Origin of the sequence: Oceanobacillus sp. M65 (assembly GCF_052246275.1) — a bacterium.
Classification (GTDB): domain Bacteria; phylum Bacillota; class Bacilli; order Bacillales; family Amphibacillaceae; genus Oceanobacillus_B; species Oceanobacillus_B jordanicus.
The window spans coordinates 288,356-403,698 of sequence record NZ_JBQQCJ010000002.1; the positions used below are offsets into that span (position 1 = coordinate 288,356).

Annotated in this window: 124 protein-coding genes, 5 tRNA genes, 1 pseudogene and 2 riboswitches (2 of these 132 running past the window's edge); of the genes and pseudogenes, 104 read left to right on the forward strand and 26 right to left on the reverse strand. The window is 38.2% G+C overall.

Annotated features, from left to right (window positions below; all coding sequences use genetic code 11):
• From ACTWPF_RS08975 to ACTWPF_RS09090, 24 genes are all read left to right on the forward strand, one after another.
• Positions 1 to 27, forward strand: the 3' end of a protein-coding gene (locus tag ACTWPF_RS08975; RefSeq protein WP_443149008.1) for an NfeD family protein. 1,302 nt of this gene lie to the left of the window's left edge; only the last 27 of its 1,329 coding nucleotides appear in the window; its start codon lies off the left edge, out of view; its stop codon occupies positions 25 to 27.
• A gap of 36 nt (positions 28 to 63) precedes the next feature.
• Positions 64 to 1,056 (forward strand): flotillin-like protein FloA, encoded by a 993-nt coding sequence (gene floA / locus ACTWPF_RS08980; protein WP_106896966.1) that lies wholly within the window; start codon positions 64 to 66, stop codon positions 1,054 to 1,056.
• A gap of 31 nt (positions 1,057 to 1,087) precedes the next feature.
• Positions 1,088 to 1,603, forward strand: coding sequence for a hypothetical protein (locus tag ACTWPF_RS08985; protein WP_106896965.1), 516 nt, complete (start codon positions 1,088 to 1,090; stop codon positions 1,601 to 1,603).
• Between the two features lie 145 nt (positions 1,604 to 1,748).
• Complete coding sequence (gene yqfC, locus ACTWPF_RS08990; RefSeq protein WP_106896964.1) at positions 1,749 to 2,030, forward strand: sporulation protein YqfC; 282 nt, start codon at positions 1,749 to 1,751, stop codon at positions 2,028 to 2,030.
• A 22-nt stretch (positions 2,031 to 2,052) separates the two neighbouring features.
• Positions 2,053 to 3,279: a sporulation protein YqfD gene (yqfD, locus tag ACTWPF_RS08995; RefSeq protein WP_238018821.1), complete on the forward strand. Its 1,227-nt coding sequence runs from the start codon at positions 2,053 to 2,055 to the stop codon at positions 3,277 to 3,279.
• Positions 3,280 to 3,281: 2 nt separating this feature from the next.
• Positions 3,282 to 4,247: a PhoH family protein gene (locus ACTWPF_RS09000; RefSeq protein ID WP_106896962.1), complete on the forward strand. Its 966-nt coding sequence runs from the start codon at positions 3,282 to 3,284 to the stop codon at positions 4,245 to 4,247.
• Between the two features lie 113 nt (positions 4,248 to 4,360).
• Positions 4,361 to 6,502 (forward strand): HD family phosphohydrolase, encoded by a 2,142-nt coding sequence (locus tag ACTWPF_RS09005; RefSeq protein WP_443149009.1) that lies wholly within the window; start codon positions 4,361 to 4,363, stop codon positions 6,500 to 6,502.
• Position 6,503: 1 nt separating this feature from the next.
• A complete protein-coding gene (gene ybeY / locus ACTWPF_RS09010; protein WP_106896961.1) occupies positions 6,504 to 6,968 on the forward strand; it encodes an rRNA maturation RNase YbeY in 465 nt (154 codons plus the stop codon).
• Complete coding sequence (locus ACTWPF_RS09015; RefSeq protein WP_238018822.1) at positions 6,958 to 7,317, forward strand: diacylglycerol kinase family protein; 360 nt, start codon at positions 6,958 to 6,960, stop codon at positions 7,315 to 7,317. Before ybeY ends, ACTWPF_RS09015 begins: the two co-directional genes overlap by 11 nt.
• Before the next feature lie 293 nt (positions 7,318 to 7,610).
• On the forward strand, positions 7,611 to 8,513 hold the full coding sequence (gene era / locus ACTWPF_RS09020; RefSeq protein ID WP_443149248.1) for a GTPase Era: 903 nt from the start codon (positions 7,611 to 7,613) through the stop codon (positions 8,511 to 8,513).
• Positions 8,514 to 8,607: 94 nt separating this feature from the next.
• Positions 8,608 to 8,751 (forward strand): YqzL family protein, encoded by a 144-nt coding sequence (locus ACTWPF_RS09025; RefSeq protein ID WP_081779328.1) that lies wholly within the window; start codon positions 8,608 to 8,610, stop codon positions 8,749 to 8,751.
• Between the two features lie 42 nt (positions 8,752 to 8,793).
• Positions 8,794 to 9,537, forward strand: a complete 744-nt coding sequence (recO, locus tag ACTWPF_RS09030; protein ID WP_443149010.1) for a DNA repair protein RecO — start codon at positions 8,794 to 8,796, stop codon at positions 9,535 to 9,537.
• 338 nt (positions 9,538 to 9,875) lie between these two features.
• The gene (gene glyQ, locus ACTWPF_RS09035; RefSeq protein WP_443149011.1) at positions 9,876 to 10,754 is read left to right on the forward strand and encodes a glycine--tRNA ligase subunit alpha; all 879 of its coding nucleotides are present in this window, start codon (positions 9,876 to 9,878) and stop codon (positions 10,752 to 10,754) included.
• On the forward strand, positions 10,755 to 12,839 hold the full coding sequence (gene glyS, locus ACTWPF_RS09040; RefSeq protein WP_443149012.1) for a glycine--tRNA ligase subunit beta: 2,085 nt from the start codon (positions 10,755 to 10,757) through the stop codon (positions 12,837 to 12,839).
• Between the two features lie 88 nt (positions 12,840 to 12,927).
• Complete coding sequence (locus tag ACTWPF_RS09045; RefSeq protein ID WP_106896955.1) at positions 12,928 to 13,557, forward strand: helix-turn-helix transcriptional regulator; 630 nt, start codon at positions 12,928 to 12,930, stop codon at positions 13,555 to 13,557.
• Between the two features lie 23 nt (positions 13,558 to 13,580).
• On the forward strand, positions 13,581 to 14,384 hold the full coding sequence (locus ACTWPF_RS09050; protein WP_106896954.1) for a pyruvate, water dikinase regulatory protein: 804 nt from the start codon (positions 13,581 to 13,583) through the stop codon (positions 14,382 to 14,384).
• 485 nt (positions 14,385 to 14,869) lie between these two features.
• Positions 14,870 to 16,687 carry a DNA primase gene (dnaG, locus tag ACTWPF_RS09055; RefSeq protein ID WP_106896953.1) on the forward strand — a complete coding sequence of 606 codons (1,818 nt, stop codon included), beginning with the start codon at positions 14,870 to 14,872 and terminating at the stop codon, positions 16,685 to 16,687.
• 28 nt (positions 16,688 to 16,715) lie between these two features.
• Complete coding sequence (gene rpoD, locus ACTWPF_RS09060; protein WP_106896952.1) at positions 16,716 to 17,840, forward strand: RNA polymerase sigma factor RpoD; 1,125 nt, start codon at positions 16,716 to 16,718, stop codon at positions 17,838 to 17,840.
• 99 nt (positions 17,841 to 17,939) lie between these two features.
• Positions 17,940 to 18,470, forward strand: coding sequence for a hypothetical protein (locus tag ACTWPF_RS09065; RefSeq protein ID WP_238018832.1), 531 nt, complete (start codon positions 17,940 to 17,942; stop codon positions 18,468 to 18,470).
• Between the two features lie 103 nt (positions 18,471 to 18,573).
• Entirely contained in the window at positions 18,574 to 18,969 is a 396-nt protein-coding gene (gene cccA / locus ACTWPF_RS09070; RefSeq protein ID WP_106896950.1) for a cytochrome c550, read from the forward strand.
• Positions 18,970 to 19,072: 103 nt separating this feature from the next.
• Positions 19,073 to 19,801 carry a tRNA (adenine(22)-N(1))-methyltransferase gene (locus ACTWPF_RS09075; protein ID WP_443149013.1) on the forward strand — a complete coding sequence of 243 codons (729 nt, stop codon included), beginning with the start codon at positions 19,073 to 19,075 and terminating at the stop codon, positions 19,799 to 19,801.
• Entirely contained in the window at positions 19,776 to 20,894 is a 1,119-nt protein-coding gene (locus ACTWPF_RS09080) for a Nif3-like dinuclear metal center hexameric protein (protein ID WP_443149014.1), read from the forward strand. The genes ACTWPF_RS09075 and ACTWPF_RS09080 overlap by 26 nt, the downstream gene beginning before the upstream one ends.
• Before the next feature lie 34 nt (positions 20,895 to 20,928).
• On the forward strand, positions 20,929 to 22,242 hold the full coding sequence (locus ACTWPF_RS09085; RefSeq protein WP_238018843.1) for a DEAD/DEAH box helicase: 1,314 nt from the start codon (positions 20,929 to 20,931) through the stop codon (positions 22,240 to 22,242).
• A gap of 23 nt (positions 22,243 to 22,265) precedes the next feature.
• The gene (locus ACTWPF_RS09090; RefSeq protein WP_106896946.1) at positions 22,266 to 23,159 is read left to right on the forward strand and encodes a deoxyribonuclease IV; all 894 of its coding nucleotides are present in this window, start codon (positions 22,266 to 22,268) and stop codon (positions 23,157 to 23,159) included.
• Between the two features lie 41 nt (positions 23,160 to 23,200).
• Here the strand turns inward: ACTWPF_RS09090 and ACTWPF_RS09095 are convergent, their stop codons facing one another.
• Complete coding sequence (locus tag ACTWPF_RS09095; protein WP_106896945.1) at positions 23,201 to 23,485, reverse strand: DUF2624 domain-containing protein; 285 nt, start codon at positions 23,483 to 23,485, stop codon at positions 23,201 to 23,203.
• 162 nt (positions 23,486 to 23,647) lie between these two features.
• Between ACTWPF_RS09095 and ACTWPF_RS09100 the strand changes: the two genes are divergently transcribed.
• On the forward strand, positions 23,648 to 24,046 hold the full coding sequence (locus tag ACTWPF_RS09100) for a hypothetical protein (protein ID WP_238018845.1): 399 nt from the start codon (positions 23,648 to 23,650) through the stop codon (positions 24,044 to 24,046).
• 99 nt (positions 24,047 to 24,145) lie between these two features.
• On the opposite strand, the gene ACTWPF_RS09105 is transcribed toward ACTWPF_RS09100, so the two are convergent.
• Positions 24,146 to 24,454, reverse strand: coding sequence for a hypothetical protein (locus tag ACTWPF_RS09105; protein WP_238018847.1), 309 nt, complete (start codon positions 24,452 to 24,454; stop codon positions 24,146 to 24,148).
• 74 nt (positions 24,455 to 24,528) lie between these two features.
• Here ACTWPF_RS09105 and ACTWPF_RS09110 point away from each other — a divergent pair, with 74 nt between their 5' ends.
• The 11 genes from ACTWPF_RS09110 (at position 24,529) to phoU (ending at position 33,000) form a co-directional block, all read left to right on the forward strand.
• A complete protein-coding gene (locus tag ACTWPF_RS09110; RefSeq protein WP_443149015.1) occupies positions 24,529 to 25,155 on the forward strand; it encodes an NfeD family protein in 627 nt (208 codons plus the stop codon).
• 229 nt (positions 25,156 to 25,384) lie between these two features.
• A complete protein-coding gene (locus tag ACTWPF_RS09115; protein ID WP_106896941.1) occupies positions 25,385 to 27,013 on the forward strand; it encodes a Na/Pi cotransporter family protein in 1,629 nt (542 codons plus the stop codon).
• A 309-nt stretch (positions 27,014 to 27,322) separates the two neighbouring features.
• Positions 27,323 to 27,399: transfer RNA gene (locus tag ACTWPF_RS09120), tRNA-Met, on the forward strand.
• Between the two features lie 16 nt (positions 27,400 to 27,415).
• Positions 27,416 to 27,491 (forward strand) — tRNA-His (locus ACTWPF_RS09125).
• A gap of 16 nt (positions 27,492 to 27,507) precedes the next feature.
• Positions 27,508 to 27,584 (forward strand) — tRNA-Ile (locus ACTWPF_RS09130).
• Positions 27,585 to 27,593: 9 nt separating this feature from the next.
• A tRNA-Ser gene (locus ACTWPF_RS09135) sits at positions 27,594 to 27,686 on the forward strand.
• 57 nt (positions 27,687 to 27,743) lie between these two features.
• Positions 27,744 to 27,819, forward strand: a tRNA-Phe gene (locus ACTWPF_RS09140).
• Positions 27,820 to 28,044: 225 nt separating this feature from the next.
• Positions 28,045 to 28,656, forward strand: coding sequence for a superoxide dismutase (locus ACTWPF_RS09145; RefSeq protein ID WP_036572569.1), 612 nt, complete (start codon positions 28,045 to 28,047; stop codon positions 28,654 to 28,656).
• Between the two features lie 132 nt (positions 28,657 to 28,788).
• Positions 28,789 to 30,060, forward strand: a complete 1,272-nt coding sequence (locus ACTWPF_RS09150) for an MFS transporter (RefSeq protein ID WP_443149016.1) — start codon at positions 28,789 to 28,791, stop codon at positions 30,058 to 30,060.
• Positions 30,061 to 30,132: 72 nt separating this feature from the next.
• The gene (locus ACTWPF_RS09155; protein ID WP_443149017.1) at positions 30,133 to 32,217 is read left to right on the forward strand and encodes a peptidoglycan D,D-transpeptidase FtsI family protein; all 2,085 of its coding nucleotides are present in this window, start codon (positions 30,133 to 30,135) and stop codon (positions 32,215 to 32,217) included.
• A 126-nt stretch (positions 32,218 to 32,343) separates the two neighbouring features.
• Positions 32,344 to 33,000, forward strand: a complete 657-nt coding sequence (phoU, locus tag ACTWPF_RS09160) for a phosphate signaling complex protein PhoU (protein ID WP_443149018.1) — start codon at positions 32,344 to 32,346, stop codon at positions 32,998 to 33,000.
• A gap of 33 nt (positions 33,001 to 33,033) precedes the next feature.
• On the opposite strand, the gene ACTWPF_RS09165 is transcribed toward phoU, so the two are convergent.
• Positions 33,034 to 33,612: a hypothetical protein gene (locus ACTWPF_RS09165; RefSeq protein WP_443149019.1), complete on the reverse strand. Its 579-nt coding sequence runs from the start codon at positions 33,610 to 33,612 to the stop codon at positions 33,034 to 33,036.
• A gap of 39 nt (positions 33,613 to 33,651) precedes the next feature.
• Positions 33,652 to 33,867 (reverse strand): hypothetical protein, encoded by a 216-nt coding sequence (locus ACTWPF_RS09170; protein ID WP_036572581.1) that lies wholly within the window; start codon positions 33,865 to 33,867, stop codon positions 33,652 to 33,654.
• Between the two features lie 423 nt (positions 33,868 to 34,290).
• Between ACTWPF_RS09170 and rpmG the strand changes: the two genes are divergently transcribed.
• The 5 genes from rpmG to ACTWPF_RS09195 all read left to right on the forward strand — a co-directional run bounded on the left by rpmG (position 34,291) and on the right by ACTWPF_RS09195 (position 37,750).
• Positions 34,291 to 34,440: a 50S ribosomal protein L33 gene (gene rpmG, locus ACTWPF_RS09175; protein ID WP_011066322.1), complete on the forward strand. Its 150-nt coding sequence runs from the start codon at positions 34,291 to 34,293 to the stop codon at positions 34,438 to 34,440.
• Positions 34,441 to 34,504: 64 nt separating this feature from the next.
• Entirely contained in the window at positions 34,505 to 35,059 is a 555-nt protein-coding gene (locus tag ACTWPF_RS09180) for a 5-formyltetrahydrofolate cyclo-ligase (protein WP_443149020.1), read from the forward strand.
• A gap of 84 nt (positions 35,060 to 35,143) precedes the next feature.
• Positions 35,144 to 35,341 carry a hypothetical protein gene (locus ACTWPF_RS09185; protein ID WP_036572586.1) on the forward strand — a complete coding sequence of 66 codons (198 nt, stop codon included), beginning with the start codon at positions 35,144 to 35,146 and terminating at the stop codon, positions 35,339 to 35,341.
• Between the two features lie 278 nt (positions 35,342 to 35,619).
• The gene (locus ACTWPF_RS09190; RefSeq protein WP_443149021.1) at positions 35,620 to 37,158 is read left to right on the forward strand and encodes a rhomboid family intramembrane serine protease; all 1,539 of its coding nucleotides are present in this window, start codon (positions 35,620 to 35,622) and stop codon (positions 37,156 to 37,158) included.
• A 94-nt stretch (positions 37,159 to 37,252) separates the two neighbouring features.
• Entirely contained in the window at positions 37,253 to 37,750 is a 498-nt protein-coding gene (locus ACTWPF_RS09195; RefSeq protein WP_443149022.1) for a GNAT family N-acetyltransferase, read from the forward strand.
• Between the two features lie 131 nt (positions 37,751 to 37,881).
• Here ACTWPF_RS09195 and ACTWPF_RS09200 read toward each other — a convergent pair whose 3' ends face one another.
• Positions 37,882 to 38,748, reverse strand: a complete 867-nt coding sequence (locus tag ACTWPF_RS09200) for a hypothetical protein (protein WP_443149023.1) — start codon at positions 38,746 to 38,748, stop codon at positions 37,882 to 37,884.
• Between the two features lie 132 nt (positions 38,749 to 38,880).
• Here ACTWPF_RS09200 and ACTWPF_RS09205 point away from each other — a divergent pair, with 132 nt between their 5' ends.
• The 4 genes from ACTWPF_RS09205 to ACTWPF_RS09220 all read left to right on the forward strand — a co-directional run bounded on the left by ACTWPF_RS09205 (position 38,881) and on the right by ACTWPF_RS09220 (position 43,854).
• Complete coding sequence (locus tag ACTWPF_RS09205; protein WP_443149249.1) at positions 38,881 to 40,347, forward strand: spore germination protein; 1,467 nt, start codon at positions 38,881 to 38,883, stop codon at positions 40,345 to 40,347.
• Positions 40,348 to 40,501: 154 nt separating this feature from the next.
• Complete coding sequence (locus ACTWPF_RS09210; protein ID WP_106896933.1) at positions 40,502 to 40,714, forward strand: YqgQ family protein; 213 nt, start codon at positions 40,502 to 40,504, stop codon at positions 40,712 to 40,714.
• Between the two features lies 1 nt (position 40,715).
• The gene (locus ACTWPF_RS09215) at positions 40,716 to 41,696 is read left to right on the forward strand and encodes an ROK family glucokinase (RefSeq protein ID WP_443149024.1); all 981 of its coding nucleotides are present in this window, start codon (positions 40,716 to 40,718) and stop codon (positions 41,694 to 41,696) included.
• Between the two features lie 241 nt (positions 41,697 to 41,937).
• A complete protein-coding gene (locus ACTWPF_RS09220) occupies positions 41,938 to 43,854 on the forward strand; it encodes an LTA synthase family protein (protein WP_443149025.1) in 1,917 nt (638 codons plus the stop codon).
• Positions 43,855 to 43,988: 134 nt separating this feature from the next.
• Here ACTWPF_RS09220 and ACTWPF_RS09225 read toward each other — a convergent pair whose 3' ends face one another.
• Positions 43,989 to 44,165: a DUF2759 family protein gene (locus tag ACTWPF_RS09225; protein ID WP_106896930.1), complete on the reverse strand. Its 177-nt coding sequence runs from the start codon at positions 44,163 to 44,165 to the stop codon at positions 43,989 to 43,991.
• Between the two features lie 134 nt (positions 44,166 to 44,299).
• Between ACTWPF_RS09225 and ACTWPF_RS09230 the strand changes: the two genes are divergently transcribed.
• A complete protein-coding gene (locus ACTWPF_RS09230; protein ID WP_443149026.1) occupies positions 44,300 to 44,959 on the forward strand; it encodes an MBL fold metallo-hydrolase in 660 nt (219 codons plus the stop codon).
• Positions 44,960 to 45,003: 44 nt separating this feature from the next.
• Here the strand turns inward: ACTWPF_RS09230 and ACTWPF_RS09235 are convergent, their stop codons facing one another.
• The 6 genes from ACTWPF_RS09235 to comGC form a co-directional block, all read right to left on the reverse strand.
• Complete coding sequence (locus ACTWPF_RS09235; RefSeq protein ID WP_106896928.1) at positions 45,004 to 45,246, reverse strand: DUF2626 domain-containing protein; 243 nt, start codon at positions 45,244 to 45,246, stop codon at positions 45,004 to 45,006.
• Between the two features lie 197 nt (positions 45,247 to 45,443).
• On the reverse strand, positions 45,444 to 45,827 hold the full coding sequence (locus ACTWPF_RS09240) for a hypothetical protein (RefSeq protein ID WP_159033253.1): 384 nt from the start codon (positions 45,825 to 45,827) through the stop codon (positions 45,444 to 45,446).
• A complete protein-coding gene (locus ACTWPF_RS09245; RefSeq protein ID WP_443149027.1) occupies positions 45,793 to 46,188 on the reverse strand; it encodes a competence type IV pilus minor pilin ComGF in 396 nt (131 codons plus the stop codon). Before ACTWPF_RS09245 ends, ACTWPF_RS09240 begins: the two co-directional genes overlap by 35 nt.
• A gap of 10 nt (positions 46,189 to 46,198) precedes the next feature.
• The gene (locus ACTWPF_RS09250) at positions 46,199 to 46,549 is read right to left on the reverse strand and encodes a prepilin-type N-terminal cleavage/methylation domain-containing protein (protein ID WP_443149028.1); all 351 of its coding nucleotides are present in this window, start codon (positions 46,547 to 46,549) and stop codon (positions 46,199 to 46,201) included.
• Complete coding sequence (comGD, locus tag ACTWPF_RS09255) at positions 46,536 to 46,955, reverse strand: competence type IV pilus minor pilin ComGD (RefSeq protein WP_443149029.1); 420 nt, start codon at positions 46,953 to 46,955, stop codon at positions 46,536 to 46,538. Before comGD ends, ACTWPF_RS09250 begins: the two co-directional genes overlap by 14 nt.
• Positions 46,956 to 46,964: 9 nt before the next feature.
• Positions 46,965 to 47,273, reverse strand: coding sequence for a competence type IV pilus major pilin ComGC (gene comGC, locus ACTWPF_RS09260; RefSeq protein ID WP_443149030.1), 309 nt, complete (start codon positions 47,271 to 47,273; stop codon positions 46,965 to 46,967).
• Positions 47,274 to 47,668: 395 nt separating this feature from the next.
• On the opposite strand from comGC, the pseudogene ACTWPF_RS09265 reads away from it, so the two are divergent.
• Positions 47,669 to 47,947, forward strand: a pseudogene (locus ACTWPF_RS09265) (transposase); the annotation flags it as partial.
• 138 nt (positions 47,948 to 48,085) lie between these two features.
• Here the strand turns inward: ACTWPF_RS09265 and ACTWPF_RS09270 are convergent.
• Both ACTWPF_RS09270 and comGA read right to left on the reverse strand, forming a co-directional pair.
• Positions 48,086 to 49,129: a type II secretion system F family protein gene (locus ACTWPF_RS09270; RefSeq protein ID WP_443149031.1), complete on the reverse strand. Its 1,044-nt coding sequence runs from the start codon at positions 49,127 to 49,129 to the stop codon at positions 48,086 to 48,088.
• Positions 49,080 to 50,102 carry a competence type IV pilus ATPase ComGA gene (gene comGA / locus ACTWPF_RS09275; RefSeq protein ID WP_443149032.1) on the reverse strand — a complete coding sequence of 341 codons (1,023 nt, stop codon included), beginning with the start codon at positions 50,100 to 50,102 and terminating at the stop codon, positions 49,080 to 49,082. The genes ACTWPF_RS09270 and comGA overlap by 50 nt, the downstream gene beginning before the upstream one ends.
• 147 nt (positions 50,103 to 50,249) lie before the next feature.
• On the opposite strand from comGA, the gene ACTWPF_RS09280 reads away from it, so the two are divergent.
• The gene (locus ACTWPF_RS09280; RefSeq protein ID WP_081779333.1) at positions 50,250 to 50,423 is read left to right on the forward strand and encodes a YqzE family protein; all 174 of its coding nucleotides are present in this window, start codon (positions 50,250 to 50,252) and stop codon (positions 50,421 to 50,423) included.
• 227 nt (positions 50,424 to 50,650) lie between these two features.
• Here ACTWPF_RS09280 and ACTWPF_RS09285 read toward each other — a convergent pair whose 3' ends face one another.
• Positions 50,651 to 51,430 carry a YqhG family protein gene (locus ACTWPF_RS09285; RefSeq protein WP_443149033.1) on the reverse strand — a complete coding sequence of 260 codons (780 nt, stop codon included), beginning with the start codon at positions 51,428 to 51,430 and terminating at the stop codon, positions 50,651 to 50,653.
• Positions 51,420 to 53,072: a DEAD/DEAH box helicase gene (locus ACTWPF_RS09290; RefSeq protein WP_443149034.1), complete on the reverse strand. Its 1,653-nt coding sequence runs from the start codon at positions 53,070 to 53,072 to the stop codon at positions 51,420 to 51,422. The genes ACTWPF_RS09285 and ACTWPF_RS09290 overlap by 11 nt, the downstream gene beginning before the upstream one ends.
• A 161-nt stretch (positions 53,073 to 53,233) precedes the next feature.
• A riboswitch (glycine riboswitch) is annotated at positions 53,234 to 53,346 on the forward strand.
• A gap of 3 nt (positions 53,347 to 53,349) precedes the next feature.
• Positions 53,350 to 53,446, forward strand: a riboswitch (glycine riboswitch).
• 155 nt (positions 53,447 to 53,601) lie between these two features.
• Between ACTWPF_RS09290 and gcvT the strand changes: the two genes are divergently transcribed.
• From gcvT to gcvPB, 3 genes are read left to right on the forward strand one after another with little or no spacing between them, the layout of a single operon-like run.
• Positions 53,602 to 54,714 (forward strand): glycine cleavage system aminomethyltransferase GcvT, encoded by a 1,113-nt coding sequence (gene gcvT, locus ACTWPF_RS09295; RefSeq protein WP_443149035.1) that lies wholly within the window; start codon positions 53,602 to 53,604, stop codon positions 54,712 to 54,714.
• A gap of 12 nt (positions 54,715 to 54,726) precedes the next feature.
• A complete protein-coding gene (gene gcvPA, locus ACTWPF_RS09300; RefSeq protein ID WP_443149036.1) occupies positions 54,727 to 56,076 on the forward strand; it encodes an aminomethyl-transferring glycine dehydrogenase subunit GcvPA in 1,350 nt (449 codons plus the stop codon).
• Positions 56,069 to 57,526 (forward strand): aminomethyl-transferring glycine dehydrogenase subunit GcvPB, encoded by a 1,458-nt coding sequence (gcvPB, locus tag ACTWPF_RS09305; RefSeq protein ID WP_443149037.1) that lies wholly within the window; start codon positions 56,069 to 56,071, stop codon positions 57,524 to 57,526. The genes gcvPA and gcvPB overlap by 8 nt, the downstream gene beginning before the upstream one ends.
• Positions 57,527 to 57,585: 59 nt before the next feature.
• On the opposite strand, the gene ACTWPF_RS09310 is transcribed toward gcvPB, so the two are convergent.
• Positions 57,586 to 57,957 (reverse strand): rhodanese-like domain-containing protein, encoded by a 372-nt coding sequence (locus tag ACTWPF_RS09310; RefSeq protein ID WP_036572633.1) that lies wholly within the window; start codon positions 57,955 to 57,957, stop codon positions 57,586 to 57,588.
• 206 nt (positions 57,958 to 58,163) lie between these two features.
• Here ACTWPF_RS09310 and mntR point away from each other — a divergent pair, with 206 nt between their 5' ends.
• Entirely contained in the window at positions 58,164 to 58,583 is a 420-nt protein-coding gene (mntR, locus tag ACTWPF_RS09315; protein ID WP_036572634.1) for a transcriptional regulator MntR, read from the forward strand.
• Positions 58,584 to 58,658: 75 nt separating this feature from the next.
• Positions 58,659 to 59,549, forward strand: coding sequence for a patatin-like phospholipase family protein (locus ACTWPF_RS09320; RefSeq protein ID WP_443149038.1), 891 nt, complete (start codon positions 58,659 to 58,661; stop codon positions 59,547 to 59,549).
• A 12-nt stretch (positions 59,550 to 59,561) separates the two neighbouring features.
• Here the strand turns inward: ACTWPF_RS09320 and ACTWPF_RS09325 are convergent, their stop codons facing one another.
• Positions 59,562 to 59,942 carry an SA1362 family protein gene (locus ACTWPF_RS09325; protein ID WP_443149039.1) on the reverse strand — a complete coding sequence of 127 codons (381 nt, stop codon included), beginning with the start codon at positions 59,940 to 59,942 and terminating at the stop codon, positions 59,562 to 59,564.
• A gap of 259 nt (positions 59,943 to 60,201) precedes the next feature.
• Here ACTWPF_RS09325 and ACTWPF_RS09330 point away from each other — a divergent pair, with 259 nt between their 5' ends.
• The 26 genes from ACTWPF_RS09330 to spo0A all read left to right on the forward strand — a co-directional run bounded on the left by ACTWPF_RS09330 (position 60,202) and on the right by spo0A (position 82,386).
• Complete coding sequence (locus ACTWPF_RS09330; RefSeq protein ID WP_238018894.1) at positions 60,202 to 60,729, forward strand: YqhR family membrane protein; 528 nt, start codon at positions 60,202 to 60,204, stop codon at positions 60,727 to 60,729.
• A 118-nt stretch (positions 60,730 to 60,847) separates the two neighbouring features.
• Positions 60,848 to 61,909 carry a M24 family metallopeptidase gene (locus ACTWPF_RS09335; protein ID WP_443149040.1) on the forward strand — a complete coding sequence of 354 codons (1,062 nt, stop codon included), beginning with the start codon at positions 60,848 to 60,850 and terminating at the stop codon, positions 61,907 to 61,909.
• 31 nt (positions 61,910 to 61,940) lie between these two features.
• On the forward strand, positions 61,941 to 62,498 hold the full coding sequence (gene efp, locus ACTWPF_RS09340; RefSeq protein ID WP_106896911.1) for an elongation factor P: 558 nt from the start codon (positions 61,941 to 61,943) through the stop codon (positions 62,496 to 62,498).
• A gap of 226 nt (positions 62,499 to 62,724) precedes the next feature.
• Positions 62,725 to 63,702 (forward strand): stage III sporulation protein AA, encoded by a 978-nt coding sequence (spoIIIAA, locus tag ACTWPF_RS09345; RefSeq protein ID WP_238018898.1) that lies wholly within the window; start codon positions 62,725 to 62,727, stop codon positions 63,700 to 63,702.
• Positions 63,647 to 64,159, forward strand: coding sequence for a stage III sporulation protein SpoIIIAB (gene spoIIIAB / locus ACTWPF_RS09350; protein ID WP_106896909.1), 513 nt, complete (start codon positions 63,647 to 63,649; stop codon positions 64,157 to 64,159). Before spoIIIAA ends, spoIIIAB begins: the two co-directional genes overlap by 56 nt.
• A gap of 121 nt (positions 64,160 to 64,280) precedes the next feature.
• Positions 64,281 to 64,487: a stage III sporulation protein AC gene (gene spoIIIAC / locus ACTWPF_RS09355; RefSeq protein ID WP_036572644.1), complete on the forward strand. Its 207-nt coding sequence runs from the start codon at positions 64,281 to 64,283 to the stop codon at positions 64,485 to 64,487.
• A gap of 6 nt (positions 64,488 to 64,493) precedes the next feature.
• On the forward strand, positions 64,494 to 64,886 hold the full coding sequence (gene spoIIIAD / locus ACTWPF_RS09360; RefSeq protein ID WP_106896908.1) for a stage III sporulation protein AD: 393 nt from the start codon (positions 64,494 to 64,496) through the stop codon (positions 64,884 to 64,886).
• Between the two features lie 40 nt (positions 64,887 to 64,926).
• Complete coding sequence (gene spoIIIAE / locus ACTWPF_RS09365) at positions 64,927 to 66,108, forward strand: stage III sporulation protein AE (RefSeq protein ID WP_106896907.1); 1,182 nt, start codon at positions 64,927 to 64,929, stop codon at positions 66,106 to 66,108.
• A gap of 11 nt (positions 66,109 to 66,119) precedes the next feature.
• The gene (spoIIIAF, locus tag ACTWPF_RS09370) at positions 66,120 to 66,746 is read left to right on the forward strand and encodes a stage III sporulation protein AF (protein WP_106896906.1); all 627 of its coding nucleotides are present in this window, start codon (positions 66,120 to 66,122) and stop codon (positions 66,744 to 66,746) included.
• The gene (spoIIIAG, locus tag ACTWPF_RS09375; protein WP_106896905.1) at positions 66,743 to 67,372 is read left to right on the forward strand and encodes a stage III sporulation protein AG; all 630 of its coding nucleotides are present in this window, start codon (positions 66,743 to 66,745) and stop codon (positions 67,370 to 67,372) included. The genes spoIIIAF and spoIIIAG overlap by 4 nt, the downstream gene beginning before the upstream one ends.
• A 15-nt stretch (positions 67,373 to 67,387) precedes the next feature.
• The gene (locus ACTWPF_RS09380; RefSeq protein ID WP_106896904.1) at positions 67,388 to 67,975 is read left to right on the forward strand and encodes a SpoIIIAH-like family protein; all 588 of its coding nucleotides are present in this window, start codon (positions 67,388 to 67,390) and stop codon (positions 67,973 to 67,975) included.
• Between the two features lie 249 nt (positions 67,976 to 68,224).
• Entirely contained in the window at positions 68,225 to 68,812 is a 588-nt protein-coding gene (locus ACTWPF_RS09385) for a hypothetical protein (protein ID WP_443149041.1), read from the forward strand.
• Between the two features lie 163 nt (positions 68,813 to 68,975).
• Positions 68,976 to 69,473 (forward strand): acetyl-CoA carboxylase biotin carboxyl carrier protein, encoded by a 498-nt coding sequence (gene accB / locus ACTWPF_RS09390; RefSeq protein WP_106896902.1) that lies wholly within the window; start codon positions 68,976 to 68,978, stop codon positions 69,471 to 69,473.
• Positions 69,474 to 69,486: 13 nt separating this feature from the next.
• A complete protein-coding gene (accC, locus tag ACTWPF_RS09395; RefSeq protein WP_106896901.1) occupies positions 69,487 to 70,845 on the forward strand; it encodes an acetyl-CoA carboxylase biotin carboxylase subunit in 1,359 nt (452 codons plus the stop codon).
• A gap of 31 nt (positions 70,846 to 70,876) precedes the next feature.
• Positions 70,877 to 71,275: an Asp23/Gls24 family envelope stress response protein gene (locus ACTWPF_RS09400; protein ID WP_238018905.1), complete on the forward strand. Its 399-nt coding sequence runs from the start codon at positions 70,877 to 70,879 to the stop codon at positions 71,273 to 71,275.
• A 174-nt stretch (positions 71,276 to 71,449) separates the two neighbouring features.
• A complete protein-coding gene (gene nusB / locus ACTWPF_RS09405; protein WP_443149042.1) occupies positions 71,450 to 71,830 on the forward strand; it encodes a transcription antitermination factor NusB in 381 nt (126 codons plus the stop codon).
• A gap of 18 nt (positions 71,831 to 71,848) precedes the next feature.
• Positions 71,849 to 72,697: a bifunctional methylenetetrahydrofolate dehydrogenase/methenyltetrahydrofolate cyclohydrolase FolD gene (folD, locus tag ACTWPF_RS09410; RefSeq protein WP_106896898.1), complete on the forward strand. Its 849-nt coding sequence runs from the start codon at positions 71,849 to 71,851 to the stop codon at positions 72,695 to 72,697.
• A gap of 2 nt (positions 72,698 to 72,699) precedes the next feature.
• Positions 72,700 to 74,052 (forward strand): exodeoxyribonuclease VII large subunit, encoded by a 1,353-nt coding sequence (gene xseA / locus ACTWPF_RS09415; protein ID WP_443149043.1) that lies wholly within the window; start codon positions 72,700 to 72,702, stop codon positions 74,050 to 74,052.
• The gene (locus ACTWPF_RS09420; RefSeq protein ID WP_036572668.1) at positions 74,042 to 74,275 is read left to right on the forward strand and encodes an exodeoxyribonuclease VII small subunit; all 234 of its coding nucleotides are present in this window, start codon (positions 74,042 to 74,044) and stop codon (positions 74,273 to 74,275) included. Before xseA ends, ACTWPF_RS09420 begins: the two co-directional genes overlap by 11 nt.
• The gene (locus tag ACTWPF_RS09425; protein ID WP_443149250.1) at positions 74,275 to 75,159 is read left to right on the forward strand and encodes a polyprenyl synthetase family protein; all 885 of its coding nucleotides are present in this window, start codon (positions 74,275 to 74,277) and stop codon (positions 75,157 to 75,159) included. Before ACTWPF_RS09420 ends, ACTWPF_RS09425 begins: the two co-directional genes overlap by 1 nt.
• Before the next feature lie 744 nt (positions 75,160 to 75,903).
• Positions 75,904 to 76,512, forward strand: a complete 609-nt coding sequence (locus ACTWPF_RS09430) for a hypothetical protein (RefSeq protein ID WP_443149044.1) — start codon at positions 75,904 to 75,906, stop codon at positions 76,510 to 76,512.
• Positions 76,509 to 77,336, forward strand: coding sequence for a TlyA family RNA methyltransferase (locus ACTWPF_RS09435; RefSeq protein ID WP_443149045.1), 828 nt, complete (start codon positions 76,509 to 76,511; stop codon positions 77,334 to 77,336). The genes ACTWPF_RS09430 and ACTWPF_RS09435 overlap by 4 nt, the downstream gene beginning before the upstream one ends.
• 205 nt (positions 77,337 to 77,541) lie before the next feature.
• Entirely contained in the window at positions 77,542 to 77,991 is a 450-nt protein-coding gene (gene ahrC / locus ACTWPF_RS09440; protein ID WP_036572680.1) for a transcriptional regulator AhrC/ArgR, read from the forward strand.
• Between the two features lie 33 nt (positions 77,992 to 78,024).
• The gene (gene recN, locus ACTWPF_RS09445; RefSeq protein WP_443149046.1) at positions 78,025 to 79,743 is read left to right on the forward strand and encodes a DNA repair protein RecN; all 1,719 of its coding nucleotides are present in this window, start codon (positions 78,025 to 78,027) and stop codon (positions 79,741 to 79,743) included.
• Between the two features lie 301 nt (positions 79,744 to 80,044).
• The gene (gene spoIVB, locus ACTWPF_RS09450; protein ID WP_036572685.1) at positions 80,045 to 81,337 is read left to right on the forward strand and encodes a SpoIVB peptidase; all 1,293 of its coding nucleotides are present in this window, start codon (positions 80,045 to 80,047) and stop codon (positions 81,335 to 81,337) included.
• A gap of 272 nt (positions 81,338 to 81,609) precedes the next feature.
• A complete protein-coding gene (gene spo0A, locus ACTWPF_RS09455) occupies positions 81,610 to 82,386 on the forward strand; it encodes a sporulation transcription factor Spo0A (protein ID WP_036572687.1) in 777 nt (258 codons plus the stop codon).
• Positions 82,387 to 82,485: 99 nt separating this feature from the next.
• On the opposite strand, the gene ACTWPF_RS09460 is transcribed toward spo0A, so the two are convergent.
• Entirely contained in the window at positions 82,486 to 83,832 is a 1,347-nt protein-coding gene (locus ACTWPF_RS09460; RefSeq protein WP_443149047.1) for an aspartate kinase, read from the reverse strand.
• A 151-nt stretch (positions 83,833 to 83,983) separates the two neighbouring features.
• Positions 83,984 to 84,226 carry a DUF2627 domain-containing protein gene (locus ACTWPF_RS09465; RefSeq protein WP_238018914.1) on the reverse strand — a complete coding sequence of 81 codons (243 nt, stop codon included), beginning with the start codon at positions 84,224 to 84,226 and terminating at the stop codon, positions 83,984 to 83,986.
• 135 nt (positions 84,227 to 84,361) lie between these two features.
• Here ACTWPF_RS09465 and ACTWPF_RS09470 point away from each other — a divergent pair, with 135 nt between their 5' ends.
• The 10 genes from ACTWPF_RS09470 (at position 84,362) to ACTWPF_RS09515 (ending at position 96,128) form a co-directional block, all read left to right on the forward strand.
• Complete coding sequence (locus ACTWPF_RS09470; protein ID WP_443149048.1) at positions 84,362 to 86,425, forward strand: sigma 54-interacting transcriptional regulator; 2,064 nt, start codon at positions 84,362 to 84,364, stop codon at positions 86,423 to 86,425.
• A gap of 116 nt (positions 86,426 to 86,541) precedes the next feature.
• Entirely contained in the window at positions 86,542 to 87,453 is a 912-nt protein-coding gene (gene yqiS / locus ACTWPF_RS09475; RefSeq protein WP_443149049.1) for a phosphate butyryltransferase, read from the forward strand.
• 12 nt (positions 87,454 to 87,465) lie between these two features.
• Positions 87,466 to 88,560 (forward strand): branched-chain amino acid dehydrogenase, encoded by a 1,095-nt coding sequence (bcd, locus tag ACTWPF_RS09480; protein WP_106896889.1) that lies wholly within the window; start codon positions 87,466 to 87,468, stop codon positions 88,558 to 88,560.
• A gap of 11 nt (positions 88,561 to 88,571) precedes the next feature.
• On the forward strand, positions 88,572 to 89,705 hold the full coding sequence (gene buk, locus ACTWPF_RS09485; RefSeq protein ID WP_106898520.1) for a butyrate kinase: 1,134 nt from the start codon (positions 88,572 to 88,574) through the stop codon (positions 89,703 to 89,705).
• A complete protein-coding gene (lpdA, locus tag ACTWPF_RS09490) occupies positions 89,689 to 91,110 on the forward strand; it encodes a dihydrolipoyl dehydrogenase (protein WP_443149050.1) in 1,422 nt (473 codons plus the stop codon). The genes buk and lpdA overlap by 17 nt, the downstream gene beginning before the upstream one ends.
• A 12-nt stretch (positions 91,111 to 91,122) precedes the next feature.
• Positions 91,123 to 92,136 (forward strand): thiamine pyrophosphate-dependent dehydrogenase E1 component subunit alpha, encoded by a 1,014-nt coding sequence (locus ACTWPF_RS09495; protein ID WP_058949847.1) that lies wholly within the window; start codon positions 91,123 to 91,125, stop codon positions 92,134 to 92,136.
• 15 nt (positions 92,137 to 92,151) lie between these two features.
• Positions 92,152 to 93,135, forward strand: coding sequence for an alpha-ketoacid dehydrogenase subunit beta (locus ACTWPF_RS09500; RefSeq protein WP_443149051.1), 984 nt, complete (start codon positions 92,152 to 92,154; stop codon positions 93,133 to 93,135).
• 20 nt (positions 93,136 to 93,155) lie between these two features.
• A complete protein-coding gene (locus ACTWPF_RS09505; RefSeq protein ID WP_379549878.1) occupies positions 93,156 to 94,430 on the forward strand; it encodes a dihydrolipoamide acetyltransferase family protein in 1,275 nt (424 codons plus the stop codon).
• 113 nt (positions 94,431 to 94,543) lie between these two features.
• Positions 94,544 to 94,975 carry a BrxA/BrxB family bacilliredoxin gene (locus ACTWPF_RS09510; protein WP_036572699.1) on the forward strand — a complete coding sequence of 144 codons (432 nt, stop codon included), beginning with the start codon at positions 94,544 to 94,546 and terminating at the stop codon, positions 94,973 to 94,975.
• A gap of 166 nt (positions 94,976 to 95,141) precedes the next feature.
• Positions 95,142 to 96,128, forward strand: a complete 987-nt coding sequence (locus ACTWPF_RS09515) for an aromatic acid exporter family protein (RefSeq protein WP_238018922.1) — start codon at positions 95,142 to 95,144, stop codon at positions 96,126 to 96,128.
• 90 nt (positions 96,129 to 96,218) lie between these two features.
• On the opposite strand, the gene prli42 is transcribed toward ACTWPF_RS09515, so the two are convergent.
• A complete protein-coding gene (prli42, locus tag ACTWPF_RS09520) occupies positions 96,219 to 96,329 on the reverse strand; it encodes a stressosome-associated protein Prli42 (RefSeq protein ID WP_119574645.1) in 111 nt (36 codons plus the stop codon).
• 190 nt (positions 96,330 to 96,519) lie between these two features.
• Here prli42 and mce point away from each other — a divergent pair, with 190 nt between their 5' ends.
• The 4 genes from mce to ACTWPF_RS09540 all read left to right on the forward strand — a co-directional run bounded on the left by mce (position 96,520) and on the right by ACTWPF_RS09540 (position 101,164).
• Positions 96,520 to 96,987, forward strand: a complete 468-nt coding sequence (gene mce / locus ACTWPF_RS09525) for a methylmalonyl-CoA epimerase (protein WP_443149052.1) — start codon at positions 96,520 to 96,522, stop codon at positions 96,985 to 96,987.
• Entirely contained in the window at positions 96,984 to 98,525 is a 1,542-nt protein-coding gene (locus tag ACTWPF_RS09530) for an acyl-CoA carboxylase subunit beta (protein WP_443149053.1), read from the forward strand. The genes mce and ACTWPF_RS09530 overlap by 4 nt, the downstream gene beginning before the upstream one ends.
• Positions 98,526 to 98,548: 23 nt before the next feature.
• Positions 98,549 to 99,679: a M20/M25/M40 family metallo-hydrolase gene (locus tag ACTWPF_RS09535; protein WP_443149054.1), complete on the forward strand. Its 1,131-nt coding sequence runs from the start codon at positions 98,549 to 98,551 to the stop codon at positions 99,677 to 99,679.
• Positions 99,680 to 99,913: 234 nt separating this feature from the next.
• Positions 99,914 to 101,164 carry a DNA polymerase IV gene (locus ACTWPF_RS09540; protein WP_443149055.1) on the forward strand — a complete coding sequence of 417 codons (1,251 nt, stop codon included), beginning with the start codon at positions 99,914 to 99,916 and terminating at the stop codon, positions 101,162 to 101,164.
• Between the two features lie 40 nt (positions 101,165 to 101,204).
• Here ACTWPF_RS09540 and ACTWPF_RS09545 read toward each other — a convergent pair whose 3' ends face one another.
• From ACTWPF_RS09545 to ACTWPF_RS09560, 4 genes are read right to left on the reverse strand one after another with little or no spacing between them, the layout of a single operon-like run.
• Positions 101,205 to 102,575 (reverse strand): aldehyde dehydrogenase, encoded by a 1,371-nt coding sequence (locus ACTWPF_RS09545; RefSeq protein ID WP_106896877.1) that lies wholly within the window; start codon positions 102,573 to 102,575, stop codon positions 101,205 to 101,207.
• Positions 102,576 to 102,588: 13 nt separating this feature from the next.
• A complete protein-coding gene (gene rnz / locus ACTWPF_RS09550; protein ID WP_106896876.1) occupies positions 102,589 to 103,515 on the reverse strand; it encodes a ribonuclease Z in 927 nt (308 codons plus the stop codon).
• A gap of 18 nt (positions 103,516 to 103,533) precedes the next feature.
• Positions 103,534 to 104,547: an NADPH dehydrogenase NamA gene (namA, locus tag ACTWPF_RS09555; protein ID WP_443149056.1), complete on the reverse strand. Its 1,014-nt coding sequence runs from the start codon at positions 104,545 to 104,547 to the stop codon at positions 103,534 to 103,536.
• A gap of 25 nt (positions 104,548 to 104,572) precedes the next feature.
• Positions 104,573 to 105,304: a glycerophosphodiester phosphodiesterase gene (locus ACTWPF_RS09560; protein WP_238018930.1), complete on the reverse strand. Its 732-nt coding sequence runs from the start codon at positions 105,302 to 105,304 to the stop codon at positions 104,573 to 104,575.
• Positions 105,305 to 105,373: 69 nt separating this feature from the next.
• Here ACTWPF_RS09560 and ACTWPF_RS09565 point away from each other — a divergent pair, with 69 nt between their 5' ends.
• From ACTWPF_RS09565 to ACTWPF_RS09580, 4 genes are all read left to right on the forward strand, one after another.
• Positions 105,374 to 107,011, forward strand: a complete 1,638-nt coding sequence (locus ACTWPF_RS09565; RefSeq protein WP_443149057.1) for a M20/M25/M40 family metallo-hydrolase — start codon at positions 105,374 to 105,376, stop codon at positions 107,009 to 107,011.
• Between the two features lie 99 nt (positions 107,012 to 107,110).
• A complete protein-coding gene (locus ACTWPF_RS09570) occupies positions 107,111 to 108,085 on the forward strand; it encodes an MBL fold metallo-hydrolase (RefSeq protein WP_443149058.1) in 975 nt (324 codons plus the stop codon).
• Complete coding sequence (locus tag ACTWPF_RS09575) at positions 108,060 to 108,857, forward strand: SDR family NAD(P)-dependent oxidoreductase (RefSeq protein ID WP_443149059.1); 798 nt, start codon at positions 108,060 to 108,062, stop codon at positions 108,855 to 108,857. Before ACTWPF_RS09570 ends, ACTWPF_RS09575 begins: the two co-directional genes overlap by 26 nt.
• 25 nt (positions 108,858 to 108,882) lie before the next feature.
• Entirely contained in the window at positions 108,883 to 109,206 is a 324-nt protein-coding gene (locus ACTWPF_RS09580) for an iron-sulfur cluster biosynthesis family protein (RefSeq protein WP_161464009.1), read from the forward strand.
• A 231-nt stretch (positions 109,207 to 109,437) separates the two neighbouring features.
• On the opposite strand, the gene ACTWPF_RS09585 is transcribed toward ACTWPF_RS09580, so the two are convergent.
• Positions 109,438 to 110,352 (reverse strand): aldo/keto reductase, encoded by a 915-nt coding sequence (locus tag ACTWPF_RS09585; RefSeq protein WP_443149060.1) that lies wholly within the window; start codon positions 110,350 to 110,352, stop codon positions 109,438 to 109,440.
• A 189-nt stretch (positions 110,353 to 110,541) separates the two neighbouring features.
• Between ACTWPF_RS09585 and ACTWPF_RS09590 the strand changes: the two genes are divergently transcribed.
• The 7 genes from ACTWPF_RS09590 to deoB all read left to right on the forward strand — a co-directional run.
• Entirely contained in the window at positions 110,542 to 111,084 is a 543-nt protein-coding gene (locus ACTWPF_RS09590) for an NUDIX hydrolase (protein ID WP_036572723.1), read from the forward strand.
• Between the two features lie 2 nt (positions 111,085 to 111,086).
• Positions 111,087 to 112,262, forward strand: coding sequence for an endonuclease Q family protein (locus tag ACTWPF_RS09595; protein WP_443149061.1), 1,176 nt, complete (start codon positions 111,087 to 111,089; stop codon positions 112,260 to 112,262).
• A gap of 93 nt (positions 112,263 to 112,355) precedes the next feature.
• Positions 112,356 to 112,994: a stage II sporulation protein M gene (gene spoIIM, locus ACTWPF_RS09600; RefSeq protein WP_106896867.1), complete on the forward strand. Its 639-nt coding sequence runs from the start codon at positions 112,356 to 112,358 to the stop codon at positions 112,992 to 112,994.
• A gap of 111 nt (positions 112,995 to 113,105) precedes the next feature.
• Positions 113,106 to 113,564, forward strand: a complete 459-nt coding sequence (fur, locus tag ACTWPF_RS09605) for a ferric iron uptake transcriptional regulator (protein ID WP_036572726.1) — start codon at positions 113,106 to 113,108, stop codon at positions 113,562 to 113,564.
• 192 nt (positions 113,565 to 113,756) lie between these two features.
• Complete coding sequence (locus ACTWPF_RS09610) at positions 113,757 to 113,963, forward strand: YqzK family protein (protein ID WP_036572728.1); 207 nt, start codon at positions 113,757 to 113,759, stop codon at positions 113,961 to 113,963.
• 4 nt (positions 113,964 to 113,967) lie between these two features.
• On the forward strand, positions 113,968 to 114,861 hold the full coding sequence (gene xerD, locus ACTWPF_RS09615) for a site-specific tyrosine recombinase XerD (protein WP_106896866.1): 894 nt from the start codon (positions 113,968 to 113,970) through the stop codon (positions 114,859 to 114,861).
• 121 nt (positions 114,862 to 114,982) lie between these two features.
• On the forward strand, positions 114,983 to 115,343 hold the 5' portion of the coding sequence (deoB, locus tag ACTWPF_RS09620) for a phosphopentomutase (protein ID WP_443149062.1). The gene runs 821 nt beyond the window's last position; the window shows 361 of its 1,182 coding nt (coding positions 1-361); its start codon is at positions 114,983 to 114,985; its stop codon lies beyond the right edge, outside the window.

Consider the following 115,343-nt stretch of genomic DNA (forward strand, 5'->3'; position numbering starts at 1 on the left):
GCTCGTATTGTAGTTAGAGAAATCTAACTTTAATAAATAAAACAATTAACAGGAGGAACTTACATGGAAATACAAGATCTAATGCCGTTAATCATTATAGCGGTAATATTGATTGCAGTAGCAATTTTATTTACTTTCATACCCGTGATGCTATGGATTAGCGCACTAGCTGCCGGTGTGAAAGTGGGCATCTTTACATTGATTGGTATGCGTCTTCGTCGTGTTGTGCCAAATCGTGTTATTAACCCATTGATTAAAGCACATAAAGCCGGACTTGATGTGACAACGAACCAGCTTGAGAGTCATTATCTTGCTGGTGGTAATGTGGACAGAGTAGTTAATGCGCTAATTGCCGCTCACAGAGCAAATATCGAGCTTCCTTTTGAACGAGGAGCAGCTATTGACCTTGCTGGGCGTGACGTACTGGAAGCTGTACAAATGAGTGTAAATCCTAAAGTAATTGAAACGCCATTTATTGCCGGTATTGCGATGGATGGTATTGAAGTAAAAGCAAAAGCGAGAATTACAGTTAGAGCAAACATTGACCGTTTGGTCGGTGGTGCGGGCGAAGAAACTGTTATTGCCCGTGTTGGTGAAGGTGTGGTAAGTACAATTGGTAGCTCAGAAGCTCATACCAAAGTACTGGAAAATCCGGATTCCATCTCACATAATGTGTTAAATCGTGGACTTGATGCTGGTACAGCCTTTGAAATCCTTTCGATCGATATTGCAGACGTGGATATCGGGAAAAACATCGGAGCCATTCTGCAAACTGATCAGGCAGAGGCTGATAAAAACATCGCTCAAGCAAAAGCCGAAGAACGTCGTGCGATGGCTGTTGCTCAAGAACAGGAAATGGTTGCTAGAGTACAAGAAATGCGTGCTAAAGTGGTAGAAGCAGAGGCAGATGTTCCATTGGCTCTTGCAGAAGCATTACGTTCAGGGAATCTTGGGGTAATGGATTATATGAATTATAGAAATATTGATGCAGATACTGACATGCGTGACTCGCTTGGTAAATTGTCTGAAAATCACGATGACAACGATCAAAACTAAGCGCTTTGGTATTAAAGGAGGCGTTTCGTAAATGGATGCTATATCCAATTTAATGGAAGCGATTTTTGGCAATATTTTCATCCTAATTGCCATTGTTGCCGGTATTATTGGCTTTTTCAAAAATGGTTCTGATAATAAGGGAGATCAACAGTCTCCCAATCAGCCCCGGCCAACTTCAACACCGTCGGGAAGAACGAATATGCCGAGCCAAAGAACATCTACTTCCACAAACACTCAACATAGTACAGTAGATACTTCTTCTGTTGAGGAGAGGCATCAACGCCAACTTGATCAGTTGGCTGATAGGTATGCTACAACTAAACGCTCTGCAAATAGCATTCCAGACAATCTGCAGAGAAGCTCCTCGTTGAGGGAAGGAAAAGAAAAGAAAGAAGAACAGTTATCTACCAAACAAAAAAAGTTTAAGAAACGGTTCGACCGCAACCTCACAAAGCAAGGTGTTGCAAATGGGGTAATCATGGCTGAGATACTTGGACCACCAAGAGCTAAGAAGCCTTATCGAAGTGTAACGTCAGAAAGAAAATAATAGATAATCCAGAATGAGGAATATATCCTTCCTTGTTCTGGATTTTTTTATTGGAATTGCTTGTTAAGACAGGTTGTTTTCTACGTTTCCAGTTCTTATTAAAGTATTGGAAACATAAATATGTAGAGGAGAGGGGGCTGCATCTGTGAAGAAATTGCAACAAGGCATTCGCCCATGGTTAATAAAATATCTTGCGCTTCCTTCTGATATAGTGCTTGAACTTCCACGCATCACTATTATAGGACAGTTACATGTCTACATTGAGAATCATAAAGGCCTGGCCACATATTCTGAAACAGAGCTCAAGCTAAAAATAAATAAAGGATTTATTCAAATAACGGGATCGGCCTTTGTATTAAAGATGATGCTACCGGAAGAAATCTTATTAGAAGGCACCATTCAGGAAGTGAAGTTTGTACCAGAATAACTAGTGTGTTGAGGGGGAAAAAATGAAACAGGTACAGGATTCTTATCTGACAGGTTATGTTACATTATCCGTCACAGGTGAAAAGCCTGAGCTTTTTTTTCAACATTGTACAAGCGCTGGAATAACGGTTTGGAATGTTAGAAAGATAGCGCCTGATAGGTGTGATGGCAACTTAAAGCTACGAGATATTAAATATATTCGTAAACTTAATAAACAAACCAATTACAAATTAAAATTTACCGATAGAAAGGGCTATCCCTTTTTATTTCGAAGATTTGTTAGACGTAAGGAATTATTGCTTGGCATAATCCTTAGCATGTTTCTAATTTTATTTCTTTCTAATATTATCTGGGAGGTAAAAATAACAGGGGTTCCTAAAGATATTGAAGAAAAAATTAACAAGCAACTACAAAGCGATGGCATACATCCAGGGGCTTGGATTTTCTCATTAAAGTCCCCGAATGAGATTCAACAGAAATTAGTTAAGGATGTACCTGAGCTATTATGGGTCGGTGTGGAGCAAAAAGGGACAACCTTCTCTCTTGAAGGGGTAGAGAAAATCATTGTCGAAGAAGAAGAGCCTATAGGACCGAGGGATCTAGTAGCAACCAAAAAGGGGATCATCAAGAAGATGTATGTCTCAAATGGGCTAGCAAAAGTTCAAGTTAACGATTATGTGAAACCAGGTGATAAGCTTGTTTCAGGTGTTATAAACGAGACAACTAAAGAAGATAATAAGGAAGAAGATAAAAAGAAGGAAGAAAAAAAAGAGCTAGTAGCAGCTGAAGGTGAGATTATTGCAACGACTTGGTATGAAGTGAACGTGACAGCTCCATTGGAAACAAGCTATGAGAGCTTAACAGGGAATAAAGAAAAAAAATTCTTCTTAAAAACTGGAAATTTTCATTTGCCAGTATGGGGTTTTGGTACACCAGATTACAAACATATTCATAGAGAAATAAATCAGAACAAGATAAAATTTTTAAAATGGGAGTTGCCTGTAGAATTTGTTGAAACCACTTTGAATGAAAAAACGTATACTAGTGTAGAACGTTCTCAGGAGGAAGCGGTTAAAGCAGGAATAGAACAGGCAAAACAAGAGTTGACACTCCAACTTGGCCCTGATGCGGTAATCGTTTCCGAAAAAGTTTTGCATGAAACAATCGAGAATGGTAAAGTTAAATTAAACTTATATATTAACGTTGAAGAGAACATAGCTAAAGCCCAACCTTTAACCCAAGGAGATTGATTATGTCAGAGAACCTAACGGAAATTGATTTACAACTCAACAGTCCAAATGAAGCGTTAGCCTTGTTTGGAACAAACGATAAATATCTTCTTCAATTGGAAGAACAGTTGAATGTCTCTATTGTTACAAGGGGAGAAGTTGTTCGCGTATCAGGAGATGAGACCAATATTACGCTTGTTCAGAACATACTCTTAACCATGTTATCTCTTATTAGAAAAGGGTTAACCATTTCTGAACGCGATGTCGTATATGCTGTTGACCTGGCAAAAAAAGGTAAGATTGATCAGTTTGAGACGTTATTTGAGGATGAGATAACTAAAAATGTTAAAGGGAAATCCATCCGTGTCAAAACGCTTGGTCAAAAGAAGTATATTGCTTCTATTAAAGCAAATGATCTTGTGTTTGGAATTGGACCAGCAGGAACCGGTAAAACGTATCTAGCGGTTGTAATGGCTGTACATGCTCTAAAAAATGGCAATATCAAGAAGATCATCTTAACACGACCAGCTGTGGAAGCAGGAGAAAGCCTAGGTTTCTTACCTGGTGACCTAAAGGAGAAAGTTGATCCATACCTTCGTCCCTTGTATGATGCTTTGCACGATGTTTTAGGAGCAGAACATACGCAAAGGTTAATCGAACGGGAAACAATAGAAATTGCTCCTCTTGCTTATATGAGGGGGAGAACTTTGGATGACGCTTTTGTCATTTTAGATGAGGCTCAAAATACGACACCTGAACAAATGAAAATGTTTTTAACAAGATTAGGTTTTGGTTCAAAAATGGTTATTACCGGTGATGTTACCCAGATAGATCTTCCAAAAGGGAAAAAATCCGGATTACAGGCTGCTGCACAGATGCTTGATCAGGTAAAAGGTATTTCTTTTACCTACCTGGAGCAAACCGATGTTGTCCGTCATCCCCTTGTACAACGTATTATAAATGCGTACGAAAAAAGGGAATCAAGCTAAATAAGACCCTGAGAAGGGTCTTATTCTCTATTCATTTTAAAATTCAAACTATACAGAACTACTAAAAAGGGGTATTTCAGTTTTTCTATTTAGATGGATGTGGGGGGGAGAAATTGAAAAAGAACAAAGGGTTTAATAAGAGGGTTTATCGAAGTTTAAGAAAGAACTGGTTTCTTATATTAATATCGACCATGCTGCTAGCAGTTTTCTTCTTTTTCATAACACTGGGAAACGTACATACAGAGATATACAATATAGAACGGTTTGCAAATGCTACGGAAACAATCCGTTCTCCAATCACCATAGAGAATGAACAGGAAACACAGAGGAAAACGAGAGAGACCGTACAGTCTGTTGAAGACAGGTTCAATATCTCAGAAGAAATTACAGAGGAGCGTTTGTCTTATACGAACGAAGTTTTTGAAGCGATTTCAAAGCTTGAAGAAGAGAATCCAAATCCCGAAGAGAATAATGAAGATGCAACAAGGGTACCGCTGACTAGTCAGGAGAAGGTGCAGCGTTTAAAGCAGATTCTTTCGGATGAAATTACAGAGGAGTTAAGTGATGCTGTATTATCAAGTCTCGTTAACATGCCTCAAGCACAGCGTGAGAAAGGCAAAGAAGTACTTCTTGAAGCATTAAAAGCTACTTTTGAAACGGGTGTAAGAACAGAAAGCTTAGCTAGTGCAAGGTCAAATGCCAAGGAAATTATTGCATATTCCTCATTAAATGAAGATGTTACAAAAGTATTATCAGAATTAGCAAACTTTGCAGTAGTGGAAAATTCTATCTATGATGCAGAGAGTACAAGCGAAGCGCGTAAAAACGCTGCTAGTAGTGTAGAGCCGGTGATGATACGAGCTGGTGAAGTGATTGTACGTGAAGGTCAAACCATTACAAATGAAGTTTATGAAGAAATGAAGCTTGTTGGATTGCTTAACAATGAGCGTAATATATACCCAATCATTGGCTTAGGCTTCTTAGTCATTTTACTATCCTGTTTTGTGGCATATGAAATGAATTGGGTTACAAAAAAGTTTCACGCAGATAAGCGCAAAATTGCTTCCATTGTCCTGATAAGTGTCATTGTTGTTTCCTTGATGAAAATTGTTAGCTTATATACGACACAAAGTAATCAGTTATTCTTTGTAGTTCCGGTGGCGACGGGTGTGCTGCTCATTAAACAATTAATCCATGAGCGCTCAGCTATTGTTTTAAGTGTAATATACGCCGCTTTGGGAAGTATTATTTTCAATTATCAAATCCCAGGTTCACTAAATATTGAAGCTGGTATTTATTTTCTGCTATCACAGCTAGCAGCTATCATTTTTCTAATGAATGTGAAGGATCGTTTGGCGATTTTGAAGGCCGGAGCAGGGATGTCCATTGTAAATATTGTAACGCTACTATCATTTGTATTTCTATCCTTCGAAAAATATGCTATTGGAGATATATTTATTCAAACAGCATATGGAATCGGAGCGGCTTTCTTGTCAGCAGTATTAACTATAGGGTTGTTACCATTTTTTGAGACTGTCCTTGGTATCCTTTCTGATATTAAATTGTTGCAGCTTTCTAGTCCTAATCAGCCACTGCTAAAAAAACTATTGACAGAAGCACCCGGGACCTACCATCATTCGATTATGGTTGCTAATCTCAGTGAAACAGCGTGTGAAGCGATTGGAGCAAATGGTTTGTTAGCGAGGGTCGGGGCATATTATCATGACATGGGAAAAACCGTAAGGCCCCATTATTTTATTGAAAATCAGCTAGCCATAAAAAATCCACATGATGTGATTAGTCCGAAGCAAAGTGCAGAAATCATTATTAGCCATCCTTATGATGGAGCTGAAATGCTTCAAAAATATCGCATACCAAAAGAGATCATCGATATTGCATCCCAGCATCATGGAACAACACTACTAAAATATTTTTATTACAAAGAAAAGGATAAAAATAAAGATGTTAAGGAATCAGACTATCGTTACCCCGGGCCCAAACCCCAGACAAAAGAAGCTGCCATTATTTGTATTTGTGATTCTGTTGAAGCAGCTGTACGATCTTTAAAAGAACCGACTGAGGAAAAAATAGAGGAAATCGTAGCCTCCATTATTCGGGATAGAATGACAGATGGGCAGTTGGATGAAAGTCCATTAACGCTTCAAGATTTAAATTTAGTACAACGCACCATATGTGATACACTCAAGGGGATATTCCATTCAAGAATTCAATACCCAATGAAGGAGGCAAAATAGTATGTATATTGATTTTCATGACAGTACGAATACAGTGAATAGCGATTATATTGATATGCTTCAACAACTTATAACATTTGCAGCAAAAGAGGAAAAAATCTCTACTGAGGCTGAAATGTCGATTAATTTTGTAGATAACGATGAAATTCAAGAGCTGAACAGAAATTATCGACAAAAGGATGTTCCTACAGATGTCATCTCTTTTGCGATGCAGGAAACAGTTGAAGGCGAGTTAAACATCGTTGGCGACGAGATGCCACTTATTCTTGGTGACATCGTCATCTCTGTTGATAAGGCGAAAGAACAAGCTGAGGATTATAATCATTCACTTGAGCGTGAATTAGCATTTCTCACACTTCATGGTTTTCTTCATTTACTAGGATATGACCACATAAGAAAAGAAGACGAAGTGGTTATGTTTAAAAGACAAGAAGAAATCTTGGGTGCATTTGGCATTGAAAGATAATCGAAAGTCCATTGGCTTTAAATATGCCTGGAACGGTATTATAAGTGTGGTGAGGTCGGAAAGGAATTTCCGAATTCACCTGCTTGCAACTGTTCTCGTCATCACGGCTGGGTTGGTCATGCAACTGAGCCAGGTAGAATGGTTATTTATCGTAGTAGCGATAGGTAGCGTTCTAGTAACGGAATGTGTGAACAGTGCAATTGAAAAAATGCTTGACTACCTTAATCCAGAGATTCATCCAAAAGCAAAAGTAGTGAAGGATCTGTCTGCGGGGGCAGTGCTGCTTTGTGCTATTATGGCGACAGTAATAGGACTGATTGTTTTCATCCCTAAAATAGTGGGTATATAAAGTCCCGAGGAGGGGCTTTTTTTCACGTAGGTAATTAAAAATATTTTATCTTGAAGAAAACTCTAATACTCAGTAGGGAAGCAAAATTCGGATTATATTCGCTAAAAGTCGAGTGAACCCCTGATTTTTCTAATTTAAATAATAATTAAAAGCTTTTCAATAGGAACTGATGAAATAAAATACGTGTAATATTCTTGCAGAAGATAGAAAGTTTTTAAAGGTTTTGTCGATTATATGAAAGTAGCTAGTATTTGTAGTATGATAATAAAAAGAAATCTCGTCTTGGAGGAAACATCATGGAAAATTTCAAATCAGGATTTGTAGCAATCATCGGTAGACCCAATGTAGGGAAATCAACGTTTATGAACAAAGTAATTGGACAAAAAATTGCGATTATGAGTGACAAAGCACAAACCACAAGAAATAAGATTCAAGGGGTACTCACACAGGATGACGCCCAAATTGTCTTTATCGATACCCCAGGGATTCACAAACCAAAGCATCGCCTTGGGGATTTTATGGTCAAGACAGCGGAAAACACACTTAATGAGGTGGATTCCATTTTATTTATGATTAATGCAAAAGAAGGGTATGGAAGAGGAGATCAATATATCCTCGACATGCTACAAAATGTAAATCGACCAGTCTATCTTGTTATAAATAAAATAGATCTGATCCACCCTGATGACCTTTTCCCTCTAATTGAGCAATACAAAGGGAAACTGGAATTTGAAGAAGTCATTCCTATTTCGGCGCTGGAAGGCAATAATGTGACCCACTTATTAGATGTTTTGAAAGGTAATTTGCCTGAAGGTCCTCAGTATTATCCCGAGGATCAAGTGACGGATCACCCTGAGCGTTTTATTATTACGGAATTGATCCGAGAAAAAGTATTGCAATTAACAAGAGAAGAGATACCACATTCCATAGCTGTTGTCATGGAAAACATGGAAGAACGGGATAATAACTCGCTGTTTATTCAAGCGACTATTGTGACAGAAAGAAAGACACAAAAAGGCATTCTAATTGGTAAACAGGGAAGTATGCTGAAAAATATTGGGAAATATGCTAGACAAGATATTGAAGCTTTACTTGGATCAAAAGTTTATCTCGAACTTTGGGTAAAGGTAAAAAAAGACTGGAGAAACAAACAAAATCAGCTTCATGAATACGGGTTTAGAAGTGACGAATATTAAACATGGTAAATTTTTATACTAATTGTTTTAGCCCGTGTGGTCATTCTAATTAATGAGTTACATTTTCAAACTAAAAAGAAAGGTGGGGTTTCTTGTGATAGACTTAACCTGGAGAGTTTTTAGTCAAACGGGAAACATTGAAACCTATTTATTAATGAAAGAGTTGGAAAATGAACCAAACAATACTATTACTGGACAGACGGAGCAGGAAGAAACTTCAATGGATTCACAGCTTTAGTAAAAAAACTTGGGCACATTCCGTTAGAAAAGGGGAAGGTCTGTGTTAGAGAAAATAAATGGCTTCGTAATTAAAACGACGGATTATGGTGAAACCAATAAGATAGTCACGATCTTTAGTAAAAAGGTAGGCAAGTTCTCTCTCTTGGCAAAGGGTGCTAAAAAACCTAAAAGCCGAATGGCTGCCGTTACGCAGCCATTCATTTATGGAGAATTTTTCGTTTATCTAAATAGTGGGTTAAGCACCCTGCAGCAGGGAGAGGTTCTTCATTCACTGCGCGCGATACGAGAAGATATAGTAAAAACCTCTTATGCCGCTTATATCTCAGAATTGCTGGATAAATTAATGGACCAAAAAAGTCCGGACATCAATATATATGATGAATTCGAGCGGACTATGCATTGGATTGCAGAAAAAGAAGATTCTGTAATTCCCATAATGATGCTGGAAATGAAACTCTTTCAAAAAGGTGGTTTTGCTCCAACCGTTGACCGTTGTGCCAATTGTGGGCAAAAGCAAAGCCCTTATGCTTTTTCCATACAAGAAGGCGGACTTCTCTGTAGACAGTGTCGTTATTTAGATGGCGCTGCAGTAGAGCTACCTGATTCCGTCACACGGCTTTTGTATGTATTTTCAGCAGTTAATTTAGACCAGGTCGGATCTATTTCGGTAAAAGAGGAAAATAAAAACCTCCTTCGACTGTTGTTGAACAGCTACTATGATGCATATGGGGGTTTTTATTTAAAATCAAGAAAATTCCTCTCTCAGATTGACTTGTTCTCTTAAGGGATTCAACTTGACAAGACAGGAGTTAATGACGTATTATTTTTACATATTTCAATGTGAATAATAGCTACAGTGATAGAGATTAGTACTTTTTGTAATCTGTGAACAGCGAATTCGGGATCGTGCAAGCCGGATGACAGTACATAAAGGAATGGCACTCTGGAGTAGCTCCAATAAAGTGGCTCATTCTTGCTTGAGCAAATAGGGTGGAACCGCGGCTAAAACCCGTCCCTATGTCTATTGATTAGACATAGGGACGGGTTTTTTGTACGTTAGGAAAGGAAATTTATAGCCATTAAGCAATGACATGACAATTGATAAAACGGAGGTTTGTGACAATGAATATTCAAGAAATGATTTTGACTTTGCAAAAGCACTGGTCAGACCAAAATTGTATTATCATGCAAGCATATGATGTGGAAAAAGGTGCTGGTACGATGTCACCCATGACATTATTGAGAAGCCTTGGACCTGAACCATGGAATGTCGCATATGTAGAGCCATCAAGACGGCCAGATGATGGCAGATATGGAGAAAACCCGAATCGCCTTTATCAGCACCACCAATTTCAGGTGATCATGAAACCATCACCTGATAATATCCAGGAGCTATATCTAGAATCACTTAAAGAGCTTGGGATTGATCCTTTAAAACATGACATTCGGTTCGTGGAAGATAATTGGGAAAATCCTACATTGGGTGCAGCGGGGCTTGGATGGGAAGTTTGGTTAGATGGAATGGAAATCACACAATTTACTTATTTTCAACAAATTGGTGGTTTAGAAGCGAGTCCGGTTACAGTAGAGCTTACTTATGGCATTGAGCGCCTCGCATCATACATCCAAGATAAAGAAAATGTGTTTGACCTTGAATGGACTAAAGGTGTCACGGTAAAGGATATTTTTTTCCAGCCTGAATACGAGCATTCTGTCTATACGTTTGAGCAGTCGAACACAGACATGCTGTTTCAGTTATTCGAAATGTACGAACAAGAAGCCAAGGTGACGATGGAGAAAGGTTTAGTCTTTCCTTCCTATGATTATGTCCTTAAGTGTTCACACACCTTTAATTTACTTGATGCCAAAGGTGTTATTTCCGTGACAGAAAGAACGGGGTATATTGGAAGGATACGTAATCTTGCTAGAAGCATTGCAAAGGCATATGTAGCGGAACGGGAAAGACTTGGTTTCCCTATGGTTCAAAAGGAGGAGAAGTAAATGGCAAAGGATATCTTACTTGAAATCGGACTAGAAGAACTACCTGCCAGATTTGTCGATGATGCAGAAACCCAACTAAAAGAGAAGGCCGCCAGTTGGTTTAAAGAACAACGGATCGCTTTTAATTCTATTAAGAGCTATTCTACTCCTAGAAGGCTTGCAATCCACATTACAGGTGTAGCTGAAGAGCAGGAAACGATCGAAGAAGAAGCAAAAGGACCTGCTGAGAAAATTGCCAAAGATGAGAGTGGTAATTGGTCTAAGGCAGCTATAGGCTTTACTAAAGGACAGGGGAAAGATGTCTCCGATATTTATATCAAAGAAATAAAAGGAACAAACTATATTTATGTCTCAAAAGTTATTAAAGGAAAGCCAACATATGAGCTACTTCCGGCATTTCAATCCATTATTGAGTCCATCCAATTTGGTAAAAACATGCGTTGGGGAACGCAATCATTACGTTATGCAAGGCCGATTAGATGGATTGCTGCTTTATTTGGCAGTGAGGTCATTCCATTTGAAGTAGCAAGCGTGGTTACGAGTAATGTCACATACGGCCACCGCTTTCTAGGAGATAAAATCACACTAACAAATCCAGAAGAGTATAAGGGAAAACTAGAAGAGAGTTATGTGATTGTTGATTCACGTGCAAGGGAGAAGATGATTCTAGATGAAATAGAGTCAGCTGAAGAGGAGAATGGTTATCAAATACCAGTCGATAAAGAATTACTGGCAGAGGTTCGAAACCTTGTTGAGTACCCAACACTATTTATTGGTTCTTTTGAAGAACAGTATTTAAAGCTTCCTTCTGAAGTACTCATCACATCTATGAAGGAACACCAACGATACTTTCCGGTTAAATCAATGGAAGGGGAACTACTGCCTCATTTCGTAGGAGTACGGAATGGTGATTCAAACGGCTTAGAGACTGTAATAAAAGGAAATGAGAAAGTGCTGCGTGCTCGTTTATCCGATGCAGCTTTCTTCTACAATGAAGACAAAAAGCATTCCATAGACTTTTTCCAAGAAAAATTAGGTAAGGTTGTTTTCCAGGAGAAACTTGGCACAATAGGTGATAAAACAAAACGTATTATCGGAATCACAGGTGAATTAGCCAAACAGCTAGACAGCAACGAAGAAATTACAAAGCAAGCATTAAGAGCTGCAGAAATCTGCAAATTTGACCTTATGACGAACATGGTAAATGAATTTACTAAGCTTCAAGGGATTATCGGCGAAAAATATGCCCTCCACTTTGGAGAAAAAGATCAGGTTGCCAGTGCAATAAAAGAACATTACTTGCCTGTCCAAGCAAATGGTACACTACCTGATAGTGAGATTGGCGCAATGGTTAGTGTAGCAGATAAATTAGATACCATAGTTGGTTGTATTGCAATAGGGCTTACGCCAACAGGCTCACAGGACCCATATGGACTAAGGCGTCAAGCTCTTGGTGTAATGCGTATTCTTGAAGCAAGAGGATGGAATATTACGCTTGAGGAAATGCTGACTATCACTGTACAGCTACTAAAGGAATCCGGTATACAGATAAAAGAAGAAACCAATGTGCAGAAAGAACTACATTCTTTCTTTACTGCTCGCGCCAGCTTTATCTTAAAAGCAGTAGGAGTCGAACAAGATATAACACAGGCTGTATTGCATGAGGAAATTGGCAATGTGTCTTACACTATTTCAAAAGCACAAGCATTGTCTGCAGTTAGAAATGATGAAGCGTTCAAGCCAGTACAAGAGGCGCTTGTCCGACTCTTGAATCTCGCCAAGGAAGAAAAGCATGGTAATGTGGATACAAGTTTATTTGAAACAGATTCTGAAAAAGAATTGTATCAGAACTTCCAATTAGTACAAGAGAAATATCAAGATAAAAAAGATGGGAAAGAGGCAAAAGATGCATTAGACGTTCTTTCTACCCTTTCTGAATCTATCCATGAATTCTTTGAACATAACATGGTTATGGCCGATGATGAAGATATCCGTGCTAACCGCTTAGCACTTGTTCAGCAAATCGCAATGCTGATTAGAGATTACGCTGATCTTGCAAATATCGAATGGAAGCAGCATTTCTAGTAACATTTGTTGCTATATTTTCCTTTTCCTTGTGTATAAGCTATAATATGATGCAAGTATGCAATATTGATCGCCAGGTGGTGGCTTGATGGAATTATCGAAAAGACAAGAACGAATTATAGAGATTGTAAAAGAAGCTGGGCCGATAACTGGTGAAAACATCGCGGAAAAATTAAGTCTCACGCGTGCAACTTTAAGACCAGATCTGGCCATCCTGACGATGGCCGGTTTTCTTGATGCTAGACCGCGAGTGGGTTATTTTTTCACAGGGAAGACAGGATCGGAGTTACTTACAGAACAAATCAAAAAATTTAAGGTTCAGCAGTACCAGCATGTTCCGATTGTGGTAAAAGAAAGTGTGTCTGTGTATGACGCTATATCAACCATGTTTCTTGAAGATGTGGGGACATTGTTTGTCGTTGACGATCATTCCTGTTTAACTGGTGTCTTATCTCGTAAGGATTTATTACGGGCAAGCATTGGCCAGCAGGACTTAAACAGCGTGCCAGTACATATTATAATGACCAGGATGCCGAATATAACGATCTGCAGAAGAGAAGATTTATTAATTGATGTTGCGATGAAGCTGATAAATAAGCAAATAGATGGAATTCCTGTAGTACGAGACACAGAGGCAGGCCTTGAAGTCATTGGCCGAATTACTAAGACTACTATTACCAAGGTGTTTGTCGAGCTGATTACAAATGACCAAGTTTAATTTATAATGAAGGGGGCACATGAATGACATTGACACCGGTTGTATACGTTATTTCTGACTCTGTCGGAGAAACCGCTGAACTTGTAATCAAAGCGGGGCTTAGTCAGTTTAATAATGGAGAGTATAAAATACATCGGATCCCTTATGTAGAGGATACTGGTACGATTGATGAAGTAATGCAACTAACGATAGAGAATAAAGGAATGATTGGATTTACTCTAGTTGATCCGGTTTTAAGAAAGTACCTAAACGATCGGGCTATAGAAATGAATATTGAAGCAATAGATATCATGGGTCCTATGCTTGCTTCTATGGAACGTGTTTTTGATAACTTGCCGAGGATGGAAGCAGGGCTGGTTCATAAACTCGATGAAGATTACTTTAAGAGAGTTGAAGCTATTGAATTCGCTGTTAAGTATGATGATGGCCGCGACGCAAGAGGAATTGCACGTGCTGATATCGTATTGATCGGTGTTTCAAGAACATCAAAAACACCATTGTCCCAATTCCTTGCACATAAACGGTTAAAGGTAGCCAATGTTCCTATTGTTCCAGAGGTTGATCCACCAGAAGAACTTTTTGAGGTGCATCCTGATAAATGTATCGGGCTGCGGATTAGCCCAGACAAATTGAATGAAATAAGAAAAGAGCGATTAAAGGCGCTCGGACTTGGTGGGCAGGCTACATATGCCAATATAGAAAGGATACATCAGGAGCTTCGTTATTTTGATGATGTTGTCAATCGAATTGGCTGTAAAGTAATTGATGTTTCGAATAAGGCTGTCGAAGAGACAGCGAATAATATATTACAATTAATTCAGGACTAGGGAGATAACAATTTAACATTCTATTCATTAAATAGAATGTTTTTTGTTACGACTTATTTATCAAATTAATGTGCTAAATTCTGGCGTTTTTGGTTAAAGTGTATTATAATCGTAATTTGTGTAAAGATATATATAGAAACAATCGTTCTATTTATATGACTGTTGCATATTCTGAAAAGTAAAACATTCAATTAAAAGAAGGATTCTTTATGGAATATGTAGAAATAGTGTAAAGCAAGTAACTATTTAGTTCGTATTAATTCGTTTAACCTTGTTTTAGGATAGTCATTATTACGGAGCTTCATACCTGTATTTGATGGAGTAAGTAAAATAACAAAATAATTGCATGTGTTATTTGCAACTAATCCTTCTAAGAAATACTTCGCGAATGAAGGAATTTTTTCTCCGTAAAGAAAAAATATTGTCGAATAATGAAGGATTTTCTTTCTTATGTGACGAATAGTAATGATAGTATGGTGATGTCAATGGCAAATCAAATTCCCGAAACAGTAATCGAAGAAATTCGACAAGCTAACGATATTGTGGATGTTATCGGGGACTATGTCCAATTGAAAAAACAAGGTCGGAATTATTTTGGACTTTGTCCGTTTCATGGAGAAAAATCTCCTTCCTTCTCCGTAACACAGGAAAAACAAATATTTCACTGTTTTGGTTGTGGTAAGGGAGGCAATGTTGTAACCTTCCTAATGGAAATGGAAAGTTATTCTTTCTATGAAGCACTACAATTTTTAGCGGATCGGTCTGGCAAGGAATTACCTGACACGGAGATTAAAAAAGAATCCTCCTTATCACAGGAAAGCCAGAGCGTTCTGTCTGCTTATGAATGGGTTACAAAACTTTACCATCACTTATTACGATATGCGAAAGATGGCAAAGAGGGATACCACTATTTACAAGCTAGAGGGTTAGCTGAAGAGGCAATTGATGCATTTCAGTTAGGTTTTGCACCAAATGCAAAGGATTTTACTGCTGAATTCCTAGAGAAAAAGGGGTTTCATAGACAAATCCTAGTCAAAGCAGGTTTAGTTTCGCTTCTGAATGATAATAGTGTAAGTGACCGGTTTCGGGGCAGGGTGATCTTTCCAATCCGAAATCACTTGGGGAAAACAGTTGCATTTGGCGGGCGAGCTCTAGGGGATGATCAAGAGCCGAAGTACTTAAATAGCCCAGAAAGTGATTTGTTCCAAAAAGGTAAGCTACTGTTTAACTTCGATTTAGCTAGGAAGTACATTCGCAAAGAAGGCGAAGCAGTTTTGTTTGAGGGATATATGGACGTTATATCCGCCTACCAGGCCGATGTCAGAAATGTAGTTGCTACAATGGGAACATCGCTGACGGAATATCAAGCGAAATTGTTAAAACGTTATGTGAACACGGTTATTATTTGCTATGACGGAGATAATGCTGGTGTCGAAGCAACGAGCAAAGCCGCCGATTTATTGCGCACTGTTGGTTGTGAAGTGAAAATAGCAAGATTAAAGGATGGACTTGATCCAGACAGCTTTATTCAGAAATACGGCAAAGAGGCCTTCCAGAATGAAGTGATAAAAGCAAGTGAGACCTTTATCGCGTTTTATATGCGATATCACCGTCAAGCGTATAATTTAAACCTTGAAGGTGACCGTATTAAGTATATTGAAAAAATGCTTGAGCAGCTTGCGATGATTGATAGTCCAGTGGAACGGGAATATTACTTAAAAGAGTTAAGTAAGGAATTTGACATATCACTGGATACTTTAGCTGGTGAGTTACAGACATACCAAAGCAGAAACGGCAAAGTGAAGGATAAGAGCGAAAAGAACAGATATACTAATAATGGTACAGCATCTGTTCGAAACAAAAAATTACTACCTGCTTTTCAAAATGCTGAGAAAAAACTCATTTGCTATATGTTACAGGATGCATCCATTGCTGAAAATGTTCGTGAAGAACTTGGCGCGGCATTTAATGTGGATGAGCACAAAATTATTGCTACCCATTTATATGCTTTTTATGAAGACGGTCATTCAGCCGACGTAAGTTTATTCATTGAACGGCTAACTGATCAAAAATTAAAGCAGATGGTGATTGAAATCGCAATGGCCCCTGTTTTTGAAGATATCAGTGATAAAGAGATCAACGATTATATTAGAGTGATTCGTACCCAAGCAAATGATGTAACGGACATTCAATCGTTAAAAAACCAACAAGTAATGGCTGAGAGGCAGAATGATCCATTAAAAGCAGCTCAGATTGCTAAACAAATTATGGAAATACGAAAACAGTTAAAGAATACGAATTAATTTAACGTATCTGGAAGGAGGGGGACTCATGGCCGAAAACAAGCCTTCAGAAACCAAAGAAAATAATGAGCCTGAACTAACCATTGAACAAGCAAAAGATCAATTACTTGAGATGGGGAAAAAGCGCGGTGTGCTGGCATATGAGGAAATAGCTGATCGCCTATCTAATTTTGTAATCGAATCTGATCAAATGGATGAATTTTATGAGTACCTTGGAGAACAGGGTGTCGAGATAATTGGTGAATCAGAAGAAGATCCGAATATGCAGCAAATCGCGAAGGAAGAAGAATTTAACCTTAACGATCTGAGTGTCCCGCTAGGAATCAAAATTAATGATCCTGTTCGTATGTACTTAAAGGAAATTGGACGAGTGGATCTATTGTCTGCTGCGGAAGAGATTGATCTTGCAACAAGAATTGAAAAAGATGATGACGAAGCAAAGAGACGACTTGCTGAAGCAAACCTTCGTCTAGTTGTAAGTATTGCTAAACGTTATGTTGGACGAGGTATGCTTTTTCTCGATTTGATCCAAGAAGGAAACATGGGTCTGATGAAAGCTGTTGAGAAATTTGACTACCGAAAAGGGTTCAAATTTAGTACGTATGCAACTTGGTGGATCCGCCAAGCTATTACGCGTGCAATTGCCGACCAAGCCAGAACCATCCGTATTCCGGTTCATATGGTCGAAACCATTAACAAGCTTATCCGGGTACAACGTCAATTACTACAGGACTTAGGTAGGGAGCCTACACCAGAAGAAATTGGTGAAGAAATGGAACTCTCGCCAGACAAAGTTCGTGATATCTTAAAAATTGCACAAGAGCCTGTATCATTAGAAACACCAATCGGTGAAGAAGATGATTCACATCTTGGCGACTTTATAGAAGATCAGGAAGCAGTGTCACCATCTGATCATGCTGCCTATGAATTATTAAAAGAGCAGCTTGAAGACGTACTTGACACACTAACAGATCGTGAAGAGAACGTATTACGTCTACGTTTTGGACTTGACGACGGACGAACTAGAACGCTTGAGGAAGTTGGAAAAGTCTTTGGAGTGACACGTGAGAGAATCCGTCAGATCGAAGCTAAAGCTCTTAGAAAGTTAAGACATCCTAGCCGAAGCAAACGATTAAAGGATTTCCTTGATTAAATAGTGGTACGGTCATTGTACATGTTGCATGTTCAATGGCCCCTTCTATTACTATAAGGAAAAACGCTCTATTAGCATTCTTTTATAGGAGTGTGAGGGATGTCAGAGGATAGAATTGCTACAATTGTGAGAGAGATTAACTACTGGAAAGAACACCACCTGCTTCCTGATACATACTGTGATTTCCTACTTGCATTATATACCAATGGAGAAGGTGTTACAGAGACGGACAATAACGCTAAAAAACGACCTAAGAATAGCTTGCAAATAATTTTAGTGTCTATTTTGTTACCGTTCTCATTCTATGTAATTTATTTTACTCAAGTAGAACTGTTTTTGCAACTTGGTATGCTACTCCTTTTTCTATGCTATAGTGGCTGGACGTATGCCTCTATGAAAAACAGGTATAATGCGCTCTATCACACAGGTTTAATTACAAGCTTATTTCTTATATTCTTAATAACGTTGACGCTTGGGAAGTTATTTCACTTCCACGATATTTATACTAGTTTGTTTTTTGTAGTGAATTTCTGTTCTTGGATCTTGATAGGAAGACGTCAACGACTTAAATATTTAGTTTTTACTGGTATAGTTGCTCTATTATTTACTTGCCTTTACATTATTTTGTGAATTTTAATAGGTAAACTCTTTAAACAATTTGGTTTTTCGAGTAAAATATAAATAGTCTTTTCTAGCTAAATAGAACATGGGGATTACATAAGGAGGAAACGCAATGAGAAGAAACCCAGTTGTCCCATATGCATTAATAGCTCTATTGGGAATACTTGCAGTAATTGTTATATCTGTTATTGGTTTGGACCAACGTGAACAAATTCACCAGGCTGAAGAAGGAGAACAAACCGAAGAAGGCGGGGAGTCTTCTGAGGGAGAGTCTAGTGAAGGGGAAACATCTGACGACCCAGAAGCAATCTTTAAATCTAATTGTTCAAGCTGCCACGGTGCTGACCTATCCGGTGGGGCAGGACCGGATTTAACTCAGGTAGGAAGCAAATTGTCAGAAGAAGAAATACATGATGTTATTATTAATGGTCGCGGTTCTATGCCAGCAGGAATGGCAACAGAACAAGAAGCGGAAGTCTTGGCTGCTTGGCTTGCCGAGAAAAAGTAGTTTTAACGATATGAAATCCAGATAGTTAAGCTTTCTGCCAATTACGACAGAAAGCTTTTCTTATTACCTAGAAATTACGATATAATAGAAAGTTGAGATAGTTATGTCATCTAATATTAATTTATCTGAAAGATTAAAGAAAGTAGCTTCTCTATTACCAAAAGAAGCGTTTTTTGCAGACATAGGTTCGGACCATGCCTATTTACCATGCTATGTATGCCTTCAGGATCATACTTCTCAAGCGATTGCTGGAGAAGTAAATGTAGGTCCCTATGAGAGTGCAGTAAAAACAGTAAAGCAATTTAATATGAATGATCGTATAGAAGTACGGTTGGGAAATGGATTGGCAGTACTTGAAAAAGAGGAAGTAGACCAATTAGTTATAGCAGGGATGGGCGGTTCGCTTATTCGTAGTATATTGGAAGACGGTAGAGACAAGCTTGGTTCGGTTAAGCAAATCATCGCGCAGCCAAATATAGATGCTAGAAGTGTAAGAAAATGGTTTCTAGACAATGATTACATAATTGAAAATGAAGGTATTCTAGAAGAGAATGGTCATATTTACGAGGTATTATCCGCCAAACGAGACGATACGTCTTCACCTTACCAGGATGAGCTACTTGAAAGACAGCTGCTCTTTGGGCCGTATTTGATGAAGGACCGGAACCTAGTGTTTTATAAAAAATGGCGTCACGAGTATGAGAAGCTACAACGTGTTCTTTTGCAAATGGAGCGAGCAAAAGTGAAAGACGAGGTTAAAATAAAACAATTTACTCAAGAGTTAAAATGGATGGAGGAGATAATCAATGACAAAAACAAAGATCACGAATAAAAATGTTTTTGCTGCGATGGAAAGACTTGCTCCAAAATCACTAGCTTACGATTGGGATAATGTCGGTTTGCAAGTTGGCTCTTTTAGTACGCCTGTTAAAAAGATTATGGTAACATTAGATGTATTGGAAGAGGTAGTGGACGAAGCTATTACAAAAAATGTGAGCTTAATCATTGCTCACCATCCATTGCTGTTTAAACCAGTCAAACAGCTCAGTACAGATACACCACAGGGGCGTGTGCTACACAAGCTATTACAACATAATATAACCGTTTATGCTGCACATACAAACTTGGATATTGCTGAAGGTGGAGTGAATGATGTACTTTGTGAGAAACTAAAAATAAAAAACACAAAGGTTCTTATAAAAGAGAGGACAGAAACACTTTATAAATTAGTAGTTTATGTACCTCAAACACATCAAAAAGTATTACGTGAGGCAATAGGAAAAGCAGGAGCAGGTCATATCGGAAATTACAGCCATTGCACCTTTCAAACTATGGGGGAAGGGACATTTAAACCATTAGAAGGGACAAACCCTTATATTGGATCTCAAGATAAAATGGAATTTGTTCCTGAGGTGAAAATAGAAACTATTGTTCAAGAAAGTCTGTTAAATAAGGTTCTTGCTGCCACAATTGCCGCACACCCATATGAAGAGGTGGCCTATGATATCTTTCGACTGGAGAATGAAGGAAAGAAATATGGCCTTGGCAGAGTCGGTACATTAGAAGAAGAACTAACTTTACAAGAATTCAGTTCACTAGTTAAGAAGCAATTAGACATATCTGGGGTACGCGTTACAGGCGACCTTGACCGCCCGGTAAAAAAAGTTGCTGTTATAGGCGGAAGTGGAGAAAAATATATACGCGCTGCACGCAATGCTGGAGCCGATACTTTTATTACGGGTGACATGACCTTCCACACTGCTCAGGATGCTTGGCAAACAGGCCTTGCTATTATTGACCCAGGTCATTACGCGGAAAAAGTAATGAAAGAAGCTGTTGTTCAATACTTGGAAAATGAATTTAGTGATAATGGTGTTGAGCTATTGGCATCTACTACCAACACTGATCCTTTCACGTTTATTTAAAATAAAAATATGTATAAAAAGGAGTTCTATTTGAATGGAACAAAACAACTTTAGTGAATTTTCTTTTCACCCAATCATGCAGAATGTTATAGAGCGATTGGGTTTCAAGGAACCGACAGAAATACAGAAAAAGGCTATACCATCGATTTTAAAAGGGACCAGTGTAATTGGACAATCTCGTACTGGTTCTGGTAAAACCCATGCTTTTCTACTGCCCATGTTTAATCAGATTGACACGAACAAGAAAGAAGTACAATTTGTCATTACTGCTCCCACTAGAGAGCTGGCAACACAGCTTTATGATGAAGTGAAGCGTATTATCCATTATGCGGATAGGGAAAAGCAATGGGTTGCGAAATTACTAATTGGCGGAACAGATAAACAGAAAATGGCAGAAAAATTAAAACAGCCACCGCATATTATTGTTGGAACGCCTGGTAGAATTCTTGATTTAGTGAAAGATGAAGCAGTTTCCATTTATTCAGCAAAATCCTTTGTCGTGGATGAAGCAGATTTAATGTTGGATATGGGCTTTATTACGGATGTCGATCAACTTTTGGTACGGTCAGCAAAAGATATCCAACTTTTAGTATTTTCAGCGACTATTCCCCAGCGTCTACAGCATTTCTTTAGAAAATATTTAGAGAATCCGTTATATATAAAAATTAAAGATCATTTTTCACCCGAAACAATGGAGCATCAACTAATTGCCCTAAAACACCGTGATGAAGCACAACTTCTTTTTGAAATTTCCAAAACAATTCAACCCTATTTAGCCATTATTTTTACAAATGGAAAAGAAAAAGCGAACCAGTTGGCAGAGTCGTTACAACAAAAAGGGTTAAAAGTTGGTCTTATTCATGGTGGATTAGCACCCAGAGAGCGTAAAAGGGTGCTTAAAGAGATCCAAAGTCTTCGCTATCAATACATCGTTGCAACAGATTTAGCATCACGAGGAATTGATATAAAGGGTGTCAGCCATGTGATAAATGCTCAGCTTCCAAAAGAAGAGGATTTTTATATTCATCGCGTTGGTCGAACTGCTAGAGCAGGTATGGAAGGCACGGCGATTAGTATTTACCAGGATGATGATATAAAGCTAATTCAAAAGCTAGAGCAAAAAGGGCTTACTTTCACTTATACAGATCTCCGTAAAGGGGAGTGGACGGAAGCAAAACCTTGGAATCAACGTAAACTTCGAACGAATACAACAACAGATGTGGAACAAGAAGCCTGGAAACGTGTTAAAAAGGCTAAAAAAGTAAAGCCAGGGTATAAAAAGAAAATGAAATATCAACAGACCAAGATAAAAAGAGAGATGACACGTAAAAATAAATTTAAAAAATAAAATAACGTGGAGAGGTGCTTAAGTTGTTGAAGATAGGATCACATGTTTCAATGAACGGAAAGAAAATGTTATTAGGATCAAGTGAGCAAGCAGTTTCATATGGGGAAAATACGTTTATGATATATACAGGAGCCCCACAGAATACAAGAAGAAAGCCTATCGAAGAATTAAATATTTCAGAAGGGCTCGAACATATGAAGCAACACGGAATACAAGACATTGTAGTTCATGCTCCATATATTATAAATATTGGTAACACAACAAAGCCACAAACCTTTGATTTAGGTGTTAACTTTCTGCGTAGCGAAATTGATAGGACAGCAGCACTCGGTGCAAAACAAATTGTATTGCATCCCGGCGCCCACGTAGGTGCAGGGCCTGAAGAGGCAATCAAGAAAATTGTCGAAGGCTTAAATGAAGTATTAGAAAAAGAAAAAGATGTACAAATTGCGTTGGAAACGATGGCTGGCAAAGGGTCTGAGATTGGACGGACCTTTGATGAAATTGCCAAAATAATTGATGGTGTCACCCATAATGAAAAGCTGTCTGTATGTATGGACACTTGCCATATCCACGATGCTGGATATGACATTGTAAATGATTTTGATAGTGTATTAAATGAATTCGATAAAATTATCGGAGTCGATCGCATTAAAGTTGTCCATGTAAATGATAGTAAAAACGAAAGAGGGGCACATAAAGACAGGCATGAGAACATTGGCTTTGGCCATATTGGGTTTACGGCTTTACATAAAGTCATACACCATCCACAATTAGAAGCATTACCAAAGATTTTAGAAACACCTTTTGTTGGTGAAGATAAAAAAGATAAAAAAGCGCCATATAAACATGAGATTGACATGATCAAGTCCGGCGAATTTAATGATAATCTAAAAGAAGAAATAATGGGAAACTAACGTGAAAGGCAGGAACGCTTATAGCAGCTTCCTGCCTTTTATTATTCGAATAAATGTTCAAGTCCATAGGAAGTAATTAGTTCTGTAAAAAGCTTGTGTGCCTTTTTTGCCGTAGAAACATCCGTTCTCTTAGCTAATTCTTGGACCATTGTATTGCGACCTTTCTCTGTAAAGGGGTCTACATTATGTGACTTTAAGTACTGAGCTATAGAATTGGCTTCTTCTCTTGTGATCGTGAAACCATATTGTTTTGCGTATTTCAATAGTTCCTCGGGTGGGAGTTGCTTTAATTTAGAAGTTATCATTTGCTTTATGAAAAAAGACATGTTGTTCCTCCTTTAGTTTTTGTTTTACTTCGTAGCTTATGCTCCGATTGCAGAAATCGTTAACAAAAAGAAACGCCTCTCCAAAAAATACCATAGGTAATTCAGTTATAAATCCATAGACTAAGACTGCACCTCAAGTAAATAAAGGAGGTTTCCTTTAATATGGATGAGTTCAAATCATATCAAGATAAGAACCAAGTTGAGCAAGCGCCAAATCATGGTGAAAACCGTAAGAATGAAGATTATGTTGGGATAGAACCAGATAGCACCAGAGACGAAGAGTACGCTGCTGAATTAACCGCAGATGACTATAATGCCTCTTTAATGGAAGATGCTAATACAACCTCTGAGACGGAATCTGATGTGAATTACACATATGGATGGATTGCAATTGCGCTCTCAGTTATTTCATTTTTTGTATGGCCTGTTATTATGGGAGCTGCGGGAATTATTTTCGGATTTGTCTCCAGGAGCAAAGGTGCAGACACGCTGGGCAATATAGCAATAGCTGCAGGAACTATTTCAATCGCCATTACGTTATTTGTACTGCCATTTATTTAAATAACTGTATGGTAAAAAGGGCTGAGGGTATCAGCCCTTTTTTTCTTGTCATAAAATCTTTGTAGATATACTGTTTTAATATGTGGATGAGTTTCGTACTCATTCATAAACAGGAAAATAGTAGTAACGGTCTACTTGTAAGTGAAATGGATCAGCTTCCGCATTAAGTACTTGAAAATCTTTTATAAAATTATCGACACTTACTTTGGTTAAAGTAGGGTTAATTTTCTCGATTATAGAAAGAACTGTTTCACCTTGCTGTACTTTTAATTGTTTCGCGGTATAATTTGTATTAGTCTCATTATTTTCTGGAGTCGTAGGCAAACTTCCTTTTGTTAAATCTGTATAGACAGCTGCAATGAGGAATACACATAATAAAAAAAGTGTACATCTTTTTAAAAATGACATACATTTTGCCCCCTTTTTTTGAAACTTAACCGCTCTGTCAAACGTACCATTAGATGTAGGGAGGAGGATTTCTCTTGGATATATTAAATTTAGAATGGATTGCACTTGTTATTACTGGTTTTGGTACTTTGTTTCTAATTGGTGAAGTACTCGTTAATATGCGTGGTTTTTTTGCATTATTGGGAATTGGATTTATTACAGTATATTTTGGTGCTTATGTTGAGACAGGTTCTGTTATTCTTATGCTTATTATCTACTTTATAGGATTATTACTTATCATCATTGATGGTAAACTCCTGAACGATGGCACGCTTGCCACCATCGGACTTGCAGCTATGTTAACAGCAGTGGCTTTACCTGCACCTAATTTGACAGCCGGTCTTTATGCTGTATTAGGTGTGTTGCTAGGGACCGGTGCATCATTTCTATTTTTAAAAGTATTTAAACGTAGGGATATGTGGAATAAGTTAACATTAAAGGATCAGCTTTCAACGGAAGCGGGCTATAATTCGATAAATGAAACTTATGCCACACTTGTTGATCAGGAAGGTGTAACACTGACTGATTTAAGGCCTGTAGGGACAATTAGGGTTAACAATAGGGACTATAGTGCAGTATCAAATGGACAATGGATAACAAAAGGGACTTCAATACGAGTAACGATGGTTGATGGAACAAAAATTTTAGTTGAAAAACAATAATAGTTACTATTAAATCTTTTATGGACCAATCGGTTTGTAAAAGATTTTTTATTTGCCTATTGGTTGCATTTTAACAACAGGAGTAGGGAACTAAATAAAAGGGAAGCGATAAACGGTTTGTAAATTTAATGTTAATTTTGTACGTAAATCCTTTACAAAGTATTTATATTTATTAATAATAGTCTAAGTGTGCGACAAATTTCTACATGAATGAAGGGTGGTAAAGGGATTGGAATTAGATCTGCAAACACTGTTATTTGAATTTATCGGGGGATTAGGGATCTTTCTTCTTGGTATAAAATACATGGGAGAAGGACTTCAAAAATCGGCAGGAGATCGGTTAAGAAACATTCTTGATAAATTTACAAGCAATCCTTTTATGGGAGTTTTAGCTGGAATTATTGTAACTATCCTGATTCAAAGTAGTTCAGGTACAACCGTTTTGACGGTTGGTTTAGTAAATGCAGGTTTTATGACATTCAGACAAGCAATTGGTGTAATAATGGGAGCGAACATCGGGACAACCGTAACCGCGTTTATTATTGGGATTGACATTGGGGAATATGCACTGCCAATTATTGCAGCTGGCTGTTTCTTACTGTTTTTCTTTAAAAACACACTTGTTAACGCAATTGGACAAACTATATTTGGTTTTGGTGCCTTATTCTTTGGCTTGGAGTTAATGAGCAGTGGAATGTCACCATTAAGAGAACTGGAATCCTTTCAACAGTTGACTTTAAATATGAGTGAAAGTCCAATACTTGGAGTGGTGATTGGAACAGTATTTACCTTAATTGTGCAAAGTTCAAGTGCCACTATTGGGATCCTACAAGGTCTGTTTTCTGAAGGTGCGATCGACCTTAAAGCAGCTGTACCTGTGCTTTTTGGGGACAACCTTGGTACAACGATAACAGCAGTTCTTGCGTCTATTGGTGCATCGGTAGCAGCAAAGCGTGCTGCTTACACGCATGTTATTTTTAATCTGGTTGGTGCAACTATATTTATTGTCTTTCTCGGAGTATTCACCCAGGTAATTACTTATCTGCAAGGACAATTTGACTTGAATGCGGAAATGACAATAGCATTTGCTCATGGTACTTTTAACGTAACAAATACGATTATCCAATTTCCATTTATCGGTGCCTTAGCATGGCTTGTAACAAAAATAATTCCTGGAGAGGATACGATAGTTGAATATAAACCAAAGCATCTAGACCCGATTTTTATTCAGCAATCATCCACCCTGGCATTGGATCAAGCAAAAGCCGAAGTTATCCGAATGGGGGAATATGCATATCAAGGACTGGAAGAGACAAATCTCTATTTAAACAATCATTCCCAAAAACATTCAGATATGGCTATGCAGGTAGAGGGTGCTCTAAATAATCTCGACCGCAAGATTACCGAGTATTTAGTGAGTATTTCTGCAGGCTCTCTAACAGAGCTAGAGAGTAACAAGCATACTGCCCTCATGGACTCTGTACGCGATATTGAACGGATTGGAGATCATTTTGAAAACATTATAGAGCTTATCGACTATAAGATTTCCAATAAAGTAAACCTTACTGATAAAGCGAATGAAGATCTTAACGAAATGTTTGAGCTGACTATCGCTACGGTGAAGCAGGCTATACGTTCTCTTGAAAAAACAGATCGTGAAGAAGCTCTAGCAGTTGTACAAAAAGAAGATGAAATTGATAAGATGGAGCGGAAGTTTAGGAAAAAACATATCATTCGAATGAACGAAGGGTTATGTAGTGGTTCCGCAGGGATCGTTTTCGTAGACATTATCAGCAATCTTGAACGAATAGGGGATCATGCCGTTAATATTGCGGAAGAAGTGTTAGGAGAAGAGTAAGAATGAAGGAGAGTCTATTAAGACTCTTCTTTTCTATTTTAAAAGGCTTCAAAAAATGTTCAATGTTCAAAATAAAACAAAAAACAATTTTGTTATTGAATTTGAGTTAGGAAAGTGATATATTATATATTGTCGTTTCCGAGGACAAACTACATAGATTGCAAAAAGAAAAAAACTTTTTAAAAAATGATTGACAGTTTTTGTCGAACGTGGTAAATTATATCTTGTCGCCGAAACAACGCGTAACAAAAAAGACAAGGTAATTAGGTTACATTGTATCCTAGCAGTCACTACTAACAAGATAAACATGGCGGTGTAGCTCAGCTGGCGAGAGCGTACGGTTCATACCCGTGAGGTCGGGGGTTCGATCCCCTCCGCCGCCACCATTTTCATAAATTTATGGCGGTCGTGGCGAAGTGGTTAACGCACCGGATTGTGGCTCCGGCATTCGTGGGTTCAATCCCCACCGGTCGCCCCATAAATATAAAAGCAAAGGACCCTTAGCTCAGTTGGTTAGAGCTATCGGCTCATAACCGATCGGTCGCAGGTTCGAGTCCTGCAGGGTCCACCATAAAAACTCGGAGGTATACCCAAGTCTGGCTGAAGGGATCGGTCTTGAAAACCGACAGGCGGGTCAAACCGCGCGGGGGTTCGAATCCCTCTACCTCCTCCATACATACTTTGGATAAAAACTTCTTAAGAAGGAAGAAAACAATTTAATATCCTAAATGGCTCGGTAGCTCAGTCGGTAGAGCAAGGGACTGAAAATCCCTGTGTCGGCGGTTCGATTCCGTCCCGAGCCACCATTTTAAAATCATTCTCAGGCGAAGGCCTGTTTTTTTGTGTTTTCAAAAGTTACCTACATAGAAGCGACGTAAATTTTGAGTAGAAATAGGGGACTTGTTTCTGGAAGTTTAAATTTGGTACTCATGCATATTAGTTGCAACTGCATGCATGCTTTGATACTCTTTCCATAAAGGGTGGATACATTCCTTTTAATAAACATATTTATTAGAGGAGGAACATTAATTATGGCAAAATTTGAATTACCAGAACTACCATACGCATACGACGCGTTAGAACCAACTATCGACAAAGAGACAATGAACATTCACCACACGAAGCATCATAACACTTATGTTACGAAGCTTAACGGAGCATTAGAAGGGCATGCAGATCTTCAAAATAAATCATTAGAAGACCTTTTAAGCAATTTAGATGCTGTACCAGAAAGCGCACGCACTGCAGTTCGCAATAATGGTGGCGGACATGCAAACCATACTTTATTCTGGAACGTATTATCACCAAATGGTGGCGGCGAGCCATCAGGTGAACTTGCAGATAAACTAAACAGTAAGTTTGGCAGCTTTGACAAATTCAAGGAAGAATTTGAAAATGCTGCAACAACTCGCTTTGGATCCGGCTGGGCATGGCTAGTTCTTAACAATGGAGAGCTTGAAGTAACAAGCACACCAAATCAGGATACACCTCTAATGGATGGAAAAACTCCTCTATTAGGTCTTGATGTTTGGGAGCATGCTTATTACTTGAAATATCAAAACAAACGCCCTGATTATGTATCTGCATTCTGGAATGTAGTTAACTGGGATCAAGTAAACAAAAACTACAATGAAGCAAAATAAAAATAGTCTTTAATTCAAAGAGCGCAAGGCATAGAGCCTTGCGCTCTTTGAATATGGATTAGTAAAAAGCATACTGCATATCTCCATTACTTCTGTTCAAACTAAGAAAGGATTCATGAAGGAGTATGATTCATGCGGAAGGCTATACAATTTTACCAAGAGAAATTAGATATAAATAAAGATCTACTTTTTTTACTTGTTATTGGCGGATTGTATTCTCTTGGAATATTCTTGTCCAATACTTTTGTAAACATATATTTGTGGAAGCAGTCGGGTGATTATATTACGATTGCCATCTACAACCTGGCCATATACCTATTTCAACCCGCTACATTTATTTTAGCGGGGAAATTAGCTAAAAAAGTGGATAGGGTGGTCGTCCTCCGGCTTGGAGTAATCTTTCTGTCCATATTTTTTCTAAGTGTTCTTCTTATTGGAGAACAAGCTTCAAAGTACAATTTTTTATTAGGGAGCCTACTAGGGATTGGTTATGGCTTCTACTGGCTTGCTTTTAATGTACTTACTTTTGAAATTACGGAACCTGAAACACGTGACTTTTTTAATGGCTTCCTAGGGGTGCTTCAGTCCTTTGGTGGTATGATTGGCCCGTTGCTGGCCGGGATAATTATTGCTCGTATGGAAGCAAATATTGGGTACACGACCATCTTTACAATTTCTTTTATCCTGTTTATTTTGGCGGTCGCTTGTAGCTTTTTTCTTAATAGGCGAAGAGCTGAAGGAAGCTTTCACTTTAGAAGAATCTTACAGGAGCGTCATCATAATAAGAATTGGCGAAGGATCTTACATGCGCACACTTTTCAGGGACTTCGTGAGGGTATTTTTGCTTTTATTATTTCTATATGGGTTTTCTTGATAACCCAAAGTGAATTTTCACTTGGTATGTTCAACTTAGTCTTATCAGGGCTCTCTTTTGTGTTTTATTTCATCGCAACAAAGTTTATTAAAAATAAACTGCGCAAAAAAGCGATTTTACTTGGTGGACTAATTCTCTTTTTCTCCACCTTTATTATCCTGTTTAATTTAGGTTACGTCCAATTAATCATATATGCTGTTTTTATTGGAATTGCTTACCCGATCATTAATGTCCCATACGTCTCCATGACGTATGATGTGATTGGTAAGGCTTGGAAAGCCAAGGAGATGCGCGTAGAGTACATTGTTGTAAGAGAACTATTCGTAAATTTAGGGAGAGTTGCTTCTATTGTCCTCTTCTTGGGAGCAGTCATGCTGTTCCCAGCAAAACAAGTGATTCCAGTCTTGCTTATAATTCTTGGGAGCGGACACTTGATCATTTACTTTTTTGTTAAGAATATTTACCTCGGAACAAAGCAAAAGAAAGAGGTCTTAATAAAAGATCAAATAACAGATGAAAAAAACCGATAAATCCATTTAGATTATACTATCAGACGTGTTATAATAAAAATATATGACTATTTTTATTATGGGGGAGAAGCGATGGGTAATAAGAAAAGAAAGAAAAAAGCACAACTTCCCTTTCGGATTAACATATTGTTTTTTGTTGTGTTTCTTATGTTTTCCGTACTGATTATGCAGCTTGGTGTTGTGCAAATACTTAATGGGGAAGCATTTCAAGAGGAAATTGACAGAACGATTCAAGATACAACAAAAATACCAGTACCGCGTGGGAAAATTTATGACGTTAATCACGATGTGGTGGTCGATAATAAACCACTTTATTCCATTACCTATACTCCAGCAAAAGGGACCCAGGCTGAAGATAGGCTAAAGGTCGCCAAAAAACTTGCAACATTCATTTCCATGGATAGTGAAGATTATCTAGACGGGATTACGGAAAGAAACATACAGGAATATATATATTTACAAGACATAGACAAAGCAGAAGATCGCGTAACTGCTGAAGAACAAAAGGAGCTTAGTAATTCTGATTTCTATAAGCTTGTTTTAGAGCGTATTCCAGAGGAAGACATAGATCAAGATAAATTTTCAAAGCAAGAGTTAGAAGTCATTGCAATAAAAAAAGAGTTAGACAAAGCTTATTCTTTAACACCACAAATTGTTAAAAATGAAGATGTTACAGCAAAAGAATATGCCCAAGTAGCTGAACATCTCAGTGAGCTGCCTGGAATTAATGCAACGACTGATTGGGATAGAGAATATCCATACGAGAATACTTTCAAAGGCTTACTTGGTTCCATTACTTCACAAGAACAGGGTATTCCAGCTGAAAGTGTAGACTATTACATGACAAGAGGATATAGTAGGAATGATCGTGTCGGCAAGAGTGGACTTGAGGAGTATTATGAAGAATCTCTTCGTGGCAGAAAAGAGCAGATTCAATATACGACAACCAAGTCAGGAAGAGTTATTGACTCTAAAACAATTGTAGAAGGGGAACGAGGAAAAGATCTCGTACTCACGGTCGATATGGAGTTTCAAGAAGAAGTTGATAAGATTGTTCGTGAAGAATTAAAAGCTGCTAAGAGTAAGCATCCTTATGCGAATAGATTTATGGAAGATGCCATCGCAGTTGTTATGAACCCAAAAACAGGGGAAATTTTGGCCGCTAGTGGGCAAGCATATAATAAGAAGACAAAGGAGTACTCGAATGCAGAGCTTCGGACTTTGTATAATGCAAATTTACCTGGATCCACAGTAAAAGGAGCAACGGTACTAGCGGGACTACAATCAGGTGTCATAACTCCTGGACAGACTTTCAATGACAGACCAATTAATATTGCGGGAAGAGTAAAGGGTTCGTATAGTCGATTGGGACCTGTTGATGACCTTAGAGCTTTGCAGAGGTCTTCCAACGTTTATATGTTCTATATTGCTTTAAAAATGGGTGGAGAGAATAGGTATCCTTTTCCTGACGGCAGTACGGCATCGTTTGATTCAGCTGCATGGCAGCAGATGCGGAACTACTTCCGACAGTTTGGTTTAGGGGTAAAGACGGGAATCGACTATCCATATGAAAGTGTTGGCGTTGTCGGAGATTCAAATAATAATCCTGGTTTACTAATGGACTATGCTATAGGACAATATGATTCTTACACAGCAATGCAATTGGCCCAATATGTCTCAACTATAGCAAACGACGGTTACCGTGTACGTCCACATTTTCTAAAAGAGATCCGGGAGCCTGGAACTTCTGACGAACAATTAGGTTCAGTTTATCGTACTGAGAATACAGAAGTGCTAAATAGAATTGAGATGGACCAATCTTATATTGATAGAGTACAACAAGGCTTCCGTCTTGTGGCTACTGTTGGGACTGCCAGCGAACTAGCAAATAAAGATTACATGCCAGCAGCCAAAACAGGGACTGCAGAAAATTTTGCGATAGATGAGAATGGAAATCTGGTTGATACAGAGAACCTTTCACTAGTGGGCTATGCACCATATGATGACCCGGAAGTAGCGTTTGCTGTTATTGCACCAAACACAGGGAAAATTAAAGATCAACATCCTATCCAGCATAATATGGCTTCACGCATTCTCGATGCATATTTTGATATGAAAGATGGGAATGATGAAGATAGTGAGGAAGAAGAAAACTAAGTAGAAAAACAGCTCTCCTGCGGAGGAGGGCTGTTTTTTGTTTACGAAAATTTTACAAAGAGTAAATAGTAGCTTAATACTTACCTGTTACCCTTATAGTATGTTAGACAGAATAGGGGGGATTCCATGGCAACACGTGGACAGTTTCACCATGAACTGGAAGAGATAAATACTGATATCATCCGGTTAGCAGATGCAGCCGAGGAAGCATTAGAGAATGCAATTAACGCATTATTTAACAAAGACACAGAGCAAGCTAAGGCAATTATTGAACAGGATCATAATATTGACAGGTTGGAAATTGAAATTAATGATAAGACCATTTTACTTATTGCAAAGCAACAACCGGTAGCAACAGACTTGAGAAGGCTCATTATTGCTTTAAGGATTGTAACAGATTTGGAACGTATGGCAGATAACGCAAAAAATATTGCCAATGCTACGATCTATTTAGGTGAATATAATGAGGTTGTATTACCAGAAGGTTTAAAGAAGATGCATGAAATTGCTAAAGACATGCTTCACACGGCTTTAAAGGCCTTTAGCGAAGAAGATATAGCACTTGCAAGCAGTCTATCTGCGATGGACGATAAAGTGGACCGATTGTACAAATTAATTATCAGTGAATTGCTTGGTGAAACAGCTACAAATCCTGACAAAATTCAATATGTTATGCAAGTCTCATTTTGTGCTAGATATTTGGAGCGCTATGCGGACCATATCACGAACATCGGGGAAAGTATTTTGTTCCTTGTTAAAGGTGAAAATTATAATTTAAATTAAAAGCAGTATGGCAGTTAAAACCTGCCATACTGCTTATTTTGTAATTGCCTCAGCTACTTCATAGTGGCTCATGCCAGTGGTAAGTTCATATTCACCTATTTGTACTTTCAGGTGATAATCATTATCTATCAAGTATTCATTAAACTCTCCTGCATCATCAATAATATCGTTATTTTCTAATACAGAGCTGATATCAGAAGAGGCCATTCCTTCTTTTATCTTTAACGTATAGGAAGTTTTTTCCTTTTCTTCTTCCTTTTCTGTTTTTTCGCTATCATTTTCATCAGAGTTTTCTTCTTTGGCTTTCTCAGTTGCTTCGTCTTCCTGATCTTTCGAAGAGTCCTCTTCTTTATTGGAAGATTCCTGTTCGGAATTTTCTTCTTTAGAATCAGTTTCAGCGGAAGCTGTTTTACTTTCATCTCCAACCGAAGCAGCAATATATTCTTCTTTATTTAAGACATAGTAGCCTTTTTGTTCAACAAGGTCGATTAGGTCCTCTGCAGCTAAATCCTCTACTTTCTCTCCACCGGTACCAAAAAAGAATATCCCGCCAAGTAGCAGTATACCTGCAGTAAATAACCCTATAGCAAACGATCGTACACTTTGTTTCATTGGTTTCTCCTTTTCAAATACAGATTGTTACCTTTTGGATCAATTGCTTTTAGTTAAGTCTTCTGGGTAGTTTTCAGTAAGTAATTCTTCTTCCAAAATCTTAATCTTCTTCTTCATTTGATATGTATCTTGCATTGTTGAAATAGAAAATTGCTCGAGCTGGCTTTCCAAATCTTCCAAACGGTCATTCATAAAGAAAGACAGAACGAATAACACAATAGCAACCACAAGAATAGCAATGACTGCGAATAACATTTTTCAACCTCCTTATTATCAGCAAATGCTTAATTTGAGTCATTTCGCTTTTATTCTACATTACTAGTTATATCATATAAACAAGCACTAGACCATAGTAAATATATGGTTTCAAAACGAAAAACGAATAAACAATGCTTGGTGGAATCATAGATTGAGCTAAATAATTACCCCCTTATAATCTATCATAAAGGCTTTCTAAAATAATAAATTTAATCTGAAACGAATAATAATAATGAGAAATATGTTTACCATCTAAATAAAAAGAGATGGGGCAGTAATCCACATAAAAGAATTATAGAGAGTTAAAATAATTTTTTTGTTACTCCTTGATAGTTTGGCGAATTTCTGCTATTATTATTAAGTCTGAAATGAATGCTGAGCTGCCTATAAGCAAGTTTCTTATAGTTTGGAGGGAAAATTATGCGCGTAAACATTACATTAGCTTGTACTGAAACAGGTGATCGTAACTATATTTCAACAAAAAACAAACGTACGAACCCTGAACGTATCGAGCTTAAGAAATATAGTCCACGTCTTAAAAAACACACTTTACATCGCGAGACTAAATAGTTTTAAACGAAACTCCTGTCATTGATGGCAGGGGTTTTATTTCTATTTTAGGGAGCTGATTGTTTTGACCAAAGCAGAATTGCGTGCAAACTCGATAGAATTTTTAAAAGGGATTAGTAAAGAGGACAGATACATAACAGAAAAGAAACTTAAGGATCAATTAATTTCCAGTTCTATTTGGGAGCAAGCAACTACTATTGGGTTAACTGTCTCCCAAGCAATGGAGTGGGATACCAAGCCTATTATTGAAGAAGCTTGGAAGGCTGGAAAAACGGTGTGTGTTCCAAAATGCTCTCCAAAGGAAAGGATGCTTACCTTTTATAAGTTAGAGTCATTTAATCAATTAGAGGTAGTTTACTATAATTTGCTTGAGCCAAATCCAACTGTGACACAACCAGTGGCTAAAATGGAAATTCAGCTATTATTAGTCCCAGGTCTCGTTTTTGACAAACGGGGTTACCGAATTGGTTTTGGTGGAGGATATTATGACCGTTATCTTGCCGATTATCCGAATGTAACAGCTTCACTCATGCATTCCGAGCAACTTGTTGATCAAGTACCAGCAGAGTCATTTGATATTCCAGTTCAACATATCATAACAGCAGAGAAATCTTGGTAGAGAGCAAATAAGCTAGATGTATAAATAATGATAAACCACCTCAAACTAAGTTCACCATCTAAAGAAAGAGAAGGTGAAAAGTGTATGCGAGTTACGACAATTGTATTAGGAATATTAGGTATCATTGGTATCGTGTATAAATGGCGATACCGAATCGTTAATACATTACTGGCAATTAGTTTTTTACGACGTCTTGCTGTTACCTTATCCATGAATATGCCAACTATTCGATCGAAAATATTACCTGGTTTGTTTGGAAAACAACAATCGAATGAAATGTGAAAAAAGAAGCTGCCATGTCAGCTTCTTTTTTGTTATTTACCCACAAGAAATCACTAGCATGAAGAGACCTTTATCAGGGTAAGTATATAAAGTGAAACTTCAACCAGTGGGGTTTTTGTTCTTCCCCCACTGATTGTTAGTTGAACGAATCGGGGTGTTAGTGTCCGTGTACTCCCACTTAAACATCCCGTTGTCACTTCATGTTTTAAAGTGGGAGTCTTACGGACGGTTGCACCGGGGTAAAAGTTTGGTATGATGGAAAGGCAGGAGGGGAGACCATGTACTTAGATGAACAATTTTCAATGTATCAACTGGCACATTACTTTGTAACGAAACACCAGTTCGAGGTACTATATATAAATAATAAAGAGGAAGAAATTTGGCTAGAGCAAAATGTGAAGCGAAACTCCAATGTGATTAGACTTATACATAAAGGTTTCGACTGGAAAAACCATTTACGCAATGATATCGCGACTACATTTCAACGATGTAAAGCATTGAGTAAAGTAATCACTGGAAAATTTGTTACAATACATAATGTTTATTTTTCTTCACACCCACCAGTTGATGATTGGGAATTTCTAAAAAAGCCTATGCAATTAAAAGAGAAAAATGCCACGAAAATGAATGTCTATTATATTACTAACGAAAACAGCCAAGAAGAAAAGTCACGGTTATTCCGTTCCCTTGAAGTGGGGCCGCCGTTAGAAGGGGAGTCCAATGAAGAGAAGGAACCTGCTGTTTTAATCTATAAAAAGGCATTACAGGATGCATTTTTTGCAAAGAAAAAAGAAGTAGATAATTTATTTTTTTATGGTAAACCATTCTTAACGTATTTGTTGTTAGCTATAAATATTATTTTATTTATATGGTTGGAAGTACGAGGTGGCAGTGAAAATATTCACAATCTTATTGAATCTGGTGCTAAATACAATCCGGCAATTATTGAAGGAGAATGGTGGAGAATAATAAGCTCCATGTTTTTACATATCGGGGTTTTGCATTTAATGATGAATATGCTGGCTGTTTATTATCTGGGGTCAACTGTAGAAAGAATATACGGATCAGCAAGATTTTTATTCATCTATTTTCTAGCTGGTATTGGAGGGGGACTTGCAAGCTTTGCCTTTTCCTATAATATTTCTGCCGGTGCTTCAGGTGCATTATTTGGTTTATTTGGCGCCTTATTGTTTTTTGGAGTAATATATAAGAAAATCTTTTTTCAAACAATGGGGCGCGGCGTCTTAATCATTCTAGCTATCAATATTGTTTTTGGATTCCTAGTGCCTCAAGTTGATTATATTGCACATTTAGGTGGACTTGCTGCAGGTTTTATTGCTTCTGCCATTATCCACTTGCCTAACAAGAAAAAGATTGTACTCCAACTTAGCGCATTGGTAATCTATTTTTTACTGTTAAGTGGGCTGGTAGCTTTTGGTATCCAGCATAACGAAACTAATCAAGAATATTATTTAATGCAAATAGATGAACTTTTACAGGATGAAAAGTATCAGGAAGTTGTAGAGGTTGCCACTGAGGGGCTGGCAAAAGAAGGGGAATTGGAGGAAAATCTGCTTTTTCAACGGTCGTATGCTTATATACAGTTAGATCGATCAGAAGAGGCGGAGACAGACCTTGAAAGAACAATAGAAATCAACAATAGCTTGTCAGAGGCTCACTATAACTTGGCCGTGCTTTATGCGAATAAGGGAGATTTGACAGAGGCAAGAGAAGCGATTGAACGTGCTAGTCAACTCAACCCTAAGGACGAAAATATTAAGAGTTTGTATGATCAATTAATGGAAGAAAGTCCTTAAAAGTATCTATTGCTCCTATGTTTTCAAGTAAGCTAACGGACAATGAGAGAATGAGACATTTACTTAGAAAAAATTGGATAAGGAGGTAAAGCTGTTGCAAATAGTAGAAATAAAAGATATAGCTGCCTATCAAGAAGAATTGGCAACTTTGTTTCAAGAAGTGGTAGCTGAAGGTGCTGCACTTAATTATTTATATCCCATGCATTACGAAACAGCCATTCATTACTGGAAAGATGTTGTATCCGAGCAGGTTCAATTATTTATTTGTCTCCTTGATGGTAAGGTAGTAGGTACAATTCAGTTACACCTCGCAAATAAGGAGAATGGACTGCACCGAGCCGAAATTGCCAAGTTAATGACACATCCAGAAGCACGTAGGAAGGGTGTAGCGAGAAAACTCCTTCAGTCTGCCGAACAAGCAGCCAAGCAAGAAAAGAGAACGCTTCTATTATTGGATACAGCCAAGGGATCTTCAGCTAATATGCTTTATCAATCAGAGGGGTATGAACTATACGGAGAAGTACCAGCTTATTCGCAGGATGCCTTCGGTAATTACAAAGATAATAATTTTTATTATAAGATAGTAAAATAAAGTGATACTTCATTTTGTGGGGGTTTCCCTCAGGTTTTGAAGTAGGGGATTACTGGCAGCGAAGGCGATGTAAATATAATGGTCTAAGAAAAACTATGGAAATATACTAAAAAAGTGCCAATGGCACTTTTTTAGTTTTCAGTAAGACTGTACTTCTGTATAAGCTGGTTTTTTCTCCCATTTAACTCAAAAAGGACAAGTAAATGATCTAGGTCCTTACTAAAAAGGATAATGGGGATGTAGCTGGTAGGTTTTTTATTATTTTTCGATGTGGCAGGTACAATATAATTCTTATAGAGCCCCTCCCATAACTGCCCCATGATTTTGTCTGTTTCCTGTTGTGTAAATGATGGTAGTGGTTCTGTTTGATAAGTAGCCAGGCTCGTTAAAGGGACGGATAGATAGTTGCCACTATCTATATCAAAATGAGTAAATAGCTGATTCCAATGGTATAAAAGCTGTTGACGGGTGGTTTTTTCCAAGAGGTTTTTCCACTCCACCTCATAATTATTCTGTGGTTTTTTAAATGATTCTAAGGCAGTTGTTGGAGAGTCAATGACATATAGTTGATCTGCCGTTATTTGTTGCATACTATGAATGGATTTATCTTGTTTATGAATCTCACCGTGGTGAAACGTAATAGCTTGAAATAAGCTGCTGTCTTCATGGAATAATCTTTCTTTCATAATAATGCTATCTGAATTCTGCTTCCACTTACTTCTTACCCCACGAAGTCTTCCATTATCGAATAATAGAGAAGCGTCTTGCCTAAGGTAGGTTGGAGCTTCGCTTACAGAGGTCGCGGACCAAATTATTTCATATGAATCATTCCCATTTTCCGAAAACAGCGATATATCGGTTTGTACTTTTTCAAAACGTTGGTCCTCTGTTATTGGAAAATAGGTTATGGCAGGCAACGTATGAATGTTTACTATATAAATGATGGCGGCAGCACTAATTGAAACAATAATGATTGAAAGAAATCCCCATTTATTCATCAACTATTCACCCTCTAGAGTAGCTTGTCTAATCCATTGTATGAATTTAGGTAAGAAGATATGTTAGATGTATAGAAAACAACCCAGCTTGTCAAACTACCATTATGAAGAGAAAGAGAGTTGGGTGAGGATATGTCAGAAGAAATAAACAAAGAAAAAGTCATGTATACCAGCTATGATAAAAATGTAGAATATTTATCAAAAAGACTCGGTGTGGATAAAAGCTTTGATATTATACAATTGGATTTAGAGTACGCTGGAAGAAGAATGGCACTGTTTTTAATAGATGGATTTGCAAAAGATGACATTCTTCACCTTTTGATGAAGTTACTTGCTAAGTTGGAGCCCGAGGATATTGAACCTGATCCATTAGCAAAATTACTTAAAACGTATATTCCTTACGTAGAGATAGAACAGGTGGACGATCTCAACCTGGCTACAAATCAAATACTTGCTGGTCCTTCCGCATTGATCGTAGAAGGTATCAATAAAGTAATCATGATTGATGCCAGAACATATCCCGCAAGAACCCCTGCCGAACCAGATTTAGAAAGAGTAGTACGAGGATCCAGAGATGGATATGTGGAAACACTGGTATTCAACACGGCTTTAACTAGAAGAAGGGTTCGTGATCGAACGTTAAGAATGGAATATACACAGGTCGGACGCCGTTCTTTGACAGATGTTTGTATTTGTTATATTGAAGATATTGCAGATATGGAAAGAGTTGAACATTTGAAAGGCGTATTAGATAAAATCGATACAGACGGACTCCCGATGGCGGAAAAAACAATAGAAGAATTTCTTAGTGGACGTTATTGGAACCCTTATCCAACAGTTCGATACACAGAAAGACCTGACACTGCTGCATCTCACCTTTATGAGGGACATGTATTGCTTATCATCGATGGCTCACCAAGTGTCATGATTACACCAGCTACGTATTGGCATCACCTGCAACATGCGGAAGAATACCGGCAGAAGCCATTGGTGGGTGCCTACTTACGTCTGATAAGGTTCATTGCTGTATTCGCTTCGATTTTTATTCTTCCACTATACTATTTATTTTCTGTAAATCCTGAACTGCTGCCATCTGGATTAGAATTTATTGGCCCAAACCAAATGGGAGTTGTGCCTATAATTGCCCAGTTTATAATTGCAGAAATAGGAATTGATGTCTTGCGCATGGCTGCCATTCATACGCCATCTTCTTTAGCCACTGCTCTGGGACTAGTGGCAGCCATTCTAATTGGACAAATTTCTGTGGAAGTTGGATGGTTCTCTAATGAAGTTGTCTTATACTTGGCAGTAGCTGCTATAGGAACGTACGCTACACCAAGTTATGAAATGAGTTTAGCTAATCGGCTCGTACGTATCTTTTTATTAATCTGCACTTCTTTGTTTGGTGTAATGGGGTACGTAACTGGAATTACACTTTGGATTCTTTATCTTGCCAGAATGCAGTCGTTTCATATACCCTATTTTTGGCCGTTCCTACCTTTTTCCTATCGTCCATTTCGGGACATTTTTGTACGGACACCAATCCCATTAAAAAACAGAAGACCCCTCTTTTTAAACCCGCAGGACCCTGACCGTTAACAGGTTACCTGCGGTTTTTTTATGCGTAAAGAACTGGGGCATGTCGATATTGAACTAGGACAAGGCATATGTAGTCTCCCACCACGACGCCTCTCGCTTTTATTGTAGTTCCTATTCCAAAAAAAGTTTGCTATAATTAAATTTGGTGATTTTTATGAAAACAATTTATGATGTTCAACAACTTCTTAAACGATATGGATCGTTCGTATATACTGGTGATCGTTTGGGAGACTTGGAATTGATGGATATGGAGCTAACTGAATTGCATAAATGGGATTTTATTAGTGTAGAAGACTATACAATGGCCAAGTTACTTTTGCGAAGCGAAATATCTAAAGTAGAAAAAGAGAGAAGGGGGAACACTTAACATGACTCAGAGCGAATGGATTATTGGTGTTGATGTTGGAGGAACGAGTGTAAAGATTGGCATTATTTCAGCAACAGGGGATATTTATAAGAAATGGGAAATGAAAACAGATAAATCAGATGGTGGGCAGCATATTATGGAGGATGTCTGGGCCTCCATCCAACAGAATCTATCTGAATTGAATATCTCATCAGATAATATATTAGGGATTGGTTTAGGCGCACCTGGGTTTATTGACGGAGATACTGGCTATATTTACGAAGCAGTCAATATTGGCTGGAAGGAATATGATTTACCAGGTCATTTGAAACAACTTTCAGGACTCCCAGTTTTTGTAGAGAACGATGCAAATGTCGCTGTGCTAGGAGAGAATTGGCAGGGTGCAGGTCGTCAAGAGAAAAATGTTATCGCTATTACGCTTGGAACTGGTGTAGGGGGCGGCATTATTGCAAACGGTGAGATTGTAAACGGTACAAATGGGATGGCTGGTGAGATTGGACATATGACGATTGAAACAGCTGGAAGACCTTGTAACTGTGGAAGAACAGGTTGCCTAGAAACAATAGCTTCAGCCACGGGAATTGTAAAACAGGCGATGGAGTTAATTGAAGCGGGGAATAGTGAAAGTAAATTAGTGGCACATTACGCAAATCACGGTCTCTTAACTGCTAAAGATATTTTCAACTATGCGGCATTGGGAGATCAAGATGCTAGTTCTATTGTTCACTATACTGCCGATGTACTTGGTTTAGTTATTGCTAACATGGGGGCTCTTCTTAACCCGTCGAAAGTATTAATTGGTGGTGGCGTATCAAAAGCTGGAGATCAATTACTTGATGCGATTAAGGCGTCATTTGAGAAATATGCCCTTGAAAGGGTAAGTTCCATTTGCGATATGAGGGTTGCAGAGTTGGGAAATGATGCGGGCATTATTGGAGCGGCCTTCCTTGTAAAACAAAAAGTTCTTCATGTTTCTTTCTAGTTATTTTACCTTTTCCTGTAAATTATTGTGATCCAAAATTTTTATATGTTGCTTTGAAACTTTTATTATATTCAATACGTCATATACTTATATGAGTTTTACAGAAATCATACATGAATTTATCCCTGCGTTTATAATATAAATGCAGGGGAATTGATAATTAGCGATAAAAATACGTTAGCTAAGTACATATATGTTATTTTGACAATGTGTTGAAAGGGAAAAGCAGGAGGAAACAAAAATGAATATTAATCAAAAGAAAATGCCTTTTTTTATCATTGCTACTATATTATTTGGGGTAAAAACATATATCGTTTATCGGTTTATATTTAATATCGACCTTGAAAATATAATGCAAGAGTTAATCCTATTTATAAATCCATTTGTTTCAACCTTTTTGTTATTTGCAATTAGCGTCTGGTTCAGCAAAAAATCAAGACAAATGAAGTATATTCGGTATACAGCATTACTTGCTTCCCTAGTAGTATTTGCTAATATTGTGTTTTATCGATCGTTTGCTGATTTTATCACCATTCCCCAGTTATTACAGGGAAGTAATGCTGCTGACCTAGGGAAAAGTATCTTATCCTTGATGCGACCATATGACATTTTATTGTTTATCGACGTAGCATTAATATGGTATTTAAGCAAAAAAAGAGCAGATAGTTTCATTATAGATTTTTCTAGGAGAGGGAAAGTATTTGCTTTAGCAATGTCTCTTGTACTACTTGCAGGAAACTTTTTTTTGGCAGAGATGGAGCGCCCTCAGCTATTCACGCGTGCATTTGACCGCGAGTATCTTGTAAAAAATATAGGGCTGTTTAACTACCATATATACGACATTGCGATTAATACAAAAGCAACAACACAGAAAGTTTTTGCGGACGGCAATGAAATTCCTGAAATTAAGAAGTATGTAGAGAATAACGTTAAGACTGATCAAAAATCAGAGATGTTCGGGGTTGCGGAAGATAAAAACGTTATCTTTATCAATGCCGAGTCTTTACAAAGTTTTGTGATCAATAATGAAGTAAATGGGGAAGAAATTACGCCATTCTTGAATAGCTTAACAGAAGATGAAAACACGTATTACTTTGAAAATTTTTATCATCAGACAGAGCAGGGAAAAACTTCTGATTCTGAATTTTTGGTTGAAAACTCCTTGTATCCTTTGTCGCGTGGAGCTGTTTTCTTTACACATGGACAGAATGAATACAATGCAATGCCTGAAATTCTAGGTCAAGAAGGTTATACCGCAAATGTTTTCCATGCAAATAACAAAAGTTTCTGGAACAGAGACCAGATGTACGAAAGTTTAGGTATTGATGCGTTTTATGGAGAAGAGGCTTATGAGGTAACAGACGATAATTCTGTAGGCTGGGGATTAAAGGATAAACCCTTTTTCGAACAATCTATTGAACACCTTCAGACATTAAAGGAGCCATATTACTCTAAACTTATAACGTTGACAAATCACTTTCCGTTTGAATTACCTGAAGAAGATAAGTCGATAGAGGCTTATGATTCTAACTCAGCTACTCTTAATAATTTCTTTCCCACGGTTCGTTATATGGATGAATCCATTGAGCAGTTTTTTGAACAATTAAAGGCTGCAGGTTTATATGAGAATTCCATTATCGTCATTATGGGAGATCATTATGGGATAAGTGCCAATCATAATAAAGCAATGAGTCAGTATCTAGACAAAGAGGAAATTACTCCTTTTGATCATGTTCAGCTTCAGCGTGTGCCTTTCTTTATTCACATTCCTGGGCACGGGAAAGGAGAAGTACGTTCTGAGGTATCAGGGCAGATTGATGTCAAACCGACTATGCTAAGCTTGCTTGGGATTGAAAATGAAGAGGATATATACTTTGGAAATGATTTATTCTCAAATAAACGAAAAGATTATATTGCCTTAAGAAATGGCGATTTTATAAATAAAGATTTCGTTTATACAAGCGGTATTTGCTATGATCGCCAAACAGGTGAGCCAGTAGAAGGGGAAAGTGAAGTCTCTCTAGATGTTTCAATCGATGAAGAGGTGACTGCTTGTACTCCTATAGCGGATAAAGTGGATCAGGAACTTGCTTATTCAGATGACATGATTTATGGAGATTTATTTCGATTTATCGAACTTGATGATAAAGAAAAATAACAATAAAAACGGAGGACCATGGACTGTTGAGCAGTCACAAGGAAACCTCCGTTTTTAAATAGATTAATCTGATTAAATAAAAAAGCCCGGACGAGTTAAATAACCGTACGGACTTTTGGTCGTTCACCCTTAGTTTAATTCATTCCTGAAATCTCAGTGATAAGCGTTGCGATAGAGAAAAATCCAAATGCAACGGCAGTGATAGCGGAAAAAGCTAGAGCGAAGAAATTTTTGTATTTAAGCTGACGAATAACAGACACAACTGCAAGTAATGCAACCAATAATAATAATATTGCCAAAACGATATGCATCTTAGTTAACCCCCTTGTTCAGTTCATAAAATTGATCGTGACTACCGTTTATATTATTATGTAACTAACCCAATATAATATTTATTTTATAGTATTTCGTATCATTTGTCGAGAAATACATGGACTAAAAATGAATGAATTGGCGACAACCAGTTGGAGGGATTGAGATGGAAGTAAAAGCGTTATCATTAGGGCCTATAAGAACGAATTGCTATATCATACATAAAGAAGGAAATGCATTGATTATTGATCCGGGAGGGAATCCCGAAAAAGTAATGGCACTTATGGAAGACCTTATACTGACTCCGAAAGCTATTTTATTAACACATGCTCATTTTGACCATATAGGAGCAGTCCAAGAATTAAGAGAAAAGTATCAAATTGATGTTTACTTACACTCTGAGGAAAGCAATTGGCTACAGGATGCTTCATTAAATGGTTCGCTAGGTCTTATGGGACAAGAAATAACCACTTATGAGGCAGATCACGAGCTTCGAGAAGGCGATATAGAGATGTATGGATTTAAGTTTGAGATAAGACATACACCCGGACACTCACCAGGGAGTGTAAGCTTTGTTTTCCCTGATCAATCTATAGTAATTAGTGGAGATGTACTATTCAAGCAAGGAATAGGAAGAACGGATCTAACTGGCGGGGACATAAATGTGCTAGAAAAAAGCATCCGAAACAAGTTATATAACTTGAATGATGGCTATACGGTCTTCCCAGGCCACGGTTCTGAAACCACTATTGGGTTTGAAAAGCACCAAAATCCCTTTTTCCCTGATCATTAAAAAACAGGGCATCGGTCAAAATAATTGACTGGATGCCCTGTTTTTTAATGTCCGAAGCCTGGTACTAGTATAAACTCCGAGTACCATGTAAAGCCGATAAAAAATACCGTACAATAAGCCCCGAATAAATACATATACATACGCTCAGATAATTTCAAATAACTTACTGTAAGGAAAAATGCCGTTTGAACCAGGAAAAGAAGAGCTGCTCCTTGCATATCACCGATAAATAACATAACGGTGAATATGCCAGTCCAAAAGGCAAGCACGCGAAACATACGATCCATGCTTCCCCCTCCTTCTAGGTAACCTTTTCATTGTTATTATAAACGACCTTCTGCTACTTGTAAACGAATCTTGCTAAACAAAAGAAAGATTTGCAAAATAAAGGGAAATTTAGACGTAAACGATTGCATCTGCCTATCGTTAATCCTTCTTTTATTTAGTATAACCAACTCATAAAAGATTATGATTGTGGAACTGTCTAATCCAATAGTCCGCTTACCAAAAGTGGGCTTTCAATATTTTTTACTGCATTGCCTTCCGTCGTAATGGTAAAGGCTAATAAACAGGTATCTTCATTTATTCGCTCTACAACAATAAATACCTCTCCATGTGGAAAAAGATAGGAAGCTTGACTTGTTACATTTCCGGTAGCTTTAATCTCTTCAATTAGTAGTTGCCTGGAGGATTGAAAAAGTGTTTCTATTTTAGTTTGCTCCATTTGCATATCAGTCATGTGAAGTTCATTACGATAACCAGCAGTTCCGTGAAAAAGCAAAAGGAAAATGATCGAGAGGACTACCAGTACATAGGGAAGAATAAATCCTCTTTCATTCGTCATCGTACCATATGATCGTCTTTTCAAATGTCTCACCATCCTCCATCGTAACGAATATGGAAAATCCATAAGCAGCTGGTTCAAAGCGAAGATTTGATATATTTCTTAAATAAATCTCATGTCCCGTCCCGTTTACCCTGCGACGAATCAAGTTACCATATTTCTCAAGCGTCGTATTCGCTCCACCGACAAGGTTGAGTTCTAATATCTTACCAGCATCTTTTAGTTTAAAGCTTGTTGCATTTTTTACATCGTCTTGTAAGAAGGTAAAGAATTGTTGGACAGAAAACTCCTGCTCGTGAAGTGGTATGTCGGCAGCTTTCAGAAGGGCGGTGAGAAAAGGGAGGCTTAAGGCGAGGAAGCTGATTGCTAACAATGATTGGATCATAGTGAATCCACTACTTCTTTTTAGGAACACCATATAAACAGATTGTCTCTCTTTTTTCTTTAACATTCGTCCATTCAACACATCCTTTTATCAAATCACGTTCTAGCGTAAAATGGTATACGGCTTTCATTTCGGTTCCTGGAAAGGTTGTATGGTGAGATTGGGGGAGAGGACGGCCAGGTGACCATAGAAAGGACTGTAGCTCATCAAATAATTCTTGGTTCATATATCGACTGTCTTTAAGGGTCTCGCCTTCAAGTCTTAGTAACTGAAATAAGGGAATCACTGTAATAACAACACCTAATAGGATTGATACTGTGACAAGCACTTCAATTAAAGTAAAACCATTATTGTTTCTCAAGATAAAATCTTCCCTTTCCAAACGGAAACACCATCCGATAGCTGTTTAGCGATGAGACAAGATAAAGTGTTCTTGGATTTTTTATATTCCCATTATAATTGAAGGTGATATTTCGATCTGTTCGTGTATCAATAGTCAGCCCTTCAGGGTAGGCTCGATTCATACTTGGTCGTCCATCTACTGTGATTCGATAGCTGTTTTCATTAAAAGTTATCCGATTCATCCCACTTGTTAGGGTGGAACGTTGCTGGATATATGAAACGTCAGACGCTAATGTTTTTAAAAATTGTTTTTCTTCCTGTTCTTTTAATACATTGAACTGTAAGGGGAAAGCGAGTAAAACCAAGGTCGAGATTATACCTAACACCATAAGCATCTCAATTAGTGTAAAGCCATCCTCTCTCATATCAAAGCCCTACAAGCTAGGCGCTGTTACCTTGCCATCTGCATATCCTAAAGAAAGGTCATTGCTACAAGTTGTTTGTTCTGTTGTTATATAATCTCCTTCTACAAGGATAGCAAGTGTAGAAGGGTATTCTCTTTCGTTTAAATAGTAAGCATCAACCTGAGCCTGGACTAATGCTACAAGTGCTTCACAGCCTGTTGAGTTCACTTCTTCGCTCTTCCCGCTAAGACTAGGTATAAAGAGCAATATTAATACCGAAATAATCATTAACACGATTAGCATCTCAATTAGTGTAAAACCGCGCTCGTTTTTTAGCATGATAAGTCTCCTTTTATAGTATATTTAGGCTTTCACTTTTTGCCTATTTTCTCTTTCATTTTTAAAGTTAAAAGACTGTTAAACACCGTTACCTTTCACTACAGACGGACGCTTTCCATGGGGCATGGCTTGAGCCTCCTGGCTCACAAAGAACGTTCGCTGTGGGGTCCCAAGTCTCATGCTATTCCAGGAGTCGCCGTCTTTCGCTCTAGGTAACTTCTTTTACGTTACTGCTCCAAGGAATCTATATCAATCACTTGGACGCTCTGTGATGTTCCTAGATAATGGTCTTAGGATCATTTGGGAAAATTCTGGTTCTCCTAGCGGACAAAGCGCATTAGAAGGACTGTTTCCCAGTGTACGTGTTGGTCTTCATACACGCAGGCCTGTACTGACGTAAACACCAGTCCGGACGCTTTACCGCTAATGAAACATCCATCTCCCGCAATGGAAACCAATACTTGCGATATTATCTTGTAGAAGCCGCCAACTCGATAAGAAGGCATGTTCCCGAATTTAAAGATTATTATGTGAAAAAGTACAGGGAAGTACCGAAACATCAGCACAAAAGAGCACTCGTTCTAACCGCAAGAAAACTTGTGCGTTTGGTTGATGCGCTACTACGCAAAACCAAATCTACACGTCGAAAGGAGCGTAGATATATAAAGGATTAATAGCTTCTAGATCCTTTTAATCAATTCCAGTAATTTACTTTTTTGTTGGTCTAGTTTCGTGATGCCATTTTTGTAAGATCTGTTACTTGATAATCAAATATCTAATCAATCTTATCTTGACATATTACCGCAGGTCTTTTATATCGTTTTAATTAGTTCGTACATTGGCCACATGATTGTTATATAAATAAAAATAATGAAGCCTGCTAGTACTAGGAAAAATACTGGCTGGATATATGTCACAAGTCTAAGGGCTCTCCGCTTCATTTCTTCTGTTAATACTTCTGTAAACATATCAAGGTCTTGCGTTAAGTGCACTGAACTTGCATCTTGATTAAATAATGAAGATAGTTTTTTATCAAAAAGCGGTAAAGAAGCTAGTAAGGAAGACATCGTATAGCCTTTTGATAGTTCTTCTTTTAAGTAAGATGCATAGAAAGAAATGATACGTTGCTTTTTTAATCCTGACATCTGTTGAACTATGTCATAATAAGAAATGCCTGTTTTTAGAAGAGAACTGAAATGTGCTGCAAAGAGTAGGGATGTCTGGGCCTTAATATAGCTGCGACATAGGGGAAGGGATTGATAAATTTTGATAAGCGTATTTGTGGTTACTTTCCTCGTGTAAATTGGCCATAGGAAAACAATAAACAATCCAATGAATGCAATTGTGACAAGGAGATAAACTACATAATCCACTAGTAGCATAAAGAGAACAAGGGTGGAAGAGGCGGAGGTTGATTGGAACAGACTCGAAAAGGAAGGAAGTACGATCTGTTTCATGAGAAATAACAGAATGCAAAAGATGAATAGAAGTAGTAGAGGATATCTAGTTATTTGTCTGATTTTATTGAAATAGAATATACGGTCTCTGAATGTGTCTGCTGCCTTATTTATGCTTTCCTCTAAGTTCCCCGTCGTTCTGCTCAGATAAAGGTGGCTGACTATATGTGGGTGGAATGCTGCCAATTCAAACGCTTCATCAATGGTTTTCCCAGCTGTTAATGCCTGAGTTATTGTGTCAGCTAACTTTACAAACCTATCTTCCCACTTGGTTCGCTGCAATGCAGGCATGAGAGGGTACCCTATTGATAATAGCCGATGCAATCTGGTTAGGAATGCTAATTGTATCTCATGGCTGGGTTTGTAATTCTTTATAAATGCTTTCGGAAATAAATCCATAAGCAAGAGCCTTCTTTCTTAAATGGTTGAAGGAATGAAGTCGTTCTACCATATTACTTCTTCTATTAAGAATCGACTCTTCCAACTGTTTTCCTTCAAGTAATTCCATAATAGCTCCGCGTCGCTTGGTTGTTCCGTCGATCTGTAAAGGGAGTAGCTCGAGTGAAGCTACGGCCAGCAAGGATTGCTCCAAGTCACTTTGTTTTAATCCCATTTCGAGCAATCTATGGATGGTCCCTGTGGTATTTTTGGCATGAAGCGTACTGAAAACTAAATGCCCTGTTAGAGATGCGTCAAATGCAAATTTAGCCGTGAAGGAATCACGTATCTCGCCAACCATAATAATATCTGGATCATGCCTTAAAGCTGCTTTAAGTCCTGCTTGATAAGTAACTCCAGCCTTTTCGTTTACCTGAACCTGAAGCATGTTATCCATTTTTCTTTCGATTGGGTCCTCTAAAGTGATGGTTTGGTAGGATTTTTCTTGAAGAATGGTCTGAAGTAATGCGTAAAGAGTGGTCGTCTTTCCACTACCTGTCGGGCCTGTAAATAGAATAATACCAGAACGGCTAGACACCCATTTTTTTAATTTTTGTAGTTGGTAAGAAAAGAGAAAGAGCTGATCAAGTCTCAATAGATTTTGCTCGGGAAGTAGTCGTATTGCTAAGCTTTCATGTTCTTTTACAGGGAGGGTGGAGAGCCGAAGGGAAATTAATTTATCTATTGCTTGGTGTGTAAGTGTACCGTTTTGTGGTTTTCTAATCTCGCCAATGTCCATACCTGATGCAAATTTGTAATAAGAGAGTAAGGAACGATAAGTGGAAGTGGGAAGTGAAGTGTGATACACGCGTTTACCATGAATTCGAAAATATACATCTGTACCTGTTTCAAAAGGATAGAAGTGAATGTCTGTGGCTAATTGATGGAATGCTTCGTTGAAGAGCTTTTTGGATAGTGCGGTGGCGTGGTTCAAAGGACTCACCTCCTGCATATTATTGCACCATACGGACTAGATTCGACATGTTTAGTGAGATTCCTTCTTTTAATTTAAATTTTTTTAGCATAAATCGAGAAGGGTTTGGACAAGCTAATCAAAACAAGATCTGTAAGGGTGATGAGCATGTCTGGTAACGATTATCTAAAATTTATGACAGAACAGGTTGTAGCCTATTTGGATCTGCCACAAGAGGAACGAAAAAAAAGGAAGAAACAAGAAAAGGTCCCTCGGCCAGTATACAGCTCACGCTGGCTTGGCGTTTTGCCTTTCGCAGTCAAAACCTTTCTGCGCAAATAATTAAAGTAAAAATGTATAAAACCGTTCTAATTTATCGCCACCAGACAAGGAATGACAACTTGTCTGGTGGCTTTTGTTACATTATTTTTAAAGGACGGGAACAAGTCGGCCTGTCCCACTGTTAAGCGCAGTTCACTAAGGGGAGCGGAAGGAGCCGAATTATACCTAACAACCATGAAAAGTTATCTATAATCAACGGTCGTTAGTAAGCCGCTCTCCGCATTTGGTTACACCTTGGAAAGATAAAACATGCCGCCATTTATAACCTCATAAGAGATAACAGGTCGATATCTCTCTTCAATCTCTGCAATTTCTTTTTCCATAGTTTCTGTTTCTATATCGGTTTGTTCAACATAAAAGTGTTTTAGCGTGTCAATATCTTCCTTCATAGCTAAAAGGGAAGCTTTTGCCCACTCATGAGTTTGGTTCTCAATGTAGTTGTCTATTACAGCCTCCATTCGCTTATAACCACTGTTCAGACGAATAATTGGTGATATTGTATAACAATAGTCAGAAATAGTTTGCTGTAAAGGTATGGTTCGAAGTGTATTCATCATCTCTGCTCTCATTTCACCTGTTACCATTTGTAAACCTAGGGAGAATATTTCTTCTTTTTTCTGTTTACCCTTATAACTTATTTTCAAATTGACGACAAGCCAGGGATACATAGGGGTATTAACATGTGTATCAACACGCTGAAAAAGCTTTGTGTATTTCTCATTTTGTTTTAAATGACGAAGGATTTGTTGCAGGCGAGGACTGCCAAAATGAATCCATTCACCTTGTTCTTCTCTTTTGTCAGGGTTTGTTATAAATGTAAGCTGTTTTGGTTCCCCTTCACGGCCCATTTTTTTAATATAATGCCAATAAAATGGTCTGTTCATTAATGCTCGGTCCATCTCTTCGGTTAGTTGAACCTGCAGGATGCCATTCTTATTACTGAGCAACTGACAGTGATGGGATTGGAAATAACCAGCGAGAAATTCATTTAAGTTTTCAATTGCCATATTGCTCCTCCTCAGATCCAGCATGGAACGTGTTCTTTAAGACATGTGAAAGATTATCAAGCTTAATTTTTGCTTCACCCATTGATTCTGATTCGGAATATATAGTTGCAATCTCTTTTTCCATGTTGGTTATTTCGAGTTCAGCTAATATATTATCAAGATGTCCGATAACCTTCTCAAATAGTTCTATTTTTTCATAAAGTAATGTCATTATATGTTCCTCAATTGTTTCTCTAATGGCAAAATTATATATGTGAACGTCCTTCTCCTGTCCATAACGATGGATTCTACCAATTCGTTGCTCTAATCGCATTGGATTCCATGGTAAGTCATAATTAATCATATAGTTACAAAATTGAAGGTTAATTCCTTCTCCTCCTGCTTCCGTTGCGATGAGCACTTGAGCATGGTTTTCAAACAATTGGCGCATCCAATCTTTCTTTCCGCGTTTGAAGCCACCGCGAAATGGGACAGAAGAGATACCATGCTGTTGCAAATACCATTGCAAATACAATTGGCTAGCACGATACTCTGTAAAAACAATGACCTTTTCATCTCCTATATCTTTTATCAACTCAACCAGCTTCTCAGCTTTCTTATGGTGCGGAAGTGCTTCAATTTTACTGGTGATTGTTTGAATTAATTCATTGGGATTATTTATATCATTAAGTTTTGCTAATGAAAGGTAGCATGCCTCTCTTGAGGAACAGAACTCTCTTAAATAGGTTATTTTTGCGAAAGAGCTTTTGTGAATACTATTCTCCAGTAACTGGTATACTTCTTTTTCAGGTTCAGAGAATTCTAGCCAGACTGTTTCAATATTCCGTTTCGTATTTTTAATGGTGGTTTCCGCCCTTGTGTTTCTAACCATTACCTTTTGAACTAATTGCTTAAGAAATAGATCGTCCTTCATCTGTGTTCTATCTTTGCCAAACTTAGAAAGGAAGTCATCATAATTACCAAGATGCCCTGGTTTAAGAATGGAGACGAGGTTAAATATTTCTACAAGCTTATTTTGCACAGGTGTAGCGGTTAGTAATAAGCAATATTTCTTTTTTAAAGAGCGAACGAACTCGTAATTTTTTGTTTTGTGGTTCTTTAGCTTATGTGCTTCATCTATCAGAATTAAATCATAATCAATATCAAGTATTTTCTCTCTATGTGGAGAACGCTTCGCTGTGTCCATCGATGAAATTAAAATATCGTATTCTTCCCATGCATAGTTTCTCCGATGACCTATAGCAGGTATGTAAAATTTTTCATTTAATTCTCTTTCCCATTGGTTAACAAGGGAAGCGGGAACTAAGATTAAAATCTTTTTAACTAATCCTCTAATCATATATTCTTTCATGACTAATCCAGCTTCTATCGTCTTTCCAAGTCCTACCTCATCTGCTAGTATGGCCCGCCCATTCATCTGTTCAATAACCTGTTGAGCTGTTGAGACTTGGTGATCCATAAAATTCACGTGCGGTAAGAAATCGAGCGACCGAAGACCATGGAATTCAGGTGTCATCGAGGTTAATTCAGCTTCGTACGTCATCGAAAATAGTTCCCAAGAAGACAAGGCTTCTCCTTTTTCGAGCTCAGCTTGTAATTGACCGATATAGTTAGAATCCTTTTGGATTGATATTTCATTCATAAGATACTTCCTTTATAAATAGTTTTATTAAGATTATTAAGAGTTTCTTCATAATTTCTACTTTATAAAACATTTCTATGCTATAATGAATTTGAAATTAGAGCATTCCCTGTAATAAGTAGTACATAGTATATCCAACTTCAACTATTTCATAAAAGCGAATGATTACATGGGGAGAGATTATCGTTCCATTTCGTTAGTCAATTTGGAAAGATAACGCCGAAGGAGCAAGCAAACATGCGAATCTCTCAGGCAAAAAGACTCTTGTAGGACGCACCTCTGGAGAGAGTTTACATAAGTAAACCACCCACGAAGCAAGTAGCTGTATGTACATAATAGGGACAGCTATGCAACTTTCTGGTCTAAGGACAGAGATTTCATTGATTAACAGTGGAATCTCTGTCTTTTTTTGTACGCTTGGAATGAATGCATAATAGCGATCCAAGTTTTTAAAAAACATTTATCATCGCTTGAGGTGAATAAGTGTAAAAATTTTTTCTGCTAAAAGTAGTGAAAAGGAGTGAAAATAATGACTAATTTACAGCGCACCCCATTGTATTCTGAGTATAAAAAAAGCGGGGCAAAAACAATTGATTTTGGCGGGTGGGACCTTCCCGTTCAATTTTCAAGCATTAAACAGGAACATGAAGTTACAAGGACGAAAGCAGGGCTGTTTGATGTATCGCACATGGGCGAGATACACGTAACAGGCCCCAAAAGCAAAGAATACCTCCAGGGAATCACGACAAATGATGTTACAAAACTTGTTCCAGATCGAGCTCAGTATACACTGATGTGCTACCCAGACGGTGGAACAGTAGATGATTTTATTATTTATATGCTTGCAGAAAATGATTATCTACTCGTTGTAAATGCTGCAAACATAAAAAAAGATTATGAATGGTTAGTAGAAAATAACACCTACTCAACAGAGGAGGTTTCGATTAGCAATGTGTCCGATGATTATGCACAACTAGCCTTACAGGGACCATTGGCAGAAAGGATTTTACAGCAACTGACTGACACTGATTTAGGTGCAATAAAATTTTTCCGATTCGAACAGGACGTTAAGGTCGGCAGCATTCCAGGGCCAGCCCTTGTTTCTCGAACAGGGTATACAGGGGAAGACGGATTTGAGATTTATATTAATAAAGATTATGCACCCGATTTATGGAATCTTTTATTAGAAAAAGGGGCAAACCAAGGACTTGAACCAATTGGCCTTGGAGCAAGAGATACCTTACGTTTTGAAGCAAATCTAGCACTCTATGGGCAAGAGTTATCCGCAACCATTTCACCAATTGAAGCTGGCTTAACATTTGCTGTCAAAGTGGATAAGGGGGACTTTATTGGTCGTGAAGTTTTAAAGGAACAATTAGAAGAAGGACCTGATCGTAAACTTGTCGGTATTGAAATGATAGATAAGGGGATTCCGAGACATGGTTACAAAGTTCTCTATGGGGGAGAAGAAGTCGGATTTGTGACATCAGGGACACAATCTCCAACTTTGAAAAAAAACATTGGCCTGGCACTAGTCAAACGAGAACTAGCTCAATTAGACCAACAATTGACTGTTAAAGTAAGAAACAGAGAATTAGATAGTGTTGTAATCAAAACACCTTTTTATAAAAGAGAGAAATAGGGAGGGACCGAGATGGAATTTAGATATTTACCGATGACAGAATCAGACAAACAGGAGATGTTGGCAACAATTGGTGTGGACTCTACTGAGGAACTATTTGCTGATATACCAGAACAGATTCGCTTTAGAGGAAGTTTAAACTTAAAAAAGCCAGCAAATGAAGCACAATTAAAGAAGGAACTTGCCGATATGGCAAATAAAAATGTGAATCTTAAAACACATGCTTCTTTTTTAGGAGCAGGTGTGTATGATCATTATATTCCGTCTGTTGTAGATCATGTAATTTCACGGTCCGAATTTTATACAGCTTATACGCCCTACCAACCAGAAATTTCTCAAGGTGAACTACAGGCAATTTTTGAATTTCAAACCATGATATCCGAATTAACTGGATTACCTGTAGCCAATTCGTCGATGTATGATGGTGGAACATCTCTAGCAGAAGCGGTTAATTTAAGTGCGGCTCATACAAAACGGAAAAAAATTCTCGTGTCCAAAGCAGTACATCCAGAATCACGTGCTGTTATCGAATCGTATGCTAGAGGACCAGAACTAGAAATTGTTGAAATTGACTGTGAAGATGGGTACACGAACTTACAGCAATTGGCAGACGCAATCGACGAGGATACTGCAAGTGTCGTTGTGCAATATCCAAACTTCTTTGGTCAAATAGAACCATTGGAAAAAATAAATGAGCTGGTAAAGAGTCAAACCAAAACAATGCTCATTACTTCAAGTAATCCACTTTCACTTGGCTATTTAACACCACCAGGGGAATTTGGCGCTGATATTGTGGTAGGTGATACGCAGGTCTTTGGTATTCCTGCGCAATTTGGAGGGCCACATTGCGGATATTTTGCAACCACGGATAAATTAATGCGCAAAGTACCTGGACGCTTAGTTGGTCAAACTGTCGATGAGGACGGTGTCCGAGGGTTTGTTTTAACATTACAGGCAAGAGAACAGCACATTCGAAGAGATAAAGCTACGTCGAATATCTGTTCCAACCAAGCATTAAATGCACTTGCAAGCTCTGTTGCCATGAGTTCAATTGGAAAACACGGCTTAAGAAAAATGGCTGTTTTAAATATGAAAAAAGCTCGATACATGAAACAGAAGTTGAAAGAGACTGGCCTGCGAGTTGTACACGAAGGAATGTTCTTTAATGAATTGGTAGTGGATCTTGGGTCCAACGTAAGTGAAATTAATAAACAGCTTTTGAATAAAGGGATTATCGGCGGATATGATTTGGGAGAGAACTATCCTGAATTAAAAGACCATATGTTGATTGCTGTTACGGAGAGCCGTACAAAAGAGGAGATAGACATCTTTGTGAAGGAATTGGGGGATTTGCATGAATAAGAAGGATTTTCCGTTAATGTTTGAACGTAGCAAGGAAGGACGTACAAGCTATAGTTTACCTGAATTAGATATCCCGGATTTTGATCTGGATGCTGATATAGAAAGTAATTATATCCGAACTACCCCAGCAGATTTACCTGAAGTAAGTGAATTGGACATCATGCGCCATTATACAGGTTTATCAAATCGAAATTACGGTGTGGATTCAGGTTTTTATCCACTAGGTTCTTGTACAATGAAATACAACCCAAAAATGAATGAAGATGTAGCACGATTTGATGGATTTAGTCATATCCACCCATATCAAGAAACAGAAAGTGTTCAAGGAGCGATGGAAATGATGTATGACCTGCAGTCTTCTCTTAAGGAGATTACAGGGATGCATGAAGTTTCTTTGCAATCAGCTGCTGGAGCTCACGGCGAGTGGACGGCCCTCATGATGATCCGTGCTTTCCATGAAGCAAATGGGGACATGAATCGAACAAATGTTATTGTGCCAGACTCAGCCCATGGTACAAATCCTGCATCCGCAACAGTAGCTGGCTTTAAGGCTATAACGGTAAAAACGAACGAAAATGGTTTAGTTGATTTAGATGACTTAAAACGTGTTGTGGATGAAAAAACAGCTGCACTTATGCTGACAAATCCAAATACACTTGGGTTATTTGAAACGGAAATAATAGAAATGGCTGAGATCATTCATAATGCAGGCGGGAAATTGTATTACGATGGTGCAAACCTCAATGCTATAATGGGGTATGCAAGACCTGGGGACATGGGATTTGATGCAGTCCATTTAAACCTTCATAAAACATTTACAGGCCCTCATGGCGGGGGTGGTCCTGGATCTGGACCAGTAGGTGTATCGGAGGAACTTGCGGCCTATTTACCAAAACCTCTACTAACCAAAAATGAAGGAAAATATGTATTTGAATATAATCGTCCTTCTTCTATTGGTAGAGTAAAGCCTTACTATGGCAATTTTGGAATCAACCTTCGTGCCTACACGTATATTCGAACAATGGGTGCTGAAGGCCTTAAGAAAGCAAGTGAATATGCAGTTCTTAACGCAAATTATATGATGAGAAAGTTGCAAAAGGAATATGATTTACCATATGACCAGCACTGCAAGCATGAATTTGTATTATCCGGGAAGCGGCAAAAGAAGCTAGGTGTTCGAACACTCGACATTGCTAAAAGACTGCTCGATTTTGGCTACCATCCACCTACCATTTATTTTCCACTTAATGTAGAAGAAGCGATGATGGTGGAGCCAACAGAAACGGAGTCTAAAGAAACATTAGATGCATTTATAGATTCTATGTTAGCTATTGCAAAAGAAGTAGAGAACAATCCAGAAATAGTTCAGGAAGCCCCGCATAATACGATTGTGAATCGAATGGATGAAACACTTGCTGCAAGGAAACCAGTTTTAAGATATCAAAAATAGAAGCATTTTCTATTGAAATAAATAAAAATCCTGGGGGTCGATTGTACCCCAGGATTTTTTTACTTGGCTTTAATTTTACCTGTCCATTTTTTGAATCCGCCTTTTAGCTGATAAATATCTGTATAGCCTTTTTTATTTAGAAGTTGAGCTGCACGCGCTGATCGTGACCCGCTTTGGCAGTATAGATATACAGGCTTGTCCGGCCTCATCTCAATTAAACGTTGTTTCATTTGTGTCAGTGGTATATTTCTTGCGCCAAGGATATGCCCCTTGTCAAATTCCTGTGGCTCCCTGACATCGATTAATTGTGCTTTCCGATAGCCTTCTCTAAACTGTTGCTCTGTAAGTACCTTTAGGTAGTTTTTCTGTCTAAAGTAGCGAAATACGCCAACAACCAATAAAGCAACAATAGCGATTACTAAAAATTCCATGCTAGTTTTTCCCCCGTCTGTCCGTATACTTCTTCTCTATTATATGCGCAAACAGCTATTTTTTCAAAGTATTTTCGTTCTTTTGAACCAAGTCAATAGAGTTGGTATATTTGCAACCACTTGTATAACCATATTATTTCATGTATCCTTTTATTAGAAACAGTTTTGCGTTAGATAAAAAAAGATTCTTGAAATGAGGAGAATAGATGCCTACACCAAGTATGGAAGATTATATAGAGCAAATCTATAACTTAATGGAATCGAAGGGATATGCAAGAGTTTCCGATATTGCTGAAGCACTAGAAGTACATCCTTCTTCCGTTACAAAAATGGTGCAAAAACTTGATAAAGATGATTATTTAAATTACGAGAAATATAGAGGCTTCATTCTTACAGCTAAAGGGAAAAAGGTTGGAGAAAGGCTAGTCTTCCGCCACGAATTATTAGAAGACTTTTTAGAAATCATCGGGGTTGAAAAAGAAAATATTTATGAAGATGTTGAAGGAATTGAGCATCATCTAAGCTGGAATTCCATTGACCGTATAGGTGACCTAGTGAACTACTTTAAGCAAGATAGTAAGCGGGTTAATCAATTAAGAGACATCCAAAAGCAAGCTGAGAAATAAAAAATAGTTCTATTATGCCATCCTTATGCTTAAAAATGTATAAACATCATTTGTCAGGCATAAGGGAGTGGTGTCATGAAAATCGATGGCGTTTTTTCAGGTGGCGGTGTAAAAGCCTATGCATTTCTTGGCGTTTTAGAAGTGTTGAAAAGTAAGGAATTGAAGCTTGAACGTGTAGCTGGAACATCGGCTGGCGCTATTATTGCTTCTTTTTTGGCTTCTGGATTTGATGTCGATGATATTCGTTTGAAGCTAGATGAACTTGATCTTAAAATGTTCCTTGATCCACCTCTGATTACAAAGTGGTTACCATTTAGTAAGTGGGTCTTTCTCTATTTTCAACTTGGCATTAACAAAGGCGACAAATTAGAAAACTGGTTATATAGCCAGCTTGCTGAGAAAAACATCTATACATTTAACGATCTCCCCAGAGGGTATTTAAAAGTAGTGATAAGTGATTTGTCTCTAGGTAAGCTTGTCGTTATACCAGATGACTTAGAAAGAGTTTATGGTATCAATCCACTTCATTTTCCTGTAGCAAAAGCTGTCCGCATGAGCGCTGGATTTCCTTATTTTTTTATGCCTAAAAAGCTTCCCGGGAAAAGTAATACTAAAAGTATTATCGTGGATGGTGGGCTGTTAAGCAACTTTCCTCTATGGATATTTGATAACCAAAAAGGAAAACAGGATAGACCGATTCTCGGTGTTAAATTAAGTGAGACTGTGGAAAATACCGAGCCTAGAAGGATACGAAACGCACTGGATATGTTTCAGGCGCTTTTTGCCACAATGAAAATGGCCCACGACACACGTTACATATCTACAGCGCAAAAAAGAAACATCATCTTTGTTCCGGTAGAAGGAATTGGTGCAATTAACTTATCTATTAATGAAGCAACGAAGGAGAACCTTATAAATATAGGAATGGAAAGTGCTGAGGCTTTCTTACAAAAATGGCCAAAATAAAAATGACCCTACTTAAAAAGTAGCGCGGTCATTTTTTTTCTGCTTATTTCCCTCAATTACCCTTAGGTGAGAAGCTCGTTTTGATACTTTTTTTCTAGTCGGCGCTGAAGCTGATTTGGTTCCCTTTGACTGTGTGTGGTAGACTGGCCGGTTATCTTTGTATTTTGCTTTCGATTGTTTTACTGCCTGCTTGTATTTTTTCATGTCATCCGAAGTAGTTCGTTTACGCAAGAATAGAAAATAAATAACACCAAAAAAAACAATCCCCGTACCAATCATGACAAAGACGTTAGTAAAAAACCCACTTGTATTTGTCAAAAGTTGAGATACTAAACCGATAGCAGCTAATCCAATAATGAGATAAATAAATATGGAGATTTTATTCCGTTGCATTGTTTTTCCTCCATTCTGAAATTAATTCCAATTCTTTCTTTACGAGGTTATCGCACTATTTAAACCAAAAGCCTATTTTCTATATGCTCTTATTCTTTATTATTTCCTATAACACTTAAAAGTATTCAGTTTTACTAGAATGGTTTGTTTTTATTTTACTTGATTTTGTCGCTAAAAACCAGTTACTCAGAAAGAAAACATCACATTATTTTGGATTGCAAATTCTTATATTGGTCATAATATTAAGCGAGGTGATCAAATGAGCGATAAGAAACAATTAGACCAAAAATTAGACCAAAATAAAAGAGAAGAGCCTTTAACATTATTTAGTCGGTCCGCAGTAACCGGATTTGTCGGTGGTGTATTCTGGGGGCTTATTGCTACAATTTTAGCTTACTTTAACTTTACAGAGGTTGCACCAAAATCATACGTTTTGCGTTCCTGGACAACAGCTACATGGACTGATGGATGGCTTGGCACCGTAATCACGATTATGATCTTAGGTGGTTTGTCTGTATTGGTAGCATTTATCTATTACCTTTTCATGAGGAAAATAAACTCCATGTGGATGGGAGCTGTATATGGGGTGATCTTATGGGGAATCTTGTTTTTTATATTAGATCCAATTTTCACTAATATTAAACCCATTCAGGAATTTAATCAAGAAACAATTGTGACTACTATTTGTCTCTATGTGTTATATGGAACATTTATTGGATATTCATTATCTTATGATTACCATGATAAAGTAATGAAAGAGAAGAATGAACATAACAAACAGGCATAGCAGGCTAAATTGCAGAGCAAATGAACGTAAATACTTATTAATTACGAAGGTTTATGATAAACTGAAGTCATCCATCGTTTTACGTATAGAAATGTAATAGAGAAAGGGATGATTTTTAGTGGGGAAGCTAACAAAATTACGTGAATTGTTAGAAAAAAATGAGTTGGATGCAATTCTTATCACTAGTTCTATTAACAGACGCTACGTGTCTGGATTTACTGGAACTGCCGGGGTAGCACTTATTAGTAAACAGCATGCACGTTTTATAACAGATTTTCGTTATACTGCTCAGGCTACTGAACAAGCTACGGAATTTCAAGTTGTAGAGCATAAACAATTAATTGAACAAGAAATACGTGACCAGCTAAAGGAAATGGGTATTAAACATCTTGGTTTTGAAAAGGATCATGTAACCTTTGCTCAATATGAAAATTATAAAAAAGTATTTGATGTTGACATGAAGCCTATTAGTGGTCTTGTTGAAGAGATGCGACTTATTAAAACAGCTGACGAATTAGCAGTAATGAAAAAGGCTGCTAAGATTGCGGATGATGCTTTTATACATATACAGTCCTTTATTAAACCTGGAGTTAAGGAAATTGATGTCTCGAACGAACTTGAATTTTTCATGCGTAAGCAGGGGGCTGTTTCTTCCAGCTTTGATATTATTGTGGCATCTGGCCTTCGTTCAGCATTACCGCATGGCGTGGCTTCAAACAAAGAAATTAACTCAGGTGAGTTGGTAACGCTTGACTACGGAGCATGGTATGAAGGGTATTGTTCAGATATTACAAGAACCTTTGCAGTTGGAGAAATCAGTGACGAACTCACTACCATTTATAATACAGTCTTAGAGGCACAGCTTCTTGGTGTAGCGGGTGTTAAGCCAGGTATAACGGGTAAAGAAGCAGACGCACTGACACGGGATTATATTACAGAAAAAGGCTATGGAGACTATTTTGGCCATTCAACAGGTCATGGTCTTGGTCTAGAAGTACATGAAGGTCCTGGATTATCCTTTAGAAGTGATAAGAAGCTAGAAGCCGGCATGGTAGTAACGGTTGAACCAGGAATTTATATTCCAGAAGTTGGCGGATGCAGGATTGAAGATGATATTATTGTAACCGAGACGGGCAATGAACGCCTCACACATGCATCAAAAGAATTAATACATTTATAAGTTGAGCTTTCGATGAGGAGGAAAAATAGGTATGATTTCAGTAAATGATTTTAAAACAGGACTAACAATTGAAGTTGATAATGGTATATGGCAGGTTTTGGAGTTCCAACACGTAAAGCCTGGTAAAGGAGCAGCCTTTGTTAGATCTAAACTACGTAATCTCCGTAATGGGAATATTCAGGAAAAAACATTCCGCGGCGGAGAGAAAGTAAGTAAGGCTCATATTGAAAATAGAAAGATGCAATATCTTTATGCTTCAGGTGATGCTCATGCATTTATGGATTCAACCTCGTATGAACAAATTGAGCTAACAACAGATCAAATTCAATATGAATTGAAGTTCATCAAAGAGAATATGGAAGTTCATATCATTACTTATGATGGCGAAATATTAGGAGTAGACCTTCCAAATAACGTAGAGTTAGAAGTTATTGAAACAGAGCCAGGGATAAAAGGCGATACAGCAAGTGGTGGATCTAAACCAGCAAAACTAGAGACAGGCCATTCTGTACAAGTTCCATTTTTCATTAATCAGGGAGACGTGCTTGTTATTAACACCTCTGATGGAAAATATGTATCAAGAGCATAAATTTCAAAGCATGAAGAAATAAAAAAGAGGCTGTACCAATTCATTTTGGTACAGCCTCTTTTTTTTATGTAATAAAGGATATAATTATGCGCAAATATCCAGCATAGTAAGACTTGGTTTTCGCTTAAATAGACTTACTGGAAGCTGAGCTACTTTCTAAGTCATAAACGCTTAACTTCATCATACATTTAGTAATAAGCTATCAATCAAAGTGAGGAAGTTTTATATGGAAGAAATAATCCGGTTGTTTCCAGAAGGATTGCAAGTGCCCCTTCAAAAGCATATTGCTGGTAGGTGGAATGAACTTCAGGAAATACGATGTCGACTGAATAAGCAGCTAGAAATTATCCTAAACACGAGGAACGAATGGGATACAGCGATCACGCTAACAAAACAGGATTTTACCTATATGGTAAATCAACTTAGTGAGTTCTCTTTATATCGAATGGAAGATGAACTACGTGAAGGCTATATTACAATTGAGGGCGGACACAGAATAGGAATTGCTGGGAAAGTTAATACAATGCAAGGAGCAGTAAAAGCGATTCAGCATATAACGTTCTTAAATATTCGTGTAGCAAAGGAAAGAATTGGCTGTGCAGATAAAATTATGCCTTCTCTTTACCACCAAGACTATCTTAATACATTATTCGTTGGTCCTCCGCAAACAGGAAAAACGACACTTCTCCGTGATACTGCAAGGCAAATAGCTTCAGGTTGGAAGAACATTTCGGCAAGGAAAGTTGGAATTGTCGATGAGCGCTCCGAGATTGCCGGCTCAATAAAAGGAGTACCACAACATAATATAGGTACTAGAGCTGATGTCATGGATGCCTGTCCGAAAGCAGAAGGAATGATGATGATGATACGCTCCATGTCTCCAGAAGTCTTAGTCGTCGACGAAATTGGTAGCAAAAAAGATGTACAAGCATTACTAGAAGCGATAAATGCTGGTGTTATTATTATTAGTTCCATCCATGGAAAAAGCCTTGATGAACTAAAAAAACGACCATCTTTGCACAATCTTTTTGAGCAACACGTTTTTCAACGGTTTATTTTATTGGACAGGAAACAAATTCCTGGGCATATTAGCAAAGTTTATAACGAGTATGGTGAGATCATTTCAGAGGTAACGGAGGACAGGCCACATGCAATGGATTGGGGCACTTCTTTTCGTCATAACGAGCACGTGGGTAGGATTTGAGTGGAGTAGCAGACTCTCTAATAGACCAAAGCAAATAAGGCAACTAAAGAATGCATTGCAAATACTTGAGGCTGAGATCTTGTATAGTCAGCTTCCACTAAATGAGGCTTTTTTGGTAATTGCCAAACAAACACCTCAACCAACTAGCAAGTTTTTTGACACCTTATATTACGAACTACAGCACGATAAGCGCGACCTATTTTCTGTATGGGAACAATCAGTTGATGGGCTGATGAAGTACTCAAGTTTAGGCCGTAATGAACAAGAAATTATTAAGCAATTTGGAAGAACCCTGGGACAGCATGATTTTCACCAACAACAAAAGCATATTCAACTCACGCTTAGTCACCTAGAACGCGAATTAGAAGAAGCAAGGGATCACCATATGAAATACGGCAAGATGGCGAAAAGTCTCGGCGTTTTGTGCGGACTGTTTGTTGTTTTACTTCTTTTATAAGGAAATGCACGAAGCCCTGAATTAATGAGTACCGTGTGTTTGATGTAATATTTTCCAAACAACATAGGAGAAACATAATCCACCTTTATGGACACGCATTATTAGTGAAAGGAGCCAGTCCATGTTTACAGATGCATCCATTCTATTTCAGATAGCTGGCATTGGCATTATTGTGGCGCTTATTCATACCATTTTAAAACAGATGGGGAAAGAGGAAATTGCTCAATTTGCTACACTGATAGGTTTTATTATCGTACTCGTTGTGGTTATTAACGGACTATCAGATCTTTTCCAGCAAATTAAATCAGTCTTTCTCTTTCAAGGGTAATCGTTAATGGATATTGTACAAATTGTAACACTTGGTATCGTTGCTAGCATTTTATATATCATTTTAAAAGAGATAAACAGCTCCATGGCGTTTTTTGTCATCCTGATTACCGGGATAATTATCTTCTTTTCGGTTATCCAGCAGATTAGCAGTATCTTTCAGCTGATTCAATCATTGGGTACAAAAGCGAACGTGGAAGGTATGTATATGGATACCATTCTAAAAATAATAGGAATTGCTTATATTGCTGAACTTGGGGCGGGGATTACAAAGGATGCTGGGTTAGGTTCAGTAGCTGCAAAAATTGAACTGGCAGGGAAAATATTTATCCTTTTACTTGCGGTTCCGATTATTAGCGCTGTAATCGAAGCCATTATACGTTTTCTACCTACAACGTAGTCAAATCCCTCCATTCCTTTGAAGGGGGAAGTTATAGTGAATGAAGCCAAATAAGAAGTCGATCCTATTCCTAACCGTTTTTTTCTGTTTGTTGTTTGGACAAGCCTCGGTAAGTGCATCGCCTACAGTTAGTGGGGAAGAACCTAGCGATAAGGTACTTGAAGAAGTCTCCTTAACAGAGGTACAGAGCTATTGGACAGACTTGGTAAGTGAATATGGTGGTTACCTTCCAGAATTGGAGAAGACGAGTGTATATGAGTTTATTAAAGATAACGGTGAACTTTCTATTAAAAATGCAATAAATGGGTTACTAGAATTTTTATTTCATGAACTGATTATAAACGGTAAATTACTAGGTCTGTTAATTATGCTTATCTTGTTTTCGGTGCTTCTGCAAACAATGCATAATGCCTTTGAAAAGAGCTCTGTAAGTAAAATCGCCTACTTTGTAGTCTATATTGTTTTAATATTCATTGCACTGAACAGCTTTTATCTCGCTGTTTCCTATGCTAAGGAAGCCATTGATACAATGAGCAGCTTTATGATTGCCTTACTTCCATTAATGCTTGGCTTAATGGCTACTTTTGGGAACATAGTATCCGTATCATTCTTCCATCCAATCATTATTTTTCTAGTGAATTTTAGCGGTATTCTCGTCTCTACTATTATTTTACCGCTTTTATTTTTATCAGCGCTTCTACTAATTGTAAGTAGTCTTAGTGAGAATTATAAAGTAACGCATCTCGCAAATCTGTTCAAAACAGTAGGGTTGGGGATTCTTGGTGTCTTTTTCACGATATTTCTTGGGGTTATGTCCGTCCAAGGTGCCACTAGTGCAATTCAGGATGGTGTTGCGATGAAGACTGCAAAATTTATTACAGGTAATTTTATTCCTGTCATTGGCAGAACATTTACGGACGCAGCGGACACCATTCTTAGTGCCTCTTTACTATTGAAAAATGCAGTGGGGTTAGTCGGGTTACTACTCATTATATTTATTGCTTTATTCCCTGCATTAAAAATATTTGCGATTGCGCTCATTTATAAAATTGCAGCAGCAATATTACAGCCGCTAGGCGATGGACCAGTTATTTCAAGTATCAATACGATCAGTAAATATATCGTATACATTCTAGCATGCATGCTGGCTGTGTCGTTTATGTTTCTATTAGCAATTGTGATTATAGTCATAGCTAGTAATTTAACGCTGCTTTTACGATAGGATGATGAAAAATGGATGCTTTAATCCAATGGGTTACCCAAATTATTATATTTGTACTACTAGCTACCATAATAGATTTATTAATGCCCTCCACCTCCATGAAGAAATATATCAAGTTAATTGTAGGATTAATTCTAATTTTGATCCTTTTAAAACCTGTTTTCTATTTATTTCAAATTGATATAGGAAGCCAGTTAAACCGTTCATTTCAGCAGGTGATACAGCAGGGAAATGAGGGAGAAGATGTAGAAAGTTTAATCGAATTTCAAAAAAGTGAAATAGAAACATCTCAGTCTGCATATATTTTAGAACAAATGGCTGTCCAACTTACGGATCTTGCACAGGATCCATTACTGGAGGACTATCAGGTCGAGATTACAGATATAAGCTTCTTGTTTTCTCAGGAGGATGAAATATCATTCGAAGTTCTCGATGAGGTCATTGTTAGTATAAGAGAAATAGAAGAAGATGGGGAGGGAGCAGTGAGTATAGTTGAAGATGTGGTAATTAACACGGAAGAGCCAGCAGTCACAAAAGATAATGAAGAAGAAGAAAAACAAATAGTAAGTCTGTTAAGAGATGTTTGGGATTTACAAGAGAAAGAACTGACCATCATTTGGGAGGGAGGGGCATCTTGAAACAACTACTGGATAAACTTTTTAAAAATGGAGCCAAAGGTACTTCGAAAAAGACAGGCTATATGCTTATTCTTGCACTTGGTGGTCTGATGTTAATCATTGTAGGCAATTTATTTACTTCTTCTGACGAGACACCACCGCAGCAAGAAATAACACACCACCTGGATGAAGAATCAGAAGAAACTGCTAAACAGGTTAAATCAAATGAGGACATGACCACTTCAGACATATCCGAATTGGAAGAAAGCTATAAAAAAGATCTCGAATCCATGCTAAACAATATAAAAGGTGTATCTGAGGCTGAGGTAATGGTCAATCTTGAATCAACTAAAATTAAAGTCTATGAAAAAAATCTTATTTATGGCCAGCAATCAACAGATGAATCAGACAAAAATGGTGGCACAAGAAAGGTACAGGACAGTACAGAAGAAGCACAAACCGTATTAGTCAGGCAAGGTGAAGGGGAAGTCCCATTGCTTATCCAAACAAAGAAACCGGAAGTAAGAGGTGTCTTTGTAGTCGCCAAAGGGGCAGACCACGCTTCGGTAAAGAATTGGATAATAGAGTCAACATCTCGCGTACTTGATGTTCCAACACATAGAGTATCAGTAATGCCAAAGAATTAAAGGGAGGAAGAAATAATGTTAAAAAAGCAAACTGTTTGGTTACTAACTATGTTGAGTCTCATGATTGTGTTGAGTGTGTATTACATGACTTCACCTGATAGTGAAGATCTAGCTTACCTAAATGATGGACAAGATGATTCAGAAGAAGCAGCATCAACTGATCCAACTGAGGATGAGGGAGAAGCAAATGGCAACCAAGATGAGACAGAAGTGGATAGTATCTCAAATCTTGGGGAAAATGAACTATTTACAACAATTAGAATGGAACTCACCGATCAACGAAGTAAAACAAAGGACCGACTTACGGATGTTGTGGCTTCAAGCTCAAGTTCACCTGAAGAAAAAGATGAAGCTCTAAAAGAGATTGACGTGATTGAAGAAGTTGAAACAAAAGAAACAATTCTAGAAGGAAGTATCGCAGAATCTGGTGAATATCCAGATGTTCTCGTCCGCTCTGAGGATGATAAAGTACACGTGCATGTAAGAGCTGAAGAACTATCACCGACTGAGGCAAATAACATTATGCAGATGGTAAGGGATGAATTTGATAGAGATGTGGTTGTAGATGTAAATTATCAGCCAGCAAGCAGTGAAGAAGAGTAATAAGAAAAACCGGACACTTTAGGGTGTTCGGTTTTTTATGTATCGTGAAATGAAATTTAATTTTGTAGCGCTGTTAGTAGTTAGACAAAAAAATCTTTTCTGAAAATATACTACATAGTACTCCAGTTTCTTCCAAAGATCGTTTATACTTATAGTTAGAAGTAATCCACAATAGTTTGTTTCACCTAAGTAATGAAGAATAATAAATGTAATTTATGAAAAAAGGCTATTTAGAAAGGGGGGATTTGTTTGAAAATCACGGTTATCGTATTATTTCTAATACTTATTGCTTACCATATTATGCGGTACATTCAAGTTTTAGTGAAGATGAGAAAGAAAGCCATTTTCCCAGTTGAGGAGAAGGATATTATGGCGATCAGAAGACATCCTGTAAGGCCAGTAGCCCGGCCAACTTATAAGGACCAGAAAAATGGTATCATAATATATGGAGTATTCCTTTTGTTTATGCTGGCATTGTTTATATATACAGTATCGCTTGAGAACTGGCCACTACTTCTGACTCCGACTATTTCGCTTTTATACTTGCATAATTTATTCAATATGTTCTCTATTGTAAAGGACGGTCTCTTGGTTGGAGGGCGGTTTGTACATTGGAAAGACATAAAATCCTTCCAGTTCAAACCAATTGATATCGACCATCGTTTCTATGGCCATACTAAAGAGGTAAACGAAGCAGGATATGAATTAGTCTTCAATCGGCGTCTATTTAGTTCCTATTGCATTGTGATATCTGAAGAAACAAAAGAGAAGATTACGGAGATTCTTATAGAGTATGGGAAGGTGGCAGAAGAGCCGTTGAAGCCTCAAGAAGCATAGTAAAAAAAGTGTTCTTTCAGTCAAACCCTAAATTAACTATAATGGTTCTGAGAGTGCAATAGTGAAATTATCTTGATGTTTACCATACATTTATCGTACTATATTAAGAGGAGTTATTAGTACCTAATATTAAAGTTATAGAAATGAAAGGGTGCCTGTAAATATGTTAAAGGTAGAAGAAATACGTGAAATAATTAAACTAATTGATGAATCATCTATTGATGAATTTTCGTATGAAACGAACGGAACTACCGTGAAAATGAAGAAAAATAATGAGACTGGTGTCCCAGCAGTGACTGCGCCAGTGCCTAATGTATCAGCTCCAGTCGCAACACAAAGTGAAAAACTTGTTAATACAACAGAAACCCAAGCACCAACAGAAGCAGAAACATCAAACAATGAAACTGAAAGCAAGGATTATGACTATGAGATTGTTTCACCAATGGTGGGAACTTTCTACATGGCACCTACGCCTGAAAGTGATCCTTTTGTGAAAAACGGCAGTAAAATTGATCCTTCTACTGTTGTGTGTATTGTAGAAGCAATGAAATTATTTAATGAAATTGAAGCCGAAGTAAAGGGAGAAATCGTGGAAATTCTTGCAGATAATGGCGATCTAGTTGAATACGGACAGCCGTTGTTTAGAGTAACCACAAAGTAAGGGGATGTATGGTGTGATTAAAAGATTATTGATTGCTAATAGAGGAGAAATAGCTGTTCGGATTATTCGTGCTTGTAAGGAAATGGGCATTGAAACAATCGCTGTTTACTCTGAGGCAGACAAAGAAGCACTTCATGTGCAAATGGCAGATGAAGCATATTGTATTGGACCAACTTTATCGAAGGACAGTTACCTTAACTTTACAAATATTATGAGTGTGGCTACATCTACTAAAGTAGACGCCATTCATCCAGGATACGGTTTTCTAGCAGAAAATGCCGATTTCGCAGAAATTTGTAGAGCATGTAATATTACATTCGTTGGACCAACCCCAGAAGCAATTCAAAAAATGGGGATTAAGGATGTTGCAAGAGAAACAATGAAACAAGCAAATGTTCCGATTGTTCCGGGTTCTAATGGTATTATTGAAAATGAGGAGCAAGCGAAAGGATTAGCTTTGGAAATTGGTTACCCAATTATTATTAAAGCCACTGCTGGTGGTGGCGGTAAAGGGATTCGCGTTGCACGTACAGAGGAAGAGTTAGTTAAAGGAATCCAGATTACCCAGAATGAAGCAGAAACAGCTTTTGGAAACCCTGGTGTTTATCTTGAGAAGTATATTGAAGATTTTCGTCATGTGGAAATACAAGTGTTGGCAGACAGACATGGGAATGTTGTACACTTAGGGGAAAGAGATTGTACAATACAACGACGTCTTCAAAAGTTGGTTGAAGAATCACCATCTCCAGCCTTAACAGAAGAAATACGACAAAAAATGGGTGAAGCATCTGTGCAAGCTGCTAAGGCGGTTAATTATGAGGGTGCAGGGACCATTGAATATATCTTTGACAGAAAATCAAATGAGTTCTATTTTATGGAGATGAACACTCGGATTCAAGTTGAGCATCCAGTAACAGAGCAAGTTACAGGTGTAGATTTGATTAAAGAGCAAATTAAAATTGCAAATAATGAAGAGCTCTCTTTCAAACAAGAAGACATCCAGTTTAACGGTTGGGCACTAGAGTGTAGGATCAATGCAGAAAACCCATTTAAAAATTTCATGCCATCTGCTGGGGAAATTAACATGTATTTAACACCAGGTGGTCTAGGTGTTCGAGTTGATTCTGCCGCATACCCTGGTTATTATATTCCACCGTATTATGATTCCATGGTTGCTAAGTTGATTACATATGGTGCAACACGTAAAGAAGCGGTTGACCGTATGAGAAGGGCACTCGATGAATTTGTTATCGAGGGAGTTCATACAACAATCCCGTTCCATCGTCAACTGATGGAACATGAAATTTTCATCGAAGGTGATTTTAATACAAAGTTTCTTGAAGATCACCCGATCCTCGAAAAAGGTGAATAGAAGAAAGTATTAATAAAGGAGTGGTGAGACGATGAGTGAACAGCCTTTGTTAAATGTGAGTGATGATACGAGCCTTGGTGGTGTGGAAATTGCACCTGAAGTAATAGAAGTAATCGCTGGTATTGCAGCTGCCGAAACCGAAGGATTATATGCAATGCGTGGGAACTTTGCATCCGGGGTAGCAGAACGTTTCGGGAAAAAAGCACACAGTAAGGGTGTCAAAGTAGAGCTGACAGAAAGTGGCATACTGATTGATCTCTACGTAATATTGCATTTTGGCGTCTCCATTCCACAGGTTGCTCAAAATCTACAGACAAACATACGTCAAACACTGAAGAACATGACAGCATTAGAAATTGATGAAATAAATATTCATGTTGTTGGCATTCAGATGGATGGTAAAGAAGAGCACGACAATTCCGAAGAATAGGGAAATGCTTTAGACAGGATCAGATAGTAACTTCTTCTGATCCTGTTTTTAATTTTTCTTAGTCCTGTGGTGGTAAGCTCTTTTTGACGTGTGGGTTATTAGTTTGATTCTAGCATTGGGATTTCAATCATGTTATGATTTGTAGGAGATAAGGATAAAAGGAGCTAATATAGAATGAATAGACATGCAGCAAGGGAGAAAGCATTTCAAATACTCTTCCAATTGGACATTAACGATAATGAACCGAAACAGGCTATCGCTGAGTTTCTTGAATCAGAGGAGAATGATGCTTTTTTAACACTGCTCGTTGAAGGAGTAGCATCACATAAAACGGAATTGGACAAGACCATTTCCGAAAATCTAGAGAACTGGAGTCTAAAACGGATCGCTTCTGTAGAAAAGACAATTATACGAATTGCTGCATTTGAGATGAAGTATCTCGAAGACATTCCAGTTAATGTATCCATAAATGAAGCCGTAGAACTAGCTAATACTTACGGCGATGATAAATCTGGTAAGTTTATTAACGGTGTATTATCTAAAATAAATAAATAAATAAAGGGGAAGTAATCAATGGCTGCAGAAATAATAAGCGGAAAAGACTTAGCACACGAATTGAGACTGGAAATGAATCAGAAGGTATCAGAGCTAAATGATCGTGGTATTTATCCCAAATTAAGCGTTATTTTGGTTGGTGACAATCCTGCTTCGAAAAGCTATGTCAACGGCAAAAAGAAAGCGTGTAAGGAGACAGGGATCCTTTCGGATGTAATCGAAATGGATAGTGACACGACTGAGGCACAATTGCTGCAGCAAATTGAAATACTTAATGAAGACCCATCCGTTCACGGTATTCTTGTACAATTACCACTTCCTAAACAAATCCGGGAACAAAAGGTAATTGATACAATTTCCTATGAAAAAGATGTAGATGGTTTTCATCCCATCAATATTGGCCGGATGATGACTGGTGAGGATGCATTCTTGCCATGCACCCCGTTCGGCATTATTACAATGCTTAAATCAAAAAACATTCCTATTGCTGGAAAGCATGCAGTTGTAGTAGGACGGAGTAATATTGTCGGAAAACCAGTAGGTCAATTGTTGTTAAATGAACATGCTACTGTTACATATTGCCATTCAAGAACATCCAATTTACAGCAATTGACGCAGCAAGCCGACATCCTTATTGCGGCAGTTGGCAAAGTAAATGCCATACGTGCAGAGCATATTAAGGAAGGAGCTGTCGTGATCGATGTAGGGATAAATCGATTGGAAGATGGATCCCTGACAGGAGATGTAGATTTTGAAGCAGCAAAAGAAAAAGCATCTTACATTACACCTGTTCCCCGTGGAGTTGGTCCTATGACGATCACAATGTTGCTTGAAAATACGATTAAAGCCGCAAAAGGACTGGCATAGAAGTGAAAGACAAGTATTTAACAGTTACTGCATTAACTAGATATTTGAAGCGTAAAATGGATACAGATCCTCACTTAAGAAATGTATGGCTAAGAGGGGAGATTTCTAATTTCAAGCAGCATAGTCGTGGACATATGTACATGACTATTAAAGATGAGCAGGCAAGAATGCAGTCTGTCATGTTTGCTGGCAATAATCGGTCTTTAAAATTCAGGCCAGAAAATGGAATGAATGTGCTAATCAAAGGCGAAATAAGTGTCTATGAAGCCCACGGGCAATATCAGCTTTACATACAGGATATGGAACCAGATGGAATAGGGGCATTATATCTTGCCTATGAGCAGTTAAAAGAAAAGCTGAGCAAGCAAGGCTACTTTAACGCTGAATATAAAAAAACTCTACCACTTTTCCCTGAACACATTGGTATCATAACATCACCAACAGGCGCAGCGGTTAGGGATATTATCACCACAATTAAAAGAAGATATCCCATTGCCGCATTAACCGTTATACCAGTCTTGGTCCAAGGGCCTAATGCAGCTAAGTCAGTAGTGGAAGCAATAGATACTGCGAATAATCGACTCTCCTTTGATGTACTTATTGTAGGGAGGGGTGGTGGATCAATTGAAGAACTTTGGTGTTTTAACGAAGAAATAGTTGCAGAAGCTATTTTTAAGTCAAAGACCCCTATTATATCGGCGGTTGGTCATGAAACTGACACAACGATTAGTGATTTTGTTGCCGATTTACGTGCTCCCACTCCAACTGCAGCAGGAGAAATTGCCGTACAATCTCAGGATGAATTGTTTGAAAGCATTAGGAAAAGTAGAAAAACGGTACAAAGAGAGCTAGAAAGACTACTAACGATTCACCAGAAACAGTTGAAGCAATTAAAACAGTCATATGCTTTCAGGTATCCTGAACAGCTTATTAAACAAAAGGAGCAAGCACTAGATACTGCAGTAGACTCTTTAACAAAAGGGCTATCCTACCAGGTTAGAACCTTGCAAGAGCGTTATCGGAATTTGCATAATCGCATTGCCCTCCAACATCCAAATGAAAAAATTAACCGTGCAGGTGACCGTCTTATTGAGATGAAAAAACGGCAAAATGCTAATATGTCGCAAATATTGCAGAGAAAAACCACCGAGTGGAGTAGTCTAATTGACAAATTGACATTGCTTAACCCGTTAGAAACAATGAAAAGAGGATTCGCCCTTCCATACAGTTCAAAGGGTGAACTAATTAAGTCCGTTAAAGATGTTAAGAAAAAGGATTATATTGAAGTAACACTAGCAGATGGTAAATTAAACTGTCAGGTACAGGATATCGAGGAGGAGAGCAATGACAGATAAACAAGAACTTTCATTTGAAGAGGCAATGAAGGAGTTGGAAAGCCTAGTTGAAAAATTAGAAGAGGGAGATGTCCCATTAGAAAGAGCCATCACCTATTATCAGGATGGAATGAAGCTTTCTAAACTTTGTAATGACAAATTAAAAAATGTGCAAGAAAAGATGACAACTATTATGAATGAGCAAGGAGATTTAGAACCTTTTCATGTAGAGGGGGAAGAGTGATTTTGACGGACTTAAGTGTATATATCGATCGTAATAAGGAACTGGTTCAAAAAGAATTAATAAACCAGCTTGATCAACTAACAATTCCTGAGGTACTTAAAGAATCAATGCTATATTCTGTGGAAGCTGGTGGGAAAAGACTTAGACCAATCCTACTATTAGCAAGCTACGAGGCTTATGCGGATAAACTTGAGAAGGCCTTGCCAACTGCTGTTGCCCTTGAAATGATTCATACCTACTCCCTTATCCACGATGATTTGCCAGCTATGGATAATGATGATTTTCGGAGAGGGAAACCTACGAACCATAAAGTCTTCAATGAAGCCACAGCAATTTTAGCTGGTGACGCTCTTCTTACATACAGTTTTGAAATTGTGGGAACTGATACAGGTCTCTCTGATGAACAAAGAATTCGCTTAGTCAGAATGCTTGCACAAGTAAGTGGTCCTACTGGGATGGTAGGTGGACAATTACTTGACATGGAAGCAGAAGATCGTGCGGTTTCTTTGGAAGAGTTAGAACGGATTCATACATTAAAGACAGGGGAATTGTTAAGGTTTGCTGTCTTTGCGGGCGCATATATTGCTGGTGCGAACGAAAAACAACTTGCAGCTTTAGAAAAATTCGCATATTATCTTGGTCTCATTTTCCAAGTGCAGGATGATATTCTTGATGTAACAGGAGATCAAGAGAAATTAGGGAAGCCTGTTGGAAGTGATGAAGAAAATCAAAAGAGTACTTATCCAAAATTACTAGGACTTGAAGGTGCTCAAAATAGAAAAGACTACTATGTAATAGAAGCAAAAAAAGCGTTGCAACTTGCTGGAGCTGAAGGCTCGACCCTTATGGAATTAACCGATTATTTTAGCAATCGTGATTATTAATTTCCTTTTATAATAAACCGTACAGCAATATCGCTTCAGTATAAATCTTACTGGAAAACTGCTTAAATAAATGAAATACGTGCGAGTTTGTGCTATAATATTTTTATAAAAGGAATGGTGCAGTATTCTAGTCAGTCTTCCGTTTCTGAAGGCGGGCCTAAAAATTCGCCAAAGGGCACATCGATGAAGTTCCTTGTGTAGGCTTGAGGCGCCCAGCCTTGGGTTTATGCTGGGAGTTAAGGTTTTTGGGCGATCCACAAAGGCATGTGGGCGTTGACCCGATTACCGCGGAGGCCCATCTCTGTAGTAGCGACTAAGCCTAGGAGCTATTATGGAATGGGGTATGAACCTGCACAATATGGTAAGGGACATCATATTTGCAGCGTAGCCTGCCTTGAGTGGTGTTTGAGGGGATTAGAGTCATAGGTAGCAACTCATATGGCCAATGGGTTGACTATTTTCATCTCTATGAAATCAGCACTGCAAAAGAGGCTAGGGGACGGTTAAAGGCTGCTGAGGAAATCTCCTAGACTGTTCGAAGACTTTTAAAAGGGATTATAGTGTGGACTAAGTGGTAATCCAGTCTAGCAATTGGTGACAATGCTAAGGTGATTTTAAAGGGGAACCGCCTACATGGCAACATGAGGTAATCATCTGGGAAAACCTACTGGACCTAAGCCACAGTTTTTACCTTTTAAATGACCATTCCTTACTACATATTTTAACAATAAATCGAGGTATGAAATGAATCCCAATATAAAGCGTTCTTTGAAGTTTAGCTTAACCATTGCCGTTATCACTTTTGTGCTAGCGGCTATTTTTTCAATTATCTCTTCCTCTATCTTAGGGGGGGTAGTTTGGTTTGTAGGATTGTTCATTGTCCTATTAATTGTCCTCATCGGTATTTTATTTGATATGATGGGGATTGCTGCAACAGCAGCAGATGAAACACCTTTCCATGCCATGGCAGCAGAAAGGGTACCTGGAGCTAAGGAAGCAGTTATGATCGTAAGAAATGCTGACAGATTCGCGAGCTTCTGTAATGACGTGATCGGAGATATCTCCGGAATTGTAAGTGGTACGGCAACAGCTATCGTTGTTTTACAGATCGCCAACCTGTTTGGTAAAGGTGATGGTTCTACCCTGCAAATTATTCTTTCAGTTGTTTTAACAAGTATTGTAGCTGCATTAACTGTAGGTGGGAAAGCATTAGGGAAATATTTTGGGATTAATGCATCCACAAGAATCATTTTTTTTGCTGGGAAAGTAATATCCCTACTGGAAAATAAATTAAAAATCACTGTGTTTTCTACTACAAAAAATAAGACACGTAATAAAGGACAGACAAGATGACAAAAACAAGATTAGACATATTACTAGTTGAACGAAATTTAATTGAATCTAGAGAAAAGGCAAAGCGAGTCATAATGGCAGGATTGGTTTACTCGGAACAGGAACGCCTCGACAAACCTGGTATGAAAGTCGATAGTGCTATCCCCCTTACTGTAAAAGGTAAACTTATTCCGTATGTCGGAAGAGGTGGACTAAAGCTTGAAAAGGCCTTGAAATATTTTGATATATCAGTAAAAAATAAAATAATGGTGGATGTAGGTTCTTCTACAGGTGGTTTCACTGATTGTGCTTTACAAAATGGGTTGAAGCGAAGCTATGCAATCGATGTTGGCTACAATCAACTTGACTGGAAGCTACGAAATGATAATCGTGTCGTTGTAATGGAACGAACAAATTTTAGATATGTCACCAAGGATATGCTTCAGGAAGGTACTCCTGATCTTGCTACAATCGATGTTTCCTTTATCTCGCTAAGACTTATCTTACCTGTACTGCGACAATTGCTTGCAGAAAATAGTGATGTAATTGCGTTAATTAAACCGCAATTCGAAGCGGGAAGAGAACAAGTGGGGAAAAAGGGAATTGTTCGTGACAAGAAAGTTCATAAACAGGTATTAAAGGATATTATTCATTTTGCAACAGAGGAAGAGTATGAATTAATTGATCTTACATATTCTCCTATTACCGGTGGAGATGGGAATATAGAATTTCTTGCGCACTTTGGCTGGCGAAAAGAAAAGGAAGGAATTCCTGAGTCTAATGTCGAAATAGAAGAGATAGTAGAGCATGCACACCATGAGTTCCATACATCACAAGTAAAATAACGGGCTACTGATGTAGGCCGTTTGTGTTTATCCCGGAGCAAGCGTCCGTAAAACTCCCACTTCGAAACATGAAGTGAAACCGTTAGTTTTTAGTGGGAGTAAACGGCCGCTAACACCCCGATTCGTTCAACTAACAATCAGTGGGAGATGAACAAAAACCTCCACTGATTGAAGTTTCACTTTATAGAAAATGAAGAGGTGTTATATGAGTAAAATACAGCGTCATATTAAAATACGTGAGTTAATAACAGAAAATGAAATCGAAACACAGGATGACCTGGTTGATCGGCTAAAGAGATTAGACTATAAAGTCACCCAAGCAACGGTTTCACGTGATATAAAAGAACTCCATCTAGTAAAGGTTCCTGCATCCAACGGAAAATATAAGTACAGTCTTCCTGCAGATCAACGATTTAACCCACTAGACAAGCTAAAAAGGCTCGTCATGGATGCTTTTGTGAAAATAGAACATGCGAGTCATCTGATTATCCTTAAAACACTACCAGGAAATGCACAAGCAGTTGGCGCATTAATTGATAATCTAGATTGGGAAGAAATTATGGGAACAATCTGTGGTGATGATACATGCCTAATTATTTGCAGAACAGAGGAGAACGCAGCACTAATTAAAGAACGATTTTTAACGATGCTCTAATGATTTTTTCTAAAATGGAGATGAATGTTATATATGTTAACAGAATTATCTATTCGGGATTTTGCAATTATTGATCAAATATCCATAACATTTAATGAGGGGTTAACTGTGCTGACAGGAGAAACTGGTGCTGGTAAGTCTATTATAATTGATGCAGTTCAATTATTAGCAGGTGGCAGAGGATCTGTTGAATTTGTTCGCCATGGAGCCAAAAAAGCTGAGATCGAAGGTTTGTTTACTCTAGATCGAAAAGAGCACCCCATTTATCAAGTGGGCAGGGATTTTGGTATTGAGATATCTGATGAACAAGTCGTTCTTCAACGGACCATAACCTCGAACGGTAAAAGTATATGTCGGGTCAATAGCAAGCTTGTGACTTTAGGGATTCTGCGTGAATTTGGCAAAACCTTAATCGATATTCACAGTCAGCATGAAACACAGTCTTTAATGGACCCTGAAAGCCACTTAGAATTGCTTGATCTTTATGATCCGGAAGCAATGAAACCTACAAAGAAAGAATACAGCTACCTTTATGAACGTCTTAGTAGTCTAAAGACAAGGTATAAAGAACTAAGTGAAAATGAACAAGAAATGGCCCACCGTTTAGATTTACTGGAGTTCCAGCTCCAGGAGCTAGAACAGGCAAACTTGGAACCAAATGAAGATACGACGCTTGAAGAAGAACGAATGTCTTTAGCTAACTTCGAAAAAATTTATACCGCTTTGCAAGATGCTTACAATGCTTTATATGGAGAACAAAAAGGACTTGAATGGGTGAACACTGCCCGTACGGCGTTAGATGTAAGCAGTAATTTTGATTCGTTTATTAGTGATAAAGCTGAGGAAATTTCCAATCATTATTATGCCCTGGAGGAATTAACCTATTCTTTGAGGAACTATAGTGAATCACAACAATATAATCCGGAAAGGCTAAATGAAGTAGAGTCCAGATTAAATGAAATCAACAGATTAAAGAAGAAATACGGACCTACTGTTAATGATATTCTTCATTATATGGCGAAGATAGAAGAAGAAATTGAAGAGATAACCAATAAAGATTCCCACCTTGCTAAACTTTCTGAACAAATAGAGGACGTTAGGAAGGATGCATTTCTTGAGGCCAAACAGTTGCATGATATACGAGTAAAAAACGCGAATGCATTAATGGAAGAGATTAAGAACGAGTTAAAAGATCTTTATTTAGAGAAGTCGACATTTTCAATATCATTCCAACAAATGAATCAAGATGAAGCGGGACTCGATGAGCAAAAGCAAAAGTTGCATAAGAATGGCTTTGATAGAGTGCGCTTTTTAATTTCTACAAATGCAGGCGAGCCGTTGAAAGATCTTCATAAAGTAGCATCAGGTGGTGAATTATCACGGATTATGCTGGCGCTAAAAAAAATCTTTGCCAAGCATCAGGGTGTAACTAGCGTTATATTTGATGAAGTCGATACTGGAGTAAGTGGACGTGTAGCTCAATCTATTGCAGAGAAGATTTATCAAATATCAAGTAATTCTCAGGTGTTATGTATTACTCACTTGCCACAGGTAGCAGCCATGGCTGATACCCATAAACTCATTGAAAAAGCTGAGAGTAATAACCGTACTGCTACAAAAGTTGAAGAATTGACGACTGATCAACAAGTGGTGGAATTGAGTAGGATGATTACTGGCACAAAGCTTACTGAAACTGCCAAGGATCATGCAAAGGAATTACTTGACATGGCTCTTACATTTAAATCCAAATAAAAAGGATATTTTTTCTTAAAAAGTCAGATGCTATAATAACTGGCTTTTTTATTTTGCTTTAATTAAGCCTTCGGAACTACTGCGGTTTGATACATATGCAAATTTCTTCCAACCTGTTGTGAATACATACGAGAAAAGCTCCTTTATAAAAGGTTATACCAAAATTAACGGTGATAAAAAAGGAAATGTTACACATCTTGCTTAGGTTTCACCAGTTTAAAACAGGTCTTGTTCGGTCAAATTAGAAGTACAGAAATAAATAAGTTGGTATGGGTTAGGAACGAGGAGAGTGAATGGAAACTTGAAACCACAAGAAAATAAAATACGATTATGGGTTGGTTCGATATTGTTTGCTTTCGTATTATCCATACCCTTTATATCCCCTGTAAAGCAGTACCTATCCATTCCAGATGAAATTGTTACTTTTCATAACGAGTCACCGATTGAACTGCCAAATTTAGGAGAAAAATCGCACATTGCCTCAAGCAGTCAAGCTGTACAGGCCGTAGATAGTTCTGTTTTTGAAACGAAGGATTCTGGAAATAGTCAACTTATGTATGAAGTTGCAGGCTTGCCAATAAAAAAAGTTGATGTATCTGTCTTAGATGATATGAAAGTAATTCCAGGAGGGCAATCCATTGGGGTACAACTACACACACAAGGTGTATTGGTTGTTGGGCATCACTTGGTAAATGTTGCAGATAAGTCGCTATCTCCAGGTGAAGAAGCAAAAATTAAGGTTGGCGATATTTTGTTGGAGATTGATGGTAAACCGATCAAAGAAATGAAGGAAGTAAGACCATTTGTAGAAAAAGCTGGTCAACAAAATAAGTCATTGGATGTAAAAATAAAAAGGGGCAAGGAAATAATTGATACGAAACTGACTCCGGTGTTAGACGATAAGGAAGAAGATTATAAAATCGGTCTATATATCAGGGACTCGGCTGCCGGAATTGGTACGATGACGTTTTATGAACCCAAATCGAAGAAATACGGTGCTTTAGGGCATGTTATATCAGATATGGATACGAAAAAACCTATTGAGATACACGACGGTACCATTGTGAAATCGACTGTTACGGCCATAGAAAAAGGAAATAATGGCGTCCCCGGGGAAAAACAAGCAAGGTTTTCTGTGAAGGAAAACCAAATTGGATCCATCACAAAAAATACACCGTTTGGCATATTTGGTAAGTTGGAAGAGACCATTAAAAATGGTAAAAATGACAAACCTTTGCCAGTAGCTTTATCCCATGAAGTAAAAGAAGGACCAGCAAAGATACTAACCGTACTTGAGGATGAAAAAGTGGAGGAATTTGATATTGAGGTAGTAAGCTCTGTTCCTCAAAAATTCCCGGCAACAAAAGGAATGGTCATTCAGGTTACAGATAAGGAGCTCCTGAAAAAGACAGGAGGGATTGTTCAGGGCATGAGTGGTAGTCCTATCATACAAGATGGTAAGATAATTGGGGCCGTGACACACGTTTTTGTCAATGATCCTACATCAGGATATGGGGTTCATATTGAATGGATGCTTCAAGATGCTGGGGTTAATATATATAAGCAAACAAGAGAAGAGCAAAAAGCGGGTTAAAGTAGTGACTTGTATGGATATTTTCCATCCAAGTCACTTTTTTTGTAATTAACAGAAAACAAAACGCCAAATTATGTTATACTTACAATGTAAATATTATTCGACAAATCATGTATATATTTATCGAATAATATCGTAAATCGTAGTAAAACGTTGATATTTTTAGTATTTGCAAAAAAAGCCAAAGTTTTTTAAATAAATAAAGGATATATAGAAGTTGTGTAGAATAAGTAAGAATAAGAAGAGTTACTACATAAAGGAGGAGCTTTTGAGTGGATAAAATATCGGTATGTTTGGTGGATGATAACAGGGAGTTAGTGCAGTTAATGGAGGATTACTTTGAAGAGCAAGAAGATATCGAGGTGATTGGTACAGCATTTAATGGCAGAGATTGTCTTACAATGTTAGAAGACCATGAACCCGACGTGTTAATATTAGATATTATTATGCCACATGTTGACGGTCTTGCCGTTTTAAATACAGTTCGAGGAATGGATGGCAATAAGCCAAACGTAATTATGCTAACAGCATTTGGTCAAGAGGAAGTAATGAAAAAGGCCGTAGATTTAGGTGCATCCTATTTTATATTAAAACCATTTGATCTTGACAATTTAGCTGATCAGGTTCGTCAGGTTCAAGGAACAAACTCAATGCCTTCTGCCGCCAAAAAGGTGGTACGTAAAGAGAAAAAGAAGCAAGACCTTGAAGCGAGTATAACCAATATTATTCATGAGATTGGTGTACCAGCCCATATTAAAGGCTACATGTATTTGCGAGAGGCAATTACGATGGTCTATAACGACATCGAATTACTTGGTTCCATTACCAAGGTTCTTTATCCGGATATTGCTAAGAAATTTAACACAACAGCATCCCGTGTTGAGAGGGCGATTCGTCATGCGATCGAAGTAGCTTGGAGCAGGGGAAATATAGATTCAATTTCCGCTTTATTTGGTTATACTATCTCCATTACAAAAGCAAAGCCAACCAATTCCGAATTTATCGCGATGGTTGCAGATCGTTTGAGATTAGAGCATAAAGCGAGTTAAAATAAATTAATACAAGAAAAAGATGATTCGCCTACTAGCGAATCATCTTTTTTCTTTAAGAATTGAGTGAGTCTGCAAATTATTGCAGTGTTATACTACTTAATCAAAAAACACATGATATAGCGATTCTACAGAACGGTTAAGGTCCTCTGCTTTTATCCCAAACATCATAGAAACCTCTGAAGAACCCTGGTTAATCATCTCAATATTCACGTTTGCACTTGCAAGCGCGGTAGTTGCCTTTTGTGCAACACCAACAGTGCTGACTAAGCCTTCACCTACCACCATAATCATGGCTAAGTCCCTGTGCATGATGATCGTGTCAGGATGTAGCTCATCGTATATACGCTTCGTTATATTAGCTTCTTTCTCTTTTGTTAGCTTGCTGTCACGTATAATGACGGACATATCATCAATACCAGAAGGTGCATGCTCAAACGAGACTCCTTCATCCTCTAAGATGTTTAATAGTTTTCTACCAAAGCCAATTTCTCTGTTCATAAGGTATTTACTTACATACAAACTGCTAAATCCGGTGTCACTTGCAATACCCACGACACACTTTTCATCTTGTTTTTTCTCAGCTACAATATTTGTTCCTGGTAAATGTGGTTTATTTGTATTTTTAATACAGACCGGAATCTGTTCTTTAAAAGCTGGTATAAGTGCTTCATCGTGAAAAACAGAGAACCCCGCATAGGAAAGTTCCCGCATTTCTTTGTATGTTAATGTCTTAATTTCCTTTGGATTTGCTACAATGGTTGGGTTAACCGCATAAACGGAATCCACATCTGTAAAATTTTCATAGAGGGTTGCTTTTACTCCTGCTGCAACAATGGACCCAGTTATATCAGAACCACCTCTAGAGAAAGTCATCAATTCGCCTTGCTCTGTGTATCCGAAAAATCCAGGTATAACTAATATTCCGACTTTTTCACGTAAGTTGTATATTCTTGCAAAGCTATCATCCAGAATTTGTGCATTACCTGGATCATTGCTCACAATAATGCCAGCATCCTTTGGATTAATGTAAGAAGCATTTAACCCAATTGAACAAAGATAAGCACTAAGAATCTTTGCAGAACTGTCTTCGCCAATAGACTTTAGGGCATCTAGCTTGGAAATTGAGGATGCGTCTTGTCTTATGACGGATTTAATTGTTTGTTCAATATCCTCTAACAGAGCTATATCAAGTGAAAGTTCTTCTGTTATCTCTCTAAAACGATCCATGACTTTCTCATAGCTTTGCTCATATGACTCACCATTTATGTATGCTTCACCGAGCTGAATTAATAAATCGGTTATTTTTACATCATCAGGTGTCCTTTTACCTGGAGCAGAGACGACAATAATTTTTCTTGCGGGGTCGTCTTGAATTATATTACCCACTTTTTGAAGTTGGGTAGCTGTTGCCATCGAGCTTCCCCCAAATTTTGCTACTTTCATAAAAAGCCTCCTGAATCAATAATTTTTATATAAAATAATAACACATATCAAGAAATATGGACACTAAAAAATAATAGAGATGTCACTTTAATTTTAGTGCTTTGAGCTAGAAGTTTTAAAGGGAGAACCTTCTTTCCATAAAAAAAGATGGCTACTTGTCCATCTTTTTTGTTTGTTCTTTGTTTTTTTGTCTTTTCCGATCCCGATAAACAATAAAACCTCCGATGAAGCCTAAGCCTGCAATGAAAAAGAGAAGACCGGCAACAAATTGTACACCTGTATGTAGAAAAATAGGATAGAATTCAGAAAAAAGTGCGTCTCTCATAAGTTTAATGCCAAATGCTGCAATAATACCTGGAATAAAGAGAACAATTAAGGCAAGTGATCTACTCATATGATTTCCCCTTGGATTATATATTCCTTATTATTATATCAGAGGTTGGACGCTAAATGTACCTCAAAGGTATTTGCCAAAGTATGCAGGATAGCGTATTATAGAACTGTGCAAATTAATGCAAGGTGGGATGAGATGAAGCGTGTACTTATCGTTGGGGCAGGTAAAGGCGGTAGTATTCTGTTAAACATACTTTATCAGGCAAACCAGATGAACATTGTAGCAGTAATTGATGTAGACAAACAGGCTGAAGGTTTAGAGGTTGCCCAAAAGTATGGAATTGAAATAGGTCATGACTGGAAAAAGTGGATAGACAAAGATATAGACATTATTATTGAAGCAACAGGGAAAGAACAGGTACTGGATGATATTGTTGACAAACGAAACAGAAAAACAGTTGTAATCCCAGGAAGTGTTGCATACATAATCTCGGAGCTTTTTAACGAGAAAGAAGCCTTGCTTGAACGCATAAAGCTGGAGATGAACAATCAACATCTTATTTTAAATAACATTCGAGACGGAATGATTGTTGTTAATAATCAAGGTGTTGTTCAGTTTGTGAATAAAAGTGCTGAACAAATTATTGGTCTAGCGAAAAAACAAGTAGAAGGGAAATATATCCAGACCGTTATACCCAATACTCGTCTGCCAAAGATTCTTCGCAATAAGCGTAAAGAGGTAAACCAAAAATTAACGCTTGATAACGGGAAACAGATCATTACTACGAGAATTCCTGTTATAGACGCTGAGCAAAATTTGGTTGGTGCGTTTGCTGTTTTTAAAGATATTACAGAGGTTGTGAACCTTGCAGAAGAAAATACGGACCTAAATGAGATAAAAACGATGCTAGAGGCAATAATTCATTCATCTGATGAAGCCATTACCGTCGTAGATGAAAACGGGAATGGGATGATGATTAACCCTGCTTACACGCGAATCACTGGATTAAAGGAAGCAGATATAATCGGTAAGCCGGCAACAGTGGATATTTCTGAAGGGGAAAGCATGCATTTAAAGGTGCTGCAGACCCGCAGAGCTGTAAGAGGAGTTAGAATGAAAGTTGGCCCAGGACGTAAGGATGTTTATGTCAACGTAGCACCTATCATCGTGGATGGAAAAATAAAGGGTAGCGTCGGTGTTTTACATGATGTCTCAGAAATTCAGTCGCTAACCAGTGAACTAAGACGGGCTAGACAAATCATTCGTAACCTTGAAGCGAAATACACATTCCGAGACATTCTTGGGGATTCAGTGGAAATGAAGCTGGCTTTGGAACAGGCAAAGGTAGGAGCCAAAACACCAGCAATTGTATTGCTGAGAGGTGAGTCAGGTACTGGGAAGGAACTATTTGCCCACGCAATTCATAATGAAAGTGACAGGAAGCATAATAAATTCATTCGGGTAAATTGCGCGGCTATTGCTGAATCGATTTTGGAAAGTGAGTTATTTGGTTATGAAGAGGGAGCGTTTTCGGGAGCCAAGCATGGTGGGAAAAAGGGTTACTTTGAAGAAGCAAATAACGGTAGCATTTTCCTTGATGAAATCGGGGAATTATCTTTAAATATGCAAGCGAAATTATTGCGTGTACTCCAAGAGCAAGAGATTGTACGGGTAGGTGGCACAGAGCCAATTAGCATAAACGTTCGTATTATTGCTGCGACAAATGTTAACCTTGAAAAAGCAATAATAAAAAAATCATTTCGTGAAGATCTGTATTATCGGTTGAATCGCCTCCCAATTTACATTCCAAGACTAAAGGAGAGGTTATCAGACCTGCCTGTTCTTGTTCAGCATATGATTCTAAAAATCAATGAAGATTATGGACGTAATGTCCAATCGATTTCGGATGAAGCACTGAATAAGTTAAAGAACTACCATTGGCCAGGTAATATTAGGGAGCTAGAAAATGTAATTGGACGTGCCATGATATACATGGACATGTCACAGGAAGAGATAAAAGCAAAAGATCTTCCTAATCTTCAATCAGTTCGAATAGAAACAGATACCCTGAATTTTATTCCAAGGCAAGGACAACCACTCCAAGAGGCTATGGAAAAATTTGAACGTACTTATATATATGAAACATACAAGCAAAACAACTTTAATAAAACAAAAACAGCTAAAGATTTAAAAATATCCATTCGTAATCTTTATTACAAAATGGAAAAATATAAAATTGAAAAAAACGACATGCAATAGTTTGCATGTTTGCATGCTTGCGTCAAATCAATAGCACCTTGAATACGCGTTAATACGGCAAAAGGAAGTTGGCATGAAATTTGCTACATATATAATGGGCAGACAGGAGGTCAAACTTGAAGAGTTTAGATGCGCTTATAACAACCAATCGAAATACAGAAAACAGAAAAACCGTTTCCATTGCAAATGCAGGAGATAAAGAAGTGTTACTGGCTGTACGAGATGCTTTAGAACAAGATCTATGTTCATTTATGCTATTCGGTAACGTGGAGAAAATTAAAGATGCAGCAAAAGAGATTACCCTCGATTTGGAAAATCCTTTTATTAATGTTAAAGAAACAGCGACACCTGATGCAGCGGCTCAAGCTGCTGTTAAGGCAGTTTCACAACAGGAAGCGGATGTTTTAATGAAAGGGAATATTGCAACAAAGACGCTATTAAAGGCTGTTTTAAATAAGGAATTTGGACTTAGAACGGGAAACATTTTATCACATGTTGCGCTTTTTGAAATTCCCGGCCGTGAACGCTTGGTATTTTTAACAGATCCAGCAATGAACATCACGCCAAATTTAAAGGAAAAAGCCGAAATTATTAAAAATGCTGTGGTGGTAGCTAGAGGCATCGGTTTAGAGAAGCCAAAAGTCGCGGTCCTAGCTCCTGTTGAAACAGTGAACGAGGCAATGCAGTCCACCGTTGATGCAGCATTACTTACGCAAATGCAAAAACGTGGCCAAATTAAAAATTGTATTGTCGATGGTCCATTAGCTTTTGATAATGCTGTTTCTGTTGAAGCAGCAAAGCATAAAGGTATCCAATCTGAAGTAGCAGGGGATCCAGACATTTTGTTAGTACCGACGATTGATGTTGGCAATGCACTTTATAAATCATTTATTTATTTTGCAGGTGCAAATGTGGCGGCTATGGTTAGTGGTGCAAAAGCACCAATTGTTTTGCCGTCGAGATCAGATGATGCAAAGAGTAAATTATACTCATTGTCTTTAGCTTTAGCTACTACAACTACTTTTTAGGAGGAAATTATAATGGAAATATTTACTTATATGGAGAAATATGATTATGAACAGCTTGTTTTTTGTCAAGATAAGAGCTCTGGACTGAAGGCCATTATAGCCATACATGATACAACTTTAGGACCTGCACTTGGTGGGACTAGAATGTGGACATATAAATCTGAAGCAGAGGCGATTGAAGATGCACTTCGACTTGCTAAAGGCATGACATATAAAAATGCAGCTGCTGGATTAAATCTGGGTGGAGGGAAAACCGTTATTATCGGGGATCCGAAAAAAGATAAGAATCCAGAAATGTTCCGTGCCTTTGGTAGATATATTCAGGGGTTAAATGGTCGTTATATTACGGCAGAGGATGTTGGAACTACTGTCCATGATATGGATTTAATTCACCTTGAAACAGATTTTGTAACAGGAATTTCACCTGAATCTGGTTCATCAGGCAATCCTTCCCCTGTCACTGCATACGGCGTTTACAAAGGAATGAAAGCAGCAGCTATGGAAGCTTATGGTAGTGATTCACTAGAAGGAAAAACAGTTGCTATACAGGGAGTAGGAAATGTTGCGTATGCGCTCTGTGAATTCCTACATGAGGAAGGTGCTAAACTAATCGTAACAGATATCAATAAACAATCTGTTGAGAGAGCCGTAGAGGCATTTAATGCAACAGCGGTAGACCCGGATGATATCTATGATGTTGATTGTGATATTTATGCACCTTGTGCATTGGGTGCAACAGTTAATGATGATACAATAAATCGATTAAAAGCAAAAATTATTGCTGGATCAGCAAATAATCAGCTTAAGTCTTCTAAGCACGGGGACATCATTCATGAAAAAGGGATCGTTTATGCACCAGACTATGTTATAAATTCTGGTGGTGTTATTAATGTTGCGGACGAACTCGTTGGATATAATCAAAAACGTGCTATGAAAAAAGTTGAAACAATATATGATAGTTTAACAAGGGTATTTGAAATTTCCAGAACTGATAACATTCCAACATATGTAGCTGCTGATCGTATGGCAGAAGAGCGGATTGAAGCGAAAAGAAATTCAAGAAGCCAATTTTTACTAAATGACCACCATATCCTGAGCAGAAGGTAATCGTGTGTGCAATGGAGGGTAATACTTTGCAATTAAATTACAGAAACTTAGTCATTAATCCTGGCTCTACTTCTACTAAAATTGGGGTTTTTGAGAATGACATATGTATTTTCGAAAAGTCAATACGTCATAGTGGGGAAGATCTTAGCCAGTATTCCAACATAATGGATCAATATGATTTTAGAAAAAACGTTATTCTTGAACAATTAGACTATGAAGGCATTAACATTTCCAAATTGAGTGCTGTTTGCGGCAGGGGTGGTCTACTACAACCCATTGAAGGTGGAACTTATGAGGTGAACGACATCATGCTACATGACCTGCAAACCGGTTATAATGGCGAACATGCTTCAAACCTTGGAGGGATTATCGCTAATGAAATTGCCAGTGGGTTAAACATCCCTGCATTTATTGTCGACCCGGTGGTTGTGGATGAACTTGCTGATATAGCACGATACTCAGGAGTACCAGAAATACCAAGAAAGAGTATCTTCCATGCTTTAAACCAAAAAGCTGTAGCGAGAAAAGCAGCCCGCGATGCTGAAAAAGCATATGAAGAGATGAATATGATTGTCACACATATGGGCGGTGGAATAACCATAGGGGCCCATAAAGGTGGCAAAGTAATAGATGTAAACAACGGACTACATGGGGATGGCCCATTTTCTCCAGAACGTGCGGGAACGGTTCCAGCAGGTGATCTCGTTTCACTATGCTTTTCTGGAGAGTACTACGTTGGTGAAATTATGAAAAAAATAGTAGGGCAGGGTGGCCTAATGGCATACCTTGAAACAAACGATGCAGTAGAAGTAGAAAAGCGAATTGCAGCCGGAGATACATACGCGGAAGAAGTATATGAAGCGATGGCTTATCAAATTGCAAAGGAAATCGGATCAATGGCTTCCGTTCTTCAGGGGAGAGTAGATCTGATCGTGCTTACTGGTGGCTTGGCTTATGGGAAAACCTTTACTGAAATGATTATGAAACGGGTAAAGTGGATTGCTGATACGGTCGTATACCCAGGGGAAAATGAATTAGAGGCACTTAATGAGGGCGTTCTTCGAGTGCTCCGAGGGCAAGAAGAACCTAAAGTTTATCCTAATGATGACAAAGAGGAGCGATTCTTGTATGGCGAAAGAATATGATTTAGTCATTCTTGGTGGAGGAACGGGCGGCTATGTAGCTGCTATTCGTGCCTCCCAACTTGGAATGCAAGTAGCAGTTGTGGAAAAAGGGGAACTAGGGGGAACATGCCTGCATAAAGGCTGTATTCCATCAAAAGCTCTTTTAAGAAGCGCAGAGGTATTTAGACAGACAAAAGAAGCTGCGGAGTATGGTGTTGAAACGAAGGATCCGAGCCTAAACTTTAATAAAGTACAAGAACGAAAAAATAAAATTGTTGATACATTGCATAAAGGTGTACAGGGATTAATGAAAAAGGGGAAAATTGATGTTTTCCAGGGCTATGGCCGTATTTTAGGGCCAAGTATTTTTTCTCCAATGCCTGGAACCATATCCATTGAATATGCTAACGGCGATGAAAATACTATGATCGTCCCTAAAAATGTTCTTATCGCAACTGGCTCTAAACCTAAATCACTTCCTGGATTGGAACTGGACGGGGAAATGGTCATGAGTTCTGATGATGCTTTAAAAATGCAAACACTCCCTGAGTCTATTCTTATTATTGGAGGCGGCGTTATTGGCGTTGAATGGGCTTCTATGCTGACTGACTTTGGGGTAAAGGTGACTGTCTTGGAGTATGCGACACAAATCTTACCAACAGAGGACAAGGATGTTGCTTCAGAGGTTGAAAAGCAATTGAAAAAAAGAGGAGTAACGTTTGTGAAAGGTGCAAAGGTTCTTCCTGATAGTCTTGAACTTAACAGCAATGTAACTATTTCAGCAGAAAAAGCGGATGCCGTGGAATCCTATACTGCTGATAAAATGCTTGTGTCTGTCGGACGTGAAGCAAATACAACCAACATTGGAATAGAAAACACGGACATTGTATTAGAAAATGGCTTTATCAAAACAAATGCATTCTTCCAAACGAAAGAATCGCATATATACGCAATTGGAGATGTTATTGGTGGAATGCAACTTGCTCATGTGGCATCACACGAAGGTATTGTAGCTGTCGAGCATATGGCAGACGAAAAACCTCTTGCATTAGAGTATGATAATATTCCTTCTTGCATCTATTCAAGCCCTGAGGCGGCAAGCGTAGGTTTAACTGAGAAACAGGCTACTGAAAAAGGCTATGAAGTAAAGGTTGGAAAGTTTCCTTTTAAAGCAATTGGAAAAGCATTGGTTCACGGGGAATCAGAAGGCTTTGTAAAAATAGTTGCAGACAAGAAAACCGAGGACTTGCTTGGTATTCATATGGTTGGTCCACATGTAACGGATCTTATCTCAGAAGCTGGACTTGCCAAAGTATTGGATGCTACACCATGGGAGCTTGGCCATACAGTGCATCCACATCCGACATTGTCTGAGATTGTTGGGGAAGCTGCTTTAGCAGTAGAAGGAAAGCAGATACATGGGTAAAAGATAGTTTTAATGAAAAAGGAGGCTATTAAATTGGGAAAAGAACGTCATGAAGCGCTAGGATTGACTGATGATCAGGTTATTGAAATGTTTAGAACCATGCTGCTTGCCAGAAAATTGGATGAGCGTATGTGGCTTTTAAATCGTGCTGGTAAAATTCCATTTGTTATTTCCTGTCAGGGACAGGAGGCCGCTCAGGTAGGGGCTTCCTTTGCACTAGATCGGGAAAAAGATTATACGGCACCATATTATAGAGATATGGGTGTGGTTCTAGCATTTGGTATGACCGCAAAAGAATTGATGTTATCAGGTTTCGCAAAAGCTGAGGATCCTAACTCAGGTGGAAGACAGATGCCTGGACATTTTGGCCAGAAAAAGAACAGGATTCTAAGTGGTTCTTCCCCAGTAACTACACAAGTGCCACATGCAGTGGGCGTGGCACTAGCTGGAAAAATGGAAAAGAAGGATTTTGTTTCTTTTGTAACTCTTGGAGAAGGTTCATCTAATCAAGGGGACTTTCATGAAGGATTGAACTTTGCAGGAGTACATAAGCTCCCTGTTATTACAATGGTAGAAAACAATAAATATGCCATATCTGTTCCGATAGAGAAACAAATTGCGAGCAAAAATGTTTCTGACCGTGCGATTGGTTATGGGATGCCTGGAGTAACGGTTGACGGAAATGACCCGTTAGCTGTATATGAAGCTGTTAAAGAAGCAAGAGAAAGGGCGATCAACGGAGAAGGCCCTACCTTAATTGAAGCAGTTTCATACAGACTTACTGCACATTCAAGTGATGATGATGATCGTCAGTATCGCGAAAGTGATGAAGTGGAAGAAGCAAGGAAGAAGGATTCTATTATTACTTTTGCTGCGTACTTAAAGGAAAATGGTGTGTTAAGTGATGAATCGGAAAAAGAAATGATAGACGAAATTAACTCCATTGTAAATGAAGCAACGGACTATGCTGAGAACGCAGCATACGCTGAAGCGGAACATGCATTAAAATATGTTTATGAAGAGTAGGGAGGGAATAGAAACATGCCAGTAATGTCGTATATTCAAGCAGTGACAGCTGCACTAAAAGAAGAAATGCAACGAGATGAAAAAGTATTTGTTTTGGGAGAAGATGTAGGGAAAAAAGGCGGCGTATTCCGCGCAACAGATGGTCTTTATGATGAATTTGGTGAAGCGCGTGTGCTTGACACACCGCTTGCTGAGTCTGCAATAGCAGGTGTAGGGATTGGGGCAGCAATGTACGGAATGCGTCCAGTTGCGGAAATGCAATTCGCTGACTTCATTATGCCTGCCGTCAACCAAATTATCTCAGAAGCTGCAAAGATGCGCTACCGTTCCAATAATGACTGGAATGTTCCGATGACTATTCGTGCCCCATATGGCGGAGGAGTTCACGGAGCGCTTTATCATTCCCAGTCGATTGAAGCGGTTTTTGCTAATCAGCCTGGTTTAAAGATTGTTATGCCCTCTACACCTTATGATGTAAAAGGACTGTTAAAAGCATCTATTCGGGACAATGATCCTGTCCTTTTCTTAGAGCATAAAAGAGCGTACCGGTTACTTAAAGGCGAGGTTCCTGAAGATGACTATGTACTCCCGATCGGCAAGGCAGATGTGAAGCGAGAAGGCTCTGATATCACCGTTATTACGTATGGTTTGTGTGTCCATTTCGCTCTACAAGCTGCTGAAAAACTTGCAGAAGAAGGAATCGATGCTCATATTCTAGATTTACGAACCGTTTATCCATTAGATAAAGAAGCCATAATAGAGGCAGCTCAAAAAACGGGTAAAGTACTTCTTGTAACGGAAGACAATAAAGAAGGAAGTATTATCGGGGAAGTAGCAGCAATTGTTGCAGAAAACTGTTTATTCGATCTTGATGCACCAATTAAACGTCTTGCTGGCCCAGATGTGCCATCCATGCCTTATGCACCAACTATGGAGAAGTATTTTATGATGAACCCGGATAAAGTAGAAAAAGCGATGCGAGAACTTGCGGAATTTTAAACTTGAAGGAGGATTGAATAATGGCTTCGGAAAAAATTAACATGCCCCAGTTAGGGGAAAGTGTAACAGAGGGAACAATAAGCTCTTGGCTTGTTCAAGTAGGCGACAAAGTAAATAAATATGATCCAATTGCAGAGGTACTCACAGATAAAGTGAATGCAGAAGTACCTTCTTCCTTCACTGGTACCATTAAAGAGCTCGTTGCCGAAGAAGGGCAAACCATTGCTGTCGGTGATTTAATGTGCTACATCGATACAGAAGACAGTGCAGGCGATGCAACACAGGCTACGAATAAAGAAACGGATGAGGCTCCAAAAGAAACTACAGAGGAACCGAATCAAGATCAATCCATGAAAAAACGTTATTCGCCTGCAGTGCTCCGCCTAGCACAAGAGAATGATATTGATCTTGACCAAGTTACTGGTTCTGGTCAAAAAGGTAGGATAACACGGAAAGATATTGAAAACTACTTGTCAAATGGAAAACCAAAAACAACAAGTAGTAATCAAGAAGTTTCTTCTAAGCCTTCACAAGTTCAGTCAGAGCCTGTTGTAGAAAAAGCTACATCTTCTGCAACTGTTTCAGAAGTGCAACAAGGAGATATTGAAATCCCTGTAACAGGGGTTCGAAAAGCAATCGCGCAAAACATGGTTCGATCTAAACAGGAGATACCTCATGCATGGATGACTGTAGAGGTAGATGTCACAGATTTGGTCACATATCGTAACCAAATTAAAGATGATTTTAAGAAAAAAGAAGGATTCAGCCTTACGTTCTTTGCTTTCTTTGTAAAAGCAGTTGCTCAGGCATTGAAAGAATATCCTCAATTAAACAGTATGTGGGCTGGAGATAAAATCATACAGAAAAAGGCAATCAACCTATCCATTGCTGTAGCAAAAGATGAGGAATTATTTGTTCCTGTAATAAAGAATGCTGATGAAAAGAGTATTAAAGGAATTGCCAAAGATATTACTGAGCTGGCAGGTAAAGCGAGGAAAGGTAAATTAACAGGGGACGACATGAAAGGTGGTACATTTACGGTCAATAATACTGGTTCTTTTGGGTCAATTAGTTCAATGGGTGTCATTAACCACCCACAGGCTGCCATTTTACAAGTAGAATCGATCGTAAAGCGTCCAGTTATTGTCGACAATATGTTTGCAGCTAGAGATATGGTTAATCTATCTTTATCCCTTGACCATAGAGTATTAGATGGTTTAGTTTGTGGGAATTTCCTCTCCTATCTGAAGAAAACGTTAGAAAATATGAATGAAAAAACAATGAGTATTTACTAAATCAGCGAGCATAGTATTTTGTTAATCTTAATAAATTGATAAATCAAGTGAAACTTGGTATGCTGTTTACAAGATTTGATAGAACTAATTTAACGTAAGGGGTTGGATTTCGTATGGATTTCAACATTTTTATGAATGATGTTGTCAATGCAGCACGTGAAGATATAACGGAAGCAGGATACGAAGAACTGAAAACACCAGAAGATGTAGATCAAGCAGTTGCTCGTAAAGGGACGACCCTTGTGATGGTGAATTCTGTTTGTGGATGTGCTGGAGGAGTAGCTCGCCCAGCTGCAGCTAATTCTGTTCATTATGACAAACGACCAGATCATTTAGTTACTGTTTTTGCCGGTCAGGACAAGGAAGCTACAGAAAAAGCACGAAGCTATTTTGAAGGATATCCTCCTTCATCACCTTCCTTCGCATTTTTGAAAGATGGGGAGATTGTAACCATGTTAGAAAGACATGATATAGAAGGCCATAGCGCGATGGATGTTGTGGGCAGATTACAATCCATATTTGATGAACACTGTGAAGAAATTTAACGCTCTTTTTGCTTGTTTTAATTAGCAAAAAGTGTATATTAGAAAGAGGCTGTCGCTATTTATTTAGGTCAGCCTCTTTTTTCACGTTTCAAGCATAAGAGAAACGTGAACATTCGTTACAAAACGAATATGCTGTAAAGCATTGCGAGTTAAAGGAGTTATAAAAGTGAAGATCGGCTATAGAACGATAAAAACGGCAATAGGTACACCTCTTGCCATATCTATTGCTCAATTTCTTGGTTTATCAAATTTTGTTTCAGCAGGAATTTTAACTATTCTTTGTATCCAGCCTTCAAGAAAACAATCTTTTCTTAGCGCCTGGAACCGTTTTTTGGCTTGTGTACTAGCAAGTGTCTTTTCCTTAGTATTCTTTGAAATCATTGGCTACCATCCTGTTTCAGTAGGTTTGATGCTAGCGGTATTTATCCCAACGACGGTTTATTTGAAAATCACCCAGGGAATTGCTACAAGCTCCGTAATTATTTTAAATTTATATAGTGCCTCTGGGATAGATTTGAATTTTTTAACAGATCAGTTTGTACTGATCATTGTGGGAATCGGTACAGGGCTGTTATTAAATTTATACATGCCGAGCTTGGATAAAAAGTTAAAAAATAAGCAGAACAAAGTGGAAAGTAATTTCCAAACTATTTTGTATGAGGTAGCTTTATATATCCGCAATAAAGAGATACATTGGGATGGCAAGGAAATATCCGAAACAGAACAGATCCTTGAGGAAGCTTTTGATTTAGTTGAGCGGGACAAAGAGAATCATCTATTGCGTAGCAAGCACCCATATAAGGATTATTTTTATATGCGGCAGCGACAATTTGAATTGTTGAAAAGGATGCTACCACTCGTAACAAAATTACCAAATAAAATATCCATCTCTGAAAAAGTTGCTGTTTTCTTTGAAAGCTTATCAAAGGCTGTCCATCCAGGTAATACAGCCATATTGTACTTAGAGGAACTAACTAAATTACAAAAAGAGTTTGATGAGGAGGAACTGCCTGAAACACGCGAGGAATTTGAAACCCGTGCTAATCTGTTCCGTCTTCTTCATGAAATAGAAGACTATTTATTGTTGAAACAGAAATTTAAAAAGAGCGACATCCAACATAAAAAAGAGGCAAAATCTAAAGCGAAAGCATAAGCATAAGGCGCCGTTAAAAAGTTTGTCGTTGCTATATTTTCCATTTAAAAAGACTGAAATCAAAATTGATTTCAGTCTTTTTCCGATTAATTATATAAACATTGCCAGTCCAGCAGTTAATGTTGAAAGTACCATTGCAATAATCATAATGTACACGATGACTGTAGTCCTTCTTTGACGCTTTGATTTTTTTGCAGCCATTTTCTTTCCCCCTTTGAACCCTTCTGTTACTTGTATTTTATCGTGAAAACCGGATTTGGACAAGTAAAAGTTGAAAAGAACTAAATGTTGCAAAAGATAAAGTTATCCTCCAAGAATTTGAAGCATATTAATCTTCTTATAGTAGAGAAAATTTTTAGGAAGAAGCAGAAATAGGAGGGAGAACATTTTTATGGACTCTTGTGCAAGAACAAAAGCTACAGCTGGCAACAGAACTATGTCTCTTCCACCAAAGATTTCTCATATTGCAATTGCAGTAAGAGATCTGGATAGAGCATTGCCCTTTTATACAGAAGTCTTAGGATTACGAGTTGAGAGCAAAGAAGAAGTACTCTCTGAAGGGGTTAGAATTGTTCACTTAAAAGCTGAAAATATTTTTATAGAATTATTGGAGCCAAGCCATACAAACTCCCCTGTGCAATCATACTTAAACAAATATGGGGAAGGCCTTCACCATATTGCCTTTGAAACAAACGACATAGAAAAAGTACTTATAGACTTAAAAGCAAAAGATCTGCCAATAGTCAATGAAGGTGTGAAAAAAGGCGCTAGGAACTGTGATATCTTATTTATCCATCCAGATGCTACAAATGGTACATTAGTTGAATTCTGCGAGTATAGAGGGCGTAGAGAACAATGACCCCATCCAAGTACATAAAAGAGCTAGCTAGCAAACGAGAACAAGTGGAAACAGGTGGAGGAGAAAAGCGAACTTCTAAGCAACATTCTAAAGGGAAGTGGACGGCCAGAGAACGTCTGGCCTATTTACTTGATCCCGGTAGTTTTATAGAAATCCAGCCTTTTTTAACAGAACGAAAACCTAGCAATAACTTAGAATCTTTAAATGGCGATGGGGTTGTTGGTGGCTTTGGTAAAATAGCTGGAAAGGCCGTATATGTTTATGCGCAAGATTTTACAGTATTAGGTGGATCTCTAGGTGAAATGCATGGGAAAAAGATAGCAACAATTCTTGACCTTGCTGGTAAAAATCGTCTTCCTATTATTGGTTTAATTGATTCTGGTGGGGCACGTATTCAAGAAGGGGTTTCCTCATTAGATGGATATGGTCAGATTTTTTACCGAAACGTCCTTTATTCTGGTGTTATACCCCAGATTTCTGTCATAATGGGACCAAGTGCAGGTGGGGCAGTTTATTCTCCAGCATTGACAGACTTTGTCATCATGGTAGAAAAAATCTCTCAGATGTTTGTGACAGGACCTAAGGTGATGCAGGAGGTTACAGGAGAGCAAATCACGGCCGAGGAACTGGGCGGCTCTTTTATTCACAGCCAAAAAAGTGGAAATGCCCATCTCACAAAACCAACAGAATGGGAAGCGTTGGACGCGGTTAAGGAACTTTTAATGTTTCTACCTGAGCAAAACCAACAAAAGACAAAGCCATTACCAATTAGTGAAGAAAATCATGAGCGACCAAGATTACTCGAATTGGTTCCCTCTGATAGCAAGACAGCCTATGACGTAAGGCGAATAGTTGAGCAAATAGTAGATGCGGATTCCTTTATGGAGATTCATGACAAATTTGCAAAGAATATTGTAGTAGGTTTTGCTAGGGTGCATGGAATAACTATTGGATTGGTTTGTAACCAGCCGAAGTATAAAGCCGGGGGACTGGACATCGATGCTAGTGATAAAGCAGCGCGATTTATACGTTTTTGTGATTGCTTTCATATCCCCCTCATTACTTTAGAAGATGTTACGGGTTTCTTACCGGGGGTAAAGCAAGAGCACGAGGGAATTATTCGGCATGGAGCAAAAATTGCCTATGCCTATGCAGAGGCAACTGTTCCTAAAATCACTGTTATTTTACGTAAAGCGTATGGTGGTGCTTTTGTCGCCCTTAATAGTAAATCGCTCGGTGCTGATGTAGTCTACGCTTGGCCGCAGGCTGAAATTGCTGTCATGGGACCAGAAGGTGCAGTGAGTGTTTTAAACAGTGATGAAATAAAGAAAGCCCAAAACCCAGAGAAAGCTAGAGAAGAGAAGATAGCCGCTTATCGAAAAAAGCACGCTAATCCTTATAAAGCTGCTGCCTTAGGGATGATCGATGATGTGATTTTTCCAGAGAAAACGCGCATTAAACTTATTCAAGCTTTGGAAATGATGTATAATAAACAAGTGGAACGACCAGAGAAAAAACATGGTAACATGCCATTATAGTAACTATTGGAGGACTAAAATTTATGACTACAGTAAACCAGGAAAGATTAATCAACGAATTTTTTGAACTTGTCCAAATTGACTCAGAAACAAGATATGAAACAGAAATTGCGGCAGTACTAAAGCAAAAATTCACAGAACTTGGCGTTGAGGTAGTGGAAGATAATGCATCAGAAGTGACTGGCCATGGAGCTGGAAATCTTATTTGCACCTTAAAGGGAACGAAGTCAGGAGTAGATCCAATTTATTTCACTTCTCATATGGATACAGTAGTACCAGGTAAGGGAATTAAGCCTTCAATTGAAGGAGACTATATTGTTTCGGATGGAACAACAATCCTTGGAGCTGACGATAAAGCAGGCTTAGCTGCAATGCTAGAGGCAATCCGTTTACTTAAAGAGAACAATACAGAACATGGAGATATTCAATTTATTATTACTGTTGGTGAAGAATCAGGACTAGTGGGTGCAAAAGCATTGAACCCAGAACACATTATTGCGAAGTATGGCTATGCACTGGATAGTAATGGAGATGTAGGAGATATTATCGTCGCTGCCCCAACCCAAGCGAAGGTTTTCGCCGTTATAAAAGGAAAAACAGCTCATGCAGGTGTAGCGCCAGAAAAAGGAATTTCCGCTATCACATTAGCAGCAAAGGCTATTGCTAAAATGCCTTTAGGACGAATTGATGAGGAAACTACAGCTAATATTGGTCGCTTTGAAGGTGGCAAGCAGACTAATATTGTTGTAGATCATGTGGAAATCCTTGCTGAGGCGAGATCTCTTGTACCAGAGAAAATGGAAGCGCAAGTTGCCAAGATGAAAGAAGCATTCGAAAAAACGGCACAGGAACTTGGTGGTTCAGCTGATGTTCAGATTAACGTTATGTATCCAGGGTTTAAACAAAAGGCAGGAGACCAGGTTGTTGAAATAGCTCGTCGTGCAGCAAAGGCAGTAGGACGTGAAAGTAAGCTATTACAAAGCGGTGGTGGAAGTGATGCCAACGTAATAGCTGGTCATGGCGTCCCTACGGTTAACCTTGCTGTGGGATATGAAGAGATTCATACGACTAACGAACGTATCCCAGTAGCAGAACTTGTGAAGATAACAGAGCTTGTCGGCTCTATTATAACGGAAGCAGCTAAAGAAGCGTAAAGGTAGATTGAACAGCAATTTACTTTCGACAACCTAGTTTTATAACTCATATTGAGAAACCCTTTTGAGGTGAAGCCTTAAGAGGGTTTCTCTTTGGATGGTTCATATGGAGGATCTGGGTCATGCCGGTGTTGACCTAGGACGGGTCGTTTTTAGCCTGCGTTCTTTTGACTCGGCGCTCTTCGCTTTTCTTGTGTTATAATTGGGGTAGATAATAATAAAGGGTGTATGAAATTGACAACAAACAATCCTCACAAAGGACGGGTTATTTTCCATATAGATATGAACTGTTTTTATGCCTCTGTGGAAGCTGCTTACAACCCGGATTTAAAAGGTAAAGCCTTGGCTATTGCGGGTAATCCGGAGGAACGGAAAGGGATTGTTGTTACAAGCAGTTATGAAGCCCGTGCAAAAGGTGTTAAAACGACCATGACAATTTGGCAGGCAAAAAGGAATTGCCCTGAACTCATTGTGATGCGTCCAAACTTTGAACGGTACCGTGCAGCATCAAAAGCGCTATTCCGTATTCTATCAGAAATCACGCCAGATGTTCAGCCTGTTTCCATTGATGAAGGGTATATGGATATAACCCATGTAACCAGTGATCTTACGCCATTACAAATAGCCGATTCATTACAAAAAAGAGTACTTGATGAATTAGACTTACCCTGTAGTATTGGGATTGCACCTAATAAATTTCTAGCCAAAATGGCCTCCGATATGAAAAAACCATTAGGCATAACGGTTTTAAGGAAAAGGGAGCTGGCTTCAACACTTTGGCCACTTCCCATAGGGGAAATGTATGGCGTGGGGGAAAAGACAGCAACGAAATTGATTGAAAAAGGAATAAAGACTATTGGTGATCTGGCAAATTATAATACGTATGAATTAAAGCAAGTACTTGGTATAAATGGGGAACGACTTAAAAACAGAGCAAATGGAATAGATAACAGACCAGTTGACCCAGATGCCATTTTTGAATTTAAAAGCATTGGAAGCTCACAAACCTTACCCTATGATACAGTTGATGAACAGGAAGTAAGAAGGCTACTTGCGATTCTATCAGAGAACGTGGAGCGAAGAATGAAAAGAAAGAATGCAGCAGGGCAGAGTATACAATTAATGATAAGATACCAAGATCGTAAAACGATTACACGGAGCAAAAAGCTTTATCGGTATATTGATGCAAAAGATGAAATTATGTATGAAGCAGAAGAACTTTTCCATAAACATTGGAATCAAGAGCCTGTTAGATTGCTCGGCATAACGCTTCAAGATGTGGAAGTAAAAAAGAATATTGCAAAGCAATTAGACCTGTTTACGTATGAAAAAGAGGCAGGAAAAGAAAAGCTTTATGAAGCAATAGATGGATTATCAGAGAAGTATGGTAAGGATGTATTTAAAAAACTAGAAGCGGTTAAAGAGGAAGATCAACCAAGAACTAGTTTTCAAAAGGATTTTCTTGATGATTATAAAAAAGAATAGCTCCCATTTTTCGCTAGGTGAAAAATGGGAGCTTTTTTTGTTACTTCATAATCCGTTTGATTACAGCCTTGCCCAGTTTGCTTCCAGGATAACGGAAAGGCACATCAAATTTAGTTGATTGCTTTAGAATACTTTTTTGGTGGGAGAATGTCTTAAAGCTAGATTGACCATGATACTGACCCATTCCACTATTGCCAACACCACCGAATGGAAGATGAGGGTTTGCTAAATGAAAGATTGTATCATTTATGCTTCCACCACCAAAAGAAAGATATTGAATGACCTGCTCTTGCGTCTTAATATTTTCTCCAAAATAATAAAGTGCCAGTGGCTTTTCCTGCTTACTAATCATTTCTACAGCTTCTTCTACGTTTGTAAAAGATAGAACCGGCAAAACAGGTCCGAATATTTCCTCCTGCATAACACTGTCGTCCCATGAAATTTTATCAAGAATCGTTGGTTCGATCATGAGTGATTGTTTATCTGCATTGCCCCCATGAAGCAGGGTACCATCTGTTAGATAGCCTAAAATCCGATCGAAATGGCTTTCATTAATGATTTTAGTATAATCAGGATTATTTAAAGGTTCTTTTCCATAAAAAGACTTAATATATTTTTTCATTGCCTTCAAAAGCTTAAATTTCACTTTTTCGTGCACATAGACATAATCTGGAGCTACACAAGTTTGGCCAGCATTTGTAAATTTACCCCATACTATACGTTTGGCAGCCAAGTTGATATTAGCATCCTTATCTACTATTGCAGGACTCTTACCACCTAGTTCGAGTGTGACCGGGGTAAGATGTGTGCTGGCTTGCTTCATCACAATTCTTCCAACTTCTGTGCTACCAGTAAAGAAAATATAGTCAAAACGCTGGCGTAGCAGTTCTTGGTTCGTTTCTTTTTCACCTTCAATAACCGTAATATAGGAAGGATCAAATGTACGTTTTATCATACTTGCCAATAAGGAGGAAGTTGCTTTAGCGTGCTCCGACGGTTTTATTACCACACAATTTCCAGCAGCAATAGCACCAATTGCTGGAGCGAGAGCTAGTTGGAGTGGGTAGTTCCATGGCGAAATAATCAAGCTAACGCCATAAGGCTCGTGCACAATGTAGTTTTTTGTTCCTTTATGTGTAATAGGAGCAGTGACCTTCGTTGGCTCCATCCAATTCATTAAGTTTTTTAAAGTAAAGTCGATTTCCGAGTAAAGAAAACCAATCTCAGTAGTATAGGCTTCGTGTTCAGATTTGTTTAGATCTGATCGCAAGGCATGATATATCTCTTTTTCATGCTTCTTAAGCATCCTTTTCAAGCTTTCTAATGATGCTCTACGAGTCTGATAGTCTCTTGTATTTCCATTTTGATAAAAAGCCCGCTGTTCTTCTACGGTTTGTTTGATTGTAGTGATGTTGATCTCCCCCTTATGAATGTGCAGTGATGTCTAGTTTAAAGAAGTCCGTAGCAAGCTCTGTATTGAAAAATATTTGCTTTGCTTCTTGGAGCAAGCGATGGTTATCTTCTCCTTGGTAACGAGAAGAAATATGTGTAAGCACCAATTTCTTAACATTCGCTTGTTTTGCGGCTTCGGCTGCTTGTGTAGTAGTAGAATGAAAATAATCCCATGCCATCTGTTCCTTTTCCCTATCAAAGGTAGCTTCATGCACAAGGACATTAGCTCCTTTTATAAATTCATGGTATGTTGCCAGGGCACGAGTATCTCCAAGTATAGCTAAAACTCTTCCAGGTTTGTTTGGCCCAATAAAATCTTCACTTACAAGCCGCCGTCCGTCAGCGATATCCACAAAGGGGTTCTCTTTTATTTGGCTATAGATGGGACCAGGGTGAACGCCATGTGCTTTTAGCCGATCAACAAGAAGTTCTCCTGGTCGGTCCTTTTCTACAATACGATAACCATAACTGCTTATACCGTGATCGAGCTGTTTGGCAAACACGGTGAACTGATCGTCTTCATAGATTTTACCTTCAGCAATTTCCTGAATTTCGATAGGGTAACGTAAATGGGTTCCACTGACCTTTAAAGAAGTAGTAACAAAATCCTTTAACCCCTCTGGTCCGTATAAAGTGACTTTTTCTTCGCCTCCTTGAAAAGATCTACTGCTTAAAAATCCTGGTAAACCAAATACGTGGTCGCCATGTAGATGGGTAATAAAAATTTTATTAATCTTTCTAGGCTTAATCGAGGTGTTTAGTATTTGATGTTGGGTTGCTTCACCGCAATCAAATAGCCAAACACTGTTTTGCTCTTGTAAGAGAGTTAAGGCTATGGACGTTACATTCCGTTCCTTTGAGGGAACACCTGCGCCAGTCCCAAGAAAAACGAGTTTCATAAGTTATTCCTCCATGATTTACCAGCCACGCTCATATTGTTTAGGGGCAGATAGTTTTTCGTTTAATTCAGTAGCAGCCGTTCTTGGCCAATACGGATCTCTCAACAATGCTCTTGCCAGAAAGATTAGATCGGCGCGTTCATTCTGTATAATTTCCTCAGCCTGCACGCCTGTAGTAATGAGGCCTACAGCACCTGTGGAAATGTTTGCTTCTTTTCTGATCGTCTCACAGCGTGGAAGCTGATAGCCTGGATAGACAGAGATAGAAGCTGGCACAACACCACCAGAGCTACAATCAATCAACTCAATTCCTTGTTCACGCATTCTACGAGAAAAATAGACAAAATCCTCCAGACTGTTTCCGCCCTCTGCGTATTCATCGGTAGATATTCGTACAAACAACGGACCATCCCACGCCTGTTTTACTGCTGAAATAATTTCCTCGAGTAAACGGTAGCGATTTTCTCTACTACCTCCATAGGAATCTTCACGGATATTTGTTAATGGAGAAAGAAATTGATTAATTAAATAACCATGAGCTGCGTGTAGTTCTATAATGTCAAAGTTTGCCTGTTTTGCTCTTTTGCTTGCAGCTTTAAACGCTTCGATCGTTTCCTTGATATCTTCTACAGTCATTTGTTGAGGTGTTTTATAGGAATCGTTGAAGGCTAGGGCAGAGGGAGCAAAGATGTTGGAATCTAATTGTGCTTTTCTACCAGCATGCGCCAACTGTATAGCTGTTTTGGAACCATAATGATGAATCTGACGGTTTAAATCTGTAAGGCCTTCTACATGATCATCATCCCAAATACCTAGGTCCTGAGAAGAAATGCGACCTTCCGGTTGAACAGCTGTTGCTTCAAGCATGATTAATCCAACCTGGCCAACAGCCCGTGAAGTATAATGTGTTACATGGAAAGGAGTAACCTTGCCATCTTCTTGGTTACAGGAGTACATACACATTGGTGCCATTACAATTCTGTTTTTTAAGGTTACGTTTTTAAAGTTAATTGGTGAAAATAGTTTAGCCATGTTTTCTTCCTCCCGTTATAAAAGATCAGGTGAATAATCTACGATAATCCTTAGCGATATCTGGCACATCAGTAAAAATCGCATCGCATTCCTGGTTGAAACAGCGTATTAAGTGTGACGGTTTGTTCACGGTATAAACACGAACATTCAGGTGATGCTGTCTGCTTTTCTCCATTAATTGAGAATTTAGCAAGCGATACTTGATATGGATAGAGGAAGCGCCGAGATTTTTGGCATACTTAGTAAAATATTTCATTCGCTTTGAATTTAAAAAAGCAATATCGACCTTATTAGTAAGCTCATACAACCTCTTTACGCTCTTTGGATTAAAGGTAGATAATGTGGTACGATTTAATAACTGATAGTTGGTTAATAAATCTAGTACAATCTTTTCTAAGTCCTTATAATCTATTTTATTATTTTTTAGTTCAATATTTAAATGTAACGGTTTGTCTTGGACCCATTGTAGGAAATTTTCTAATGAAACAATCTTTGTTCCAATGAATTTAGTGGAGAACCAAGAACCCATATCGAGATTGGTTAATTGTTCATAGGTTAAGTCCTTAACGTAGCCTTTTCCATCGGAGGTCCGCTTTACGTTTTCATCATGAATTAATACTGGTACTTTATCCTTTGTTAACTGAACATCTGTTTCGATCCCATCAGCGCCAAACTCAAGCGCTAGTTCAAAGGCTGGCATCGTGTTTTCCGGTGCGTATTTACTTGCACCACGATGCGCAATAATTTTTGTTTGCAATAGTTTCACCTCTATATTTAATTGTGTTTTATTTTAGGGCAAAAGTCAATTTAGACAGGGGGATTTAAATTGAAAAAGTGGCAAACGAAAGAAGAGTTAACGGATCTACTTTGCTCCATAGTACAATATCAAAGTATAACTGGTTCAACTGCTGAGATTGCAATTGCGGAATATCTTTATCACATCCTATCCCAAAAGGAATACTTTCAAAAGAACGCATCTTCTTTGAATCTTCATCCGTTAGAAGATGGGAGGAGACTGTTAACAGCACTTGTGAAAGGAAAGAAAAAGAAAAAAGAAACAGTTATCCTGCTGAGCCACTTTGACGTGGTTGGTGTTGAAGATTATGGCTCACTTAGAAATCTAGCCTTTCATCCAAAGGAACTGACAAAGGAACTCTTCCAATCAAAGGATCAACTCCCTGAGAATGTTAGAAAGGACTTAGAAGCGGGGGATTGGTTGTTTGGGAGAGGGACAATGGATATGAAGGCAGGATTGACACTTCAACTAGCAATGCTAGAACGAGCTATTGAAGGAGAGTTTGATGGGAACGTGTTGCTACTTTCTGTACCCGATGAGGAAGTGAATTCTAGTGGTATGCTTACAGCTCTTCCCGTGTTAAATCACTTAAAAGAAACCGAAGAAATAGAATATATTGCTTGTTTAAATAGTGAGCCTATGTTTAGCAAATACCCTGGAGATCCTGCTCATTATGTATACACTGGATCGATTGGAAAAGTGCTTCCTGGATTTTATTGTTATGGGAAAGAATCACATGTTGGGGAGCCATTTGCAGGGATTAACCCCAATCTAATGATTAGTTTTCTATCACAGCAGATGGAATTAAATGAGGCATTTATTGAGCAGATAGAAGATGAGATCACGCCACCGCCTGTGAGTTTAATGCATCGGGATTTAAAAGCGGAATATTCTGTACAGACCCCTCAAGCTGCCATCGCAATGTATAACGTTCTTTATTTAAAACAAAGCTTTGAAGAATTAAACAGAAAGCTTCTGGTTAGTGCGAATCAAGCTGTAAAGCAAATTGAAGCATATGTAAAAAAGAAAGCTGAGCATTTTGCAACAGTAGCAAAGGATTTTACCATGCCCGCTTCAAAAGTAAGTGTATATATGTATGAGGAGTTATATCAAGAGGCGGTTAATAGGTATGGCCAAGAAGAAATAAATCGCCGGCAAAACCTGTTAGGAAGCCAACGGGAACAGGGAGACCGTGACTTTTCCACGTTATTAGTTCAGGAGTTAGCAGCCATGTGTAATGACTTAGCTCCCATGATCGTGTTGTTCTACAGTCCGCCATTTTATCCTGCTGTATCTTCACACCAAGACCCGTATATACAAGATGTTATGGAAGATATAAAAAAGTTTACAAAAGAAAATTATAGTATTGATTTAGTTAATTCTGAATTTTTCACTGGTTTATCCGACTTAAGCTTTATAGGTCCTGTTACCTCTAATAGCAAAATAAAACAGCTTACAGAAAACATGCCACTTCAGCATAATGGTTTTGTCTTTCCCGAGGAAATGATGGAGCAATTAAAAATGCCAATTCTGAATATTGGACCATTGGGAAAAGACCCCCACCAATGGACTGAAAGACTAGAGCTGAATTATAGCTTTAATTCTTTACCTACTATTATGTCTAGAGCCATCCAACAGTTGCTGGCAAACTCCCCGAAAAGACAGTAAGCTAAAAATAGTGTAAAATAGCAATAATGAATGGTTATTCATTATTGCTGAGTACGAGAGCGATACAGCACACTATGCTTATCTTAAAGGGTGAAAATCATGAAAATTATTGACAATACATTATATCAAATCACTGTCCCAACTCCTTTTGCAGTCGGAGATGTACATGTTTATTTACTAAAAGGAGAAGTGTTGTCTCTTATTGACGCAGGAGTAAAGACAAAAGAAGCTTATGAAGCATTACAAATACAATTAAAGCAAATTGGCTATCATCCAAGGGATATTGAACAGATTATATTGACGCATCATCATCCAGATCACACTGGATTGATTGAGGCATTTCCACGTGCTAGGGAAATAATGGCTAATCATCTTGTTGACCTTTGGTTAAGAAAAGACGAGCAATATTTTAATAGATATGAGGATTTCTTCAAAGAATATTTTAAGCAATGTGATATTCCTGAACGTTTTCAGAGTATAGGGAAAAAGTTACGGTCCTTATTAAGCTATGCTGGAGAGGGCCATTTAACCAGAACTCTTGAAGAGGGAGATAGGCTGCCAGGACATCCTGATTGGCAGGTCCTAAACACGAAGGGCCATGCACAGAGCCATGTTTCTTTTTATAGAGAGTCTGATGGAATATTCATCGGCGGAGATCATTTATTGAAAAACATTTCTTCCAATCCTGTAGTCGAACCCCCCATACATGAAGGGGAACGAAGAGCATCTCCTATGCTACAGTACAGAAGTAGCCTTCTAAAGTGTCTATCTATCGAAATCAGTCAGGTTTTACCAGGTCATGGAGAGATCTTTTCGAATGTATCGGAGATCGTCCAGTCTCGTTTTAATAAACAGGAAAAACGTGCTGCTAATGTTTTAGCTTTCCTTCAAACAGGTAAACAAACTGCTTTTCAACTATGTCAAAAAATATTTCCGGTTCGTTATGAGAGCCAGATTGATTTGACTATGTCAGATATTATCGGCCAGCTCGACTATCTTGAAGCGAGTGGGCTTGTTAGCAAAAGTACAGAGGGGACGACAGAGTTTTATGAAGCAACGACGGCTGCAAAATAAAAAAGTAATTGTTACTGGCGCTTCAAGTGGAATTGGAGAAAGCATCGTATGGCAGATCGCTGCAAATGGAGGGATACCACTTCTAATAGCACGTTCCACTGCTAAAATGAAGGAGCAGTGTGATAAAATAAAACAAACTTTTAACACCGATTGTTATTACTATACTTGTGATTTATCGAATAAAAAAGAAATGATGCGGACAGCAGACTTACTCTTACAGGACCATCCTATTATAGATGGACTAATCAATAATGCTGGTTTTGGTAAATTTCAGCTTGTTGAAGAAATATCTATGCAGGACGTTGAAAGCATGTTTCAAGTTAATGTTATCTCTTTAATACACTTTACAAAAATGCTCCTCCCACATTTTCAGCAAAAGCAAGAAGGGCATATCGTAAACATTGCCTCGCAGGCAGGAAAAATATCTACTCCTAAATCGGCTGTCTATGCTGCAACGAAACATGCCGTTATTGGTTTTACTAATAGTTTGCGTATGGAAACTGCAAAAGATCACATTTTGGTTACAGCAGTAAATTTAGGACCGGTAGATACAAACTTTTTTACCCAGGCAGATCCTAAAGGGTCGTATAAGAAAAATGTTAGCCGTTATATGCTAGACCCTAATCGTGTTGCAAACAGAGTTACGCGAAATTTGTTCAAGCAGAAAAGGGAAATTAATCTGCCTGGTTGGATGGAAGCAGGGAGCAGGCTGTACCATGTTTTTCCTGGTATAATGGAGAAACTCCTTGAAACGCAATTTAATAAAAAGTAAACAAAGATCAATTGGAGGGAATAGTATGGAACTTCATATCACCCCAGCAGCAAAAGAAGAATTGGAAAAAAGAAACATAAATCAAAATCGTTATGTTGTTCTCTGGTATGACACAGAGGGATGTGGTTGTGGTGTAAATGGCGTACCTACAATAAGATTTACTAACGGCTATACAAATGACTATTTTGAGATAGAAAGTGACAGCTTCCCTGTTTTAATACAGGAGCACCAAAAAGTATTTTTTGCTGAATCAATGAAGCTTGATGTAATAAATGGCATGCTTCGTTTATCGAGTCCTGAAGGCATCCTAAATCCATTTATCGCACCACAAAGCATATGTGAAATATAAAGTGAAACTTCAATCAGTGGGGGGTTTTGGTTCTTCCCCCACTGATTGTTAGTTGAACGAATCGGGGGTGTTAGCGCCCGTTTACTCCCACTTAAACATCACAGTTTCACTTCATGTTTCGAAGTGGGAGTTTTACGGACGGTTACACCGGGATAAAACCCAGGGGATGACGTATTGTCCATCCCCTGGGTTGATTTATACTATAGAAAGATAAAAGCTGTGTGCTTATAGTTACCGATGGTTTTCATATTGAATTGGTTTAACAAGTTGTTGAATTTCCAAATAAGTTTCATTTGAAAGTTCTTCTAAGGAGAATCCAGTGTTAGCCTTTAGTTGTTCGATAGAACTTGAGCCAAATACTGCACTGGCAACAGCAGGGTGTTTGAGTACATACTGTAGAGCAAGTTCTTGCAGGCCACCTTTAAACGTGGTCTTCGATAATGTCTCATAGTATTTCTGTAAGTCATCATAGGAGTGGGTGAGGTACCCTTCACTCCCTTTTGCCTCGATCTTTTGTTTAGCTTGATTACTCAACATTCCTTTGGCTAGTGGACCTCTTGCAAGTACACTGATTCCATTTGCGTGAAGTAGATCAAGTAGTTCCTCCTCGGGCCGGCGATCAAAAATACTATATTGCATCATAACAGCATCAATCGTTGAGCGCTTTACATATTCACGAATAACATTAGGACGTATAGAGGAAATTCCATAACTTCGTATATAACCTTCTTCTTTCAAACGTTCAAATGCTTCAATTGATTCATCTATTGGATCATCGAGCGTACCACCATGCAACATATAGAAGTCAATATAATCTGTCTGTAGACGACGTAAACTGTCTTTTACCCCTTCCGTTATATGTTTAGCTGATGGGTCCCAGTGCCAGTCTTTTGTTTCCTTATTAAAATGATTTCCTACTTTTGTAGTGAGAACAACCTTATCTCGTTTTCCTTTAATTGCTTTTCCTACGATTTCTTCATTTGTACCAAAATCATATAGATCTGCCGTATCAAGATGTGTTATTCCTCTCTCCAGTGCCATATCGATTATATTTTTTGCCTTTTTTTCATCTATGCCAAGTGACATACAACCTAATGTGAGGGCAGAAATCATAATTCCCGATTTACCCAATTGATTTTCTTTCAAACAAATCATCCTCCCAATTTCATACTATTCCCATTGTAAAAAGTGCGTAAACACAATACAACTATTTTGCGGTGGGCTTTATAATATCTTATACTAACAGAAGAAACTTAACTAGATGCTTGTGCTGAGGGAATCATTTTAACGAAATAGTCGTGACTGAACGAACAACTTAAGAAAGAAGGATTATATATGAAGAAGTTTGAAGAAAAAACAATAAACACAACTTCCATTTATGAAGGGAAAGTCGTTGATTTGCGGGTGGATGAAGTAAGTCTTCCAAATGGGAGAACAGCGAAAAGAGAATTAATTAAGCACCCAGGAGCAGTTGCAGTAATTCCAATCACAAAAGATAATAAAATTGTGTTAGTGGAACAATTTCGCAAGCCACTTGAAAAGTCACTGGTTGAAATCCCAGCTGGAAAAGTGGAAATTGGTGAAGCGCCCGAAGTTACTGCCAGACGGGAATTAGAGGAAGAAACAGGTTATACAACTAACGAGCTTTCATTCGTTACATCATTTTACACATCACCCGGTTTTGCAGATGAATTAATGCATATCTATATAACGGATGAGCTTGAGAAGATGGATACGCCACCCGCAAGTGACGAAGACGAGTTTGTCGAAGTTCTTGAACTGACATTAGATGAGGCAAAAGAGCTTGTTGAGCAAGAAAGAATTCATGATGCAAAAACAAATTACGCAATCCTTTACTTGCATGCATTGGGGAGATAATCATGCTATCAAATTATTTTGTTGACATGCATATTCATATTGGTAGAGATATGGATAATAGGCCAGTGAAAATAACTGGTGCAAAGTCGCTAACGTTAACGAACATTCTTATAGAAGCAAGCAGGAATAAGGGGATGGGCATGATTGGTGTGATTGATTGCCATGCCCCAGCGGTTCAAAGAGAAATCAACATGCTGATTAAATCTGGGGATGCACGGGAATTAGAAGACGGTGGGATACAATTTGAAGGGGTTACTTTATTACTTGGATCGGAAATTGAAATATATGATGCTTCCAGTCAGGGACCGATTCATGTATTATGTTTTCTTCCTAACCTTAAAAGCATGTCCGAGTTTACCGAATGGCTCGCACAGAGAATGACAAATATTAATCTAAGCTCACAGCGCTACTATGGAACTGGAAAAGAACTACAATACAAGATTAAAGAGCTAGAAGGTATTTTCATTCCCGCGCACGTCTTTACCCCGTTTAAAAGCTTGTTCGGAAAAGGAGTAAAAAAATCGTTGACCGAGGTATTTGATTCAGATCTAATAGACGGGATTGAACTGGGACTTAGTTCTGACACCGAAATGGCGGATCAGCTTGCTGAACTACATGCCTATACTTTTTTAACAAACTCTGATGCACACTCACTGGCTAAAATCGCGCGTGAATATCAAGTAGTGCGAATGGAAAGCCCATCGTTTAAAGAGTTTCTATGGGCATTACACAATGTGAAAGGACGGGCTATCTCTGCTAATTATGGTATGAACCCAGCACTGGGCAAGTACCATCTTACAGTGTGTAATGAGTGTAACCAGCATACTCCCTCAAAATCGACACATTGTATTCACTGTGGTTCCAACAAAATAACAAAGGGTGTGGCAGATCGAATCAATGAACTAAGTAACGGTATAGCGAATAAGCAGAACCGACCACCTTACTTTTATCAAGTACCGCTTGAATATATTCCTTACCTTGGAAAGAAAACGTATGAGAAGTTACTGAAGAGATTTGACAACGAAATGAATGTGATTCATCGCGCTCCATTAGAAGAAATGGAAGAGATCGTACAAGGGAAGATTGCCAAATCTATCATCCAAATGCGAGAGGGAAAATTAGGGATAAAAGCTGGTGGCGGTGGGAAGTATGGAAAGATAATTTCTGATGAGACATGAGAATAAGTAAGTAATAATAGTAAAGTTGGTATTTTTAACAGGAATTCTTCATAGTTTTTAGTATAGCAGTATCTCTTGAATGGAGGATTCCGAATGTATAAAAATAGAGCTATCATTACAGACCACCTAAAAGATCATGCCACCATCTACTTGTTTATGATTATCCTGTTTATGACAGGGATCGTATTCGGTGCCATTCTAGTTAATAGTATGAGTGTCGTTCAAAAACAGGACCTCATTTTTTATTTGGAACGTTTTTTCGGTCAGCTTCACAATCAGCAACTAACTGAAAATACAACCATCTTAAAAAATAGTTTCTTTTATCATGTGAAATATCTACTCTTACTATTTATACTTGGGCTGTCCGTAATCGGGCTTCCGATTGTATGGATCTTATTATTTATTAAAGGCCTTGTTGTAGGATTTTCAGTTGGGTTTATCGTAAATCAACTAGGAATGGATGGCTTTTTACTAGCTACTTTCTCCATAGCGCCACAGAATATTCTGATTATACCTATATATATTGTTGCGGGTAGTTTAGCCATGATCTTTTCTCTAAAATTGCTGGGCAAATTATTTACTCGTAAAGTATCGCAACCAGTCTTCCAGCCTTTTGGGAGATATGCTATGATATTTGGTTTTCTCTTGATTCTTTCATTCGCAGCTGCATTATTAGAGACCTATGTATCGAATGAGGCGATGACATATATAGTCAAATCATTTTACCAATAATAAAACTTAAACTATAATGATTATAAATATAAAATAATAATCAAATTATATTTTGACACGTTCTAATTCGATGCCTATAATAAAGATGGGATACGAGGGAGGGAACCTGCCATGGAACATCGCATAGACCAAATAAAAAAACAGCTCCATGCACAGAGCTATAAGCTTACTCCACAACGGGAAGCCACGGTTAGGGTTTTGCTTGAAAGAGAAGAAGACCATCTTAGTGCAGAAGATATCTATCTACTGGTAAAGGAAAAAGCACCTGAAATCGGTTTGGCAACAGTTTATCGTACATTAGAGTTATTATCAGAACTAAAGATTGTAGATAAGATTAATTTTGGCGACGGTGTGTCTCGTTATGATCTAAGAAAAGAAGGCGCAGAACACTTCCATCACCATCTTGTTTGTATAGAATGCGGTTCAGTTGAAGAAATTGAAAATGACTTATTGGGTGATGTAGAGAAAATTGTGGAGCGAGACTGGGGATTTCAAGTAAAAGATCATCGATTGACTTTCCACGGTATATGTAGGAAGTGTCATGATGGAGCCACTACACTAAAAAAATAATCCGGGTGCCTTTTTTCAGCTGAAGAAAGGCATTTTTGATTTGCTAACTATAAGTAAGCATTTACAAAAGCTATTAAAAAGGGTAAATTGAAGGCAGTGTTCTTTTTAAAACTTCTATGTTTCTATGTATAATGTTAATCTTTTTTGGCATATCTTCTAATTATAGAAGATAACAGAAGGGGAGTTATACATTTGAAACGATTAGTATGGGACACGTTAAAGGTTTTCATTATCTTTACTGCCTGCACCTGTTTATTTTATTTCGGGCTTAAAGCTATGCATACGGAGTATGAAGAATTCCATCGTTATGATCAACCGGATGGCCCTGCAGTAAAAGTGTTTCAACAAGAATCAAGTCTGCTAGACAGATTAAATCTATTTTTTCGCTTGGGGGAGTAATTGGATGCTGAAAGATGCTTTAGAAGATTATTATCATTTTTTGCGCATAGAAAAAGGACTTTCAGATAATACATTGCAGTCGTATAATCGAGATCTTTCTCATTATCTATACTATACGGAAAAAGTGCTAGAAAAAACGGATTGGAATCAAATAAGGCGCTCCGATATTGTTGGCTTCTTACATATTTTAAAGGATGATAATAAATCCTCCGCAACGATTGCCAGACATGTATCATCCATTAGATCCTTCCATCAATTCCTTGTTAGAGAACAATTGGTTAACCAGGATGCTAGTCTTAATATTGAAACGCCTAAGAAAGACCAGAAGCTTCCTGACATTTTGTCATTAAAGGATATTGAAGCACTTCTACAAATTCCTGCTGCTTCCCCGTTGCATATTCGGAACAGAGCGATGTTTGAACTGCTTTATGCTACAGGGTTAAGGGTGAGTGAGCTTCTTTCACTAAAAATCGGTGACTTGCATCTAACAATGGGTTTCGTCCAGTGTTTCGGAAAGGGATCGAAAGAACGGATCGTCCCACTAGGCAATGTGGCAATTAAAGCAATCGAGACCTATTTACAACAGGCAAGACCGACTCTAGTTAAAAATAAAAAGGATGACCAGTCTGTTTTTGTAAACCAGCATGGTCGGCCAATGAGCAGACAGGGCTTCTGGAAAGTACTAAAAGCGTCTGCACAAACTGCAGGGATTAAGAAAAGTATTACACCACATACATTGCGCCATTCTTTTGCAACCCATTTATTAGAGAATGGGGCAGATTTACGTGTAGTGCAGGAAATGCTGGGACATGCTGACATTTCTACTACCCAAATTTACACACATGTTACAAAAGCTAGATTAAAAGATATTTATGATTCTTATCATCCTAGAGCCTAATTACAGTTTTAGTTGTCTGACATCCTACGAGTGGGTTGAATCACGTATAAGTATACATAGCTAACAAAAATAAACATATAACAGCAGAAATATGGGAAGATAATGTACAGGAGGTATCAATATGGGAAAATTTAAACGTGTATTTTTAATCGTAATGGATTCAGTTGGGATTGGCGAGGCGCCAGACGCTGAAAAATTTAATGACAAGGGTGCCGATACGCTCGGACATATCGCCGAGCATATGAATGGGCTTAAGATGCCGAATATGGGATCGCTTGGATTAAGTAATATTAGAGAAATTAAAGGAATTAATAAGGCGGAAAAGCCGAAAGCTCATTATACGAAAATGCAGGAAGCGTCTAATGGAAAAGACACGATGACAGGGCACTGGGAGATTATGGGACTACACATCGAGCAACCGTTCCGTACTTTCCCTGAAGGTTTTCCTAATGAACTAATTAATGAATTAGAAGAGAAATCCG

Coding starts and splice junctions, on each gene's coding strand:
- ACTWPF_RS09230 (WP_443149026.1), top strand. CDS start 44,300: ATGAATTGGCGACAACCAGTTGGAGGGATTGAGATGGAAGTAAAAGCG.
- ACTWPF_RS09325 (WP_443149039.1), bottom strand. CDS start 59,942: ATGCAACGGAATAAAATCTCCATATTTATTTATCTCATTATTGGATTA.
- ACTWPF_RS09460 (WP_443149047.1), bottom strand. CDS start 83,832: ATGAAAGTAGCAAAATTTGGGGGAAGCTCGATGGCAACAGCTACCCAA.
- spoIIIAE (WP_106896907.1), top strand. CDS start 64,927: ATGAAGCCAAATAAGAAGTCGATCCTATTCCTAACCGTTTTTTTCTGT.
- gcvPA (WP_443149036.1), top strand. CDS start 54,727: ATGGAATTTAGATATTTACCGATGACAGAATCAGACAAACAGGAGATG.
- ACTWPF_RS09430 (WP_443149044.1), top strand. CDS start 75,904: ATGAATCCCAATATAAAGCGTTCTTTGAAGTTTAGCTTAACCATTGCC.
- folD (WP_106896898.1), top strand. CDS start 71,849: ATGGCTGCAGAAATAATAAGCGGAAAAGACTTAGCACACGAATTGAGA.
- cccA (WP_106896950.1), top strand. CDS start 18,574: ATGAGAAGAAACCCAGTTGTCCCATATGCATTAATAGCTCTATTGGGA.
- yqfD (WP_238018821.1), top strand. CDS start 2,053: ATGAAACAGGTACAGGATTCTTATCTGACAGGTTATGTTACATTATCC.
- ACTWPF_RS09170 (WP_036572581.1), bottom strand. CDS start 33,867: ATGTTATTCGCAGTCATTGCTATTCTTGTGGTTGCTATTGTGTTATTC.
- ACTWPF_RS09400 (WP_238018905.1), top strand. CDS start 70,877: ATGAGTGAACAGCCTTTGTTAAATGTGAGTGATGATACGAGCCTTGGT.
- ACTWPF_RS09590 (WP_036572723.1), top strand. CDS start 110,542: ATGAAGAAGTTTGAAGAAAAAACAATAAACACAACTTCCATTTATGAA.
- ACTWPF_RS09595 (WP_443149061.1), top strand. CDS start 111,087: ATGCTATCAAATTATTTTGTTGACATGCATATTCATATTGGTAGAGAT.
- ACTWPF_RS09310 (WP_036572633.1), bottom strand. CDS start 57,957: ATGGAATTTTTAGTAATCGCTATTGTTGCTTTATTGGTTGTTGGCGTA.
- spoIIIAB (WP_106896909.1), top strand. CDS start 63,647: ATGCAATGGATTGGGGCACTTCTTTTCGTCATAACGAGCACGTGGGTA.
- comGD (WP_443149029.1), bottom strand. CDS start 46,955: ATGAGAGAGGATGGCTTTACACTAATTGAGATGCTTATGGTGTTAGGT.
- ACTWPF_RS09580 (WP_161464009.1), top strand. CDS start 108,883: ATGGAACTTCATATCACCCCAGCAGCAAAAGAAGAATTGGAAAAAAGA.
- ACTWPF_RS09575 (WP_443149059.1), top strand. CDS start 108,060: ATGAAGCAACGACGGCTGCAAAATAAAAAAGTAATTGTTACTGGCGCT.
- ACTWPF_RS09050 (WP_106896954.1), top strand. CDS start 13,581: ATGACATTGACACCGGTTGTATACGTTATTTCTGACTCTGTCGGAGAA.
- ACTWPF_RS09150 (WP_443149016.1), top strand. CDS start 28,789: ATGCGGAAGGCTATACAATTTTACCAAGAGAAATTAGATATAAATAAA.
- ACTWPF_RS09075 (WP_443149013.1), top strand. CDS start 19,073: ATGTCATCTAATATTAATTTATCTGAAAGATTAAAGAAAGTAGCTTCT.
- rpoD (WP_106896952.1), top strand. CDS start 16,716: ATGGCCGAAAACAAGCCTTCAGAAACCAAAGAAAATAATGAGCCTGAA.
- spoIIIAC (WP_036572644.1), top strand. CDS start 64,281: ATGTTTACAGATGCATCCATTCTATTTCAGATAGCTGGCATTGGCATT.
- bcd (WP_106896889.1), top strand. CDS start 87,466: ATGGAAATATTTACTTATATGGAGAAATATGATTATGAACAGCTTGTT.
- ACTWPF_RS08985 (WP_106896965.1), top strand. CDS start 1,088: ATGGATGCTATATCCAATTTAATGGAAGCGATTTTTGGCAATATTTTC.
- ACTWPF_RS09000 (WP_106896962.1), top strand. CDS start 3,282: ATGTCAGAGAACCTAACGGAAATTGATTTACAACTCAACAGTCCAAAT.
- ACTWPF_RS09185 (WP_036572586.1), top strand. CDS start 35,144: ATGCGAGTTACGACAATTGTATTAGGAATATTAGGTATCATTGGTATC.
- ACTWPF_RS09270 (WP_443149031.1), bottom strand. CDS start 49,129: ATGGATTTATTTCCGAAAGCATTTATAAAGAATTACAAACCCAGCCAT.
- efp (WP_106896911.1), top strand. CDS start 61,941: ATGATTTCAGTAAATGATTTTAAAACAGGACTAACAATTGAAGTTGAT.
- ACTWPF_RS09045 (WP_106896955.1), top strand. CDS start 12,928: ATGGAATTATCGAAAAGACAAGAACGAATTATAGAGATTGTAAAAGAA.
- mntR (WP_036572634.1), top strand. CDS start 58,164: ATGCCTACACCAAGTATGGAAGATTATATAGAGCAAATCTATAACTTA.
- ACTWPF_RS09215 (WP_443149024.1), top strand. CDS start 40,716: ATGACTCAGAGCGAATGGATTATTGGTGTTGATGTTGGAGGAACGAGT.
- gcvT (WP_443149035.1), top strand. CDS start 53,602: ATGACTAATTTACAGCGCACCCCATTGTATTCTGAGTATAAAAAAAGC.
- glyQ (WP_443149011.1), top strand. CDS start 9,876: ATGAATATTCAAGAAATGATTTTGACTTTGCAAAAGCACTGGTCAGAC.
- ACTWPF_RS09210 (WP_106896933.1), top strand. CDS start 40,502: ATGAAAACAATTTATGATGTTCAACAACTTCTTAAACGATATGGATCG.
- ACTWPF_RS09190 (WP_443149021.1), top strand. CDS start 35,620: ATGTACTTAGATGAACAATTTTCAATGTATCAACTGGCACATTACTTT.
- gcvPB (WP_443149037.1), top strand. CDS start 56,069: ATGAATAAGAAGGATTTTCCGTTAATGTTTGAACGTAGCAAGGAAGGA.
- nusB (WP_443149042.1), top strand. CDS start 71,450: ATGAATAGACATGCAGCAAGGGAGAAAGCATTTCAAATACTCTTCCAA.
- ACTWPF_RS09505 (WP_379549878.1), top strand. CDS start 93,156: ATGGCTTCGGAAAAAATTAACATGCCCCAGTTAGGGGAAAGTGTAACA.
- rpmG (WP_011066322.1), top strand. CDS start 34,291: ATGCGCGTAAACATTACATTAGCTTGTACTGAAACAGGTGATCGTAAC.
- ACTWPF_RS09100 (WP_238018845.1), top strand. CDS start 23,648: ATGGATGAGTTCAAATCATATCAAGATAAGAACCAAGTTGAGCAAGCG.
- ACTWPF_RS09105 (WP_238018847.1), bottom strand. CDS start 24,454: ATGTCATTTTTAAAAAGATGTACACTTTTTTTATTATGTGTATTCCTC.
- ACTWPF_RS09500 (WP_443149051.1), top strand. CDS start 92,152: ATGCCAGTAATGTCGTATATTCAAGCAGTGACAGCTGCACTAAAAGAA.
- ACTWPF_RS09435 (WP_443149045.1), top strand. CDS start 76,509: ATGACAAAAACAAGATTAGACATATTACTAGTTGAACGAAATTTAATT.
- ACTWPF_RS09205 (WP_443149249.1), top strand. CDS start 38,881: ATGTCAGAAGAAATAAACAAAGAAAAAGTCATGTATACCAGCTATGAT.
- ACTWPF_RS09225 (WP_106896930.1), bottom strand. CDS start 44,165: ATGCATATCGTTTTGGCAATATTATTATTATTGGTTGCATTACTTGCA.
- lpdA (WP_443149050.1), top strand. CDS start 89,689: ATGGCGAAAGAATATGATTTAGTCATTCTTGGTGGAGGAACGGGCGGC.
- mce (WP_443149052.1), top strand. CDS start 96,520: ATGGACTCTTGTGCAAGAACAAAAGCTACAGCTGGCAACAGAACTATG.
- ACTWPF_RS09320 (WP_443149038.1), top strand. CDS start 58,659: ATGAAAATCGATGGCGTTTTTTCAGGTGGCGGTGTAAAAGCCTATGCA.
- ACTWPF_RS09165 (WP_443149019.1), bottom strand. CDS start 33,612: ATGAAACAAAGTGTACGATCGTTTGCTATAGGGTTATTTACTGCAGGT.
- dnaG (WP_106896953.1), top strand. CDS start 14,870: ATGGCAAATCAAATTCCCGAAACAGTAATCGAAGAAATTCGACAAGCT.
- ybeY (WP_106896961.1), top strand. CDS start 6,504: ATGTATATTGATTTTCATGACAGTACGAATACAGTGAATAGCGATTAT.
- fur (WP_036572726.1), top strand. CDS start 113,106: ATGGAACATCGCATAGACCAAATAAAAAAACAGCTCCATGCACAGAGC.
- ACTWPF_RS09495 (WP_058949847.1), top strand. CDS start 91,123: ATGAAAAAGGAGGCTATTAAATTGGGAAAAGAACGTCATGAAGCGCTA.
- ACTWPF_RS09290 (WP_443149034.1), bottom strand. CDS start 53,072: ATGAATGAAATATCAATCCAAAAGGATTCTAACTATATCGGTCAATTA.
- ACTWPF_RS09065 (WP_238018832.1), top strand. CDS start 17,940: ATGTCAGAGGATAGAATTGCTACAATTGTGAGAGAGATTAACTACTGG.
- spoIIM (WP_106896867.1), top strand. CDS start 112,356: ATGTATAAAAATAGAGCTATCATTACAGACCACCTAAAAGATCATGCC.
- ACTWPF_RS09085 (WP_238018843.1), top strand. CDS start 20,929: ATGGAACAAAACAACTTTAGTGAATTTTCTTTTCACCCAATCATGCAG.
- phoU (WP_443149018.1), top strand. CDS start 32,344: ATGGCAACACGTGGACAGTTTCACCATGAACTGGAAGAGATAAATACT.
- ACTWPF_RS09330 (WP_238018894.1), top strand. CDS start 60,202: ATGAGCGATAAGAAACAATTAGACCAAAAATTAGACCAAAATAAAAGA.
- ACTWPF_RS09220 (WP_443149025.1), top strand. CDS start 41,938: ATGAATATTAATCAAAAGAAAATGCCTTTTTTTATCATTGCTACTATA.
- floA (WP_106896966.1), top strand. CDS start 64: ATGGAAATACAAGATCTAATGCCGTTAATCATTATAGCGGTAATATTG.
- ACTWPF_RS09570 (WP_443149058.1), top strand. CDS start 107,111: ATGAAAATTATTGACAATACATTATATCAAATCACTGTCCCAACTCCT.
- ahrC (WP_036572680.1), top strand. CDS start 77,542: ATGAGTAAAATACAGCGTCATATTAAAATACGTGAGTTAATAACAGAA.
- recN (WP_443149046.1), top strand. CDS start 78,025: ATGTTAACAGAATTATCTATTCGGGATTTTGCAATTATTGATCAAATA.
- prli42 (WP_119574645.1), bottom strand. CDS start 96,329: ATGGCTGCAAAAAAATCAAAGCGTCAAAGAAGGACTACAGTCATCGTG.
- ACTWPF_RS09465 (WP_238018914.1), bottom strand. CDS start 84,226: ATGAGTAGATCACTTGCCTTAATTGTTCTCTTTATTCCAGGTATTATT.
- spoIIIAF (WP_106896906.1), top strand. CDS start 66,120: ATGGATGCTTTAATCCAATGGGTTACCCAAATTATTATATTTGTACTA.
- ACTWPF_RS09510 (WP_036572699.1), top strand. CDS start 94,544: ATGGATTTCAACATTTTTATGAATGATGTTGTCAATGCAGCACGTGAA.
- ACTWPF_RS09530 (WP_443149053.1), top strand. CDS start 96,984: ATGACCCCATCCAAGTACATAAAAGAGCTAGCTAGCAAACGAGAACAA.
- ACTWPF_RS09080 (WP_443149014.1), top strand. CDS start 19,776: ATGACAAAAACAAAGATCACGAATAAAAATGTTTTTGCTGCGATGGAA.
- glyS (WP_443149012.1), top strand. CDS start 10,755: ATGGCAAAGGATATCTTACTTGAAATCGGACTAGAAGAACTACCTGCC.
- ACTWPF_RS09155 (WP_443149017.1), top strand. CDS start 30,133: ATGGGTAATAAGAAAAGAAAGAAAAAAGCACAACTTCCCTTTCGGATT.
- xerD (WP_106896866.1), top strand. CDS start 113,968: ATGCTGAAAGATGCTTTAGAAGATTATTATCATTTTTTGCGCATAGAA.
- spoIIIAD (WP_106896908.1), top strand. CDS start 64,494: ATGGATATTGTACAAATTGTAACACTTGGTATCGTTGCTAGCATTTTA.
- ACTWPF_RS09470 (WP_443149048.1), top strand. CDS start 84,362: ATGAAGCGTGTACTTATCGTTGGGGCAGGTAAAGGCGGTAGTATTCTG.
- ACTWPF_RS09245 (WP_443149027.1), bottom strand. CDS start 46,188: ATGATCCAATCATTGTTAGCAATCAGCTTCCTCGCCTTAAGCCTCCCT.
- accB (WP_106896902.1), top strand. CDS start 68,976: ATGTTAAAGGTAGAAGAAATACGTGAAATAATTAAACTAATTGATGAA.
- ACTWPF_RS09095 (WP_106896945.1), bottom strand. CDS start 23,485: ATGTCTTTTTTCATAAAGCAAATGATAACTTCTAAATTAAAGCAACTC.
- ACTWPF_RS09145 (WP_036572569.1), top strand. CDS start 28,045: ATGGCAAAATTTGAATTACCAGAACTACCATACGCATACGACGCGTTA.
- ACTWPF_RS09285 (WP_443149033.1), bottom strand. CDS start 51,430: ATGGCAATTGAAAACTTAAATGAATTTCTCGCTGGTTATTTCCAATCC.
- spoIIIAA (WP_238018898.1), top strand. CDS start 62,725: ATGGAAGAAATAATCCGGTTGTTTCCAGAAGGATTGCAAGTGCCCCTT.
- ACTWPF_RS09235 (WP_106896928.1), bottom strand. CDS start 45,246: ATGGATCGTATGTTTCGCGTGCTTGCCTTTTGGACTGGCATATTCACC.
- buk (WP_106898520.1), top strand. CDS start 88,572: ATGGAGGGTAATACTTTGCAATTAAATTACAGAAACTTAGTCATTAAT.
- comGC (WP_443149030.1), bottom strand. CDS start 47,273: ATGCTAAAAAACGAGCGCGGTTTTACACTAATTGAGATGCTAATCGTG.
- ACTWPF_RS09200 (WP_443149023.1), bottom strand. CDS start 38,748: ATGAATAAATGGGGATTTCTTTCAATCATTATTGTTTCAATTAGTGCT.
- rnz (WP_106896876.1), bottom strand. CDS start 103,515: ATGAAACTCGTTTTTCTTGGGACTGGCGCAGGTGTTCCCTCAAAGGAA.
- ACTWPF_RS09380 (WP_106896904.1), top strand. CDS start 67,388: ATGTTAAAAAAGCAAACTGTTTGGTTACTAACTATGTTGAGTCTCATG.
- namA (WP_443149056.1), bottom strand. CDS start 104,547: ATGGCTAAACTATTTTCACCAATTAACTTTAAAAACGTAACCTTAAAA.
- ACTWPF_RS09280 (WP_081779333.1), top strand. CDS start 50,250: ATGTCTGGTAACGATTATCTAAAATTTATGACAGAACAGGTTGTAGCC.
- ACTWPF_RS09535 (WP_443149054.1), top strand. CDS start 98,549: ATGACTACAGTAAACCAGGAAAGATTAATCAACGAATTTTTTGAACTT.
- ACTWPF_RS09420 (WP_036572668.1), top strand. CDS start 74,042: ATGACAGATAAACAAGAACTTTCATTTGAAGAGGCAATGAAGGAGTTG.